Source organism: Capnocytophaga leadbetteri, from assembly GCF_003054025.1.
Taxonomy (GTDB): domain Bacteria; phylum Bacteroidota; class Bacteroidia; order Flavobacteriales; family Flavobacteriaceae; genus Capnocytophaga; species Capnocytophaga leadbetteri.
In genome coordinates, this window is sequence record NZ_QBKG01000003.1 from 57,672 (window position 1) to 138,910 (window position 81,239).

At 41.8% G+C, this 81,239-nt stretch carries 65 protein-coding genes (1 of these 65 only partly in view); 37 read left to right on the top strand and 28 right to left on the bottom strand.

All coding sequences use genetic code 11. From position 1 onward, the window contains the following. Window positions 1–927, bottom strand: the start of a protein-coding gene (gene pbpC / locus C8P65_RS04235) for a penicillin-binding protein 1C (protein WP_245887319.1). 1,437 nt of this gene lie to the left of the window's left edge; 927 of the gene's 2,364 nt are visible here — the first part of the coding sequence; it begins with the start codon at window positions 925–927; its stop codon lies beyond the left edge, outside the window. 99 nt (window positions 928–1,026) lie between these two features. Between pbpC and C8P65_RS04240 the strand changes: the two genes are divergently transcribed. Further along, on the top strand, window positions 1,027–1,830 hold the full coding sequence (locus tag C8P65_RS04240) for a DUF2797 domain-containing protein (RefSeq protein WP_107781608.1): 804 nt from the start codon (window positions 1,027–1,029) through the stop codon (window positions 1,828–1,830). Window positions 1,831–2,000: 170 nt separating this feature from the next. Here the strand turns inward: C8P65_RS04240 and yaaA are convergent, their stop codons facing one another. Next, window positions 2,001–2,759, bottom strand: a complete 759-nt coding sequence (gene yaaA / locus C8P65_RS04245; RefSeq protein ID WP_107781779.1) for a peroxide stress protein YaaA — start codon at window positions 2,757–2,759, stop codon at window positions 2,001–2,003. Between the two features lie 377 nt (window positions 2,760–3,136). Between yaaA and C8P65_RS04250 the strand changes: the two genes are divergently transcribed. The 3 genes from C8P65_RS04250 (at window position 3,137) to mazG (ending at window position 6,493) form a co-directional block, all read left to right on the top strand. Then, window positions 3,137–4,387 (top strand): aspartate kinase, encoded by a 1,251-nt coding sequence (locus tag C8P65_RS04250; RefSeq protein WP_095914894.1) that lies wholly within the window; start codon window positions 3,137–3,139, stop codon window positions 4,385–4,387. Between the two features lie 118 nt (window positions 4,388–4,505). Next, window positions 4,506–5,720, top strand: coding sequence for an ROK family transcriptional regulator (locus tag C8P65_RS04255; RefSeq protein WP_107781610.1), 1,215 nt, complete (start codon window positions 4,506–4,508; stop codon window positions 5,718–5,720). Then, on the top strand, window positions 5,720–6,493 hold the full coding sequence (mazG, locus tag C8P65_RS04260; protein ID WP_390881504.1) for a nucleoside triphosphate pyrophosphohydrolase: 774 nt from the start codon (window positions 5,720–5,722) through the stop codon (window positions 6,491–6,493). The genes C8P65_RS04255 and mazG overlap by 1 nt, the downstream gene beginning before the upstream one ends. Here mazG and C8P65_RS04265 read toward each other — a convergent pair. Then, complete coding sequence (locus C8P65_RS04265; protein ID WP_107781612.1) at window positions 6,471–7,253, bottom strand: class I SAM-dependent methyltransferase; 783 nt, start codon at window positions 7,251–7,253, stop codon at window positions 6,471–6,473. The two genes, mazG and C8P65_RS04265, sit on opposite strands and share 23 nt — an antisense overlap. Window positions 7,254–7,417: 164 nt before the next feature. On the opposite strand from C8P65_RS04265, the gene hisS reads away from it, so the two are divergent. Both hisS and tyrS read left to right on the top strand, forming a co-directional pair. After that, a complete protein-coding gene (hisS, locus tag C8P65_RS04270) occupies window positions 7,418–8,773 on the top strand; it encodes a histidine--tRNA ligase (protein ID WP_107781614.1) in 1,356 nt (451 codons plus the stop codon). A 32-nt stretch (window positions 8,774–8,805) separates the two neighbouring features. Beyond that, window positions 8,806–10,101 (top strand): tyrosine--tRNA ligase, encoded by a 1,296-nt coding sequence (gene tyrS, locus C8P65_RS04275; RefSeq protein WP_107781616.1) that lies wholly within the window; start codon window positions 8,806–8,808, stop codon window positions 10,099–10,101. A 77-nt stretch (window positions 10,102–10,178) separates the two neighbouring features. Here tyrS and C8P65_RS04280 read toward each other — a convergent pair whose 3' ends face one another. Beyond that, window positions 10,179–10,760 carry a hypothetical protein gene (locus tag C8P65_RS04280; protein ID WP_095914351.1) on the bottom strand — a complete coding sequence of 194 codons (582 nt, stop codon included), beginning with the start codon at window positions 10,758–10,760 and terminating at the stop codon, window positions 10,179–10,181. Between the two features lie 115 nt (window positions 10,761–10,875). Between C8P65_RS04280 and C8P65_RS04285 the strand changes: the two genes are divergently transcribed. After that, entirely contained in the window at window positions 10,876–11,526 is a 651-nt protein-coding gene (locus C8P65_RS04285) for a protein-L-isoaspartate(D-aspartate) O-methyltransferase (protein WP_107781618.1), read from the top strand. A gap of 43 nt (window positions 11,527–11,569) precedes the next feature. After that, window positions 11,570–16,030 carry a DNA polymerase III subunit alpha gene (gene dnaE / locus C8P65_RS04290; protein WP_107781620.1) on the top strand — a complete coding sequence of 1,487 codons (4,461 nt, stop codon included), beginning with the start codon at window positions 11,570–11,572 and terminating at the stop codon, window positions 16,028–16,030. A 91-nt stretch (window positions 16,031–16,121) separates the two neighbouring features. Here dnaE and C8P65_RS04295 read toward each other — a convergent pair whose 3' ends face one another. Next, a complete protein-coding gene (locus C8P65_RS04295; protein ID WP_107781622.1) occupies window positions 16,122–17,993 on the bottom strand; it encodes a RagB/SusD family nutrient uptake outer membrane protein in 1,872 nt (623 codons plus the stop codon). Between the two features lie 12 nt (window positions 17,994–18,005). Further along, window positions 18,006–21,116: a SusC/RagA family TonB-linked outer membrane protein gene (locus tag C8P65_RS04300; protein WP_107781624.1), complete on the bottom strand. Its 3,111-nt coding sequence runs from the start codon at window positions 21,114–21,116 to the stop codon at window positions 18,006–18,008. A gap of 377 nt (window positions 21,117–21,493) precedes the next feature. Between C8P65_RS04300 and C8P65_RS04305 the strand changes: the two genes are divergently transcribed. From C8P65_RS04305 to C8P65_RS04330, 5 genes are all read left to right on the top strand, one after another. Continuing rightward, the gene (locus tag C8P65_RS04305; RefSeq protein WP_009389318.1) at window positions 21,494–21,973 is read left to right on the top strand and encodes a Dps family protein; all 480 of its coding nucleotides are present in this window, start codon (window positions 21,494–21,496) and stop codon (window positions 21,971–21,973) included. Window positions 21,974–22,410: 437 nt separating this feature from the next. Continuing rightward, entirely contained in the window at window positions 22,411–23,535 is a 1,125-nt protein-coding gene (locus C8P65_RS04315) for a DUF2931 family protein (RefSeq protein ID WP_107781628.1), read from the top strand. A gap of 21 nt (window positions 23,536–23,556) precedes the next feature. Further along, on the top strand, window positions 23,557–24,408 hold the full coding sequence (locus tag C8P65_RS04320; RefSeq protein ID WP_146162914.1) for a hypothetical protein: 852 nt from the start codon (window positions 23,557–23,559) through the stop codon (window positions 24,406–24,408). Continuing rightward, the gene (locus tag C8P65_RS04325) at window positions 24,401–26,689 is read left to right on the top strand and encodes a DUF5682 family protein (RefSeq protein ID WP_095914345.1); all 2,289 of its coding nucleotides are present in this window, start codon (window positions 24,401–24,403) and stop codon (window positions 26,687–26,689) included. The genes C8P65_RS04320 and C8P65_RS04325 overlap by 8 nt, the downstream gene beginning before the upstream one ends. A gap of 4 nt (window positions 26,690–26,693) precedes the next feature. Beyond that, complete coding sequence (locus C8P65_RS04330; protein WP_107781632.1) at window positions 26,694–27,161, top strand: DinB family protein; 468 nt, start codon at window positions 26,694–26,696, stop codon at window positions 27,159–27,161. Window positions 27,162–27,214: 53 nt separating this feature from the next. On the opposite strand, the gene C8P65_RS04335 is transcribed toward C8P65_RS04330, so the two are convergent. Then, on the bottom strand, window positions 27,215–28,960 hold the full coding sequence (locus C8P65_RS04335; RefSeq protein WP_107781634.1) for an ABC transporter ATP-binding protein: 1,746 nt from the start codon (window positions 28,958–28,960) through the stop codon (window positions 27,215–27,217). A 127-nt stretch (window positions 28,961–29,087) separates the two neighbouring features. Between C8P65_RS04335 and C8P65_RS04340 the strand changes: the two genes are divergently transcribed. Together C8P65_RS04340 and C8P65_RS04345 are read left to right on the top strand one after the other, a co-directional pair. Continuing rightward, window positions 29,088–30,407 (top strand): lytic transglycosylase domain-containing protein, encoded by a 1,320-nt coding sequence (locus C8P65_RS04340; RefSeq protein ID WP_107781636.1) that lies wholly within the window; start codon window positions 29,088–29,090, stop codon window positions 30,405–30,407. 47 nt (window positions 30,408–30,454) lie between these two features. Next, window positions 30,455–31,321, top strand: coding sequence for a geranylgeranylglycerol-phosphate geranylgeranyltransferase (locus tag C8P65_RS04345; protein ID WP_107781638.1), 867 nt, complete (start codon window positions 30,455–30,457; stop codon window positions 31,319–31,321). Window positions 31,322–31,337: 16 nt separating this feature from the next. On the opposite strand, the gene rsgA is transcribed toward C8P65_RS04345, so the two are convergent. The 10 genes from rsgA to C8P65_RS04390 form a co-directional block, all read right to left on the bottom strand. Continuing rightward, complete coding sequence (gene rsgA / locus C8P65_RS04350; protein ID WP_107781639.1) at window positions 31,338–32,258, bottom strand: ribosome small subunit-dependent GTPase A; 921 nt, start codon at window positions 32,256–32,258, stop codon at window positions 31,338–31,340. Next, on the bottom strand, window positions 32,259–33,065 hold the full coding sequence (locus tag C8P65_RS04355) for an EF-hand domain-containing protein (protein ID WP_107781641.1): 807 nt from the start codon (window positions 33,063–33,065) through the stop codon (window positions 32,259–32,261). Window positions 33,066–33,183: 118 nt separating this feature from the next. Continuing rightward, the gene (locus C8P65_RS04360; protein WP_107781642.1) at window positions 33,184–33,660 is read right to left on the bottom strand and encodes a CvpA family protein; all 477 of its coding nucleotides are present in this window, start codon (window positions 33,658–33,660) and stop codon (window positions 33,184–33,186) included. Window positions 33,661–33,688: 28 nt separating this feature from the next. Further along, the gene (locus C8P65_RS04365; protein WP_107781781.1) at window positions 33,689–35,962 is read right to left on the bottom strand and encodes a hypothetical protein; all 2,274 of its coding nucleotides are present in this window, start codon (window positions 35,960–35,962) and stop codon (window positions 33,689–33,691) included. Window positions 35,963–36,018: 56 nt separating this feature from the next. After that, entirely contained in the window at window positions 36,019–36,159 is a 141-nt protein-coding gene (locus C8P65_RS12055) for a hypothetical protein (protein WP_170069075.1), read from the bottom strand. A gap of 8 nt (window positions 36,160–36,167) precedes the next feature. Then, on the bottom strand, window positions 36,168–36,389 hold the full coding sequence (locus tag C8P65_RS04370) for a 3-phosphoshikimate 1-carboxyvinyltransferase (RefSeq protein WP_107781644.1): 222 nt from the start codon (window positions 36,387–36,389) through the stop codon (window positions 36,168–36,170). A gap of 300 nt (window positions 36,390–36,689) precedes the next feature. Beyond that, window positions 36,690–36,869, bottom strand: coding sequence for a hypothetical protein (locus C8P65_RS04375; RefSeq protein ID WP_170069076.1), 180 nt, complete (start codon window positions 36,867–36,869; stop codon window positions 36,690–36,692). A gap of 174 nt (window positions 36,870–37,043) precedes the next feature. Beyond that, complete coding sequence (locus C8P65_RS04380; RefSeq protein ID WP_107781646.1) at window positions 37,044–37,343, bottom strand: hypothetical protein; 300 nt, start codon at window positions 37,341–37,343, stop codon at window positions 37,044–37,046. A 375-nt stretch (window positions 37,344–37,718) separates the two neighbouring features. Next, window positions 37,719–38,102 (bottom strand): hypothetical protein, encoded by a 384-nt coding sequence (locus C8P65_RS04385; RefSeq protein ID WP_107781648.1) that lies wholly within the window; start codon window positions 38,100–38,102, stop codon window positions 37,719–37,721. 212 nt (window positions 38,103–38,314) lie between these two features. Further along, window positions 38,315–39,286, bottom strand: a complete 972-nt coding sequence (locus C8P65_RS04390; protein WP_107781783.1) for a hypothetical protein — start codon at window positions 39,284–39,286, stop codon at window positions 38,315–38,317. A gap of 368 nt (window positions 39,287–39,654) precedes the next feature. Between C8P65_RS04390 and C8P65_RS04395 the strand changes: the two genes are divergently transcribed. The 12 genes from C8P65_RS04395 (at window position 39,655) to rpe (ending at window position 52,364) form a co-directional block, all read left to right on the top strand. After that, entirely contained in the window at window positions 39,655–40,443 is a 789-nt protein-coding gene (locus tag C8P65_RS04395; RefSeq protein ID WP_107781650.1) for a YfgM family protein, read from the top strand. A 99-nt stretch (window positions 40,444–40,542) separates the two neighbouring features. Next, a complete protein-coding gene (gene ribH / locus C8P65_RS04400; protein ID WP_107781651.1) occupies window positions 40,543–41,031 on the top strand; it encodes a 6,7-dimethyl-8-ribityllumazine synthase in 489 nt (162 codons plus the stop codon). A gap of 12 nt (window positions 41,032–41,043) precedes the next feature. Beyond that, window positions 41,044–41,706: a DUF4294 domain-containing protein gene (locus tag C8P65_RS04405; RefSeq protein ID WP_107781653.1), complete on the top strand. Its 663-nt coding sequence runs from the start codon at window positions 41,044–41,046 to the stop codon at window positions 41,704–41,706. Between the two features lie 82 nt (window positions 41,707–41,788). Beyond that, a complete protein-coding gene (locus C8P65_RS04410; protein ID WP_107781655.1) occupies window positions 41,789–42,565 on the top strand; it encodes a DUF3108 domain-containing protein in 777 nt (258 codons plus the stop codon). 83 nt (window positions 42,566–42,648) lie between these two features. Next, a complete protein-coding gene (locus tag C8P65_RS04415) occupies window positions 42,649–45,003 on the top strand; it encodes a tetratricopeptide repeat protein (protein WP_107781657.1) in 2,355 nt (784 codons plus the stop codon). A gap of 142 nt (window positions 45,004–45,145) precedes the next feature. After that, window positions 45,146–46,447: a cation:proton antiporter gene (locus tag C8P65_RS04420; protein WP_107781658.1), complete on the top strand. Its 1,302-nt coding sequence runs from the start codon at window positions 45,146–45,148 to the stop codon at window positions 46,445–46,447. 22 nt (window positions 46,448–46,469) lie between these two features. Beyond that, window positions 46,470–48,317, top strand: coding sequence for a GNAT family N-acyltransferase (locus C8P65_RS04425; protein WP_107781660.1), 1,848 nt, complete (start codon window positions 46,470–46,472; stop codon window positions 48,315–48,317). Window positions 48,318–48,332: 15 nt separating this feature from the next. After that, window positions 48,333–49,046 (top strand): hypothetical protein, encoded by a 714-nt coding sequence (locus tag C8P65_RS04430; RefSeq protein ID WP_107781661.1) that lies wholly within the window; start codon window positions 48,333–48,335, stop codon window positions 49,044–49,046. 17 nt (window positions 49,047–49,063) lie between these two features. After that, window positions 49,064–49,504, top strand: coding sequence for a DUF4268 domain-containing protein (locus tag C8P65_RS04435; RefSeq protein ID WP_009389288.1), 441 nt, complete (start codon window positions 49,064–49,066; stop codon window positions 49,502–49,504). A gap of 17 nt (window positions 49,505–49,521) precedes the next feature. Next, a complete protein-coding gene (locus C8P65_RS04440; protein WP_009389287.1) occupies window positions 49,522–50,073 on the top strand; it encodes a TlpA family protein disulfide reductase in 552 nt (183 codons plus the stop codon). A 148-nt stretch (window positions 50,074–50,221) separates the two neighbouring features. Next, window positions 50,222–51,691 carry a Fe-S cluster assembly protein SufB gene (gene sufB / locus C8P65_RS04445; protein ID WP_107781663.1) on the top strand — a complete coding sequence of 490 codons (1,470 nt, stop codon included), beginning with the start codon at window positions 50,222–50,224 and terminating at the stop codon, window positions 51,689–51,691. Window positions 51,692–51,716: 25 nt separating this feature from the next. Beyond that, window positions 51,717–52,364, top strand: coding sequence for a ribulose-phosphate 3-epimerase (gene rpe, locus C8P65_RS04450; RefSeq protein ID WP_107781665.1), 648 nt, complete (start codon window positions 51,717–51,719; stop codon window positions 52,362–52,364). A gap of 60 nt (window positions 52,365–52,424) precedes the next feature. Here the strand turns inward: rpe and C8P65_RS04455 are convergent, their stop codons facing one another. Both C8P65_RS04455 and C8P65_RS04460 read right to left on the bottom strand, forming a co-directional pair. Continuing rightward, window positions 52,425–55,946, bottom strand: a complete 3,522-nt coding sequence (locus tag C8P65_RS04455; RefSeq protein WP_107781667.1) for a 1-acyl-sn-glycerol-3-phosphate acyltransferase — start codon at window positions 55,944–55,946, stop codon at window positions 52,425–52,427. 102 nt (window positions 55,947–56,048) lie between these two features. Then, window positions 56,049–57,044, bottom strand: a complete 996-nt coding sequence (locus tag C8P65_RS04460; RefSeq protein ID WP_107781669.1) for a glycosyltransferase family 2 protein — start codon at window positions 57,042–57,044, stop codon at window positions 56,049–56,051. Window positions 57,045–57,146: 102 nt separating this feature from the next. Between C8P65_RS04460 and C8P65_RS04465 the strand changes: the two genes are divergently transcribed. Both C8P65_RS04465 and recJ read left to right on the top strand, forming a co-directional pair. Further along, the gene (locus C8P65_RS04465; protein WP_009389281.1) at window positions 57,147–58,010 is read left to right on the top strand and encodes a sigma-70 family RNA polymerase sigma factor; all 864 of its coding nucleotides are present in this window, start codon (window positions 57,147–57,149) and stop codon (window positions 58,008–58,010) included. A gap of 79 nt (window positions 58,011–58,089) precedes the next feature. Continuing rightward, window positions 58,090–59,787: a single-stranded-DNA-specific exonuclease RecJ gene (recJ, locus tag C8P65_RS04470; protein ID WP_107781670.1), complete on the top strand. Its 1,698-nt coding sequence runs from the start codon at window positions 58,090–58,092 to the stop codon at window positions 59,785–59,787. Here the strand turns inward: recJ and C8P65_RS04475 are convergent. The 4 genes from C8P65_RS04475 to C8P65_RS04490 form a co-directional block, all read right to left on the bottom strand. Then, complete coding sequence (locus C8P65_RS04475) at window positions 59,777–60,442, bottom strand: uroporphyrinogen-III synthase (protein ID WP_107781672.1); 666 nt, start codon at window positions 60,440–60,442, stop codon at window positions 59,777–59,779. The two genes, recJ and C8P65_RS04475, sit on opposite strands and share 11 nt — an antisense overlap. A 76-nt stretch (window positions 60,443–60,518) precedes the next feature. Continuing rightward, complete coding sequence (locus C8P65_RS04480; protein WP_095914320.1) at window positions 60,519–62,063, bottom strand: Rne/Rng family ribonuclease; 1,545 nt, start codon at window positions 62,061–62,063, stop codon at window positions 60,519–60,521. Between the two features lie 193 nt (window positions 62,064–62,256). Further along, window positions 62,257–62,547 carry an HU family DNA-binding protein gene (locus C8P65_RS04485; RefSeq protein ID WP_009389277.1) on the bottom strand — a complete coding sequence of 97 codons (291 nt, stop codon included), beginning with the start codon at window positions 62,545–62,547 and terminating at the stop codon, window positions 62,257–62,259. A 166-nt stretch (window positions 62,548–62,713) separates the two neighbouring features. Further along, entirely contained in the window at window positions 62,714–63,946 is a 1,233-nt protein-coding gene (locus tag C8P65_RS04490; protein ID WP_107781674.1) for a 3-phosphoshikimate 1-carboxyvinyltransferase, read from the bottom strand. A 907-nt stretch (window positions 63,947–64,853) separates the two neighbouring features. Here C8P65_RS04490 and C8P65_RS04495 point away from each other — a divergent pair. The 4 genes from C8P65_RS04495 to nhaD all read left to right on the top strand — a co-directional run bounded on the left by C8P65_RS04495 (window position 64,854) and on the right by nhaD (window position 71,017). Beyond that, window positions 64,854–66,251 carry a sigma-54-dependent transcriptional regulator gene (locus C8P65_RS04495; RefSeq protein ID WP_107781676.1) on the top strand — a complete coding sequence of 466 codons (1,398 nt, stop codon included), beginning with the start codon at window positions 64,854–64,856 and terminating at the stop codon, window positions 66,249–66,251. A 165-nt stretch (window positions 66,252–66,416) separates the two neighbouring features. Further along, window positions 66,417–66,602 (top strand): hypothetical protein, encoded by a 186-nt coding sequence (locus C8P65_RS04500; RefSeq protein ID WP_107781677.1) that lies wholly within the window; start codon window positions 66,417–66,419, stop codon window positions 66,600–66,602. A 13-nt stretch (window positions 66,603–66,615) separates the two neighbouring features. After that, complete coding sequence (locus tag C8P65_RS04505; RefSeq protein ID WP_107781679.1) at window positions 66,616–69,528, top strand: serine hydrolase domain-containing protein; 2,913 nt, start codon at window positions 66,616–66,618, stop codon at window positions 69,526–69,528. Between the two features lie 160 nt (window positions 69,529–69,688). After that, window positions 69,689–71,017 (top strand): sodium:proton antiporter NhaD, encoded by a 1,329-nt coding sequence (nhaD, locus tag C8P65_RS04510; RefSeq protein WP_107781681.1) that lies wholly within the window; start codon window positions 69,689–69,691, stop codon window positions 71,015–71,017. A 79-nt stretch (window positions 71,018–71,096) separates the two neighbouring features. On the opposite strand, the gene C8P65_RS04515 is transcribed toward nhaD, so the two are convergent. After that, window positions 71,097–72,029, bottom strand: a complete 933-nt coding sequence (locus tag C8P65_RS04515; protein ID WP_009389270.1) for a peptidylprolyl isomerase — start codon at window positions 72,027–72,029, stop codon at window positions 71,097–71,099. A 105-nt stretch (window positions 72,030–72,134) separates the two neighbouring features. Between C8P65_RS04515 and C8P65_RS04520 the strand changes: the two genes are divergently transcribed. From C8P65_RS04520 to C8P65_RS04535, 4 genes are read left to right on the top strand one after another with little or no spacing between them, the layout of a single operon-like run. Next, window positions 72,135–74,591, top strand: a complete 2,457-nt coding sequence (locus C8P65_RS04520; RefSeq protein WP_107781683.1) for an SLBB domain-containing protein — start codon at window positions 72,135–72,137, stop codon at window positions 74,589–74,591. A gap of 3 nt (window positions 74,592–74,594) precedes the next feature. Beyond that, a complete protein-coding gene (locus tag C8P65_RS04525; RefSeq protein WP_107781685.1) occupies window positions 74,595–75,650 on the top strand; it encodes a Wzz/FepE/Etk N-terminal domain-containing protein in 1,056 nt (351 codons plus the stop codon). Continuing rightward, window positions 75,650–76,282 (top strand): HAD family hydrolase, encoded by a 633-nt coding sequence (locus tag C8P65_RS04530; protein ID WP_107781687.1) that lies wholly within the window; start codon window positions 75,650–75,652, stop codon window positions 76,280–76,282. The genes C8P65_RS04525 and C8P65_RS04530 overlap by 1 nt, the downstream gene beginning before the upstream one ends. Continuing rightward, the gene (locus tag C8P65_RS04535; protein ID WP_425430559.1) at window positions 76,279–76,683 is read left to right on the top strand and encodes a pyruvate carboxyltransferase; all 405 of its coding nucleotides are present in this window, start codon (window positions 76,279–76,281) and stop codon (window positions 76,681–76,683) included. The genes C8P65_RS04530 and C8P65_RS04535 overlap by 4 nt, the downstream gene beginning before the upstream one ends. Here the strand turns inward: C8P65_RS04535 and C8P65_RS04540 are convergent. The 4 genes from C8P65_RS04540 to C8P65_RS04555 all read right to left on the bottom strand — a co-directional run. Continuing rightward, complete coding sequence (locus tag C8P65_RS04540) at window positions 76,680–77,951, bottom strand: DUF2851 family protein (RefSeq protein WP_107781691.1); 1,272 nt, start codon at window positions 77,949–77,951, stop codon at window positions 76,680–76,682. The two genes, C8P65_RS04535 and C8P65_RS04540, sit on opposite strands and share 4 nt — an antisense overlap. Continuing rightward, window positions 77,948–78,508, bottom strand: a complete 561-nt coding sequence (locus tag C8P65_RS04545; protein ID WP_107781693.1) for a phosphatase PAP2 family protein — start codon at window positions 78,506–78,508, stop codon at window positions 77,948–77,950. Before C8P65_RS04545 ends, C8P65_RS04540 begins: the two co-directional genes overlap by 4 nt. Window positions 78,509–78,530: 22 nt before the next feature. Then, window positions 78,531–80,279, bottom strand: a complete 1,749-nt coding sequence (locus tag C8P65_RS04550) for a DEAD/DEAH box helicase (protein WP_107781695.1) — start codon at window positions 80,277–80,279, stop codon at window positions 78,531–78,533. 213 nt (window positions 80,280–80,492) lie between these two features. Further along, the coding region (locus C8P65_RS04555; RefSeq protein WP_170069077.1) for a T9SS type B sorting domain-containing protein at window positions 80,493–81,239 on the bottom strand (747 nt) is incomplete at its 5' end.

The following is an 81,239-nucleotide window of genomic DNA, read 5'->3' on the forward strand; positions in this document are numbered from 1 at the left end:
TGCCATATTATAAATTTCCGATTGCGAATAATGACTGTAATAACCCGCTACTATCTGACTGACTTTCTGTTGCAAATCGATAGGCAAAGAAGTAGTAATACGCTGTCCTTCAAGGGTCTTACTCGCATACGCCAACAGATGAGGTGCCAACTGCGGAATAGGGTGTGGCTCTGTTGGCAAGGGCTCAGTAAGGGCTAAGTCATAGGTCTCTTTATCGATAATTTCAGCCGTATAAAGTTTGTGAAGTAGGGCATTGCGCTTAGCTAACAGTCGCTGTTGGTTCTTACCCGGGAAGATAAGACTGGGCGCGTTGGGCAATACTGCCAAGGTAGCGCTTTGCGCCCACGAAAGCTGATGAGGCGCCACCCCAAAATACCGCCAAGCTGCCATATCAAGTCCCACTACATTCCCTCCAAAAGGCGCGTGCGAGGCGTAAAGCCTAAGAATAGATTCTTTCGAATACCTGAACTCCAAACGGGTAGCCCAAATCATCTCTATCAGTTTTTCAGCATAAGTGCGCTGCTGGTGGTTGCGTGCTATACGCACTACCTGCTGGGTAAGGGTACTCCCCCCCCGCTGCACCCGTCCGCTCTTCACATTGCGCACCAAGGCTTTAACTATAGATACCGGATTTACCCCCCAATGGCGATAAAAATGAGCATCTTCAAACTGCAATACCGACATTTTAAACCGATAAGGCACGCTATCTACCTCCGGAAAACGCCATTGCCCATCAGTAGCTATCTTAGCCGACAGCAGTTTCCCCTCTGCACTCTCAAGCACAGTAGCATAAGGCTGCGGAAAGAGATGGCGCGGCAGACAAAAAGCATAAGCGAGCAGCAATAGCAGAGCCACCCCCGATTTAATAGGGTGCTGACGTACTTTTCTCCGTATATAACTGATGATATGTAGCAAACGCTTCTTCATTGGTGCAAAGGTACGCATAATTAGCAAAAGTAACAAATTTGTCAGTTAGCAAATTAGGGTGTATCTTTGCACCTAAATTCTTTCAAAAAACAAAAAAATATGTTTCAAGGTGTTTTACAGAAGATGCTAACCGAGTGGGCTGACCCTATACGGTATTATCTACCAATGGAGGGCGATTATGTACTGATGAACAATCTATTAGGCAAGTCCATCACTATAGACTTAAAGGGCTTTCAGTGTTTGAATTGTGGTCAGAACAAGCCTATTTTTAGGCAGGGCTATTGCAAAGAGTGCTTTTTTGAAGTCCCTCAAACTGCCGATTGGATAATGCACCCCGAACTGAGCAAAGCGCATCTAAACATCGAAGAACGCGATTTAACCTACGAGCAACAAGTACAGCTGCAGCCACACTACGTATATTTAGCTAATTCGAGCGAGGTAAAAGTGGGGGTAACTCGCAAAACGCAAGCCCCTACCCGCTGGATTGACCAAGGGGCGCACGAGGCTCTTGTACTTGCTGAAGTGCCTAACCGCTATTTAGCTGGGGTAGCCGAAGTAGCTCTCAAAGAGCATTTAGCCGACAAAACCAACTGGCGCAAGATGCTCACTAACCAAATCACCCCTGTAGATTTATTAGCGGTCAAAGCCCAAGTACGTCCTTGGGTACCCGAAGAAGTGCAGCCCTACATCACCGAAGACATAGCGCCTTTGCAGATACACTTCCCTGTGCAACAATATCCTACCAAAGTGCAGTCGCTACAACTGCTCCGCACCCCTACCTATACCGGCACTCTGGTTGGTATTAAAGGACAATACCTTATTTTTAAAGACGATACCGTATTCAATGTCCGCGCCAACGAAGGATTTGTAATTGATTTGTCAATCAACATATTGCTGGTATAATGCTCGTGTATGGGCTCCCCCTTTGAAGGAAGTCCGCGAGCTGGCGTAGCGGAGTATGTGAAGGGGGGATGTTTCCACAAAAATCGGCAAATCGGCAAATCGACAAATCGACAAATCAACAAATCGACAAATCAACAAATCGGCAAATCAACAAATCGCCAATCGACAAATCATCTCACAAACACAATCGTATTTCCTTCCGAAAATTTTTCTGAAAACACATACCCATCAGCGTTGAAGCCTTTAAGGTCTTCAGCCGAGCGAATATCGTTTTCAGCCAAATAGCGCACCATACGTCCGCGGGCTTTTTTAGCGTAAAAACTCACTATTTTCAGCGTATCGCCCTTGTAATCTTTAAATACAGGGGTTATTACGCTTGTTTTTAGCTTAGCAGTATCAATCGCCTTAAAATATTCTTCACTGGCTAAGTTGATAAAAAGTTCCCCTTCTTCCAACTCATCGTTCAGAGCCTGCGTGATGCGTTCCTTCCAAAAAGCATAAAGGTTCGCCGCCTTGCCTACGGATAGTTTAATGCCCATTTCTAACCGATAAGGAGCGATAAGGTCTAAAGGCTTAAGGATTCCGTAGAGCCCAGAGAGAATCCGCAAACTCTCTTGTAGCTTATCGAGCTGAGCCTCAGCCAGCGAATAAGCATCAAGTCCCTCATATACATCGCCATCATAGGCAAAGAGGGCTGGACGCGCATTTTGCGGAGTTAAAGGCATCGTAAAGACTTGGTTGCGTTGCCAATTCAGTTCAGCAAGTTTGGGCGAAATGCTCATCAGCGCAGAGAGTTTCTGGGGTGATAAGGGTTGAAGAGCCCCGTGTACCTCAGCGATTTCTTTGGTAAAGATAGCCGACGAATAACGCTCTGTAGGGAGCGGAGAGGTCTCGTTGATAGTTTTAGCCGGTGATATAACGATTTTCATAGTGATAATAATTAAGGGGACAAAGATAGAAAAAATTTCTGTAGCCATCTACCCTATACAAACAATATAGGAAGAATACAGGAAGAGCGAAGGAAAGTCGGCGAGCTGGCGCAGCCGAGTATGTGACGAAGGTTTAGCAAAGTATAAACGTCTAATCATCGGCTAAAAACCAGAAAAATATCCTACCTCCCCCCTATTCCTCCTAGCCCTCCAAGCCTTCCCAGCCCTCTCAAATCTCCCATTCCTCCCAGCCTTCCCAGCCTTCTCAAACCTCCCATCTTTTTTTATCAAAAAAAATACACTTCTATCGCTCTTATTATTAAATATTTTTTTAACTTTGCGGCATTAAAACTAAATTCTTGCAAATTAAAGAGAATATGCAAATATTTAAATTCGGAGGTGCCTCAGTAAAAGATGCTGCGGGCGTGCGCAATGTCGCTAAAATACTAGAAAAAGTAGGCTATGCCCATTCTCTCATCGTCATTTCGGCTATGGGCAAAACTACTAATGCTTTAGAGGTCGTGGTTAATAACTACTTCAAAGCCCCTGCTCAGCTGCCCGAAAGCCTACAGACTATTAAAGATTTTCACTACCAGATTATACGCGAACTCTTCAGCGACGAAAACCATCCTGTTTATTGGAAAGTCGACGGACTTTTCGCCGAACTCAGTTCGTTTTTAGAGCGCAATAAGTCGCCTAAGCACAGTTTTGTGTACGACCAAGTGATAGGCTTTGGCGAACTGCTCTCTACCACTATCATCAGCCAGTATCTAAACGATAACGGCATCAAAAACAACTGGATAGATGTGCGCAACCTCATCAAAACGGATAGCAACTACCGCGATGCAGGCATCAATTGGGAAGAAACACAAACCAATATCAGCAATAATATCAACAAGTCGTTGCTCAACATCACACAAGGCTTTTTGGGTAGCGATGCTAACTTCTTCACCACTACTCTTGGGCGCGAAGGCTCCGACTATACGGCGGCTATCTTTGCCTATTGCCTAAACGCTAAGAGCGTAACCATCTGGAAAGACGTCCCTGGGGTACTCAATGCCGACCCTCGTTATTTCCAGCATACTCAGTTGTTGCGCAAAATACCTTACCAAGAGGCGATAGAGTTAGCGTTTTACGGTGCATCAGTCATTCACCCCAAAACGCTACAGCCACTCCAGCAGAAAGAGATACCGCTATACGTGCGCTCATTTGTAAATCCTACCGAAGAAGGCAGTGCAGTGTGCAATGTAGCGAGTTTAGAACCTAAAGTACCTTGTTTTATACTCAAAAAAGACCAGATACTGCTCTCTCTTTCCTCTCGCGATTTTTCGTTTATTATGGAAGAGGGTATCAGCTACATTTTCAAGAGTTTGCACAAAGCTCAAATGAAAGTAAGTGTGATACAAAATTCAGCTATCAGCTTTTCAGTATGTGTTGAAAACAAATTTGATACGCTACCTGAGCTTTTAGAGAAGTTAGAAGAGCGTTTCAAAGTATCGGTAACCGAAGGGGTAACGCTCTACACCATTAGGCACGCTACCGAAGCAGCTATTGCCGAAGTAGCAACAGGCAAAAACGTACTGCTAAAACAAGTATCATCAGATACCGTACAGATGATTATTAATTAGTCAATTTGCCAATTAGCTAATTTGTCAATGAATAGTAACGCAAATCATCAAATTGGCAAATCGGCAAATCGGCAAATCGACAAATCGACAAATCAGCAAATCGACAAATCAAAAAAATATGGCTCTTAAATTTTTAGAAGAAGTAAGAATGGGCATCCGCAGTGCCTCTCTTAAGAAAGACATTATCTGTTATTACATCAATAACGGTGATAATACCCTTGCCGACCTTGGTAAGGAACTCAACCTCAGCGTACCTACGGTTACCAAGCTGGTAGGTGAACTGATTGACGACGGTATCGTAATGGACTTCGGGAAGCTCGAAACCCCAGGAGGTCGCCGCCCTAATGTATACGGACTTAATGAGAGTTCGGGCTACTTCATTGGGGTAGATATCACCCATTCTCACGTAAATATAGGGCTTATCAACTTCAAAGGCGAACTGATTGACGAAAAAATCCGTATCCCTTTTGCTGAAGAGTTACCCCAAGAGCGCTTTGAGCTGTTATGCCAAATCATCAACGACTTCATAGCGCAAACAGTGGTTCCTAAAGAGCATATCCTCAGCATCGGCATCAATATTTCAGGGCGCGTCAATACCCAATCCGGACATAGTTACAGCGGTTTTTACTTCGATGAACGTCCGCTAACCGAAATGTTCGAAGAGCGTTTGGGCATAGGGGTAACCATCGATAACGACTCCCGCGCAATGGCTTACGGCGAATATATAAAAGGCAGGGTAAAAGGCGAAAAAGATATTCTATTCTTGAATGTAAGTTGGGGCTTAGGCTTAGGTATCATCATCGATGGTCAGTTGTATTACGGCAAGTCAGGCTTCTCTGGCGAGTTCGGGCATATAGCGGTTTTCGATAACGAAATACTCTGCCATTGTGGCAAAAAAGGCTGTTTAGAGACTGAAGCCTCTGGCTCGTCATTACACCGCAAATTTATAGACAAACTCCAACACGGTCACTCGTCTCTACTCACCCAGCAAAAGAACTACGACCCCAAAGCACCCGTCTCTTTAGAAGACATCATAAAAGTAGCCCTACAAGAAGATATGCTCGCCATAGAGCTTATTGAAGAAGTGGGCAATGCTTTGGGCAAACACACCGCTAGCCTTATCAACCTTTTCAACCCCGAATTGGTGATTATAGGGGGCACGCTTGCCACTGCGGGCGACTACCTACTACTACCGCTGCGCAGTGCCATCAAAAAGTATTCACTAAACTTAGTAAATAAAGATTCGCAGATAAAAGTATCAAAATTAGGCGAAAAAGCAGGACTTTTAGGCGCTAGCCTTTTAGCCCGTAGCAAATTTATAGGACTGATATAATGGATAAACGACTCGAAGCCTTCCAAAGGCTACTAAACATAATGGACGACCTGCGGGCGCAATGTCCGTGGGACAAGAAACAAACGATGCAGAGCCTGCGTCACCTCACTATCGAAGAGACTTACGAATTAGGCGATGCCATACTCGATAACGACCTGCAAGAGGTAAAAAAAGAGCTCGGCGACCTATTGCTACACATTGTTTTCTATGCCAAAATAGGCAGCGAAACAGGCGATTTCGATATTGCTGATGTAGCCAATGGGGTCTGCGACAAACTCATCATACGTCACCCTCACATCTACGGCGATGTCAAGGTCGATAACGAAGAAGATGTAAAGCGCAATTGGGAAAAGATAAAGCTAAAAGAGGGTAATAAAAGTGTATTGGGTGGGGTACCCAAAAGCCTGCCAGCCCTTGTAAAAGCCAGCCGCATACAAGATAAAGCGGCAGGAGTAGGCTTCGATTGGGACAATATAGACGATGTGTTTGCCAAAGTAAAAGAAGAAATAGAAGAGCTTCACGCTGAAGTAAAAGCACAAAAGCACACCGCCATTGAAGCTGAATTTGGCGATGTGCTTTTCAGTTTAATAAACTATGCGCGTTTTCTAAAAGTAAACCCCGAAGATGCCTTAGAGCGTACTAATAAGAAGTTCATAGCTCGTTTTCAGTACTTAGAGCGCAAGGCTGCCGAGAGCGGTAAGTCATTACGCGATATGACTTTAGCCGAAATGGAAGCCTATTGGCAAGAAGCTAAAGGGGTTTTTGAGCAATAAGAGCAATAGCATCAAGGTTTTGCTGGTGCTTGCGGAAAGATTGTTTCATTTTCTGAACGCGCTTGCGCAAGTCAGGGTAGCGCAATAAGTTGAATAAGAATTTGAGGGTGCGGAAAAAGCCTTCATCTTCTAAAATACGGCTGCCCTCTAATAATAGCATCGGGCTGTGTTGTTCTTTTATTACTTTAAAACCTTGTTCTTCTAAAAGTGTTTTCCACTCTTTAGCCGTCATAGGTCGGGCGTGCACCCTGATGTTGCTGCTAAGGTCTTTAAAAAGGCCATTTTTCACCTCCTCGCTCACCTCATCAGGCTGCAAGCCAAGTTCGTGTATAGCATAATACCCCCCTGGTTTAAGCAGGCGGTACGCCTCGCTTATAATAGCTCGTTTGTGCTCAATAGGCTGCATAGTTAGCATCGCCTCGCCATATACTTTATCAGCAAAACCATCAGGCAGTTGGGTATCAGCCGCATCGGCTATAATCACTCGTGCCTTATCGTAGCGGATATTCTTCTTAGCAAGCACCGCCGCCTCTTTATTCATATCAACCCCCGTATAGCTAAAAGGTTTGTAAGAGCAGGCTATACTACCTGTAAAGCCCAGCCCTGGGGCAAACTCTACTACATTGTCTTTAGAGGTAATCTCTAAATTGCGTACCAACCATTCGGTAAGCAAGCGACCTCCGGGTCGTAATACTTTTTTGCCAAGTTTAGCAAGAATCCAGTGTCCTTGTTTCTGATTTAAGCTGCTTTCTGTTTTCATTGTTCCAATTATTTAATTTAGGACACAAAGGTATAAAATAAAAATTAATTGCCAATTATTAATGCTAATTATTAATTGTTTTGTACCTTTGCAGTGTTATAAAGAGAAAAGCGACAAGCTATCTAATTATTTTTTGAGAATTAACCTTGAATAAACAAAGAACAATGGCTGTACAGAAACCCAGTATTCCTAAGGGCACCCGTGATTTTTCACCTGCCGAATTAGCAAAAAGATACTTTATCATCAATACCATACGCAATACATTTAGTACTTTTGGCTTTCAACCTATCGAAACGCCAAGTTTTGAGAATTATGATACCCTAATGGGCAAATACGGTGAAGAAGGCGACCGCCTTATCTTCAAAATCCTCAATTCAGGCGATTTTACACAAGGGGTAAAACAAGAAGATTGGGAGGCTAAAAACCCTCAAAAGCTCACCCCTCAAATATCCGAAAAAGCCTTGCGTTATGACCTTACGGTACCTTTTGCGCGTTATGTAGTACAGCACCAAGCCGAACTTACTTTTCCTTTCAAGCGTTACCAAATACAGCCCGTTTGGCGTGCCGATCGTCCGCAGAAAGGGCGTTTCAGAGAGTTCTACCAATGCGATGCCGATGTGGTAGGCAGCAATAGCTTGTGGCAAGAGGTAGAGTTTGTACAGTTGTACGATGCGGTTTTTACAGCGCTTAATCTAAAAGGGGTTACTATAAAAATTAACAACCGCAAGATACTCAGCGGTTTTGCCGAAGTGATAGGCGAAAGTGATAAACTCATCGACTTTACAGTAGCTTTAGACAAACTCGACAAGATAGGCGAAGAGGGCGTTATAAAAGAAATGAGCGAAAGAGGTATCAGCGCAGCGGCTATCGAAAAGATAAAACCTATTTTTGGGCTCAAAGGCTCGTTTACCGAGAAGTTAGCTGCCTTATCTGCTATTTTAGCTACCTCCGAAGTGGGGCGCAAAGGCATAGAAGAACTCACTTTTGTAGGCGAACAAATCGCTGCATTAGGGTTACAAACTGCCTTATTAGACCTCGATGTTACCTTAGCACGCGGACTGAATTACTACACAGGGGCTATCTTCGAGATTGCGGCACCTGCCGGAGTGCAAATGGGCTCAATAGGGGGCGGTGGTAGGTATGACGACCTAACCAGCATCTTCGGTCTCAAAGGAATGAGTGGTATTGGCATCTCCTTTGGTTTAGACCGTATCGGTTTAGTGATGGAAGAGCTCAACCTCTACCCCGAAACGCTCAGCAGTACCGTCGAAATACTCTGCTTAAACTTTGGCAATGCCGAAGCGCTACAGAGTATGAAGCTTTTGCAACAACTCAGAAAAGAAGGCAAAAAAGCAGAACTTTACCCCGAAGCGGCTAAGATTAAAAAGCAAATGGACTACGCTAACAAACGCAGCATACCCTACGTAGCTATTATAGGCGAAAGCGAGCTACAAAAAGGCACCTATATACTGAAGAATATGCTAACGGGAGAGCAAGAAGAATGTGAGTTTAGTAAATAATGATAATATTGTAATATATAACAAATAAACTAATGAAGAACTTTATAGAAGAACTGCGCTGGCGCGGTATGATTCAGGATATTATGCCTGAAACAGAACAACACCTTATGGAAGGGCTCCGCGCTGCCTATGTAGGGATTGACCCTACTGCCGACTCGCTACATATTGGTCACTTAGTAGGTGTGATGATGTTGCGCCACTTTCAGAACTGCGGACATAAACCTTATGCCTTAGTAGGGGGTGCTACCGGTATGATAGGCGACCCTTCAGGCAAATCAGCAGAGCGCAACCTATTAACAGAAGAAGTACTTGCCCACAATATAAAGGGTATCCAAAAGCAATTAGCTAAATTCCTCGATTTCGAAAGCGAAGCCCCTAACCGTGCCGAGTTAGTTAATAACTACGACTGGATGAAAGAATTTTCTTTCCTCTCATTCATTCGCGACATCGGTAAGCACATCACTGTCAATTATATGATGGCAAAAGACTCAGTTAAAAAACGCTTCGACCCCAACGAAAACACCGATGGTATGTCGTTTACTGAGTTTTCATACCAATTGCTACAAGGGTATGACTTTTTGCACCTATACCGCCAAAAAGGACTAACGTTACAAATGGGGGGCTCTGACCAGTGGGGCAATATCACTACTGGTACCGAGCTTATCCGCCGTATAGCAGGAGGCAAGGCATACGCCCTTACTTGTCCGCTTATCACTAAGGCCGATGGTACTAAGTTTGGCAAAAGCGAAGGTGGCAACGTATGGCTCGATGCTGAAAAAACCTCACCTTATAAGTTCTACCAGTATTGGATAAACGTATCCGACGAAGATGCACAGCGATACATCAAAATCTTTACGATGCTAAGCCGTGAGGAGATTGAGCAACTTATCAGCGAGCACCAAGCAGCCCCTCACCTACGCGTATTGCAAAACAAATTGGCTGAAGAGCTAACCGTACTCGTACACGGACGTGAGGAACTACAAAAAGCCCAAAAGGCTTCGCAAATACTCTTTGGCAACTCAACTTCTGACGACCTCAGACAGTTAGATGCTAAAACATTCTTAGAAGTGTTTGACGGAGTGCCACAAGCTGAAGTAACTCGCACAGATATAGCGGCAGGCTTAGATATGATAGCAGCTTTATCGGCCAAAACAGGCTTTATAGCCTCTAACTCCGAAGCAAGACGCGCACTAAAAGAGAAATCAATCGCTGTAAATAAAGAAAAAGTAGAAGAAAGCTATATCATAGGTGAGAAAGACATCATCGACGACAAGTTTGTGTTGCTACAGCGCGGAAAGAAAAACTACTTTGTAATTGTGATAGTCTAAATACAAGACAAAATACAAGATACAAAACAAAAAATGCTTTGACAAAGTTCAAAACTTTGTCAAAGCCTTTTTAGCAGTTATAACTCTCTAAAAGAGCTGATAATTTCTTTCATTTGCTGCTCGTTCTGAGTCTTTTTGCTATCGAGTGTCCAAGTAAAGATTTGGTAGTAAGTTTTCTCAGTTTCTACCACTGCCACTATGTAGAACACCTTATTGCCGTTTACTTGTTCAGTAGTCTCAACCACCATAGCAGGCAGCCTATGAATAGTAGTGGTCGTGATTTTCGCCGCAGAAGGGCGCATCATCTTAGCCTCTACCCAACCCTGATAGCACACATCAAAGTAATCCTTTAGGCGGAAGCGCTCAGCAAAAGCTTTTTTGGTTTGTACACCCAGCTTGTCTTTCAGCAGCTCAAATAGAGCTTCTGTCAGTTCCTCTCGATTATCGTCAATCACAGCCACAAAAAAGGCTTCTTTAGGATTGGCGTATTGTAGCGAGGCTTGGTCATAAAGATTGTTTTGGTAAGTAAGAGAAGTAGGTAGTTTCATTTCATACTTATCCTCTACTTTTACTACCTGCACCGAAGTCTCTGTGGCGCGGCAAGATACTAATAGTAAAAGGATAAAGATGAAAGGTAATTTTTGATTAAAACGTTTCATCTCTTGCTAATTTAGTTTATTTCTGCGTACAAAGATAGAATTTTTTTTGTTAATACCAATTTTTTGTAAGATTTTTTTGTAATATAACTTTTTATAACCTATTTCATACTGAAAAATGTTCCCTTTGAAAGACACTTTAAAACACCGCGGTCTGCGCAATCAGTTAGCCGACCTGCTCAAAGAAAAAGGCATACGCGATACGCGTGTGCTCGAGGCGATACGGGCTATACCACGCCACCTGTTTATGGATAGCTCTTTTGAAGACCACGCGTACCAAGACAAGGCTTTCCCAATAGGCGAAGACCAAACTATCTCGCAGCCTTATACGGTAGCCTTTCAAACAGAACTGCTACAGGTAGCTCCGCGCCAAAAGGTGTTAGAGATAGGCACTGGTAGCGGCTATCAGTCAAGTGTGCTGATGTACCTCGGGGTATATCTGTATACTATCGAGCGACAACAAAAGCTCTTCAAGCTCGCCCAACAATTACTACCCAAACTGATAAATCGTCCTGTACAGATGTATTTTGGCGATGGTTATAAGGGCTTACCCCAAGAAGCCCCTTTCGACCGCATATTAGTCACGGCGGGGGCTCCTTATGTGCCCAATCCGCTATTGGCACAATTAGCTATTGGCGGACGTATGGTGATACCCATAGGCGAAAAAACACAAGTAATGACCCTCTACGAACGCATCAGCGAAAAGGAGTTTCATAAAACTACCTACGGCGACTTTCAGTTCGTACCAATGCTGAAAGAGAGAAATTAAACCCACAGACAGGTTTTTTAATATTTTTATAGATTAGAAAGAAATGTACTTAATATTCGATACCGAAACCACGGGGTTACCCCGTAATTATAATGCTCCTATTAGCGATAGCAACAACTGGCCGCGTGCGGTGCAAATAGCGTGGCAATTGCACGACCAGTGGGGGACACTTATAGAACATCAGGATTTTTTAATTACTCCTGATGGCTTTGACATTCCTTATGATGCCGAGAAAGTACACGGCATCTCTACCCTACTAGCTGAAAAGCAAGGGGTACCCATTGCTGAGGTGTTCGCTGCTTTCAACGAGGCTCTTAGCAAGGCTCAGTACGTGGTGGGACAAAATATAGGCTTCGATATCAATATTATGGGGGCTGAGTTTTACCGCTATGGGGTGGAAAGTCCGTTGGATAAACTACCGGTAATCGATACTTGTACTGAGGCAACCGCTAACCTCTGCAAAATAGAAGGAGGTCGCGGGGGTAAATATAAATTCCCTTCACTTACTGAGTTGCACTCTTTCTTATTTGGCGTACCTTTTGCCGAGGCTCACAACGCTACTGCCGATGTAGAAGCTACTGCCCGCTGTTTCTTTGAACTTATAAGGCGTGGTGAGGGCTTCAAAGAAGGTACTTTCAGTAGAGAATATATTGAAAACTTTCAAGCGCATCACTCCTCTCCCATAGGGCTTATAGGGCTCAAACACGTAAACCTCAAAGAGGCTTCCGAGGCATTGCGCAGCAAAGGCAGTACTCCTGAAATAACCGCTTCAGAAGAAGAGATAGCACTACTTGAAACGGCTGCCTTTGCCCATCTACACAATCATACTCAATACTCTATCTTACAATCGACTACAGCTATAAGCGACCTTGTGAAAAGTACCGCTAAAGAGAAAATGCCTGCCGTAGCCCTAACCGATAGCGGCAATATGATGGCGGCTTTCCACTTCGTGCAAGAAGTACAAAAATACAACAAAGAGGCTGAAAGCAAAAACAAAGAAGCTGAAGAGAAAGGAGAAACGCCTACCGAAACACTTATCAAGCCTATAATAGGTTGTGAGTTCAATATATGTGAAAATCACTTGGATAGAAGTCACCAAGACAATGGTTACCAAGTGGTTATCTTAGCTAAAAACAAAGAGGGCTATCAGAATCTTATCAAAATGGCTTCGATAGCCTCTACTAAGGGCTTTTATTACGTGCCTCGTATCGACAAAGAGATTGTTGCACAGTATAAAACCGACCTTATAGTGCTTTCAGGGGGTATCAATGGTGAAATTCCCTCTAAAATACTCAATATAGGTACCAAACAAGCTGAAGAAGCATTGCTGTGGTGGAAAAACCTCTTTGGTGAAGATTTCTATTTAGAAGTGATGCGCCACGGGCAGCAGGAAGAAGAGCACGTAAATGGTGTGTTGGTAGAGCTGTCTAAAAAGCACAACGTGAAGCTCATCGCTACTAATAACACTTTTTACATCCATAAAAAAGATGCTAGTGCCCACGATATTCTGCTATGTGTAAAAGATGGTGAGAAGCAGAAAACACCTATTGGGCGCGGACGTGGCTATCGATTTGGAATGCCTAATGACGAATACTACTTCAAAACAAGTGCCGAGATGAAGGCACTCTTCAAAGATATACCTCAGGCAATCATAAACATACAAGAGATTATCGATAAGGTTGAGCCCTACGGCTTAGCTCGCGATATACTCTTACCTAAATTTGATATTCCTGAACCCTTTCAGGTAGCAGACGACCCTACAGGCAAGAAAGGTGAAAACAATTATTTGCGTCACCTTACCTATGAGGGGGCTAAGCGCAAATACCCTGAAATTACTGATGAGGTGCGCGAACGATTAGACTTTGAGCTTTCTATTATAGAAAAGACAGGTTATCCTGGTTACTTTCTGATAGTGCAAGATTTCATTGCAGCTGCGCGCAAGATGGGGGTATCAGTAGGGCCTGGTCGTGGGTCGGCAGCAGGGTCGGCAGTGGCTTATTGCTTAGACATTACCAATATGGACCCGATAAAGTACGACCTGCTGTTTGAGCGTTTCCTAAACCCTGATCGTGTATCAATGCCAGATATTGATATAGACTTTGAAGACTCTGGCAGACAAGATGTTATCAATTACGTGATTGATAAGTATGGCGAGAGTCAGGTAGCACGTATCATCACTTATGGTAAGATGGCGGCTAAGTCGGCTATAAAAGATACCGCCCGTGTGCTGGATGTGCCTCTGCAAGAGTCGAACCGATTAGCAGGTTTAGTACCCTCTAAACCCCCCGGACTTTCACTAAAGAACCTCTTCAATTGGGACGAGAAAAAGCTCAAAGAAAAAGTGCGCAGTGAAGAACTACCAAAAGTAGATGAACTCAAGCAGCTTTTGGCAGGCGGAGGCGAAGAGGAGAGCAACCAAACTATTCAGCAGGCCAACATTATTGAGGGCTCGGTACGCAACACCGGTATTCACGCCTGCGGGGTGATTATTACCCCTGACGATATCACCAACTTTGTACCTGTAGCCTTAGCCAAAGACTCTGACCTATTCGTTACCCAGTTTGACAACTCGGTAGTAGAAAGTGCTGGACTGCTGAAGATGGACTTTTTGGGGCTTAGTACTCTTACCCTTATCAAAGATACGATTGAGAATATAAAACAAACACACGGCTTAGAGCTCGATGCAGAGGCTTTTCCGTTAGACGATAAAAAGACCTACGAACTCTTTCAACGAGGGGAAACGGTAGGGATATTCCAATACGAGTCCGCAGGTATGCAGAAGTATATGCGCGAACTCAAGCCTACTGTTTTTGCTGACCTAATAGCGATGAATGCTCTTTACCGCCCAGGGCCTCTGGAATATATACCGAGCTTTATCAAGCGGAAACACGGTATTGAACCCATAGAATACGACTTGCCTGATATGAAAGAGTATCTGGAAGAAACCTATGGTATCACGGTATATCAGGAGCAGGTGATGCTACTCTCGCAAAAGCTAGCAGGTTTTACCAAAGGTGAGGCTGACGTACTGCGTAAAGCAATGGGTAAAAAGCAAATAGCCGTGCTAGCTAAAATGAAACCTAAATTTGTTGCCCAAGCATCAGAAAAGGGACACGATGCCCAAAAACTCGAAAAGATATGGGCTGACTGGGAGAAGTTTGCGGCTTATGCGTTCAACAAGTCGCATTCTACCTGCTATGCGTGGGTGGGCTACCAAACTGCCTATTTGAAAGCTAACTACCCTGCCGAGTATATGGCTGCGGTATTATCTAACAATATGAACGATATTAAGACGATTACTTTCTTCCTTGAGGAATGTCATCGTATGGGTATTAGGGTATTACCTCCGGATGTGAACGAGTCGTTATACAAATTTACGGTGAACAAAAATGGGGATATCCGCTTTGGTATGGGGGCAGTAAAAGGAGTCGGTAAGGCAGCGGTAGACACTATAGTAGAAAACCGCAAAGAGCGCCCTTACACCTCTATTTTCGACTTAGCAAAGCGAGTAGATTATAAGAGTATCAACAAAAAAGCCTTTGAAAGTATCGCTTTAGCAGGTGGTTTTGACTCTTTTGCGGGCACTCACCGCGCTCAATATTTTTATGCTGAAGCTGATGGTATTCCTTTCCTTGAGAAAGCTATTCGTTTTGGGAACAAATATCAGGAAAGCAAAAACTCGGCACAGATGAGTCTGTTTGGGGGGATAGACGAAGCCGAGATACCTGAACCGGTGATACCTAAATGTGAGTCTTGGGGGAACCTTGAGCAGCTGCGTCGCGAAAAAGAAGTAGTGGGTATCTATATATCAGGACATCCGTTAGACGATTTTAAACACGCTATTCAGCATTATTGCAATATCAATTTATCGCAGCTACAAAACCTCACACCACTTATCAACCGCGAACTTACCGTAGCGGGTATGATAACCGATGAGCAACACCGCACCAGCAAGAATGGTAGTCCGTTTGGGTTCTTCACTTTAGAAGATTATGACGGCTCTTTCGAGTTCAGACTTTTTAATAAGGACTATGGAGAGTTTCGCCAATATATGGTAATGGGAGCCTTTCTATTTATCAAATTCAAAGTAGTGGAAGGCTTTTTGAACAATCAAACTCAGCAACGAGGCGAGCCAAGGATACAGGTACTACAGATAGAGTTTCTGCAAGATGTATTAGAAAAACTCTCTAAAAAAGTTACCTTTCACCTAAATATAGAGGATATTAGTCAGCCGATGATTGATAAATACAAGTCTTTAGTGAGCAAACACAAAGGAAAACAGCCTGTTTACTTCGTGGTACATCATAAGGAGGATAATATCCACCTAAATATGGACAATGCACAGTTGAAAGTGAATATCAACAATGCGTTTTTAGACGAGTTAGAGGCTCAATCGGTAGTTTATAACCTCAACAACCAGCCTTTAGAGAAATTTATAGCTAAGAAAGTAGAGACTCAAGAAGAGGAAGAACCTGCTATAGAAGAACTAGGTCTATCAGACTAATTTGATGATTTGATGATCAAGACAATAAAAAAACTGCAAGAGGAACTAAGTACTCTTGCAGTTTTTTAGTTTTAGAAGAAAAGATTGTATGTTACCATCCAGGATTTTGTACTAACACTCCTTTATTCTTTTGCAACTCATCAAAAGGAATTGGGTATAAGTACATTGCTCTTTTGAACAAACGTGTTTCGTAAGCAGTACGTTGGAAAAACTCTGCTTTATTATCAGTCTGCATATTCATTCCGTAGAAAGGTCCTCCTTGAGCACCTTGTCCAGGAGCTGCGTTATCGGCTATCATCCAGCGGCGTACATCAAAATAACGTTGCCCTTCAGTAGCAAGCTCTACACGGCGTTCACGGCGTATAGCTTCGCGTTGTTGTTCTTGGTTGCCCACAATACTAGGATAAGACACTTCAAGATTAGGAATACCTGCACGCTTACGCACTTTATTTACATAAGTAAGAATATCAGGTGAAGAAGGGTCTACCTCATTGAGCATTTCTGCATATAACAAATAGAAATCGGCTAAACGGAAAATAATAGAAGGTCTGAATTTGCTACGAGGATGATTACCCGCATTGTAAACTGTACGATTGATGCGTTTGTAGAGCAAATAGCCAGACCAAGGGTAGTCAGCTTTGGTTTTATCATTGCCTTGACCTGGGAAAAAGCTCACTTTATTATTGCTAACGTGCCATCTTCTACCGTGATAGAATACAGTTTGGTAGAAACGAGGTTCGCGGTTTATCCACATTCTAAAGGTGCCCACCTCGGTGCGCCCTGTAGTATCATCACCTGCTACTGACATACCTGTTTCGGAGTACAAAGGCGAATCTTGTATGGTTTTACCATCATTCATAAAGAAAGCATCGACAAGCTCTTGGGTAACAGCTATGCAGGCAAAACCTACTTTTTCGGTACGAGGCGTACAACGTCTGTCTACTCCTTCTCCTCCTATATTACCCCAGTCATTGAAGTAAGTAGCCCAAACAATCTCTTTGTTATAAGTTTGGAAAAGGTTGTAAAGCGACTTATCAGGGTCTATAGTACCATCGTTTTTCTTTTCTTCGTACAATTCGTATTTACCTTGGCTATAGTTGATAAAATCTCTTACTGCTGCTAACGCTTTTTGTTTTTTAGTAGCATCGTAGTCAGGGAAAAGGCGTTTGCCATCAGGATTGGTAAGCGAAAGGGCTTCAGTATAACCACCATTGAATAGTGGGCTGGCAGCATATACCCATAACTTAGCACGTACTGCTAAAGCAACCCCTTTAGTAGGCAAGAGGGCTTCGTTTTGTTCTGAATCTACTATGGTTTTTCCTGATAAGTTGAAGTCAGTAAGCCCGCTATTAGGATCGTCTATTAGGGCTTTGAGCTCTCCATCTATCCAATTTACCACTTCATCTACACTATTGCGAGGAAACTCCCACGATTTAGCATTAGGGTCGGCTATGGTGCTCATAATAGGGATAGGCCCATATTGCTCGAATAGCAAATAGTGATAGTATGCCCTCATAAATTTGGCTTGAGCCATCATCTGTTTATAGTCTTCAGCACTTACATAGTCGGCAGTACCTTGTTCGGGTATTACTTTTGCTTTAGCCATAAATATATTGGCTTGGCGTATTTTTTGGTACATCAGTGCCCAACGGTGGTAGTAGGCATTACTAGCATTATAACCACTACTTGTGAGGTTTTTGAGTGCCCATTGCGATATTTTCAGCTCATCGCTAAAGCCAGCCCAAGGGTTAGCACGACCCGTATTAGCATCGCCCCTCATAGCCGAATAGTCTGGAATAGCAGCAAATATGGCTCTGTGGAACTTCTTTTCCATAGTAGCATTATTGAATATTTCGTCTTCTGAGAGCTCTGCTGCCAACTCGTCAGATACGTTTAGAAAATCTTTGTTGCATCCTACAGTTAGTAACACTGCAGTAGCAATGGGTAGTATATATTTTTTCATAATAATCTTTTTTTAAAGTGAAAAGTCTAAACCAAAGGTAAAGGTTCTCTGCAAGGGGTATTTCATACCTGCATTAGCATTACCCATTTCAGGATCCCACATTTTGATAGTATCCCACACGTATAGGTTGTTACCCATTAAGTACATTCTACCACTAGTTAAGCGCAATTTTTTAAGTAGGTCTTTAGGTAGATTATAGCCTATTTCTAAGTTTTTGAACCTAATGAAAGAAGCATCGCGTAGCCACCAAGTACTGCCTACTTGGTTATGACCGTTATTAGCCGTTCTTAGACGTGGGTACAATACATCTTGCGAAGGATTATCGGCTGTCCAACGATTTAAGGCTTCAGCACGTAAGCTTGATTCGTCTATACCCCAAGAGAAAGGGAAAAATCCTTCAGGATTACTGCCTCCTAATACAGTAGACACGTTGCCCACCCCTTGGAAGAACACGTTGAGATATAGATTTTTATATCCGAAGTTGAAGCCTACCCCGTATGAAATCTCTGGAGTAGTAGGATGCCAATCGCCATACATTTGGTCGTATTGGTCTATTTCGCCATCATTATTAAGGTCGGCGTATTTTATATCACCAGGGCGTAGCTCAGGTTGCATAGATGAGCGTGCTATATGAGCCTTAGGGGTGTAGGTTTTCTTGCCAGAACCATCAGTAGTAATATTGAAATCATCATCAGTTAAGAGGCGTTCGGCTACATATAGACGATTTTTTCTGAGGGGTTGCCCTGTAGAGTTCATCCATTCGTAGCGGTTAGGTGTTTCGTCTCTTTCTACGATTTTATTTCGTGCATAAGTAAAGTTACCACGCATACCTACACTAAAATCTTTGATAAGCGTTTTAGCAGAGAAGCTAGCATCAATCCCCTCATTGGTTACGATACCGAAATTTTGCCAAGGATTTTCATTAAATCCGTTTTGTGAAGGTACCATCTGGCGTCTGAGCAAAATGTCGTGGCGGCGGTTATTGAAATAGTCGGCTTGGAGAGTAATACGGTTATTGAAGAACGCCAAATCTACCCCGTAGTTTTGTTTATCTTCTATTTCCCAACCCAAATTAGGAGAAGCAAAACGTCCTTCGGTGATACCGCCTAAATAGTTGATACCACCATTGTTGTTGATACCATAGCCATAGCCATAGGCTCCTTGATTATATGAAGGGCGGTACAAGAAGCGGTCACCCCCTGTATTATCGTTACCAGTTCTACCATAAGAAACACGCACTTTTAGTCCGTTCATCACTTTGTGAAGTTTTTCACCGTAATAAGGCTCATTGTCTACTATCCAAGCTAAACCTACCGCAGGGAAGAAACCAAAACGGTGCCCCTTAGCAAAGTTTTCACTACCGGTAAAACCAAAGTTAGCTTCTACTGAATAACGCTTGTCGTATATATAGACAGCACGCCCTACATAGCCTTGTTTTCTGAAAGCTAATAGGTTGTCGTGGCTTTGACTATCGCTGTGGTTGTATAGTAATAGCCCTGTAACATTGTGCTTAGTATCGAATATACGTTTGTATTCTAAAGCACTTTCTATGTATATTCTTTTAGAAGAAGAGGTAGAAGCGTTGAGCGAAGTAAGAGGCGATTCGGTAACCATCTGTTTGAGGTTTAGGTTACCATTGATGTCGCGACCTCCGTTTTTGCTGTAATCTACTATATATTGAGCCGGTGTTTTGCTACGTCTACCTATCATAGTGGCAGTAGCATCATAGCTTACCATAGCTCTGAACTTAAGTCCTTTGGTAAGGACATCTAAATCTTGCTTGAGGGTAACTGCTGACTGAATGTTAGAACGCCATTCTTTGGCATAGCCTGACTCCATTAATAGGTTGTAAGGGTTTTGACGAGTACTACTAGCACGTGGGTGAGCAGCGTGCATTCCGTTAGAAAACTGCATTGGGAATAAGTTAGGTGGTGCTAAGGTAATGACGTGGAAAAGGGCATCAGTACCTACCCCAGGGTATACGTTTTGCAAATACTGACCACTGAGATTTACGCCTAAAGTAGTGCTATTGCTCACCTCTAAGTCTACATTACTACGCAAGTTATAGCGTTTTACACCTATATTATTTTCGTATTCTTTTTTAGGATTGCTTTTGAAGAGCCCAGATTCATCATAATAAGCACCTGAGATGAAGAATCGAGAGCGTTGCCCCCCACCTCTGAAGCTAAGAGTGTAGCGAGAATTGACAGTAGATTTCTTTAGCAAATCAAGCCAATTGACATCAGGATAGAGGTCGTTATCGGTATGGGCTGCATATTTATCAATAAGAGATTGTGGATATACGTGTGCTTTGCCTTCGTTTTCTAAGGCCTCGTTATAGAGGTTCATAAAATCTACAGAACCTAAGAATTTAGGCAACCGTGTAGGGGCAGAAACAGTAGTTTCGGCTCTGAAAGAGATTTTGGTCTTTTCGCGCAAAGCCCCTTGTTTAGAGGTGATAAGCACTACCCCATTAGCTCCTTGAGCCCCATAGACAGCAGTAGCAGCAGCGTCTTTTAGTAGTGTAAAGCTCTCTATTTCATCAGGCTCTATATCTGACATTGAGCGTGGTACCCCATCGACTAACACTAATGGATGAGTACCACCAGCAAATGAACTGATACCGCGAATGAAGAATTCGGAATCATCATAACCAGGTTCGCCAGAGCGCTGAATAGAGATAAGTCCGGCAACTTGACCTGCTAAGCCATTGATAAAGCTACGCGAAGGGATTTTGAGGTCAGCGCCCTTAACGGTACTTACCGAACTTACGATACTCTCTTTCTTCTGTGTACCGTAGCCTACGACAACTACATCGGAAAGCTGTTGAGCATCTTCTTTCAGAATTACATTAAGGGTTAGGTTTTTACCTGTTCCTGTGACTTTTCTACTTTGTAGTTTATAACCTACATAGGAGAAGTCTAAGACATCTCCTTTTTTTACTTCAATGAAGTAATTACCGTCTAAGTCGGTAGTTACCCCTTTACTAGTGCCGTGTACTAAGATATTAGCTCCAGGCAATGGTAAATTTGTTTCGTCTGTTACTTTACCAGCTACCTTTACTTGAGCAGCAAGAGGTAAAGCAAAGAGAAGCAATACGATGGATAATAAAAATCTATACATACAAATAAAAGTTTTTGTTTTGACTGCGCAAAGTTGCGAAATATTTTTATAACTACCAAATTTTCTTCTTAAAAAAATCATAATTTTAACATTTACTAAACAAACATATTAAAAAAATAAGGATAAATAGGTATTGCATTATTTGCAATGTTTCGATATTTTTGTTGCTGATTTGATAATAGATTTTGTTGAGGCTTCCTGTATTCTTCCTATATCTATTATATATCCTTTCTATAGTGAAGATGTAATTGCAGTATTTTTAATAAAGTAGCAAAATGTTTGCTTATTCTAAAATTAGAAATATCTATCGTTATGGCCTTCTTTTCAGTGAAAAATGGCGTACCTTTGCGGCGTAGAATTTTAAAAACAAATATCTTATGAAATTAAATACTTTAGGGCTTAACAAAGCCGATGTTGAAAAAGAAATTGGGCTACTTAATGTGCTCTTAGCTAATTATCAAACTTATTACCAAAACCTTCGCGGAGTGCATTGGAATATCAAAGGAAAACGCTTCTTTGAACTGCACGTGAAGTTCGAAGAACTATACACTACCGCCCAAGAACAGGTTGACGAAATAGCTGAACGTATCCTTACCCTCGGCGGCGTGCCTTTCCATACCCTAGAAAGCTACGTGAAACACGCCTCTGTGCCTGTAGGTGAAAATATCTTTGACGATGAAAAAACCGTTCGATTAGTAATCGATACGATTAGTGCTTTATTGCCTTTGGAAAGAGAAATCCTTGATTTTTCTGACGAAATTAACGACGAGGGTACTAACTCACTAATGAGCGACTTCATCTCTGGTCAGGAAAAGAACGTGTGGATGCTTAAAGCTTACCTCAACGAAGTAATTTAAGGTTATCAATTCGTCTATATTTTTTAACAATCGAGACTGCCCCCAAAAAGGGCAGTCTATTTTTTTTGGCTGATTGGTATTTTTTTATTACTTTTGCGTATCTGATTTGAGCGAATTGCTCTTTGTTATTAACATACTCCGCTGCGCCAGCTCGCGGACTTCCTTCGAATAAAACATCCCCCCTACCCCCCTTCAAAGGGGGAGATGCGATGGTTAGCATACACGAGCATTAGGACGAGGAAACGTGGCGGTCAGCATACACGAGCATTAGGACGAGGAAACGTGGCGGTCAGCATACACGAGCATTAGGACGAGGAAACGTGGCGGTCAACATACACGAGCATTAGGACGAGGAAACGTGGCGGTCAGCATACACGAGCATTAGGACGAGGAAACGTGACGGTCAGTATAGATGTTATGGTCAATAAAGGATAATTATGAAAAAGATATTATTATTTTTACTCTTAACCCTGCAGCTCGCTAGCTGTCAAAACCATAATAGCAATAATAAGAATATAAACGAACCTCAATACGATTGGGGCGTAGCGGTGAATACCCCCATAGGTTACCCTATACGGTTTTACGCTGCTATGGTAGGAGGATCTCCCATTGTAGGAGAGTTGTACACTGAAAAAGAAGAACCCGATTGGGGAAATGCTTTTGGTTATGAAAGCACTTCAATGGACAAGCTACCTAAAAGCGTAGATATGGTATGGCTGTCGTATAAAGAAGATTGTTTTTATAGGCTCAAAACGGCTATTGATTACGAAAAGATAGCAAAACTTTTTAGAGAAGGTTTTAATCAAAGAGTACCTAATGGAGAAGTAAGACATAAAACCTATGATACTATAGTAGTGGGTATTGCCCCTGGGGGTGTAGTAGTGTTATGGGCAGGTAGAGGTTATAAAAAAATTACTGAAATAGGAAGATACCAAGCCGAAAAAATAGATTTGAAAGAGCCACCTGGGTTAGATAGTCACGAAAGACTTATATTTGACAAAGAGTATAGTAAAAAAATATTATCAAGTAACTCAGTTATTCCTGAAAAGGTACGCGAAGCCAATAAAAACAAACCTATCCCCTTTGGCTTATGGGATAGTTATAGAGACCATCAATACCAATGGTTCGCTATCTACGAAATTCCCGATGGAAAGATAGGTGATGTAGACTATCGCTATTGGAATGGAGAGGCAGGCACTACCTTGTATACCGATTTCGCTTCCTATATGGGTAAAGAAGGTTTCTTCTATTTAGAAGAACCTATTCAAAAACGTTCCTTATTTAAAGAATTAGTCATTTCTTACAAAGCTGAAAGCGGACAAAAATATTTGGCTGAAGTAAGTTTTGATTGGGAAGCAGTAGTAGCAGCTTATCAAAAAGTCTTTAGAGAAGAAGCCGATAAAGTAACGGCTCATTTGGATATTCGGATAAATCGCGACAATGATTACCTCACCTTTCAATTGATAGGTGACAATGGCAAACAAACTATTTTAGAACCTAAAGAATTAAAATTTTATAAACTTTCCGATAGGAATATTATAACACCTACTCCTTTAGATTAAAGAGATAAAAAATTAATAAAAATGAAGAGTTTATTTACAATATTCTTTTGTGTGCTTTTTGCGATGGCTGGAGCGCAACCTAAAAATGATTGGCAGGAAGACCAATTGCGCGGCAAAGTGAAGAGTTTGCGCGCTATCCCCTATAAAGTGAAAGGCGGTGAAGGTACTGCTTTTAGCAAAGGCGAGATTGAAGACGATGACGACCTTGTGGTCTTCAAAATGTCGAATATCTACAATAAATATAAACGCTATAACCCTGAGGGTATGCTGGTAGAAACGCGCTTTTTGTTCAAAGACGAAACTATCTATTTGCGCAGTGAGTATTATTACAATCCGCAGGGTAAGCTGTTTATGGAAAGGCAGAACTCTGACAAGATAATGTTTGTGTACGACCCACAAGGCTTTTTGGTGAAAGAAGTAACCTATTCGCCTGGGGGCTTTCTTAAATCGCATATTGATTATGAGGTAGATGCGCAAGGACACAGAGAAAAAGAGACTCATTATATGAGCAATGCGCCTACGGAAAGCACTACTTATCAGTACAACCGCAAAGGGCAGGTAATTGAGAGTATAAAGTATGACAAGGAAGGCAACTTTGTGGAGAAACGTCTTTTTAAATACAACGCCCAAGGCTTGGTGGTGCGCATACGCACTTACAACAAAGACAACCGACTGATAAAAACGAGTGATAAGACCTATAACCCCCAAGGCGATTGCATTCGCTGGAAAGTGCATAATAAAACTACTAAAGTGAAAATCGTTGAAACCTATCAGTATACCTACGATGCTCATAACAACTGGGTGAGTGCCGTGTACTTCGTAAATGGCAGTCCCACCCAAATTATAGAACGAACCCTTGACTATTATGAATAAAATTCACCTTTTTGGTGTACGACACCTTTCGCCTAATGCTGCTACGCATCTGCTGCAATTCTTAGACAAGCACAAACCTAAATGTATCCTCATAGAGGGTCCGGCTGATGCTACTCCGTTAATGCCCCAAATGGCTCAGAAAGGGGTGAAGCCGCCTATCGCTATGTTGGGCTATACCACTGAACTGCCTATAGAGACGGTACTCTATCCGTTTGCTTCATATTCACCTGAATACCAAGCTATTTGTTGGGGGGTAAAGAAGAAAGCTACTCTTCGGTTTATAGATTTGCCTTCGGAAAATATGCTAAAGCTACGCCAAGAGCAACCCACGGAAGAGGAGGGTGAAAAGGCTAAGGCTTTCTATACCTATCACAATAGTCTGTACAAGCAATTAGCTGAGCAGATGGGCGAAACTGACTATGAAAATTACTGGGAAAGGCACTTTGAGCATCGACAAGAAAAGGATAGCTTTGCCCCTACCCTTGCGCTGCAATCGGAAGAAATGCGCAAGATGGTAGTAGATAAGGAATGTGAGGAAGCTCCGTTTGACTTTTCGTACAACCTTATTCGCGAGGCGTATATGAAGCGCGAAATAGCGCAGGCTTGCACCGAATTTAAGCCTGAGGAAATAGTGGTAATTGTGGGGGCTTATCACCTATCGGGTATAGAAAATGACTTGCCTGCGATGACTGATGAGGAGCTGAAGAAGTTGCCCAAAGCCAGCAGTCAGCTTACCCTTATGCCTTATTCGTATTTGCGCCTAAGCAGCCGCACAGGTTATGGAGCGGGCAATATGGCTCCTTATTACTTTGAGCTGATGTGGCAAGCGATGCAGCAAAACACTATGGATAAATTGGCGGCTACTTATCTGACTAAAGTTGCCAAGATATTGCGCTCGCAAGGGCAAAACGCCTCGTCTGCCAGCGTGATAGAGGCGGTGCGTCTTGCCAATGTGCTATCGGCTATGAAAGGGGGTGAATACCCTGTATTGGAAGACCTACACGATGCCGTCATCACTTGCTTTGGCGGTGGTGGATTGGCAGGGGTAGCCGAAGCCATAAACAAGGTAGACATAGGTACGGCTATAGGGGCACTACCTGAAGGGGTAAGCCAAACGCCCGTGCAAGAGGATATGAACCAAGAGCTAAAACGGCTTAAACTGACAAACTACAAATCGGCCGTAGCACAAGACCTCAGCCTCGACCTGCGCGAAAATCTGAAAGTGAAAAGCAAAGAAGCTGCTTTTATCGACCTAAATCGCTCGACTTTCTTGCACCGACTAACGGTGCTGGGCATTCACTTTGCTACCCAGCAGGGTACGGCTCAGGACAAAGCTTCGTGGGCAGAGAAATGGGTGCTACAATGGAGTCCGGAGGTAGAAATAGAGATAGTAGAAGCGAACCTAAAAGGGGAAACTTTAGAGATAGCTACTGCCTTTGTACTAAAAGAACAGCTAAGCGAATGTACCGATATATCATTAGTAGCCAAGATTATACGCAAAGCTTGCGAGTGTAGGCTCACGGATATTTTCAGCAATGCGTTAAGCACTTTGCAACGGCTGTTAGTAGACACTAATAGCTTTGTGGAAACGGCTATGGCTGCGCAAGAGCTATCGGTGCTGATACAATACGGCGACCTTAGACAGTTTAACCTTGAACCGCTGAAGCCTATACTGCAACAGCTTTTCCTAAGGGCAGCCCTCTTGCTAACTGATGCGGCTGCTTGCGATGACAAAGCTGCCAACACTATAGTGCCGGCTATCAACGCTATGGAGTACATAAGTGAGCAACAATACGAGCTGGTAGATGTAGAAACGTGGCACAAAGAGGTAGCGCACGTGGCGTGGCGAGATGACCTGAATAGCAAGCTGTCGGGAGTGGCTTTTGCCGTTCTGTTAGAGCATAATTTGGCGACCGAAGAGGAGTGCAGTAGGGAGGTATCGCGGCGGCTTTCTGCTGGCGTTCCTGCTGATTTAGGAGCGGCGTGGTTTGAAGGTTTTTCTGGGCGCAACCGCTATGCCCTACTATCGCGCACCATTATATGGCAGGAGTTAGACAATTATGTACGTCAGTTAGACGAAGAGCAGTTTTTGCGGTCGGTAGTTTTCTTGCGTCGCGCTTTTGCTGATTTCGAGCCTAACCAAAAGAACAGTATAGCCGAACTATTGGGCGACCTTTGGGGTACTGGTAAAGAGGCGACCGCTGAACGCCTGCAAGAAGTGTTGAACGAAACCGAAACCAGCAAATTAGAAGAACTAAACGATTTTGACTTTGATTTTTAAGGATATGAAAGAAGTATTTGCTTTGTACCGAAAATTGCGTGAGCGTCAGTTAAAGTTGCTGAACAGCTTCACGCCTGAAGAGCTCGCCACCATACCAGCGGGTTTTAAGAACAACATATTGTGGAATATAGCCCACTGTGTGGTAACCCAGCAGCTGTATTGCTATGCTAATAGCGACCTGCCGACTTACCTAAGCGATGATTTTATAGCGAAGTACCGCAAAGGTACTGTACCTGATGGGCATATCCCTACCGCTGCCGAGATAGAGGAAGTGCGCAGCCTGATGTTCAGCACCCTTGACCATCTGGAAGCTGACTACGCTAAAGGGATATTTAAGCACTACAACCACTACCTGACAGGCATAGAGTACCCTTTGACCAATATTGATGAGGCTATTTACTTCAATATTTCGCACGAAGGAGTACATTTGGGAAGTGTGTTAGCGTTGAAATGCGCTATTGCTAAAAAATAAAGACGAAAAATGAAAGACGAGAGTGTGTTGCTCTCGTCTTTCATTTTTCGTCTTTATAAAAACTGTACTTCGTATAGGTTGCGGTAGTAGCCGTTCTCTATTTGTAGCAACTCGTCGTGAGTGCCTATCTCTACGATATTACCTTTGTCGAGTACGATTATCTTATCTGCTTTTTTGACCGTAGTAAGTCGGTGGGCTATGATGATAGAAGTGCGCCCTTCGGTTATCTTTTCGGTAGCCTCTTGTATCAGCCGTTCGGAGTGCGAATCGACTGATGAGGTAGCCTCGTCTAAGATGAGTATTTCTGGACTATGCACATAAGCACGGAGGAAAGCAATAAGCTGTCGTTGCCCTGCTGAGAGCATCGTACCGCGTTCCTTAACATTATAATCATAGCCTTCGGGCAGCTGCATCAGAAAGTCGTGTACGCCTATGCGCTTAGCAGCCTCAATGACCTGTTGGCGAGTAATATCGGGATTACGCAGCGTGATATTGTTGTAAATACTATCAGCAAAGAGGAATACATCTTGTAGCACGGTAGCTATGTGCTTGCGCAAAGAGGTAAGCGTGAAAGTGTTGATATTCACGCCATCTATATAAATAGCCCCTGCAGTAAGGTCGTAGAAACGATTCAGCAGGTTGGTAATAGTAGTTTTACCAGCCCCCGTAGCCCCTACTATAGCTACTGTCTCGCCGTGTTTTACTTCAAAAGTAATTCCGTGCAAAATCTCTTCACCGGCTATATATTCAAAATGAACATTTTCAAAACGGATAGAGTTCTTTACCTGAGTAAGCTCTTTCGTACCTTGTTTTTCGGTATCGGCATCGGTATCGAGGATAGCAAAGACACGTTCTGAAGCAATGACCCCCATCTGTAGGGCGTTGAACTTATCGGCTATATGCCTAAGCGGGCGGAAAAGTTGTTGTGAGAGCTGAATGAATAGGAAGATATTGCCTAAGTCGTACACGCTATTATTTACCAACTCTCTACCGCCAAACCAGACGATGAGCGCAATGGTAATAGAGATACCCAAATCGCCAATAGGGAAGAAAATAGAGTTATACCAAATGGTTTTCAGCCACGCTTGTTTGTGCTTTTCGTTTATCTTTTTGAAACGTTCGAGTTCTTCTTTCTCTTGAGCAAACAACTGCAATACCTTAATGCCCGAAATACGCTCTTGCACAAAGGAATTGAGGTTAGCAACCTCGTGACGGACTTCTACAAAAGCTGCTTTCATAGAGCGCTGAAACCAACGGGTGAAATAGAGTATCAGCGGCATAGTAGCATAGCTAATAAGGGCTAACTTCCAATCGATTACAAACATTACTATGGTAATGACCAACATTTTGAGCAGGTCGCTTGCCATCTCGAAGAGTCCTGAGCTGAATATCTCGCCGATACGCTCCATATCGTTTACGGCACGAGTAACGAGCACCCCTATAGACGACTTATCAAAATAGCGCATCTTTGCCCATAGCAGGTGGTTGAACAGGCGCTGACGGATGTCGCGTATTACTGTCTGTCCCAACCAGTTAGAGAAGTATGAAAAGAGGAATTGCATTAGTACCTCAGCCAATAGTAGCGCCACCAAAACGTAGGTAATGAGTACTAACCCATCGTAGTTTTTGGGTGTAATATAGCTATCGATAGCTACCTTGATAAGGTAAGGCTGAGCTGTAGAGAAGATAGACGATAGCACTGCAAAGAGTGCTACCGCTATAAAAGTACCTCTATAAGGTTTAACAAAATAAGAAAGTTGTCGGAAGGTATGTTTGGTACGAATATTGTGTTCTGCCATTGTTGTAGTGCGTTTGTACGGGGCAAAGATACGGATAATTAGTGAATTTTTTTGTGCCTTTCTATTTTTTTTACTATCTTTGTCGCCTTACAACGTAACACTTAAGAAAAACAATCTCTTTTAGAATATGCAATTTAGAAAATATACACTCGGAACATTTATGTGCTTTATGATGGGCGTACTTGCCCCTCAAGCCCAAAATACTACTCCTAAAGACACTATTAAAACAATATTGCCTGCTAATAAACACGAAGCCCTCAATAAGCTGAACGACAACCCTAAAGCTAAAAAATACGATGAGAAATGGCTGAAAGAGCTCTCTAATTCAGACCTTTTCTTTCAGATGAGCGAAGATATTGCTTCTGAACCTACTAACGTAGATTATGGCGAACTACCTACTGAAGTACTCAAAGAACGCCTTGAGAAACTCAATGAAAAAAGTCTCTTCAACATAGAGTACAACCCTGTATTAGAACAGGTTATCAAATCATTCCTCAAAAACCGCCGCTCGTCATTAGAACGCCTGATGAGCCTTAGCGATTACTACTTCCCGATGTTTGAGCAGGAAATGAGCAACCAGAAAATTCCTTTAGAAATTAAATATTTGGCTATAATTGAATCGGCATTAAACCCTAAAGCCCGTTCGCATGCAGGAGCTACCGGTTTATGGCAGTTTATGTACGCTACTGGCAAAAGCTATGGCTTAGAGGTCAATAACTACGTAGATGAACGCAGCGACCCCATTAGAGCTACTAAGGCTGCTGCTAAATACCTGAACGAACTCTACAAAATCTTTGGCGATTGGGATTTAGTGCTCGCCGCTTATAACTCTGGTCCTGGTAACGTAACTAAAGCGATACGTCGCTCAGGAGGCAAGACTAACTATTGGAATTTGCGTCCTTACTTGCCTAAAGAGACCGCCGGCTATGTGCCTGCTTTCTTGGCTACGCTCTATATATTTGAATATGCTAAAGAACACGGTTTCAAACCTCAAAAGCGTGCTAACCATTTATTTGAGACTGACACTATACGCGTAAAACAAGCGGTACCATTTAAAGATATAGCTGAGATTACCGGTATGGATGTGCAAGATATACAGTTTTTCAACCCTTCTTACCAGCTTGATATAGTGCCTTATGTAGAAGGACGCAACTATGCTGTACGCCTACCGATATCGGAGATAGGAAAATTTGTAGCCAACGAAGAGGCTATCTACTCTTACCTAAATGAAGAAAAAGCTAAACGCGAAAAACCACTGCCTGAAGTGATGAAAGGCGACCAATATTCAGCCAAAGCAGGTAAGAAAGTGCTCTATACCGTTAAGAAAGGTGATAATCTTGGTAAGATTGCTAGCCGCAACGGGGTGAGTATCTCTAACCTCAAACGATGGAACCGCATCAAAGGTAAAAACGTAAGAGTAGGACAACGACTTATTATCTATAAATAAAACTTTCATAAAGAGTCCGAAAGATTTTCGGGCTCTTTTTTTGTATAATGAAAAAAACTACTTTATTAAAACTTCTAAGCTTATTTTCAGCAGTGAGGGGCTATAATATTATGATGGTATGTTTAGCTCAGTATCTGGCGGCTATCTTTGTGCTATCGCAACGCCCTTATAAAGAGGTGCTTTTTGACGAATCGCTATTTATGCTCGTACTCTCAGGAGCTTTAGCCATAGCTGGTGGTTATATCATCAATGGGTTTTACGACCAAGAGAAAGACCTCATCAACAAACCTATGAAAACGATGATTGACCTCTTAGTAAGTCAAAACACACGGCTCACCCTTTATTTCTTGCTTAACCTCTTATCGGTGATAGTAGCCAGCTATGTATCTTTCAGGGCTGTACTCTTCTTTTCGCTCTATATCTTTGCTCTTTGGCTCTACTCACATCGCATAAAAAAAATAGCCTTCTGGGGCAACCTTAGTTCCGCCAGCTTGGCTATTATTCCCTTCTTTGCTGTATTTGTCTATTACCGCAATTTTGACCACAGTATCTTTCTACACGCTATCCTTATTTATTTGCTCGTACTTACCAAAGATTTCGTAAAGGACTTAGAAAATATCAAAGGCGATTTAGTGCACAATTACGCTACTATACCTGTAGTGTATGGCGAGCGATTTGCTAAATGGCTTATCACCCTTAGCGTATTGCTGTGTAGCCTACCTGTATACCTACTGCTCAATTATTTCAGTATTGGTTGGTTAGGATACTTCTTACAATTTATGATGGGCTACTTATGCCTCTTTCTCCTTTTCTTATGGCTAAGCCATACCCAACCTCGCTATGCCCTACTTCACAATATGATAAAACTCATCTTAGTAATAGGCGTATTAGCGACTGCTACCATTAATAATTGACAAATCGGCAAATCAACTAATTATCTCTTTCTTCACCGTTGAGTATTTGCAGATAGCTCTTATAGCGCGACCAAGCAATAGTACCCTCCTCTAAAGCCTCTTTAACAGCGCACTGGGGTTCATCAGTATGGAGGCAGTTATGAAACTTGCAATGGTGCTTAAGAGCAAAAAACTCAGGGAAGTAATCCGTCAGTTCTTCTTTCTCTATCTCTACCATACCAAACCCTCTAATACCAGGAGTATCGATGATACGCGCCCCATTGGGTAGGTCAAACATCTCAGCAAAGGTAGTAGTGTGCTGCCCTTGTAGGTGCTGCTCGCTTATAGCGGCTGTCTTAAGGTGCAACTCTGGGTCTATCGCATTGATAAGAGTCGACTTACCTGACCCCGAATGCCCCGATACCACACAGGTTTTGCCCTCCATTGCTGTCATTACCTTATCTATATTCTTACCTGTAGCAGCCGAAATACCGATACACTCATAGCCTGCTTGGCGGTATAGCTGGGCGAGGAACTTCACTTCATCAATCTCTTCTGCATTATAAGTATCTATCTTGTTAAAAAGCAGTATGGTCTTGATACCATACGCCTCAGCCGTCACTAAAAAACGGTCTATAAAGGTAGTAGAGGTCAGCGGATTATTGAGTGTTACTACTAAAAAAGCAAGGTCTATATTCGAGGCAATAATATGCGTCTGCTTCGATAGGTTTACCGAGCGGCGTATAATATAGTTATCGCGAGGCTTAATTTCGGTAATAATACCCTTAGTCCCCTCTTCTACCTCAAAAGTCACCCTATCGCCTACCGCTATCGGATTCGTATTTTTAATACCTTTCAGCCTAAAACGCCCTTTGATGCGGCAATCATACGCTACCCCTGTAGCTATATCTTTCACCACATACCAGCTACCTGTCGATTTATATACCAATCCTTCCATTTAATTATATACTACTGAAGTAGTTTCAGGCTTTTTCAAGTCGATGCGGAAAATATGTTTAGGGTCTTTAGCGTCTATTTTTCCGTTATTATTACTATCTAAGTAAGCGTATACAAATAGCAGGTCATTCACATAATCGTAATCAGAACCCACTACCCCGTAATTCTTCTCTATAAGCGCACGCACTAGCTTACCGTCTAAGCTAAAGAGGTAAAAGCGACGTAAATCATCGCGATTTATATAACCGTCTTTGTTAGTATCCTCATCATAGCAAGACACCATATAATATTGGCGTTTTACGGGTTTGTTAGCCAACACATCCGTTAGCGGTGAGGGGTAATAAAAGTTTTTTATCCTCACAGGTTGTTCAAACAGCATTTTGCGTTCGCCAGTGGTATTGTTGGTTATCAAGATATTCATCAGGTCATCACCATAGATAGCTTCAAAACCGGCTACTATATTGTTGTGCATATTATAGTAGTCTGCCTTATTGCGTAGTTCTTCATAATCGTTCTCATTTCTGTACGACAGCTCGTTATACTCTATATCGTTTGTATAGGGAGAGCCGTCATCATCATAGCGTACTTTTAGCATAGGCAGCAAAGCGTACTGAGGGTACCCCGTAAAAATCACTCTTAATGGTCGTAGAGTAAGCTCAGCGTTGTTAGCTTTTAGGATGCTGTCGTTCTCAGCAGGGTCTTGGCGATAGACATCGTGATAAGGTTTATCGTATACATCAGACGCTGTTTTTCTCTCGCAGCTTACCCACAAAAGACCTGATAATAATAAGAGAAATGTTCTTTTCATTGTATTTGATTTTTTATAGTTATATCGTTAAAAGGATTTTGACAAATTGACAAATTGACAAATTGACAAATTGACAAATCGACAAATCGACAAATTGACAAATCGACAAATTGACAAATTAAAACACATTAGCATACACTACGGCACTGATACTCTTCACAGGCTCGTACAAGACTGATTCGCTAAGAGCTGAGGGCGATAACCATTTTTCTGTCTGAAAAGTGCGCTCTAAAAATACAAAGAGCGACCCAACTATTACCGCTGCCTTTAGTACTCCGAAGAGAGCCCCTGCCAAGCGATTCAAAAATCCTAACTCAGCCGCCTTTAGCATTTTGGTAAGCACTTTAGCCAAAAACATCACTGCCAACATCAGCACTATCAGCGTGATTCCAAAAGCCACTACCTCTATCGTTTGTTGGCTGCTGGGCATCAGTTCACCCAACAGACGTGCCGTAAAAAACGAAAAGTGTATCGCCCCGTAGATACCTACTACTATGGCTAATAAAGATGCCATCTCAATAATGAGACCGCGCATAAAGCCTCGTACCAGTCCGAAGCCTAAGATTACTAATAATAGAATGTCTATCTTGTTCAATTTTGAATTGCGAATTATAAATTATAAATTATTTTACGGTTTTTCTAAAGTACTCACACTCGTTTAGCACCTCTTTGTAGTACTTAGTATGCGGATATTTCCGCAGTTCTTTAAAGCCTTTCCAGTCTTTAAACATAACATCATCATAGTTAGCCCCATCCTTATTTTTGTAAAAATAAGCTTGGTTGTAAAACTCATTGCGCTCTGTTTTGGCAAGCAGATAGGCTATTTTGGCTCTTTGCTCGTCGTTAGTAGCGTGTTTTTGAGCCAAAAGGTAATACTGCTTCGCCTTATCCATACCGAGTAGCAACACTCGGTTTTCGTCTTTTACTCCCAGCGAACCCGCTTCTCCCAGAATATTATTGTAGTAAAAAGCGCGCAAACTACCGTAGTAAGAAGCGTTGTAAAACGCATTCCCTACCAAGAGAGCATTGTTATATACGTCGTCATTTTGCGCTATTTTCGCCTCCATCTCCTTCACTTTTTCTAAGAAAGAGAGCTTAGTATAGGGGTTTCGCTGTTTTTTAGCGTGTTCGCAATCGTGACAGTCGGTTATAAAGCCATTAAACGGATTAGCAGGCAATAGCGCATCACTCTTTTTCAGCCTCTTAGTTACCATTCTGCCTGTCTCTTCATCATATACCTTTTCATTTACATAAGGCGTTTGCTTCATTTGGGCAATCGCCCCGTCTATAGCATCGCGATAAAACGCATAAATAGCGCGACTCTCATAAATATCACCTAAGTTAAAAGCGTAGTAGTTAGCCCAATGTTGTTCCCACTCACTTTTATCGGTTTTTAGCAAAAACTGCTCCATCGCTACCGACTGCTGCTCATTTTTGTAGTAATTAGGTTGAAAGTTGAGCAACTCGCTCATCAGTGTATTGCCTTTCTCGCGGTATAGTGCCGCCAAGTATTGCCTTACCAAAGCAAAAGCATTACCACTGCGCAACTTTCCTTTTTCGCTGTCGTTAGCATCCTCAAAATAGTGCCACAACCATTGCACACGCTTCAATAGTCGTTTTTCTACTTCTTTATCGATAGTCTTACAGCTTGTTACCTCATTTAGCACATCTATAATTCTTATTTGTGCTTGTTGTTCTGGCGTTTTAGTCTCTTTTTCTGCCTTTTGCAGGAATGCCTTAGCCCGTGCATTCTCGCCTTTATACATCAGCAGATAGCCCGCCGCTACATTCCATAAGTACTTGTTTTTCACCGCAGTATGCTCTGCCGCATTAACGAGCCAATCTATAGCAAAGCCACTCATCTCCTTCTTATTGTGCTGGTGATAGGTAGCTGTTTGCTTCAGCGGATTGTCTTCATTCCATACATTTACCTTGTATTCTACGCCATTCACATAGCGCGATAGCAAAAAGTCCACCTCTTCCGAAGCCGGATTTATAGCCAAAATACGCTGTATAGCCTCTGCCTCGTCTTTGTCATAATACCCTTGCATAGCCCACAGAGCGCATTGCTCTTGAGCGGACAGACTTGGCAAAATACTGTTCATTTGCGCATTGGTAAGCGGATGATAATCGTAAGTGAGTATCTGGGCTTTGTCAGGCATACCTACCCACACCTTGGCAAGCGTAGCATTGGCATTAGCGTATTGCTTTTGGGCTTTGTAGGCACCTGCCACATAGTACAAAGCGCGGTAATACAAACGGTTTTTAGGTTGTGCGTCTTGGGTTTTAGCAAAATAGTCTATCACACTGCTTCTATTAGCCGAATAGAAACGCAAACGCACCGACTGAAACCACATCCGATTAGCAAAGAAAGCATCTTTTTGCTTCAAGGCTTGCGCGTAGAGCTTATCTGCTTTGCTTATTTCAGTTTGTGCGATACGCTCTGCCTGCTTGCTTTCGTCGTAATTCCAAGGGTTGAAGTGAGTCGCCGTAATAGGCTCATTATTGCGAGCTATCTGTAAAAAAGCAAAAAAATTCTGCACTCGCTCATTTTTATTAGCTTTAAGGGTTTGCAAGGACGGACTCTCACCATACATCAGCACGTATATAGTATTAGTAGGGAGTTGAGTCCCCAAATAGGCATTCCAGTCAGCTACGTCATTTCGGCTGTAGTCACGGCTACTCGCATTGATGTACTGCCAGTTGTAGAAAGCGTTTTCAGTATCGAAGAAAAGAGGTTGGTAATTAGTATTATTCACCGTCACTTCAGGTGAAAACACCGAGCCGTACTCGCGCCATTCAGGCTCGAATATACAAGCGTAGAGGTACATCCCTGCACTAAGTACGCAGGCTACACAAGCCGTAATAATAATTGTTTTTTTTCTTAATAGTTTCATATCTTTATTTATCTTCATAATGCCCGTAAGCTGATAATATTATTTGTAAAGCATATTTATAAGTTCTTGTTTTGAAGCCTTTGTTTTTTACTAGCCCTTGCTTCGTCTATCATCTTAAAAAATTCTTCTTTTGCTATTAAAGTATAATCTTCTTTCTTCTCTAAAATAGTAATTGCTTGTATAGTTATCGCACTCATAATTCTTTTTATATTATTCTTGGGTCGTATGGTTTGATTAATCCTTGATCGTATAGCTCTGAACCTACTTTTTGGCATTCAGCTACTAATTTTTTCAACTCCTCCACTTCAGTTATTTCTTTAAGAGAGGCTTCCCTTTCAGGAAAAACAACTCCTAAATTTTTACTTATAAGCACTTTATCAACAGTCGTGCCTGTTAATCTGTTTATTTTTATAGCGGTTGCTGGCATAATATTTTTATTTTAGTTATAAAGGGTACTCTATAATTATCTTTTTCTCAAAGATATATAGAAGCTGTTTAAACTTTTTTAGAGAAATAAAAGTTCTCGAAAATTAGTAAATTTGTGTGTTGCAAAAAAAGAACACCAAAATTCAGCAACTTTGTGCAAAGATACAATAAATAATTGGATTATTACTTTTTTAAGTGTAAAAAAGAAGATTTAGCTTTCATAATGGAGAGCAACCAGATGTTTATTTTCTTGATATAACTTAGATTGGAATGCCCTTATTAGGGTTTATCTCCAAGTTCCTCAAAAAAAGTTTAAACAGGTTTTGTCACGTCCCACCTGTCTCACTCGTCCCACCTGTCTCACTCGTCCCTCCTGTCCCACTTGTCCCACCTGTCCCACTTGTCCCACCTGTCCCACTTGTCCCACCTGTCCCACCTGTCCCACCTGTCTCACTTGTCCCACCTGTCTCACTTGTCCCACAATTCAGAATTCAAAATTCATAATTTGCCAATTCCCTTCGCACTATTTAGAGCGCATTATAGGCTTAAAAAACGCTTATCTCTATGGTAGGTAAAGGTAAATAGTAGGGTAGTTCTTTTGTATTGTGTTGATTTTTAATGTGATAAAAATTTAACAACACATTTGATACATTACCTACTGCCAGTGCATATTATTCTTAGAGAGAAAATTCTTAAATAATGAATAAGGAACAGGTTGTAACTCAAAAAATAATTCTTCTTTATGATCTGTTTCTAAATCAAAAATATCTTCATTCTCAATATAGTATTTGTTTGCAAATTCTCTATCTATAATTGTTTTATATCTATCACCTAGAAAAGTAAAAGTTATAGCCATAATCTCCGAATCTTCTATTTCTATATTATTAATGATACATTCAGCAATTTTAGGAGATACAAAAAAAGCTAAATCTTTTCTATATAAAAAGTATGCCATACTAAAAACCTAATTCTTTTAAATATTTCATTTTCCCTAAAGGAGATTTAGGAATATTTACACCTTCTTCCCATTGGTGCAAGCTTGCTGCTTGTGCCTAATTCAGAATTCACAATTCTCTCCCCGTCCCACTCGTCTCACCAGTCCCAGCCCTCCCAATCCTCCCAGCCCTCCCAGCCTTCTCAACCCTCTCACCAGTCCCACTTGTCCCACAATTCAAAATCCCCTTCGCACTATTTAGAGCGTATTATAGGCTTAAAAAACGCTTATCTCTATAGTGGGTAAAGAGAAATAGTGGGGCAATTCTTTTGTATTGTGTTAATAGTTAGCCTTATGTTTTTAACAACACATCTGATACATTCCCCCCTTATCCCACTAATAGAACTCAACTTTACAATCTGATAAAGCATAGATTCTACCATCAGATATCTCTATATTTTCTCCAGATATTTTTGCTGTCAATAAACCTAAATGTTTAGCACCTAATGTTATACCTTTTCGCCATCCTTCAATATCTCCCTTATAAGATAATCCATGGAATAATTCGTTGGTAGGTAGCCAAATTTTACAATTCTCAGTGAGAGCTCCTCCTTCCTTAGCCATAAAAAATAAAGATGTAAGTTTAGAAAACAAAGTTTCTTTTTTAACCTTACTTCTTTTCTTTTTACGAAAAAAATCCTCTCCATCATCAGCAACATAGAGAAATTCTCTACCTTCTACCTTTATTGTTCCTGGTATATGTCTGTTAATATTATCCATTATATGATGTTTCAATAAATGTTATATTATTCAATCCTGCTTCTTTAAAAACTTTTCAATAGTGCTCTTTTAACTCCCCCCCGCTGGCGCAAGCTTGCCGCTTGTGCCCAATTCAAAATTCACAATTCTCTCACCTGTCCCACTTGTCCCACCAATCCCACTTGTCCCACAATTCAAAATTCCCCTCGCACTATTTAGAGCATCACAACACCTTACTCACTCAAATTTGCCCCTACAAACCATATAACCCTCCTAATAGGTTGAGAAGAGTGTTCTCTAAGGTCTGCTAACATTTCTTTGCGCTGAGCATCGCTCACTTCTTCTATTTTTATCAGGTCGCCAGCTTGCCAAACCCGCCCTTTGTAATAGGTTTGTTCAGCCACCTTATAAATATCCGAAGCATCTGTGCGTACTAAGGTGCTGATAGCCTGCGCCTCGGCGTGCGTAAGTCCCCCTACCAAATTAAGCACCTGACCATCAGCCGAATGCACACCCCAAGCGAACATCGGCAGAGCAATATCCAGAGGAAGCGGGTACTCTCTAAGTTTGCCCAGATATCGCAAGGCGGTCGAGCGGTCGTAGATAGAGTTAGCCCCTGTAGCGGTGATGCGCCCCATATTGTAGTACATCAGCACCCCATAATCTACCGGCGGCACGCCCGTTTCCTCTCTGTACTTCACTTGGTGTAAGCGTATAGTGGCAGAAAGCTGATAAGGATACTCCTTCTTAAACGCCTCCAACATACTGAAATAGGCTTGTTTAGTAGAAAGCGACCAATCACAATCAAACTGCACCTCACTAACCCTAAGGTGGTAATACCTATTGATTTGCTCAATATAGTCACCTAATTTATGCGCCAGCGTACTTATATAGGTAGAGTTTCCTTCGGTAAGTTCAGAGTTAAAAATCTCATTTTTAAGATAGACAACCGGTATAACCGTCTTGCCTTGTACGCTAAGGGTATCAATATCTACAGGGGCGATGGGGACGGGCGCATTGTCGCGCAACCCCACATCACAATAGCGAATATAAAAGCGTTCTATCCGGTTATTCTTCACAAAATCAGCTTCTTCAGCCGAAAATTGCACCTGTGTTTTCCAGCAATACAGAGCCTGCTCAGGCGGAGTATCCTCATAACTACAAGCCCCTAACAATACTAATAATAGGTATAGATATTTTTTCATAAGGGCAAAGATAGGTAAATTTTCCAATTTATAAAATTGCCAATTTATCAATTTTCTCATCATTTCATTGCTAAATCAGCAAATAGATTAAGAGTACAGAAAGAATATACATTGAATATAGGAAGAATATAGAATACCTAAGGAATCTCTTTTGTCAAATTAGCAACCAAAACAGCAAAACGCTGCAAATAATGCAAATCGACAAAATAACTAAAGTTTTTCGTGTATATTGACCGTCACATCTCCCCCTTTGAAGGAAGTTCGCGAGCTGGCGCAGCGGAGTATGTGCAAAGGGGGGATGTTTACAATTTTTTTTTGCTATTTAAAATAATTGTTGTACCTTTGCCGAACTTTAATGAAAATTATATATGGCAATTTACAAAAAGAACAACAACCGACCTAATAGACACAAAGACACCGAGCTCTTAGAAGAAGCTCACGAAGCTCATTTACACCAAGAAAGTACTACCGCCGAAGTGTTTGACGCCCTCGATGCTGGCGCTAACCGCACCGAAGATTGGGTACGCAAAAACCAAAAACCTATTATCATCACCCTTATAGCTATTGCGGTGGTAGGGTTAGGCTATTTGCTATACCAACAGTTCGTAAAGGCTCCTAATGAAAAGAACGCCGCTAACGAACTCTTCTTCGCTCAACAAGTCTTCGATGAGGCTATGGAAGCTACCGATGCTAAAGCTAAAGATTCACTCTTTAGAGTATCCATCAAAGGCGGTGGTGGTAAGTACGGATTTGAGCAAATAGTTCAAAACTACAGCGGTACCAAAGCGGCTAATTTGGCTGAGTACAGTATGGGTATGGCGTATATGCGTTTAGGCGATTACACCAATGCTATCAACCACCTAAAGCAATTCGATGCTTCTGACGACATCTTTGGCGCTTTAGCCTATGGCAATATCGGCGATGCTTACCTACAACAGAAAAACCCTGCCGAGGCGCTTAATTACTACGTGAAAGCCTTCGAATACAGCAAAAACGACTTTATCACGCCTATATACCTCAAAAAAGCTGGTATCGTAGCTACCCTTCAAGGCAAAAAAGACGATGCACTGAAGTATTATGAGCGTATCAAAGACGAATTTCCTACTTCAGAAGAAGCGCGCACCGTCGATATCCTTATCGGAAAAATAAGCTATTAATAATATACATCAGATAATAAGAAAGCAGGTAACAGGTAAGCAAACATTACTTGTTACCTGTTATTTCATAATTAAAAATTCAAAATTCATAATTAAAAAGTGGCTACAGAAAATAAAAACCTATCTCAGTACGACAAAAGTACCCTTCCTAACGCTAAAGATTTCAAAATAGGAATTATCACCTCAGAGTGGAATGAACAAGTAACGCACGGAATGCGCGATGGGGCTATCAACACCCTAAAGGACTGTGGTGTAGAGCCTGAAAACATCATTAATTGGTCTGTACCGGGCAGTTTCGAGCTCGTACACGCAGCCAAACGTATGCTCGATACTACTACTGCCGATGCTATCATCGTAATAGGTTGTGTCATACAAGGCGAAACAAAGCACTTCGACTTTGTATGTCAGGGGGTTACACAAGGCATCGCCCACCTCAATGCCGTACAGAGCGATGTCCCTGTTATCTTCTGTGTCCTAACCGACAACACCCTACAACAATCACTCGACCGTAGTGGTGGCAAATTAGGCAACAAAGGCGTTGAGGCGGCTGTCACAGCACTCAAAATGGTAGCCGTAGGAAGAGAATAAAACTATAGTAATATGAAACACTTATTGGTCATTTGTTTTTTATTCATTGCCTGCCCCCTACTACCGGCACAAATACGCGATACGCTGTTTATATTCGACAAAAAGTTCTACGCAGGCGATACTATCCAGCTTACCGAGATTAACCTCTTTGGTAAAGAGCGCTCATTTGCCGACCTCGAGGCTCAAAAGCGCTACCTCCTCTTGCGCAGTAGGGTCAAACGCGTTTATCCCTACGCCAAAATGGCAGCCGATCGCCTCAGCGCTATGCAGCACACTATGGATACTATGCAGAACAATCGCCAAAAAAGAGTGTACATCAAGCGCACCCAGCATTATATAGAAGAACACTTTACTGACGAGCTGAAAAAACTCTCTCGCTCACAAGGGCGTATCCTCATCAAACTCATTCACCGTCAAACAGGCAGAACTGCCTATAACCTTGTAAAGGAATTGCGCAATGGTTGGAATGCCTATTGGTATAACAAAACCGCTTGGTTGTACGACCTATCGCTCAAAAAAGAATACGACCCTCATAACGTAGAAGAAGATTATTGGATAGAGGAAATCATACTTCGCGCTATAAACAGAGGCGAACTCGAACCTCAAGTACCTGCCCTCCGATTTAACTTCACCGAGCTTACTGAAGAGCGCAAAAAACGCCTATCCGACAATTAGCCAATTTTCTAATTTGCTAATTTGCTAATTCATTTGGCATACTAATTGATTAAATACCCCCTAAAAACTAACACCTAACACTATGAAAAACCTAATTACAGTATTTTGTATATGCTTTAGCAGCTTACTGATAGGGCAAACAACCGATTTGCCCTTCAAAAACGGAGAGTGGTTGCGCTTCAAAGTGCGATATGGTATCTTCAATGCCAGTATGGCTACCCTATCGCTAAAAGAAGAGATGTACAATGGCGAAAAAGTATACCACGCTATTGGCAAAGGCTCTACTACGGGCTTGGCTCGTGTATTTTTCAGAGTAGATGATGTATACGAAAGTTACTTTGGTATCAATGATGGCAAACCGCGCTTGTTCATCCGCAATATCTACGAAGGCGGCTATACCAAATACCTCAAAATGTACTTCAATCACACCGAAAACAAGGTAAAAATTAACAATGTAGAGAACGGAAACAACACCGAAATCAGCTTTCAACCCGGGTTGCAAGATGTTATCTCGGCTTTTTATGCTTTGCGTCATTACCCCAACATCGACCAACTCAAAACAGGCGAGCAAATCTCCTTAGATATGATTTTTGACGATGATGAAGTGTATAAATTTAAGCTAAAGCTATTGGGTAGAGAGCAAGTAAAAACTAACTTCGGAACAGTTAATACACTGAAGTTCTGCCCTTTAGTGCAAGACGGACGTGTGTTTAAAGAAGAAGAAAGTATCACGATGTGGATAACTGACGACAAGAATAAAATACCCGTAAAACTAAAGGCTTCCTTACGCGTAGGCTCGTTAATAGCAGAGCTCGACGGCTTCAATTCTCTTAAGCACGAAACAAATTTAAAAAAATAATTTGCTTTTTCATAAATAGTTTAAAAATTTTACGTATATTTGTGGCCTAAACCGATAATAAAAAAAAGTAAAGAAACGACACTATGAAAAACTTATTTTTAGCACTTTCTATCTTTTTAGTAGCCAATGCATACGGGCAAGATAGCAATATGAGGAAAATTATGCGCCTTGCCGAGAAAGGCGACGCCCAAGCTCAAATGGAGCTGGCTGATGCTTATTTCAATGGCAAAGGCGGATTAAAACGTTCTTTCCAAGATGCCGTAGTATGGTTAGAAAAAGCGGCTGAAGCAGGCGATGTCAATGCTCAATACCAAATAGCCCAGTGCTATATGGAAGGAAAAGGTGTAGCTAAATCTGAAGAAAAAGGAGTAGAATGGCTCACCAAAGTAGCCGAAGGCGGCAATGCCGATGCGCAACGCCAGTTGGCATTATGCTACCGCGATGGGCGTGGTGTAGCACAATCTAACGAAAAATACTTCTTCTGGATTGAAAAAGTAGCCGATGGTGAAAAACCTGAAACTCAATTAGACCTCGCTAAAGCTTACTACGTAGGCGATGGAGTGAAAAAAGACCTCAATAAAGCTCGATTCTGGGCTGAAAAATCTTCTGCTAAAGGCAACTTAGAAGCCGAATACCTTTTGGCTAAATGGGCTTACGAAGCTAGTCCTAATAGCCCAGACGCCCTACAAAAGCTAATGAAAGTCGCTGAAAAAGGCAATCCTGAGGCACAAAACGCTATTGGTCAGGCTTACCTCAATGGTAAAGGCGTAACCAAATCCGAAGAAAAAGCAATAGAATGGCTTGAAAAAGCAGCTGCCAAAGGTAGTGCTGAAGCCCAATACACTATGGGTAACTTCTATTTCTACGGCAATAGCCCTCTTATTGGCAAATTCTACAAAAAAGCGATTGAGTATTACACCAAAGCAGCTGCTAAAGGCGATGCTAATGCGCAACGCCAATTATCTGTTTGCTTGTACAACGGTATAGGAGGCACTCAGTCTTACCGCGATGCTTTCAACTGGTTGTCAAGATCTGTAAATGCTGACCCTACCCCTGTAACAGAAAATAATTTAGGGGTATGCTATACTACCGGAAACGGAACACGTGCATCTATACCTCAGGCTATGGAGCTTTTCCAAAAAGCAAGCGAAGCAGGCGATGCTATGGCACAGTATAACTTAGGTTCTCTCTTGTTAGAAGAAGGACAGTTAGACGTTAAGAAAGGCTTTGAATACCTCGAAAAATCAGCTGCTAAAAACAACCTTTTAGCACTAAAAAAATTAGGCGACTTATATTATAATGGTAAGTACACTAACCTAACACGCGAACGTGGTTTTGAGTATTATACCAAAGCAGCTCAACAAGTGCCTGCCACTGCTACTGAAACTTTAGATTACTTCTTCCAACAGCAAGACGAAGTCTATTCAGAGGTGCTTTACCTCCTTTCACAATGTTATGCTGAAGGCAAAGGGGTAAAAAAATCAGGTAAAGAAGCCGAAATGTGGGCTATCAAAGCCGCTGATTTATCTAATAAAGCTGCTTTCGACTACCTACTAAAAAGAGTAGAGGCTAACGACCCTAAAGACCCTGCTTCAGTAAATGCTATCTTAACTGTAGCCGATGGTTATTTCTATGGAAAAGGTGCTAAAAAAGATTATAACAAGGCTTTTGAACTGTACGAAAAATTAGCTAAACAAGAGAATTTAGTAGCTCAAAAACGTTTAGTAGAGTATTATTCTGATGCGAAAAACCCTAAAAAAGACGCTGAAAAAACACTCTCTTGGCAAGAGCGTATCGCTAAAAGAGGTGATGCTGAAACACAGTACCAAATCGGTAAGTACTACCTAACTTTGGTACCCGACACAGCTACTAATACAGCTTCAACCCCTGCTCAAACAGCTAAACCAGCACAAGCAGCAGTTACTGCTACAGCAACTACTCAGCAGAATAACAACCCTTCTATTCGTCACCGTTCGGCTATGAAAGCCAATGTTAAGTTTACAAGCAAAGAAAAGCCGATGAAATATATAAGCGAAACCAAAGGGGTACAATGGCTTACAAAGGCTGCAGAGCAAAACTACGTACAAGCACAAAACGAACTTGGTACGTATTACACTGCTAAGCAAGACTTTGGTCAGGCTCTAAATTACTACCAAAAGGCAGCACAACGCGATTTTGCTGAGGCACAATGCAACCTTGCTAACTGCTATTACAATGGTACAGGAGCAGAACGTTCTTACGAAAGAGCTGCCGAACTATACCGCCTATCAGCTCGCAATGGCTATCCACTTGCTCAATATCGCTTAGCTCACTGCTACTTTCACGGTGAAGGTATTGGTCAGTCAGACAACCGCGCTGCCGATTGGTTTGACCAAGCTTGCGAAAATGGCGAACAAAGAGGCTGCGAAATGCTAAGAGTAGTAATAGGAAAAAAATAAGTTTATCAATCTCATACTGATTTAAATATCGCCGGAGGTCATAGCTCAAAATATGACCTCCGGCATTTTTTTCTGTTAAAATCATAAGGCGGTTTTTGCCATTTACTATTATTTTTGTATTTTTGCCCGAAATAAAATTATTATGGAGTTATACTACGCTTTTTCTGTAATTATCGTTCTAGCAGCACTGTTCTCATACGTAAATGTACGTTATGTGAAACTGCCTATGACCATAGGTATTATGGTCATCGCTATGATGGTATCCGTAGGGGTTCGCCTCTTCGGAGGCGAGATATTTTCAGGATTATCGCATAAGTTAGAATCTCTATTACAAGGCTTTGACTTTACCGAAATACTGATGGGGGCAATGCTTAACTTCCTGCTTTTTGCCGGTGCTTTGCACATCAATATCTCTGACCTAAAAGAGTATAAACTTCCTATTTTCACTTATGCCACTATCAGCGTAGTGCTTTCGGCGTTCTTCGTGTCGCTTTTGTTGTACTACATAGCTCCGCTGGTAGGCATTCACATACCTTATGTGTACTGTCTGCTTTTTGGTACGCTCATTTCGCCTACCGACCCCATCGTAGTATTGGGAGTATTAAAACAGGCTAAAGTACCCAAACGCATCGAGACTAAAATAACAGGCGAATCGCTTTTTAATGATGGGGTAGCCGTAGTGATGTTTGCCGTAGTGCTCAAATTGGCTACCGATACCTCGTTTGTACCTTCGTTCAATACCATTACCAAGCTCTTTTTACTCGAAGCAGGAGGTGGTATTTTCTTAGGGGTACTATTAGGTTGGGTAGCTTCAGAAATGATGAAGAAAGCAGACGACTATCACGTTAGCGTGCTCCTTACCTTAGCGGTAGTAATGGGGGGCTTCTTAATAGCTAAGGCTTCGCACGTATCATCTCCTTTGGCAATGGTGATTGCTGGTTTATTTATAGGCAATGTGGGCAAGAAAGCCAATAGCGAGGAAAATAAAGACTACCTCGAAAGGTTTTGGGCAATAGTAGACGAGATTATGAATGCTATTCTATTCCTATTCATAGGTTTTGAGATGCTGCTAATCAAGAATTTAGACGGACAGTTTCTTTTAGGCGGAATAGCCATCATAGTGTGTTTATTAGCGCGTGGGCTTTCTATTTATATCCCTGCCAAAACGATACTTCGCAAAGTAACTACCTACTCACGCGGCTCACTTATCACTATGGTATGGGGCGGTATACGCGGTGGGGTATCTATCGCCTTAGTACTCTCAATTCCGGCAGATAAAGCTGGCATAAAAGAAACATTATTACAAATCACTTATATAGTAGTACTATTCTCTATACTGATACAAGGACTTTCGGTAGGCAAGGTAGCCAGCAAGGCACTGCACCGCGATGAGGTAATGGCAAGACTGAAGAGGATAAAGCAAATACAAAGAGCAAAACAATAATACTACTTTAAAACAGAAAGAAATGCAAAAAGATAAAGGTTTAGTGAGTGCCAAAGAAGTAGCTGCGGCCATTAATATAGATAAATTAGGATTTCTGGGTACCTTTGGGGGGTGGACGCTGATGAAGCTGCTACGCCTCTCAAAGCTCAATGATATTTATAACCGCACCAAACACCGCCAAGGGATAGACTTCCTCAATACACTATTAGATGAGTTTGAAATAAAATTCGAGATACCAGAGGAAGATTTCAGAAATATACCCAAAGAAGGGGCATTCATCACTATTTCTAACCACCCATTAGGGGGGATAGATGGTATTTTGCTACTTAAACTTTTAGTAGAAAAACGCCCTGACTTCAAGATTATTGCTAACTTTCTGCTACAGCGTATCGAGCCTTTAGCTCCTTATGTGCTGCCTGTCAATCCGTTTGAAGACCGCAAGAACGTAAAATCAAGCGTATTAGGCTTTAAACACGCTATTGAACATTTGCGACAAGGACAGCCTTTAGGCTTGTTCCCCGCAGGCGAAGTATCTGTTACCAAAGAAGGGCAGCTAATGGTAGACAAGCCTTGGGAAGAGGCTGCTATGAAATTGGCACAAAAGGCAAAAGTACCTATCATTCCTATCTATTTTCACGCTAAAAACAGCAAATTATTCTACTTTTTGGCTAACATCAGCGATACGCTACGCACCGCTAAGTTGCCGTCAGAACTACTCACTCAGAAGGAGCGCACTATCTATATACGTATCGGAAAGCCTATTTCACTTGCTATGCAAGAAGAGCATCCCGAATTAGACGACTATACCGAGTTTTTGCGCAAGAAAACATATATTTTGGCCAATACTTTTGAGCAAGACAAGAAGTTTTTACCTTTATCTAATGTACTGAGCATCAGCAAAGCTCAACCCAACCCTCAACAGATAGAAGCCCCTATACAGACTGACCTGATAGAGAAAGAAATAGATAACATCACCAAAAAAGATTACCGCCTACTAAAGAATAACAATTATGAGGTATTTCTTGCTCCTTATGAAGAGATACCCAACATAATGAAAGAAATAGGTAGGCTGCGCGAGATAACTTTCCGTGAGGTAGGCGAAGGTACTAATGCTTCGTCAGACTTAGATAAGTTTGACCTTTATTACCGTCACCTTTTCTTATGGGATACACAAGCAAAGAAATTAGTCGGGGCTTACCGAATGGGCTTAGGGGCTGAGATTTTCCCTAAATACGGCATTGAGGGCTTTTACACCCACGATTTATTCCGTTTTGAGCCCGAACTCTACGATATGATGAGCAAAACCATAGAAATGGGGCGTGCTTTTATCATTTCAGAATACCAACAGAAGCCTATGCCGCTATTTTTGCTCTGGAAAGGGATAGCTCATACCACTTTGCGCTATCCAGAGCACTCATATCTACTCGGCAGTGTGAGTATTAGCAATCAGTTTTCTAACTTCTCTAAGTCGCTAATGATTGAGTTTATGAAGTCGAATTTCTACGACCCTTATATAGCTCAATATGTGCGCCCTAAAAAGGAGTTTAAAGTAAAGCTGAAAGATGAAGATAAAGACTTTATTTTTGACGAAACCAAAGCCGACCTTAATAAGTTTGATAAGATTATTGACGAACTCGAGCCGGGCAACTTGCGCCTACCAGTGCTCATCAAAAAGTATATCAAGCAGAACGCTAAGGTTATCGCTTTCAACGTAGACCCTTTATTTAATAACTCGGTCGATGGGCTGATGTACATCAGAATAGCGGACCTACCTGATAGCACAATGAAGCCTGTAATTGAAGAATTTCAAGCAGAACTCGAGGCCAGAGACAATGCCAAGAATGAGAGTAAAGCAGAAAACAAACAATAGAAGTTTTTTAGATAGATGAAAAGAATCATATTATTTGCAACCATAGCACTGCTACAAATGGTAGCGGTAGCACAAACGGTAGTCGTACCTAATAAGTTTGCTTTCCTAAAGAGTGATAACGAATACCAGCTAAATATACTCACCAAATTCTTGATTGAAAAACAAGGGTTTAAAGCCTATATGGAAAACGAAGTGCCTGCGGAATTGCTAAACACCCCTTGCAATCTACTCAAAGCTGATGTGAAAAACGAATCAAATATGATGACTTCTAAACTCAGATTAGTGCTAACCGACTGTGCTAATAAAGAAGTTTTCAGTTCTGAAGTAGGTAAAAGTAGAGAAAAAGAGTACAAAAAATCATACCAAGAGGCACTGCGTAATGCTTTAGCCGGAAATGCTTTGGCTACTTTCAGAAAACAGTATCAGCAACCTCAATCGCCACAACCTTCTCAGTCATCAGTTAATGAAACTCCAGAAGAAGATTCTATTTACCAACTCAATGCTAAAAAAGTAGGCGATTTGTACGAGTTGCGCTGGCGACACAATGATGAGTTATTTTTAAAAGCTAGAAAGACTATTACCCCCGACCTATATGTAGCTTATGAGGTAGCCAACCATAAATTTGGTATAGTACAAAAAGATGGCTCAACTTTTTACAGAATCACCTTATACACAGAAATAGAGGGGAAAGACACTGTCGTTTTGGCAGCAATTAAATTTATTGAATAACTAAAAAACAATCTTACTTGTATTCTAAAGCTGAAGCAAAAAAACTACGCGAAGACTTCTGGACTTCCTTTGGCAAGTCGTTCCCCCGCAAATGGACGCTATACGACACTAAAATAAAGGATTTCAGTTTTAAGTTTTCATTCGACCTAAAAAAGGCACGAGTACTCATCGCTATAGAAGATAGCGATAAAGAAAAGCGCGCCTTGTATTATAACAAAATGCTTTCGCTAAAGAACATCTTGCAAACTGATTTTCTACCCGATGCTATCTACGAGGAGCATCTAATATTAGACAATCAGAAAGAAATAAGTGCTATATACATTGAAAAAACAGGTGTTAGCATTCATAACAAAGCCACTTGGCAAGAGGTAATGGTATTTTTGAATGATGGAATGGCACAAATAGAGGCTTTTTGGGCTGAATATAAAGATATTATTGTAGAGAATGACGAATTTTGATAAAATAAAATAGTTTTATGAAACGAAGAACCTTTTGGAATTTATTACTTATCCTTTTTGTGATTTCTTTTTTTGTAACACCATTAGGATATGAGAGTAAAATATTGCTGCAACGCATTTTTGCTAGTTCAGTAGATATTATACCCGAAAATCAAGCACGCACCATCGACTTTGATTGGCAACTGAAAGACCGCGATAATAAGCAGTTTAATTTTTCGCAAACCAAAGGAAAGAAGCCTGCTTTTGTGTATTTCTTTTCATCGTGGAGGGGTATCAGTATTGCCGACCTATATGCCGTAGAAAAACTATATGATACTTATAAGGATAAGGTAGATTTTTATATCATCACCAATGAGTTACCTACTCCTGTAGACGAAATGATGCAAAAACGCAACTTTCACTTCAAGGTTACCTATCTAATTATAGGTGAGAAAATGCCTTTCGACCCTGAAAAAATACCTTCAGGCTATATAGTTGATAAGAACGGAAAGGTACGTGCTGAGAAAGAAGGAATAGCGCGATGGAATAGCGATGCAGTACACCAACTGATAGAACAGCTCTTACAATAAGTGTTTTTTATTTGTAAGTTAAAAATAATTATAGCAATAGTATTTTAAATTCAATCTAAAATACTATCTTTGCGCGCTGTTTGAGAAATAGACAAAAAGGTCGGTTAAAATCAGATAGCTAACACACATAATTATTCAATAGATAAAAATGGCTAAATATACAGAAGAAGAACTTAAAGAAGAATTAGAAAATAGCGAATACAAGTATGGCTTTTACACTGATATCGAGTCGGATACATTTCCGAAAGGGCTCAATGAAGAGGTCGTAATAGCCTTGTCGAAAAAGAAAAACGAACCCGAATGGATGACTGAATGGCGATTAGAGGCTTTCAGAGCGTGGCAAGCTATGGAAGAGCCACCACACTGGGCTAACATACAGTTCGAAACTCCTAATTTTCAAGATATTGCTTACTATTCAGCACCTAAACAGAAACCCAAACTTAACAGCCTTGATGAGGTAGACCCTCAGCTTTTAGAGACTTTCGAGAAATTGGGCATCTCGCTCGAAGAGCAAAAACGCCTTGCGGGGGTAGAAGACAAACCCGCAGTAGCTATGGATGTAGTAATGGACTCGGTGTCAGTAGCTACTACCTTTCAAAAGACCTTAGCCGAGCGCGGTATTATCTTCTGCTCAATGTCTGAAGCTATACAAAAGCACCCCGACTTAGTACGCAAGTACCTCGGTACAGTGGTCCCTAAGACCGACAACTTCTATGCAGCTCTAAACTCCGCTGTCTTTTCTGATGGGTCTTTCTGCTATGTACCTAAAGGAGTGCGCTGCCCTATGGAGCTCTCTACCTATTTCCGTATCAATCAGGCAGGTACAGGGCAATTCGAGCGTACTCTCTTAATAGTAGATGAAGGCGCTTACGTATCGTACTTAGAGGGTTGTACCGCCCCCAGACGCGATGAAAACCAGCTACACGCAGCCGTTGTAGAGCTAATAGCAATGGAAGGTGGCGAGATAAAATACTCTACTGTTCAGAACTGGTTCCCTGGTGATAAAGACGGCAAAGGCGGTGTTTACAACTTTGTAACTAAGCGTGCTTTAGCAGAGAAGAATGCTAAGATATCATGGACGCAAGTAGAAACAGGGTCAGCTATCACTTGGAAATACCCTTCAGTAGTGCTAAAAGGTGATAATTCTATAGGCGAATTTTACTCTATAGCGGTTACTAACCACTTTCAGCAGGCTGATACGGGTACTAAGATGATACATTTGGGCAACAACACTAAATCAACAATTATTTCTAAAGGAATTTCAGCAGGAAAATCACAAAATAGCTACCGAGGATTAGTAAAAGTAGTACCTAAGGCTAAGAATGCCCGCAATTTCTCTCAATGCGACTCATTACTAATGGGCAATAACTGTGGGGCACATACTTTCCCTTATATAGAGGCTAAAAACCCTACGGCACAGATAGAGCACGAAGCAACTACTTCAAAAATCGGTGAAGACCAGATTTTCTACTGCAACCAGCGCGGTATTGATACCGAAAAAGCCATTTCACTCATCGTAAATGGTTTTGGCAAAGAGGTACTAAATAAACTCCCTATGGAGTTTGCCGTAGAAGCTCAAAAACTTTTAGAGATTTCATTAGAAGGAAGTGTAGGTTAATTCTCAATTATTAATTGAAAAAAATATGATTCTTTCACCTTCATTACTAGCAGCAGATTTTGGCAACCTGCAACAAGCGGTGCAGATGGTCAATGCCAGTGAAGCCGATTGGTTCCACATCGATATTATGGACGGGGTATTTGTACCTAATATCTCGTATGGTATGCCGGTACTCTCGGCTATCAATAAGCACGCTACCAAGCCATTAGATGTACACCTAATGATTATCGACCCCGACCGCTATATCAGTACCTTTGCAAAGCTGGGTAGCCACATACTCACGGTGCATTACGAGGCTTGTACCCACTTACACCGCACGCTGCAAGCTATCAAAGCCGAGGGTATGAAAGCAGGGGTTGCTCTCAATCCTCATACGCCTGTTGCTTTGTTAGAAGACATTATCAAAGATGTAGATCTTCTCTTACTGATGAGCGTAAACCCAGGTTTCGGAGGACAGTCATTTATAGAAAATACTTATAAAAAAGTACGACAAGCCAGGGCGCTTATCACACAAGCAGGAGCTAATACTCTCATCGAAATAGACGGAGGGGTAACCTTAAGCAATGCCAAAGCATTGGTAGAGGCAGGTGCCGATGCCTTAGTAGCAGGTAGCTTCGTGTTCAACGCTGCTAATCCTACCCAAACAATAGCAGAGCTAAAAGCAAAAGCCTAAAAAACAAAACAATATAATATAATAACTTTGTCAAAGTTTCAGGACTTTGACAAAGTTTTTTTATACCTTTTGTCTAACTACTTCAGCCCCAATAATCTCTATATCAAAAGACTCGTCAGGGCGTGCTTTAAGGTATTGCAATTTGCGTATATGCACAAGGTAACTCTGCTGGGCTACAGCTCGTTTCTCATCATCTTCTATTACCGAAACAATCTCACGCTCTGGGTAAGTAAGGAGCAACAAAAAGTCTAACTGCCCATAATCATCAGCTATGTGTAGTATACGCGCTTTAGCGGGCAGACTACGGCTCAGCTGATAGTACTTCGCTGCGTGAGCAGTATAATCAGCTTTTACCGCTCTTACTACCTCAATATCTTTATACAGATAGTTCAGCTGCAATTTCTGCTTCAGATAATCCACCCCCTCTAAGCGTTGTCGCAACTGAGCAAACTGCTCACGGAAGTACGCCCCCACCTGCTTAGCTTTCTCACGCGGGGTAGTACCAAATCGGGTATCATCAGGAGCGATAGGTTCAGCAGCTACTATAGTAACCGCCCCATCGTAGATGATAAAATCCCCTTTAGGCAGCACTTCTGAAGTACCGTGAATATACACCGGCACTATAGGCTTCTGCAAAGTATCCGCTATGTAGAACGCCCCCTGATGAAAACGATGAATGCGATTGCTCTCCGAGCGTTTCCCCTCCGGAAATATCACCACCGAAATCCCCTCTTGTAAGTGCTGTTGCAGCAAAGGCATTCCTTTTTCTATACCCTCTGATGCCGGATAAGCCCCCATAGCGCGAAGGTATCTACCAAAGATAACCGAGCGATACACCCAATCATTTACCACATAACTCAACCGATGGCTATATAGCTCCAACGCAAGCGTATCAAGCCACGAAGTGTGATTGGCTATCACTACCGAAGGCGTATCGGTATTGAGTAGCTGGCGATTCTCTATGCGCTTGCGCACCCGCCAATTAGAGAAAAGCACCGTAGCGGCTAAGACTGATGAGAGCCTGCGTAACCCACGCTTGCTGCTCGGAAAAACAGTAGCCAGCACCCAACCTACATTGCTGAGAATTACTGACGACAAGGCGTAGTAAGAAAGAGAGAATATAGAGTGCAACAACAAACGCAAACTAACCGGAGAAAGCCCTTTTTGAGGTCTTCGGAAGATAAAAAACTTAAATATAGTAGGATAAAACACAAAAGTAATAACCAAAGCAGTAAAAATACCCAGCACTGACACCGAAGCTATCGACCTGAGCGCAGGGTGTTTAGCAAAAATAAGCGTTCCTATCGCCAAAAAGGTCGTAATAGAGGCTAATAATACTGATACTTTATAAACCGGAAGCTCATTTTTGCCATTAGTATAGTCTTTTTGCAGAGCACAAGTCATAAAAATACTAAAATCAACGGAATGACCGAGCACTAAGGTACAGACTATCATACTAAATACATTAAATTCTATACCGAAAAAGTACATCAGCGCTGCCGTAACTACCCCCGTCACTCCAATAGGAATAAGAGTGAGCAGCACTAACTCTATACGCCTAAAAAAGAGCAATAAAATAAGAAAAATAGCTATAGAAGAATAATTTACCAATAGCAGTATATCGTCTTTAAGCTTACCCAAAAAAGTCTCGCTAAGGTTCTTGCGGTCTATCACTATAGCCCCTGTGCGCTGTTCTATCTGTTCAACAAAGCGCGTATGCTCGCTATCCGTCAGCTTCACAAGGTTAGCAAGGGTATAAAAACCGTCTTTTTCAGTGATAAAATCATCTAAAGGAAGCGCTGAAAGAGCCTTATAATCATCTAAAGAGCGTATAGGCTCAAAATCAGTGGTAAGAAAGTCGAAAAAAGGAGCATAAGTACTCTCTTTAAAGCCATATTGAACGCCCAACTGCTGTAATTGTGTTCGCAAAGCCTCCTGACGGGCTCCCGACCAGAACGTTTGCCAACGCTTAATGCGCTCTTGCTGCTCCGTTTGCGGCAAAATAATGGCTGCCACCGAACTAAACTGCCTAATACTATCGGTTGCCTTCAGATGCTGCAATTGCTGGTATAAGTGGTAGTTATGCGTTAAGGCTTCTTCTAAACTATTGCCATAGGCAGCTGCGTACACCGATTTATACTGACTATCAGTCAGTTGTTCCAACTGCTGTTGGGCTACCTGATAGCGCGGATTTACATAATTAATACTCGCTATATCGCCGTTAAACTTCACCTTCTGAAAGTAGAAAAAACTCACCCCTATCAGCAACAAGCAGGCACCTACTATCCACTTATTGCGGTGGAAAGGGTAGCCCCCTACCCTATCGAGAAACGTACGGCGCACCACCACCCCCTTATCAGCGCGGTAAAGATGCGGCACTAACACCAGAGAGAGCAAGGCTGAAACCATAATGCCAATAAAGGCAAAAATGCCCAAATCTTGCATCACTTCTGAATGCACAAACAGCAAACAGAGAAAAGAAATAGCCGTAGTAATACTGCTGAGCAGAATAGGCACCGTTACAGCGCGATACAATTCCGAGGCCGTTTTGGCTACCTTGTAATGAGTGAGTATATGCAGCGAATAATCGATAGTAACCCCCAATAACACCGCCCCTAAGCTGATAGAAATAGCCGAAATACTACCCTTAAGTACATACAGAAACGCCAAGGCAGAGAGCACCCCAAACACCGAGGGGATAAAGGCGATAAGCGGTATATACACACTGCGATAGAAGAAAATAAGCAGTAAGCAAAGTACTGATAATGAAATAAGTACAGTAGTGAGTATATCCGTTTTTATCTGAGTCGCATTGCTAACCGATATAAACGGAGCTCCAAAAAAATGTATTTGCAGCTTTGCCCCATAGTGCTGCTGTAGTTGCGCTTGCAGCTGTTCGAGCTGTTGCACCAAAGCCGTATTGTGCTCGGTATCATTGCCCTCAAAACGGGGAGTAACAAAAAAGAGCAAATGCTGCTCGTCTTTGGTAGTGAGAAAGCCATTCGTGAGCTTGAAATCCGTGCCTATATTGAGGGCTTGTAGCTTCTCTAATCCTCTGAAAGTGAGACCGAAAGGGTCAGTGCGTATAAACGATTGCGCTACCATACCCGCAGGGGTAAGCATTGCCTTGTAATGCGCCTGTATCAAAGCGTTAAGGCTGTCAGGCTGCATACGCGCTGCCAGGGAAGTGTAATCGTCTTCAGTGAGAAAGAGCGGCAAATGACTATTGACGAACTGCCACGCACTCTCTACCTCCTCATCAGCTACAACACCCTGTACCCCAGCTATATAGGGTTGCAATGCCTTAGTATTCAGACTATCAACTATAGCGGTTGCGGCTGCCTGCATATCGGCAAGCGCCCCCTCTTTAGCCGAGAGTATCACCGAAATCTTATCGGCAAAATTGAGCTGTTTCAGTACCTTCGAGGTCAGATTGGTCTTATCGTTCTGCGGAAGCACTTTGGTTATATCCTCTTCAAAGCGCAAGCCCCTACCCCCCCATAGCGCTATAAGCAGCCACGCCGCCAAAAAAGCAACTGCCGCGAGCTTATGCCGAACTATATATTGATAAATAATATTCAATTTCTATTTTTTATTTTTGAAACAAGTTTTTTAGCACTCTTACCCAAGCGAACGATGAGCGAAGGATAAGCGAAGGTTGAGCGAACAAACACCAACTACTCCTTAAACAAAAAACAACTTCGGAAACAACACCTCCATAGGCTTCTTAATTAAGAAAATCTTCAGAGTAGCCCACAGAAAACTAAACCCATAGCTAAAAAACTGCACTAATACTGCCCAAACGGACATCAATCCTATCTGAATACTGCCATTTTCGCGAGCGCTATCCCACGCTATAAGCACAAAATAACACAGATACACCAAAAGCGCCCCTATAGAGCCGCACAAAGCCAATAATATAGCCCCACAAAGCCCTAAAGCAAAGCAGGTAGGGAGCCAAAAAGTAATTTTACGCGTGTGCGGATGCCAATGATTCAGAATGGCACGCGTTTGCCCAAACTTACTGACTTGCTTCTGAAATTTTTGCCAAGAGATGCGCCGCTTGTGAAAGACAAATGCCTCGGGTATAAACGCCGTCTCAAAGCCCTTACCCCATAATCTAATCACCAAGTCGGGGTCTTCACCTGGGTGAATCTTACCAAAACCGCCAGTAGCCTCAAAAGCCGCCCTCGAAAGCCCCATATTGAAGCTGCGTGGCTCAAAACGCTGTACCCCACGCGCACTACCGCGTATGCCCCCCGTAGTGAAAAACGAAGTCATTGTATAATTGATAGCCTTTTGTACCTTAGTGAAATGCTCGTCAGCCGTATCAGCCCCTCCAAAACAATCTACATAATGCGCCTGCAAATAGTCGTCTACCGCCTCCAAATAATGAGGTGGCAAAAGGCAATCTGAGTCTAAAATGAGAAAATAATCGTACTTGGCGTGGCGCATACCATAATTGCGCGAGTCACCGGGACCTGTATTAGGTTTAGCCAAATAAGTGATTGAAAGTGAAGATTGGTATTGCTGACAAATTGATTCTGATGAAATGGTCGAACCATCTTCTATCACTACTACCTCAAAATCAGCAGTATAAGTCTGCCCTGCAAGGCTCCTCAGCAGTTCGTCTAACTCGTCAGGACGGTTATATACAGGAATGATAAAACTGTATTGCATCTGTTAAAGTATTGTTAAAGTTTAGTGCTTTTGTAACATCTTGATTTTCTTGTACGTATAATAGACTGAACAAGAAAAGACAAAATTAAGGATATTTTCTGAATGAGACAACTAAAAATTACCAAACAGGTTACGAACCGCGAAACGGCCTCTCTTGATAAGTACCTACAAGAGATAGGGCGCGTTGATTTAATCACCGCTGATGAAGAGGTAGAATTGGCACAACGTATCAAAGAGGGCGATGTAGCTGCCTTAGAAAAACTGACCAAAGCCAACCTGCGCTTCGTTGTATCAGTTGCCAAACAGTATCAAAACCAAGGGCTTACCCTACCCGACCTCATCAACGAGGGCAATTTAGGGCTTATAAAGGCTGCCCAACGTTTTGACGAAACACGAGGCTTTAAGTTTATATCATATGCCGTATGGTGGATTCGCCAGTCTATATTGCAAGCCTTAGCCGAACAGTCGCGTATAGTGCGCTTGCCTCTAAACAAAATTGGCTCTATCAATAAGATTAACAAGATGTACGCCTATTTAGAGCAAGCCAATGAGCGTGTACCATCGGCTGAAGAGATTGCCCGCGAGCTTGATATGTCAGTTAATGATGTGAAGGAATCGATGAAGAACTCAGGTCGCCATATATCTATGGACGCTCCTTTGGTAGAAGGCGAAGACTCTAACCTTTACGACGTAATCCGAAGCAACGAGTCGCCCAACCCCGACAAAGAGCTTATCCTTGCCTCATTGCGCACCGAGATTGAGCGTGCCCTCGAGACCCTCACCCCTCGCGAAGCCGACGTGATTAGACTGTACTTTGGCTTAGGCGACCAGCACGCAATGACCCTTGAGGAAATAGGCGAAACCTTCGACCTTACCCGCGAACGTGTACGCCAGATAAAAGAAAAAGCTATCCGACGCCTCAAACACACCTCGCGAAGCAAAATACTAAAAACATACTTAGGATAATAAGACAATTTGCCGATTTGACAATGAAACATTTGACAAATCGGCAAATTGGCAAATTGACAAATCGGCAAATTAAAAAATGAATTACATTTGGGAACCAAAACTACTACCTTCAGAAGCTATTATTGAAAAACTCAGACGAGAACTCCATTTGAGTCAAACCACCGCTACCCTATTAGCCCAGCGCGGTATCACTACTTATGATGAGGCAATGCACTTCTTCAGCCCCAGTTTAGCCTCTCTGCACGACCCTTTTCTGATGAAAGATATGCACAAGGCAGTCGCGCGTCTGAGCAAAGCTATCAATACTCAAGAAAAAATACTTATTTACGGCGATTATGATGTAGATGGCACCTCAGCCGTATCGCTGTTGTACCGCTACCTCAGAGGCCACACTTCTCTGCTTTACACCTACATACCCGACCGCTATACCGAAGGCTATGGCATTTCGTTTCAGGGGATAGACTACGCTGCCAGCAAGCGCTGTAGCCTTATTATTGCCCTCGACTGTGGCATTAAAGCTATCGACAAGGTGCAATACGCCACCGATAAAAGCATCGACTTTATTATCGGCGACCACCACCGCCCCGATGCGCAAGTACCTGACGCCGTGGCTATACTCAATCCCCAACAAGCTGATTGCCCCTATCCTTACAAAGAGCTCTGCGGCTGTGGTATAGGCTTTAAGTTAGTACAAGCCTACCAACAGCATCTATCACGTCCTTTTGAAGAAATACGCCCTTTGTTAGACTTGGTAGCTATTGCCACTGCTGCCGACATTGTAGCGATGAATGGCGAAAATCGCACCCTTACCTACTTCGGCTTAGAGGTGATAAACCAGCAACCTTCAGCGGGGGTTAGTGCTCTTTTAGGTGAAAATCAAAAAAGGGTAGGTATTGGTGATGTAGTGTTTAAGGCAGCTCCCCGCATCAATGCGGCAGGGCGGATAGAGCACGGCAAATACGCAGTAGCCTTACTGACCGAAACCGACAGCCGCAAGGCGAAAGAAAAAGCCTACGAGATTGAATTGCTAAATAGCGAACGAAAAGAATTAGACAGCAGTATTACCCAAGAGGCTTTGGCTCAAATAGAAGAAAACGGAGAGCAAAACCGCTATAGTACTGTAGTATTCAACCCCCATTGGCATAAGGGAGTCATTGGTATTGTAGCCTCGCGCCTGATAGAAACCTATTACCGCCCTACTTTAGTCTTTACCCAAAGTGGCGATAAGTATGCCGCATCGGCGCGCTCTATTACAGGGTTTGACATCTACGACGCTTTAGAGCAATGCAGCGAGTACCTAGAGCAGTTTGGCGGACACACCTATGCCGCAGGGCTCACGCTCTTACCTGAGCAATACTCAGACTTCAAAGAGGCTTTTGAGCAAGTAGTAGCGCAAAAGCTAGCTAATTTGCCTCACGACCCTAAAATCTGCTTTGATACCCAACTACCACTGAGCAAAATAACCGAAAAGCTAATAGGGGTGCTCAAACGCTTTGAGCCTTTTGGACCTAACAATTTACCTCCTCTTTTCTATGCAGAGAATGTAATCGATACAGGCTTTGCTAAAGCTATTGGGAAAGATGAAAAGCACCTAAAGCTCAACCTACGCGAGGTTGGCAGCCCTCACTACTTCGGGGCAGTAGCCTTTGATTTAGCTGACCGATTGCCCATAGTAGAATCGGGGCGACCTTTCAGCATTATCTACTCTATAGAAGAAAACATATGGAATGGTATTATACGCCCTCAGTTGCGCATACACGACATTAAGGGATAAGTGATGCTACTACTGCCTGTAGCACTCCGTCTACAGTAGGCTCTGTAGCGACTATTACTGATGCCCAATGCGGAGTAGCTGCCTGCGCCGTAGTAGTGCCTATGCAATACACCTGCTCTGCGGCTGCTGTATGAGTGGATAGGTAGCTCTGCACCCCTGAAGGACTGAAAAACAGAATCGCATCTACTGGTGCTGCAAGGGTTATAGGGGTAAAGACCGTATCATAGACGGTAATCTCTGCAACTTGTAGCTTTTCAGAGGCAAAGAAATCAGGGAGGGTGTTAAGGCGATGCGTACCTACAAAAAAAGCAATACGCCCCTCTTGATAGCGCGATAAGTCATTGCGCATATAGGCTACCAAATCGGTAGCATAGTCGGTGGCATAACATACCTTAAACCCCTTTGATTGTAGCAGTTGCTGTGTTTTGACGCCCACACAAAGCACAGGCGTAGAGAGCAGCTCTTGCCACTGCGGATGTGCTAATACACTCTGTACCCCATTCTGACTAGTGAAAATAAGCCATTCATAAGGCAACGAAAGCGCAAAAGGTAGCGGAGGCGTAGCGATAAAATTATGCTGCACCAGCGTAAAGCCCAATGCTTGTAGGCGCTGTTGCTGTGCAGAGGTAAGGCATTTGGTAGATAAGACTTTCATATATAAAAGATATAAAAGATATAAAAAAAAGAAATCGGTGTGCAACTATGAGGGTAGTAGCACACCGATTAAATTTTTAAAGAGGGGTTCCTTCATTAGTTTTGAAACGATATTCTAAGTAAGAATAGGCGTCGCGGGGCAGTATCTTTATCCACCGCTTGTATTTCAGAAACCATTTAAAACGAATAGAGTTTAGGAATCCTTTGGTCAAATAAGCTGCTATGAAAGGGTGTGCATTAAGCACAATACGCCCTTTGTAAGCATCCTCCTTAATAATGCTTTCAAGTTCTATGTTGATTTTATCAATAAGAACAATAGGGGCTTCAATTTCGCCCTCTTTGCTTGGGTTCTCTTCTTTAGTTTTGATGTTCAGCTCTTGGCGTACGCGTTGCCGAGTGATTTGTATAAGCCCAAACTTACTTGGGGGCAGTATTTTGTGTTTGGCGCGGTCTTCAGCCATTTCATCGCGAAGATGGTCAAACAATATACGGCGGTTATCGCTATTTGCCATATCAATAAAATCAACTACTATGATACCCCCCATATCGCGGAGGCGCAGTTGGCGTGCTATCTCGGTAGCAGCAATCAGGTTTACTGATAAGGCTGTAGTTTCTTGGTCGTTATTTTTGTTAGAGTGATTTCCACTATTTACGTCAATTACGTGTAAGGCTTCGGTGTGCTCTATGACTAAGTAAGCCCCCTTAGGCATTGATACGGTACGACCGAAAGCCGTCTTTATCTGACGTTCAATATGAAATTTCTCAAAAATAGGTACCGATGAGCGGTATAATTTTACGATGCTTTCTTTTTCAGGTGCTATCTCTTGCACATACTTCTTTATCTGCTCGTACAACTGTTCGTTATCTACGTGTATACCTGTAAAAGTATCGTTGAACAAGTCGCGGAGTATGGCACCTGTTCTGTTCACTTCGCTCATCACCTTAGAGGGATAAACCGCTTTTTGAATTTTTCTGCACATCAAAACCCAGCGATTGAAGAGAGACTGTAAATCCTTGTCTAATTCGGCTACTTTTTTCCCTTCGGCTACCGTGCGCACTATTACGCCAAAGCCTTTAGGCTTAATGCTTTGCAAGAGTTTTCGCAAACGTTCTTTCTCGGATTTGCTCTCTATCTTCTGCGAGATAGAAATACGGTCAGAAAAAGGTACGAGTACTAAATACCTACCCGCTATAGAGAGTTCGGAACTGATACGAGGGCCTTTGGTAGAGATAGGCTCTTTGACTATCTGCACCAATATAGGCTGATTAGGTTTGAGAGTATCGGCTACCGAGCCATTCTTATCGATATCTGGTTCAAGAGGGAAGTCTTTTAGGGAGAAATCTTTTAATTTCCCTGAGATAACCCACTTGATAAACTTAAGCAAAGAAGCTAACTGAGGTCCTAAGTCGTGGTAATGTAGGAAGGCATCTTTTTCGTGTCCTACATTAACGAAAGCCGCATTGAGCCCTTGTATAGGCTTGCGCACTTTGGCTAACATTATGTCGCCCACACCCAGACCGTTAGTATCTTCTTCTTTGTGAAGCTCTATCAGCCTACCGTCTCTGAGCAAAGCAAAATCTACGTAAGAGGAGCCAGAACGGATAATTAATTCTTTTTCCACTTTGTTGGATTTTTAGTTAATAATTCAATGAACAATTTAGGGTTGTTTTTAAGCAAGAAAAAGTAGTTAAAAACTACTTTTTCTTTTTGTGGCGATTAGCTCTCGCTCTTTTTTTGCGTTTGTGGTTAGCCACTTTATGTCTTTTTCTTTTTTTTCCGCTTGGCATAACTTTATTATTTTTATATGATTAATATTAATTTACTTTTACATTGTCTTTCACAGTGTCTACAAATACCTTAGCTGGCTTAAAGGCAGGAATGTTGTGAGCAGGTATTTTTAAGGTAGTATTTTTAGAAATATTACGCCCTGTTTTTTCGGCTCTTGTTTTGATTATAAAACTGCCGAAACCTCTCAAATACACGTTTTGTCCATCTTTTAAAGAGTTAATCACTTCATCCATAAAGTTTTCAACGATTAACTGAACTTCGTTTTTGTCAAGACCTGATTTGTCGGAAATCTTTGATACAATTTCTGCTTTTGTCATCTTTGTTATTTTTATATATGAATATTTATCTTCGTATTTGTGGGCGCAAAGATACAAATTAAATATTTAATAAACACTATGTTAGCAGATTTTTTTTAGCTTTTATTTATCACCTTTCTTTCAAAAAGATAACAAAATACTGATTATCAGCTTTTTATAACTTTTGTCACTTTTCTTCATCTTCTACTGTTAGCTGGGCTACATCTTGCCAAAAAGTTGGATATGACTTAGTTACCACCTCTTTATCGAGTATTACGAGTGGGGTGAGGAGCATCAGCGGGGCAAACGCCATCGCCATACGATGGTCATTATAAGTAGCTACTTGCACTCCGCTATTCAAACTACGGCAAGGGGGGAATTGCAGGCTGTCGGTAGTGATGGTTACCTCCGCGCCGAACTTGCTCAGCTCGGTTTGTAAGGCTGTGAGGCGGTCGGTTTCTTTTATACTTAGGGTATGTAAGCCTGACAACACACAACCTATCCCCAAGCCTAAGCAGGTAACTGCAAGGGTTTGTGCTATGTCGGGGGTGGCATTGAGGTCGGCCGTAAAGCAGTCTGTTTGAGGAGCTGACACCTTAGTAAGTGTGAGGGTCGTATCACTGAGGGTAGTGGTAACCCCCAGCGCGCGATACAGCTGCTGTAGTGCGCTGTCGCCTTGCAAACTCGGTTGCTTAAAGTCGCGGAGTGAGAGGGTTGTACCTATAGGCGAAAGGGCTACAAAACTATACCAATAGGAAGCGGAAGACCAATCTGACTCTACCTGCCAATGGTAGTTCTGTAGGCTATCGGCAGGGGTGATTCGTATCTCGTTGCCGCTGAACTGCACGTGCTCTTCACCAATGCAATAGGACAACAGGTCGAGGGTCATCTGTAGGTAGGGTAAAGAGGTGATACTACCGGTAAGCTCTAAATGAAGTCCGTTGGGGAGCGTAGGCGCAATGAGGAGCAAGGCAGAGCTGTACTGGCTGCTGACATTGCCCTGCAAGCTAACACGGCTGCCTTTTAGTTCTTTCCCTTTGATACGCAGGGGTGGAAAGCCTTCTTTTTCTGTATAGGTGATATCTGCCCCAAGCGAGCGCAGGGCATCGACTAATAGGGCTATAGGTCGCTGGTGCATACGCTCTGAGCCCATCAGCAGGACATCAGCCCCTAACTGCGCTGCAAAATAGGCTGTAAGGAAACGCATAGCCGTACCGGCGTGATGCACATCTATCAGCGGTGTGCAAGAGTACAATGCTTTTAGGAGTAAGCGGGTGTCATCGGCTGTAGAGAGGTTGCTAATAGAGAGTTCGGGGTACAACGCCTGCAAGAGTAACGCTCTATTGCTTTCGGATTTAGAACCTGACAGCTGTAGTGACTGCCCTGAACGCAGTGAAGATTTTGAAAGGGAAATGTCCATTTTTAGTCGTTAGTGATTAGTGGTTAGTAATTAGTCGCTAGTCGTTAGCCGTTAGTGTATGGCATAATCTCTACTTATTTTTGGCAAAGATACAAAATATTTTTGAATTTTGATGTTTTTCTGTGTTTGGAAGGTTCATTAGATGTTTATACTTCGCTAATCGTTCGCTAACTGTTCGCTCTTCCTGTATCCTTCCTATATCGATTGTATAGGGTAAGCGTAGAGAGAATAATTTTCTAAACATTCAAGAAAAAGCAAAAAATTAGGAATATGAGAAATGTAGTGTAACCTGTAACGTGTAATTACACGCACTTTACACATTTATTAACATAGTTATTAACAAGCTATCGACAAGTTATTAACGAATTATCTGTTTGACTATAAAGACATTAAAGTATTTATTAACAGGTAATGATAAGTTTGGCACAGTTTTTTCAATGTATATAGCGTAAGTTAGAAGATTAAACATTTATAATTTATTAGTGCATACTTATAATGTGAATGGTGGCTCTTTCAGCATATACAAAAAATTGGTTAAGAAATTAAATTACTGAGAAAAAATTGCTAAAAGAAACATTGTTAGATAAGAATCATTAAAACGAAGTTGTTGAAAAAAATTAAATTCATTTTGTTGTTGGGAAACAACTTTTCATTGAGAAACATTGCTAAAATTTAATTGCTAAACAGCTATCATTCATTGAGCTAACAAAATTGGGAGTTAGTAGTAGTATTTATATTATATGCATTGAAAAAAGTTTCCTTGTGATAAGGAAACTTTTTTTTTGGTAAAGAGTGTAATTATTTCAAAATAAAATTGTACCTTTGCACACTTTTTGAATTCTGAATTTTGAATTCTGAATTATTGTAACAAAAGCAAATATTAATTATATAGATTTTAGAAAACGTTATGAAAAACCCCATTCTTTTAGTAGAAGATGATGTAGTGTTTTCAAAAATGCTTAGTCGCTTTTTGGAACGCAACGGATATGATGTGATTGGGTGCTATAGTTTAGAAGAGGCCGAGAAAAACTTGACCCCTGCTATTAAAATGATATTTACCGACCTAAGGCTGCCCGATGGTGATGGTATCAACTTTCTAAAGCAGGTGAAAGATATTTTCCCTAACTTGCCCGTGGTGGTTATGACCAGCTACGCCGAGGTTTCGACTGCTGTAGAAGCGATGAAACTCGGTGCTTTTGACTATATCTCTAAACCCTTTCAGCAGGAAGATGTGCTTAATGTGATAAAAAATGCCCAAAATACGGTATTTTCTACCCCTAAGCCTGAAACTGTAGAGACTGCTGCTCCTTTGAGCAAAACTGACCATAGCAGTCCGGCGAAAATGGTGAAAGCCCCTAAGGTGACGGAAGAAAATCCGTATATAGAGGGGGTAAGTCCTGCGTCTAAAAAGCTGAGCAAGTTTATCAACTTGGTGGCTCCGACCGATATGTCGGTGCTCATTATGGGCGAAAGCGGTACTGGTAAAGAGGTGGTAGCAAAGCTGATACACCTGAAAAGCGAGCGCCGCAACAAGCCTTTTATAGCGGTAGACTGCGGAGCCATACCTAAAGAAATAGCCTCGAGTGAGTTTTTCGGACACGTAAAGGGTTCGTTTACAGGGGCTATCACCGATAAAAAAGGACACTTTGAAGAGGCTAATGGCGGTACAATCTTCCTTGATGAAGTGGGTAACCTTAGCTATGAAAACCAAATACAGCTGTTGCGTGCCCTACAAGAGCGCCGTATTAAGCCTATTGGTAGTTCAAAAGAAATAGAAGTAGACATCAGAGTATTGGCGGCTACTAATGAGGACTTATTGGAGGCGGTGAACAAAGGTGATTTTCGCGAGGATTTATACCACCGCTTGAATGAGTTTGCTATAAAAGTGCCATCGCTAAGCGAGCGCAAAGACGACTTGATGATATTTGCTTCGTATTTTTTGGAAAAAGCGAACGAAAAGCTGCACAAAAACGTGCAAGGCTTTACCGAAAGAGCTGTTCAGAAGATGCTCAACTACAACTGGGGCGGTAACCTACGCGAGTTATCGAACGTAGTGAAACGCGCTACACTGCTCACCACTACTGATTATATCAGCGAAAATGAGTTGCCTGACTTTGTGATGAGTGAGACTCGCCACTTCCCTACTGAACGTTTTTCATTTTCGACCAAAGAGAATGAGCGCGAACTGATTATCGGAGCGCTACACGAAACGAATAATAATAAGACTGAAGCGGCTAAACTGCTGGGCTTCACCCGTAAAACCCTTTATAACAAGCTAAAAGCGTATAACATAGAGGAGTTTTAGGCGATTTGCTGATTTGACAATTAGATAATTTGTCAATTTGACAATTAGACAATTTGTCGATTAGATGATTAAGAAAAGTTTTTAATTGTTAATATATTTTCTATGAGAGTTAGGGGCTGGACTCCTAACTCTCTATTAATTAAAGGCTTGTAAAACAAAAAGCGTATGGAGAAGAAACAAGAAGTAGTGGTGCTACGCCAATCGGAGAACGCGACACAAGTAATGATAAAAAACCCCAGTGAAAAACTATTAGCTTTTATGGAACAAATAGCTGAAAGGTCTAAAAAGCTAAAGGAGGAAATTATGCAAATGGAATTTAAAGAATACAAAAGAATCTTAGTAAAGAATTAGAAGAATATCAAAAATGAAAAAACAACACTTACTTATAGCGGTTTGTTGGGTATTAACCACGATTATCGGAAGGGCACAAAGTCCGCTGGTGATAACTAACAAAGCTAAAGAACAAGAACAATGGGTGGAAAACACTTATAAACAAATGACTTTAGATGAAAAAATAGGTCAGTTGTTTATGGTATCGCTGTTTTCGAGCCATATCGGTACTAAAAGAGCTGAAGAAGTAAAAGATTGGATTAAAAAATATTATATAGGTGGTATCATTTTCTCGAAAGGAGGTCCCAAAAGACAGGTGAAACTCACTAATGAGTATCAACCTCTCTCTAAAATTCCTCTTTTTATGGCTATGGATGCCGAATGGGGTCTGGCTATGCGCCTAGACTCTACTTTTGCCTACCCTTGGAATATGACAATGGGGGCAGTAAAAGACAATAGCCTAATAGAACGCGCGGGCAAGCGCATCGGGCAGCACTGCAAACAAATAGGTATGCAGTTTAACTTTGCCCCTGATATTGACATCAATACTAATCCGGCGAACCCCATTATAGGTAATCGTTCGTTTGGGGAAGACAAAGAGAATGTAGCCCAAAAAGGACTTGCTTTTACCCGAGGTATGCAGTCGGTAGGCGTGTTAGGCAGTGCTAAGCACTTCCCTGGACACGGCGATACTGCCAAAGACTCGCACAAAACGCTGCCTACTATCAACTTTACCGCTAAGCGTTTAGAAGAAGTAGAACTCTATCCTTTTAGAGCCCTTTCTAAAAGCGTGGCGAGCGTAATGGTAGGTCACCTAAACGTGCCTGCCTTAGAACCTAAAAATGGGTTGCCCTCATCGCTCTCTAAAACGATTATCACCGATTTGCTCAAGAAAAAAATGGGGTATGAGGGGCTTATCTTTACCGATGCACTTGGAATGAAAGGCGTATCGGAATACCTGCCTATAGGCGAGGTAGAAGTAGAGGCTTTTTTGGCTGGAAACGATATATTACTGATGCCGAGCAATCTGCCTAAAGGCTTTGAGGCGATGAAAAAAGCGTACCAAAGCAAGCGCATCAGCGAGGAGCGTTTAGCCCACTCGGTAAAGAAAATACTAATGGCTAAATACAAAGTAGGGCTAACCACCTTCACCCCTATAGATGAGGCAACTGTGAGCAAAGAGCTACACACGACTGAAGATGACCTACTGACTGAAGCTATCTTTGAAAATGCGCTAACAGTAGCCCAAAACAAGAGTCAGATTATACCGCTAAAGCAGTTAGACAAACAGAAAATAGCTTATGTGAAATTTGGCAATGACAGCGGTTGGACCTTCTACAGCACCCTAAAGAAATACGCTGATGTAGCCCTTATAGAACCTAAAAATGAAGCGCAACTATACGAGGCTATAGAACCCTACACCACTATAATCATTGGGTTGCACAAACCAGACAAAACTCCGTGGGACGCTTATAACTTCAGTGAAAATGAACTGAAATGGTTAGAGCATATCGCTAAGAAAAAGAAGACTATACTGACTGTATTTACGCGTCCTTACGCTATGCTAAACGTAAAGCACATACACCCATTGGAGGGTATTGTATTTGCGTATCAGAACCATAAAGTAGCCCAAGAAAAAGCGGCTCAGTTGCTCTTTGGGGCGATAGAAGGGAAAGGCGTGCTACCTGTGTCTGCCCACCCTGACCTGCCGGTAGGCACCTCGGTAGAAACCCCTAAAATAGGGCGTTTAGCCTACGGACTGCCTGAGAGTGTGGGACTTAGTTCGGACAAGCTCAAGACCATAGACAGCATAGCCCAAGAGGCCATTGACCAAAAGATGACCCCCGGTATGCAGATATTGGTAGCCAAAAAAGGGAAGGTAGTCTATCGGAAAAACTTCGGTACCTTAGACTACAACCCTGCACATAAAGTAAATGACCATACGATATACGACCTTGCTTCGCTGACGAAAATACTGGCTACCCTGCCCGAACTGATGCGGCTGTACACCAAAGGGAATTTTAAGCCTAATGACACTTTTGAGGATTTGCTGCCGAGGCTAAAAGATACTAACAAGGGAGGAATGACAATGAAGGAGGTGCTCTCGCATTACGCACAGTTTCAGTCGTGGATACCGTTTTTCAACCAAACCCTCGACAAGAACAAAAAGCCATTGCCAGAATTTTATAGTACTACCGCCAGCGATTCCTTCCCTACCCAAGTAGCGAAGGATTTGTATTTAAGAGAAGGGTTTACGGATAGTATTTACAAGCGTATAGACGACAGCAATCTGATAAAAGATAAGAAATATCTGTACAGCGACCTGCCATACTACTATTTTAAACTTTTTATAGAGAAGAAAACTAAAAAGCCCCTGCAAGAGGCGATACAAAAGCATTTTTACCGAGAATTGGGGGCTTATCAGCTGACTTACCTACCTTTGGAGCGCTTCCCGATAACAAATATAGCTCCTGCTGAAGATGAAAAGACTTTTAGAGGGCAGGAGTTACGCGGCTATGTGCACGACCAAGGAGCTGCCTTGCTCGGCGGTGTAGGTGGACACGCGGGACTCTTTGGCACTGCTGACGATGTGGCTAAGATGATGCAAATGTACCTACAAAAAGGGTATTATGGCGGCACGTGGTATTTGCAACCGCAAGCTATACAGCTATTTAACACTTGTAACTATTGCACGGAAGGGAACAGACGCGGCTTAGGTTTTGACAAACCTCAATTAGGCAAGGCTGGGCCTACCTGCGGCTGTGTGCCAATGGAAAGCTTTGGACATACAGGTTTTACGGGTACCTTTGCTTGGGCAGACCCTATAAACGAAATAGTAGTGGTCTTCCTCTCTAACCGGACTTACCCTTCGGCTGAAAACAAATTGCTGATAAACAAATTGATAAGACAGCGAGTACAAGAAGTGGTGTATAAAGCTGGGCTTTAGTTGCTAGTCGCTAGTCGTTAGTGGTTAGTCGCTAGTCGTTAGAAAGCGACTAAAGACTAATAACTAACGACTAACTAATATAAATCAAAAAATATTTGGAAAGTAATAAAAAGATTTTGTATATTTGCGGCGTTAAATTTTAATAAAAAAATTAGTATATATGGAATCTTGGATTATTGCCATCTTTTTTATTGGTTATTTTTGTATTACTACTGAACATCAGATTAGAGTAGACAAAACAATTTCGGCTTTGGCTATGGCCGTGATATGCTGGACGATACTAAAAGTATCAAACATTGATGTAATGCATATTATGAATGGCGAGCTCTTCCCTGTAAGTAGTACACCCGAAGGTAACGCCACTGCTATAGATGCTGCTCTACAACACAACTTGGCTGAAACAGCCGAAATCCTTTTCTTCTTAATTGGCGCGATGACCATCGTAGAGGTGATTGATATGCACCGCGGTTTTGAAATTATCAAACGTATTATCCGCACTAAAAGCAAGGTAAAACTGCTGTGGATTATCGGTGTTATCGCATTCTTCTTATCAGCTATCATTGATAACCTTACTACTACTATTATCCTTATAACTATCGTACGCAAACTTATCCCTGACCAAAAAGAGCGCATTTGGTATGCATCGCTTATCGTAATTGCGGCTAATGCGGGAGGTGCGTGGTCGCCTATTGGAGACGTAACTACGACTATGCTATGGGTGAAAAACAAAGTAAGTGCCGCTAAATTAGTAGAATATGTACTTATCCCTTCAACTATATGCTTAGTGGTACCGCTACTTATCGCTTCTTTCTTGCCTGTATTTAGAGGTCAATTAAATGCTGGCAACGACCAAGAAGGTATAACCTATAAAAGCAGTACTCCTGTTTTAGTGATAGGTATTATCGCTATTATCTTTGTGCCTATCTTCAAATCGATTACTCACCTTCCTCCTTATATGGGTATGCTTTTCGCTTTGGCTACTATGTGGTTTGTAGGTGAAAAACTTAAACCTAGAGAACTGAATGAAGAAGATGAAGAGAAATTTGGCATACACCGCGCCCTTAGCCGTATAGAGTTTTCGAGTATCTTATTCTTCTTAGGAATACTATTGGCTGTTGCCTCACTACAAACTATCGGTACGCTATTTAACTTTGCACAAAACCTTAATAGTGCTATCCCAAGCAAAAACATAGTAGTACTTCTGTTAGGATTTGCTTCGGCAGTGATTGACAACGTACCATTGGTGGCGGCAAGTATGGGTATGTTCCAAGAAGGATTGGACAACGGTATTTGGCACTTTATTGCTTACTCAGCTGGAACAGGAGGTAGCTTGCTGATTATCGGTTCGGCAGCAGGTGTAGTAGCAATGGGTATGGAAAAAATCAGTTTCTTCTGGTACGCTAAAAATATCCTTTGGATGGCATTATTAGGCTTTGTATTAGGTTACCTAACCTTAGTAGCCTTTGAAGCAATGCACGTGTTTGGATAAAAGACGAGAGACAAGAGACAAATAAAAAAAGTCGGTTAAGTTATGAGCTTAACCGACTTTTTATTTGTTATTGTTAGTATTAGTTTACTTTTACTAATTCGACATCGAAGATAAGAGGAGCGTGAGGAGGAATAACTCCGCCAGCACCAGAAGCCCCGTAAGCAAGCTCTGAAGGAATAACTAAGCGCGCTTTGTCGCCCTCGTGAAGGAGAAGGATACCTTCGTCCCAGCCCTCAATTACTTGTCCCACGCCCACTGTAAAACTAAGTGGCTGTTGGCGACGGTAAGAGCTATCGAAGACCGTTTTATCGAGTAGCATACCGGTATAGTGCACTGCTACCTTTTGTCCGGCTTGCGCTTTTTTGCCGTTGCCGTGTTGTGTGATTTGATAGTACAAACCGCTTTCGGTCTTATCGAATCCTGCTGTTTCTTTAGCGAAAGCCTCTTCGTTTTGGCGTTTTTGCTCTGCAAGGCGCGCTGCTTTTGTTTCTTCTAACGATTGGAAAGCACGAACGGCATCCCACTGTTGTGCCTCCTCGCCTACTCTGATGATTTCTATTTTTTCGATAGTATCGCCCTGTGCTACGGCATCGACTACTGATTGTCCTTCTATCACTTCACCAAAAACTGTATGCTTGCCGTCGAGCCAAGGCGTAGGTACGTGAGTGATAAAAAACTGACTGCCATTGGTACCAGGCCCTGCATTCGCCATTGAAATTACCCCTGGTTTATTGTGCTTAAGTTCAGGGTGAAACTCATCATCGAAGCGATAGCCAGGTTCGCCTGTGCCTGTGCCAAGAGGGCAACCCCCTTGAATCATAAAGTTAGGAATGACACGGTGAAAGGTAAGTCCGTCATAATAAGGTACTCCGAGTGGTTTTTGGCTGTTTTTCATCTTACCTTCAGCCAAGGCTACGAAGTTGCCCACCGTAGCAGGTGTTTTATCATACGTAAGGCGTAGTAAAATAACCCCTTTAGGAGTTGTTATTTTAGCATAAATTCCGTTTTGCATTTTGTTTTGAGTTAAAATTAAAGTGCAAAGATAATAATTATTAATTTATTAATTGCTAATTATCAATTGTTTTGTATCTTTGCACCCTAAAACTATTTATAAGAAATGTTGAGACTCAGAATCTTTTTAGTATGTTTGTTCATCGGGGTAGCAAGCCTTAACGCACAAGTAGGCAATACTAACAATGTAGATGTTACATCGGTGAATGTAGACAACCTGACTGATACCCAGCTACAAACTGCTTGGGCTCGCGCACAAGCACAAGGGTATAGCATTGACCAATTTGTGGCTATGGCACGTGCACGTGGTATGCAAGAAGCTCAAGCTATGAAGCTAAGACAACGCCTTATGCAGTTAGGTAGTGCTACCAAAAGCACCACTAAGGGAACTAGCAACACAGACAAAATGCGCAAACCTGCAGATGAAGAGGATATCTTCGGCTACAGCGGGAATGAACCTAAAGACAAAGCTCCTCAACCTGAGAAAAAGAATGAGATATTCGGGATGGATTTCTTCAAAAATCCGAAGATTTCATTTACTCCTAACCTGAATATGGCTACCCCTGAAAATTATCAAGTAGGCCCTGGTGACGAACTATTAGTAGAAGTATGGGGCGCTACTGAAGGGAATTTCAAACAAAAAGTAGATGCTGAAGGTAATATATTCTTAAACGGAGTAGGACGCATACACGTAGCAGGTCTCTCTTTTTCGGAAGTGAAAGCTAAAATAAATTCTTTCTTAAAGCGTATCTATTCGGGTATTTCTGCCCCTGATGGTAGTTATGCTAAAATATACACAGGAGTAACTATCACTCAAGTACGCACTGTGAAAGTGAATATTATAGGAGAAGTAATGGTACCAGGTACCTACTCGCTCAGTTCGCTCTCTACTGTACTTAACGCTCTCTACGCTTGTGGAGGCCCTTCAGAAAGTGGGTCATTTAGGGAAATTAGTTTAGTGCGTGGAGGTAAGAAAATAGCTAACTTTGATATTTATGATTTTCTTATCAATGGCTCTGAAAAAGGCAATTTAGGCTTGCAAGACCAAGACGTAATTATTGTACCCCCCTACAAAAACCGCGTATGGGTAGAAGGACAAGTGAAACGTAAAGGTTTTTACGAAATGTTAAACTCTGAGACTTTGGCTAATTTAGTGAGTTTCTTTGGAGGTTTTACCTCTGATGCTTTTACTAATACCTTAGTGCTTGAACGCATCAAAGAGGCTAAACGTGAGGTGAAAGAGATAAATTTTAGCGAAATATCGAAGCTGAAAATGCAAAACGGCGACCGGTTAAAAGTACACGCTATTACAAATGAATACCAAAACCGTCTAAGTATAGGAGGAGCTGTATATCAGCCTGGTGTGTACGAATACAAAGAAGGTATGACTGCCCTTGACCTGCTAAATCGTGCTAATGGGGTAAAAAAAGATGCTTCATTAAATAGAGGACTTATCTTTCGCACAGAGAACCGCGTAGATTATCAAACACTAAGCTTCTCAGTAAAAGATTTGATTGAAAACAAACATAATATTACGCTGAAAGACAACGATAGCCTGTATATATTCTACAAAGATTCGTTGCAATTTAAACGATTTGTAAAAGTAGAAGGGGCTGTAAACAAACCTCGAGAGCTGTCTTATATGGAAAATATGACAGTAGAAGACGCGATTTCGCTAGCTGGAGGTCTTTCTAATGGGGCTGACCCTTCAGTAATAGAAGTTTTTAGAGAAACAAATGATGGTAACTTTGAAAAACTAAGTCAAGCGTTTAAAGTTTCGTCTAACAATGAACTAAAATCTGAAGGAGAAGCAATGGTACTGCAACCTAACGATGTAGTATCTGTACGATATATCAAAGGTTTTACGCCCTTACAAACGGTATCAGTAATGGGTGAAGTACTATACCCAGGTGTATACAGCATTCAGTCTAAAAATGAACACATTTCGGATTTATTAGAGCGTGTAGGAGGATTTACACCTTTTGCCTATAAAGAAGGGGCTACCCTTGTGCGTAAAAAGACAGAAGAAGGAGAAATTCAACAAGAAGATTTCTTAGATGAGCTCATCTCTCAAGAAAGTACGAGTACTGAGAGTTCTAAGTCACTTAAAAAAGTAGCTAAGAAGACAAATGAATACCGTATAGGTATAGACGTAAGCAAAATACTAAAACACAAACACAGCAAATACGATCTATTACTCAACGAAGGCGATATGTTGCTTATACCTTCAGAGAAACAAACGGTAGAAATACGGGGTGAAGTATTAGCTCCGTCAATGGTACGCTTCCAGAAAGGACAGTCACTGCGCCAGTACATAGACCAAGCAGGAGGATTTTCTAATAGAGCTAAAAAGCGCTCAATATACGTACTATATGCTAATGGAAGTATCAAGTCTACACGCACCTCTCTTTTCTTTAAAAACTACCCTGAATTAGCTCCTGGAGCTATTATCATCGTGCCGTCAAAACCAGAAAAGAAAGAAATGAGCACCGGAGAAACCATAGGTATCATCTCGGCAATTACCACTATGGGAGTTCTAATTTATAATGTAATTACAAAATAATATATGGAAAACAATACTACCATAAAAGAAGACGAAATTGATTTAATAGCCCTCATACACAAAGTATGGAAGTCGCGAAAATCAATAGCTTTATTTACACTGATATTTCTAGTCATAGGAGTATTAGCAGCTATGTTTGCTTCTAAAGAATATACTGCTTCTACTATTATGATACCCCAAACCTCTGACAATAAAGCTGGTGGAGGACTTAGCGGGTTGGCTGCTATGGCAGGTATCAGCTTAGGAGGAGGAAGTAGCGATGCTCTACCGCTAACTACCTATACTAAAATCATTGAGAGCATTCCTTTTAAGAAGAAATTAATACAGACCCCTCTTACCTTTAAAGACCTTCCCAAAAATATTACTTATGAGGAATATATGAAGAAGTATACAAAACCTAGTCTTTTAGGTCGTATGATGGGCATATTCAAAAGTAGTACACCACCAGCAGAACCCCAAATGAGCGATAGTCTAACTGTGACTTCTATTAGTGATGAAGAGAGAGGCATACTAAATAGTATTGACAATAATATCAAGTTAAACCTTAATGAAAAAGAAGGGTATATTACTCTTTCGTATATTATGCCTGAAGCGGTACCTGCTGCCCAAATGCTGCAAAGTGCCCAAAAACTACTACAAGAGACTGTTACTGAATTTAAGCTACAAAAAGCTAAAGAAGAATATGACTTTGTACAAAAACGCTGTACTGAAGCCGAACAAGACTTCAAAGCTAAACAGTATGCAGTAGCTCAGTTTCAAGATCGCAACCGCGACCTATTTAGCAACTTACCCCAAACCCGTTTGCAACAATTACAAGCTGAATATAATCTCGCGGCTAATGTATATACCGAGTTAGCTAAACAATTAGAAGCTAAACGTATCAAGCTAAAAGAAGATCAGCCTATTTTCACTATCATTGAGCCAGTAAGTGTTCCAAATGAGCGATCTAAGCCTAAACGTATGATGATTATAGCTATCTGGACATTCGTAGGTTTGGTAATAGGTATTGGTAATGTCTTCTTAAAAGATTTTAGAAAACAACTAAAAGAAGCAGCTTAATGACACACATTATCTTTGATATGGACGGGGTGCTCTTAGATAGTGAGCCTATGCACCAACAGGTGATTTATGAAGTATTTCAGCTTAAAAATATCCCTTTGGATAGAGCTTATATACAGACCCTCACAGGTATGTCGGCTTTTCCTATGTGGCAAAAGATAAAACACGATGCTCAGAGAGTCGAAACCATCGAAGAATTAGTACAGTTTCATAAAGATTATTTCTTTCAGAAGCTACCTGAGTTACACGTAGCTCCAGTACCTCACGTCAAAGATGTATTAGCTCAGTTTAAGTCAGAGGGGAAACACCTGTCATTAGCTTCTTCTTCTGGTAGAAAACTTATAGAGATTTTCACTGAGCAGGTAGGTATTAAACACTATTTTGAAGTGATTATGAGTGGTGATGATGTGAAGTACAGCAAACCTAATCCCGAGATATTTCTAAAAGTAGCTGAATGGTATGCCCTACCCCCTACGCAATTTACAGTAATAGAAGATAGCACCAATGGTGTAAAGGCTGCTAAAAGTGCTGGTATGCATTGCATAGGCTTCCAAAATCCTCTCTCTGGAGGTCAAAACTTACAAGAAGCTGACCGTATAATCCACTCGATGAATGAACTTTTAACCCGATAATGACTCAAGAAATACAAATTATAGAATGCGCTTTTACAGCCAATAAAGATTACCTACAATCTTTGTTGGCTGTTGGCTTTTATGCCATTGCCGTACAAGAAGACATCCAACAAATAAGTAATCAATTAGACTTCAGCAATACTCAAACTAAAATAATCAGACTGAAGGAGGACGATGAGATAGCTATTAAAAAACTATACACCGAAAAGGATTGGCACTCTTCTCTACAAACAGACTACGAGGCTGGAAAACGACAGTTCTATAGTGCTATTAGGGGTATAGGCGGCTACTTACCTACCGAAAAACTCCTTACCTATTGCCAAGCCAAGCACCTCTTCACAGGGGTTAATCTTTTAGCTTTTGAGAGTGCTTACAACGTAGCCTTAGCACTATCTCGCTAAGATTTCTTCCGTAGCAAAGCTACCCCTATTGCACAATCTAAGCAACGCTTGCCTTTGCAATATTGCTTGTGTTGCTGCAACAATACCTGCGAATCAAAAGCCGTCTCTACCTTGGCGCCTAAGTGCTGAAAGGCATCTACCACTCCGTTGCTCTCTGCAGGTAGTCCCTTAATAGTTTTTATCAATGTTTCTGTTATGTCTTTACCCAAGGTCTTATAATAGAAATACTGAATAGGTATCACTACATTTATCAGCAGCAATTGTAGCAAAGTAGCACTTATAGGCTTCTTCACCTTAGGCGATACCTTATGAAAAGTGTAATGCGTCTCCCAAAAATCCGATACTCCTACCTTAAACAAGGCTAAAAGACTATGCCAATCTGTTATCTCTAAGATTTTAGAAAAGAGACTTTCGCGCTGCTCATACACTTGTGCCAACTGCGATAGCCGTATAGTGGGGAAACTCTGAGGGCGCAAGCCTTTGAAGTTAATTATTGCAGTGATATCTTGAAGATTGTATTTCTGCTTCAAATAAGCGTAATGCTGCTGCAAATCCTTTATATAAGTATGTTCCCCTTCTTCTGGTAGTAGATTAGCCCGCCCTAAAAACAATGCTTCTAAATGCAAAGGGTGACTACATTCCTTGCGTATAATTGAAAAATCTAACTGCCTACCTATCTCTAAAAAAGCCTCTCCATTTACAACCCCTCCAAAATACTTCAACAGAAGAAGAAATAACACTTTCTCCCAATCCCATTGGGCTTCTTGCCATACTTCTGCTATAAAAGCTGACTTTTCTTCCAATCTTTCTACAAAAAGCCGTTCATTCCAAGACAATAATGTCATCTCTGGGGTCGATTTATAGTCCTTTTCACACGGAATGAACTCATAAGGTACCCCTAATGATGTTTGATAACGACTGAGCAGCTCTGGTGCTATCACATTCTTGAGTTCTAAAGTAGGTATAGGCTGATTATTAGCGTCAAACACCTCTATATCGTGCTCCCAAACCACGTGTAGTATTACATTGCGATAGGCAGGATCTTGCTGATGTCCGTGCGCGTACCAATGCGAGGACTTCAGATGCATCTCTACATTACCCGCCCATTGTTGCCCGTCTATCAGCAACTTTGCATTGAAAAAGTCTGCTCCTGAAAGGGTATTATATTGCCCAAACGACAGTATTTCAAGCATTTCTCCTGTACTAAGCTGGCAGCTGAGAGGCACCTTTTTGTATTTCCAAAGATAATGCAAGAAATCTTCTTTCATAGCATTTTCTTTTCAAGCCAAAGAAAAAGTCGGTAGTATAACAAACTCAACAAAGCACCTATAGCCAGGCCTACCAACACATCTCCAGGGAAGTGCACCCCTAAGTAAATACGGCTATAGCTAACTACTAACGACCAGCATAGCAAAAAAGGAGTGATATACCTTAGGCGTTCTTTCAGCAGCTTACTGAAAAAGACCGCTACAGCCATTGTATTGCTAGCGTGCGCCGAGAAAAAACCATACTTACCTCCGCAAATTACCATTCGTATACGGTCTATAAGGGTCTCATCGTGGCAGGGGCGCAATCGCTGAAAGCTGTGCTTAAATATATTGGCTAATTGGTCGGTAGTAGCCACTACTAAGGCAATACACACCAATATCAGCAGTACCTTCTTCCAATGAAAATACTTACAGCACAAATACAACAGAAAAGCATAGAGCGGAATAGAGGCAAGTTCGTTGGTAATCACCAACCACACCGCATCGGCTTCTGTACTGCCCATCTGGTTCAGATAGCAAAGCCATTCTTTGTCTTTTTCAATGATATAATCTAACATCGCAATAGTTGGTTAGTAAGGTTTATTTTCGTTTTTTCTTTTTCTTGAAAGCCTGTTCAAAAGCCTCTACAGTCTTCTGCTTACGACTTTTCTTCTCGCCTTTCTTTTCACCTTTCTTCTTATCTTCTCCTCTTTTTCTGCCTTCGCCGCCTTTTTTATCACCCCGCGAACGTCCTGCCCCTTTGTCAGAAATTTCTACGTTGATAAACCTGCCGTCCATTTTAAAATCAGCAAAAGTACTCATCACCAAGTCCACTTGGTCAGCTTCGGTGTTAAAGAAAGAAAAGCTATTTTTTACATCTACTTTGAAGACATCATCTCTTCCTAAGTTGAGCGTAGCTTTCAAAAAGTCCTTAAGTGTCTTCCAATCATAACCGTCTCGCTCACCTATATTGATAAAGTAACGCACCTCACCGCTATTGCCTCCTTTCTTACTCTCTTTTGTATCTTCTACTGGCAAGACTTCGGCATTTTTATAATAATTAAAGAAGCGGGTAAACTCTACTGCAAAGATCTTTTTGATAAGCTCTTCGCGGTCTACGTGTTGCAATTCTTTGTAAATGGCAGGCAAATAATCATTTATAGCCGGATTAACCTCTACATTTTTCAGACTATTAGCCAAATGATATAGTTGTATTTCGCATATTTCGATACCCGTAGGCAAATCTTTCTGTTCAAAAGGTTGTTTGATAATCTTCTCTATCTCCTTTATCTTTCTAAGCTCGCTTTTAGGTACAATAACCATCGAAATACCCGACTTGCCTGCTCTACCCGTACGCCCACTGCGGTGGTTATAAGTCTCTATCTCGTCAGGAAGCTGGTAGTGTATCACGTGGGTAATGTCATCTACATCTATACCGCGAGCTGCCACATCAGTAGCTACTAACATCTGTATTTGGCGTGCCCTGAAGGATTTCATCACCAAATCGCGCTGATTCTGACTCAAATCGCCGTGTAAGGCTGCCGCATTATAGCCGTCTTCTATCAACTTTTCAGCTACAGCTTGCGTGTCTTTCTTAGTTCGACAGAAAACTACCGAGAAAATATCAGGATTGGCATCTGCTAATCGCTTGAGTGCCTGATATCTATGGCGACCATTTACTACGTAATACTCGTGCTGCACAGTGCTACTCGCCTGATTGCGCGTACCGACAGTTATCTCGATTGGCTTGCGCATAAACTGACGAGCTATCCGCGCAACCTCATTAGGCATCGTAGCCGAAAAAAGCCACGTACTTTTCTCTTTAGGGGTATGCGACAAAATAGCGGTTATATCCTCATAAAAGCCCATATTGAGCATCTCATCAGCCTCGTCTAACACACAGTGGTTGATATGGCTAATATCTACGAAGTTGCGGCGTATCATATCCTGCATACGTCCTGGGGTAGCAACTATTATTTGCGCCCCTTTTTTAAGGTTGCGTGCTTGTTCTTCTATACTCGCACCACCATATACCGCTACCACATTCACCTTAGGCAAATATTTAGCGTAATTTTTCAATTCTGAAGCGATTTGCAAACAAAGTTCGCGTGTAGGCGAAAGAATAAGCCCTTGTGTAAGCTTGCTATCAGTATCGATAAGCTGAAGAAGAGGGAAGCCGAAGGCAGCTGTTTTACCAGTACCTGTTTGGGCTAAAGCTACCATATCGGTATCATCTTCTAAGAGGGTAGGAATTGCTTTTTGTTGGATTTCTGAAGGAGTTTCAAAGCCCATATCTGTTATGGCTCTGAGGATAGGTTCATCAAGACCTAATTGTTCAAATAAATTCATTAATATGATGTGTCAATTAGACAACTTGCTGATTGTCTAATGGTTTTTAAGGCACAAAAGTACAACATTATTTCTAATTAGCAAATTGTTAATGAGAATTTTCTAAATAAAAAAGACTTTGCAAAGGTCGTAGCACGACAGACTACGACCTTTGCAAAGTCTTTTATTCATTTATTAATTCGCTAATTAGCTAATCACTAATTAACAAATTTGCTAATTTCTCTTCAAGTACAACCAGCCCACTTCTGTTTGCTTTTTATTAGCTTCATCGTGGTATTCGATGATGTAATAATAAGTTCCTTGTGGTAAGTTATCTGAGGCTTCTAAGGTAGCACGAGCATCCGATACTCCTTTGAACACTTTGGTTGTATTGTTATAACCACTTACTTCAAAGACTTTCACTCCCCAACGGTTGTAAATCCTTACTATATTGTTAGGATAGTTCTCTATACCTTCAATATGGAAGTGGTTATTCTTATCACCGCCTACTGATACCCCTGTGTAGATAACTAACTCATTAGTTACTCGTACACTTATAGTAGCCGTATGACAACCTGAAGCATTACACAATCTATACTCAAAGCTATCAATTCCCTTAAAGCCATTGTTTGGCGTATAGGTTATAGTACCATCTCCATTGTCTACAGCTGTTCCGTTAGCTGGTTGTGATGGGATACTTACCGTTACAGTAGTACTGCTAGTTACCCCTATATTTACAGGAGTATTTACTCTTGTATGAGCTGTTACATTAGTAGCTGATGGTACTACTGTCGGAGTTACATTACCTACTACTACTGTAGTTACTCCTGTAGTGCAGTTAGTAGGAGTAGCGGTTGTACATACTGTATAGCTGATAGTATACACACCACTTGGCGTTGTCGGTGGTACTGTTACTATACCTGTCGATGGATTAAGCGTTGGCACTGGGGCTCCTGGTGTTTGTGGCGTTGGGTTCGTTAC

Coding starts and splice junctions, on each gene's coding strand:
- C8P65_RS04405 (WP_107781653.1), top strand. CDS start 41,044: ATGAAACACTTATTGGTCATTTGTTTTTTATTCATTGCCTGCCCCCTA.
- C8P65_RS04550 (WP_107781695.1), bottom strand. CDS start 80,279: ATGAATTTATTTGAACAATTAGGTCTTGATGAACCTATCCTCAGAGCC.
- rpe (WP_107781665.1), top strand. CDS start 51,717: ATGATTCTTTCACCTTCATTACTAGCAGCAGATTTTGGCAACCTGCAA.
- C8P65_RS04255 (WP_107781610.1), top strand. CDS start 4,506: ATGGCTCTTAAATTTTTAGAAGAAGTAAGAATGGGCATCCGCAGTGCC.
- C8P65_RS04250 (WP_095914894.1), top strand. CDS start 3,137: ATGCAAATATTTAAATTCGGAGGTGCCTCAGTAAAAGATGCTGCGGGC.
- nhaD (WP_107781681.1), top strand. CDS start 69,689: ATGGAATCTTGGATTATTGCCATCTTTTTTATTGGTTATTTTTGTATT.
- C8P65_RS04340 (WP_107781636.1), top strand. CDS start 29,088: ATGCAATTTAGAAAATATACACTCGGAACATTTATGTGCTTTATGATG.
- C8P65_RS04320 (WP_146162914.1), top strand. CDS start 23,557: ATGAAGAGTTTATTTACAATATTCTTTTGTGTGCTTTTTGCGATGGCT.
- C8P65_RS04370 (WP_107781644.1), bottom strand. CDS start 36,389: ATGCCAGCAACCGCTATAAAAATAAACAGATTAACAGGCACGACTGTT.
- sufB (WP_107781663.1), top strand. CDS start 50,222: ATGGCTAAATATACAGAAGAAGAACTTAAAGAAGAATTAGAAAATAGC.
- C8P65_RS04265 (WP_107781612.1), bottom strand. CDS start 7,253: ATGAAAACAGAAAGCAGCTTAAATCAGAAACAAGGACACTGGATTCTT.
- rsgA (WP_107781639.1), bottom strand. CDS start 32,258: ATGGAAGGATTGGTATATAAATCGACAGGTAGCTGGTATGTGGTGAAA.
- C8P65_RS04305 (WP_009389318.1), top strand. CDS start 21,494: ATGAAATTAAATACTTTAGGGCTTAACAAAGCCGATGTTGAAAAAGAA.
- C8P65_RS04525 (WP_107781685.1), top strand. CDS start 74,595: ATGGAAAACAATACTACCATAAAAGAAGACGAAATTGATTTAATAGCC.
- C8P65_RS04475 (WP_107781672.1), bottom strand. CDS start 60,442: ATGAAAGTCTTATCTACCAAATGCCTTACCTCTGCACAGCAACAGCGC.
- C8P65_RS04540 (WP_107781691.1), bottom strand. CDS start 77,951: ATGAAAGAAGATTTCTTGCATTATCTTTGGAAATACAAAAAGGTGCCT.
- C8P65_RS04345 (WP_107781638.1), top strand. CDS start 30,455: ATGAAAAAAACTACTTTATTAAAACTTCTAAGCTTATTTTCAGCAGTG.
- C8P65_RS04325 (WP_095914345.1), top strand. CDS start 24,401: ATGAATAAAATTCACCTTTTTGGTGTACGACACCTTTCGCCTAATGCT.
- C8P65_RS04335 (WP_107781634.1), bottom strand. CDS start 28,960: ATGGCAGAACACAATATTCGTACCAAACATACCTTCCGACAACTTTCT.
- C8P65_RS04285 (WP_107781618.1), top strand. CDS start 10,876: ATGTTCCCTTTGAAAGACACTTTAAAACACCGCGGTCTGCGCAATCAG.
- C8P65_RS04380 (WP_107781646.1), bottom strand. CDS start 37,343: ATGGCATACTTTTTATATAGAAAAGATTTAGCTTTTTTTGTATCTCCT.
- C8P65_RS04515 (WP_009389270.1), bottom strand. CDS start 72,029: ATGCAAAACGGAATTTATGCTAAAATAACAACTCCTAAAGGGGTTATT.
- C8P65_RS04485 (WP_009389277.1), bottom strand. CDS start 62,547: ATGACAAAAGCAGAAATTGTATCAAAGATTTCCGACAAATCAGGTCTT.
- C8P65_RS04365 (WP_107781781.1), bottom strand. CDS start 35,962: ATGAAACTATTAAGAAAAAAAACAATTATTATTACGGCTTGTGTAGCC.
- C8P65_RS04430 (WP_107781661.1), top strand. CDS start 48,333: ATGAAAAGAATCATATTATTTGCAACCATAGCACTGCTACAAATGGTA.
- C8P65_RS04460 (WP_107781669.1), bottom strand. CDS start 57,044: ATGCAATACAGTTTTATCATTCCTGTATATAACCGTCCTGACGAGTTA.
- C8P65_RS04500 (WP_107781677.1), top strand. CDS start 66,417: ATGGAGAAGAAACAAGAAGTAGTGGTGCTACGCCAATCGGAGAACGCG.
- C8P65_RS04315 (WP_107781628.1), top strand. CDS start 22,411: ATGAAAAAGATATTATTATTTTTACTCTTAACCCTGCAGCTCGCTAGC.
- recJ (WP_107781670.1), top strand. CDS start 58,090: ATGAATTACATTTGGGAACCAAAACTACTACCTTCAGAAGCTATTATT.
- C8P65_RS04295 (WP_107781622.1), bottom strand. CDS start 17,993: ATGAAAAAATATATACTACCCATTGCTACTGCAGTGTTACTAACTGTA.
- tyrS (WP_107781616.1), top strand. CDS start 8,806: ATGAAGAACTTTATAGAAGAACTGCGCTGGCGCGGTATGATTCAGGAT.
- C8P65_RS04390 (WP_107781783.1), bottom strand. CDS start 39,286: ATGAAAAAATATCTATACCTATTATTAGTATTGTTAGGGGCTTGTAGT.
- C8P65_RS04545 (WP_107781693.1), bottom strand. CDS start 78,508: ATGTTAGATTATATCATTGAAAAAGACAAAGAATGGCTTTGCTATCTG.
- C8P65_RS04395 (WP_107781650.1), top strand. CDS start 39,655: ATGGCAATTTACAAAAAGAACAACAACCGACCTAATAGACACAAAGAC.
- C8P65_RS04330 (WP_107781632.1), top strand. CDS start 26,694: ATGAAAGAAGTATTTGCTTTGTACCGAAAATTGCGTGAGCGTCAGTTA.
- C8P65_RS04505 (WP_107781679.1), top strand. CDS start 66,616: ATGAAAAAACAACACTTACTTATAGCGGTTTGTTGGGTATTAACCACG.
- C8P65_RS12055 (WP_170069075.1), bottom strand. CDS start 36,159: ATGAGTGCGATAACTATACAAGCAATTACTATTTTAGAGAAGAAAGAA.
- dnaE (WP_107781620.1), top strand. CDS start 11,570: ATGTACTTAATATTCGATACCGAAACCACGGGGTTACCCCGTAATTAT.
- hisS (WP_107781614.1), top strand. CDS start 7,418: ATGGCTGTACAGAAACCCAGTATTCCTAAGGGCACCCGTGATTTTTCA.
- C8P65_RS04530 (WP_107781687.1), top strand. CDS start 75,650: ATGACACACATTATCTTTGATATGGACGGGGTGCTCTTAGATAGTGAG.
- C8P65_RS04300 (WP_107781624.1), bottom strand. CDS start 21,116: ATGTATAGATTTTTATTATCCATCGTATTGCTTCTCTTTGCTTTACCT.
- C8P65_RS04385 (WP_107781648.1), bottom strand. CDS start 38,102: ATGGATAATATTAACAGACATATACCAGGAACAATAAAGGTAGAAGGT.
- C8P65_RS04495 (WP_107781676.1), top strand. CDS start 64,854: ATGAAAAACCCCATTCTTTTAGTAGAAGATGATGTAGTGTTTTCAAAA.
- C8P65_RS04355 (WP_107781641.1), bottom strand. CDS start 33,065: ATGAAAAGAACATTTCTCTTATTATTATCAGGTCTTTTGTGGGTAAGC.
- C8P65_RS04425 (WP_107781660.1), top strand. CDS start 46,470: ATGCAAAAAGATAAAGGTTTAGTGAGTGCCAAAGAAGTAGCTGCGGCC.
- C8P65_RS04420 (WP_107781658.1), top strand. CDS start 45,146: ATGGAGTTATACTACGCTTTTTCTGTAATTATCGTTCTAGCAGCACTG.
- C8P65_RS04415 (WP_107781657.1), top strand. CDS start 42,649: ATGAAAAACTTATTTTTAGCACTTTCTATCTTTTTAGTAGCCAATGCA.
- C8P65_RS04410 (WP_107781655.1), top strand. CDS start 41,789: ATGAAAAACCTAATTACAGTATTTTGTATATGCTTTAGCAGCTTACTG.
- yaaA (WP_107781779.1), bottom strand. CDS start 2,759: ATGAAAATCGTTATATCACCGGCTAAAACTATCAACGAGACCTCTCCG.
- C8P65_RS04520 (WP_107781683.1), top strand. CDS start 72,135: ATGTTGAGACTCAGAATCTTTTTAGTATGTTTGTTCATCGGGGTAGCA.
- C8P65_RS04490 (WP_107781674.1), bottom strand. CDS start 63,946: ATGGACATTTCCCTTTCAAAATCTTCACTGCGTTCAGGGCAGTCACTA.
- C8P65_RS04240 (WP_107781608.1), top strand. CDS start 1,027: ATGTTTCAAGGTGTTTTACAGAAGATGCTAACCGAGTGGGCTGACCCT.
- C8P65_RS04440 (WP_009389287.1), top strand. CDS start 49,522: ATGAAACGAAGAACCTTTTGGAATTTATTACTTATCCTTTTTGTGATT.
- C8P65_RS04465 (WP_009389281.1), top strand. CDS start 57,147: ATGAGACAACTAAAAATTACCAAACAGGTTACGAACCGCGAAACGGCC.
- mazG (WP_390881504.1), top strand. CDS start 5,720: ATGGATAAACGACTCGAAGCCTTCCAAAGGCTACTAAACATAATGGAC.
- C8P65_RS04280 (WP_095914351.1), bottom strand. CDS start 10,760: ATGAAACGTTTTAATCAAAAATTACCTTTCATCTTTATCCTTTTACTA.